The organism is Georgenia sp. Marseille-Q6866 (assembly GCF_965111665.1).
In genome coordinates this window covers 1-115,343 of record NZ_CBCOOR010000005.1, presented here as the reverse complement: position 1 = coordinate 115,343, position 115,343 = coordinate 1, and the positions used below count along the sequence as shown (strand labels likewise).

Genomic DNA, 115,343 nt, shown 5'->3' with positions numbered 1-115,343 from the left:
CGAGTTCGAGACCCCGAGTACCGACGTCGTCGAGGTCGAGGAGTTCAGGGCCCGGTACGACGCCGCGTGGACGTCACTCGACGGGGTGCTCGACGAGCGGACCGTGCGGTCCCTCGCTGTGCACCCCGGTGACATCAACGCGATGCGGCCGCTCGACTGGGCGGCCTTCGGTGAGGCGCTCATCGCCGCGGGGGCACCGCACGCCGTAGGGAGGGTCGACAGCCGCGCGGACATCGACCGTCAGCACCTCAGTGGCCCGCATGTGGAGATATTTCACGGATTCACGACGGCGCTCGTGCGCGTTCGCCGGGGCCAGCGCCAGTTCCGTGAACAGATCCTTGCCGCCCAGGGGAGCTCCTGCGCCTTTACCGGCGGCGCGCCCACTCGTGTCCTCGAGGCGGGGCATCTGTACAGCTATGCCGAGCTCGGTACGCACTTCGAGCACGGGGGACTCATGCTCCGGCGGGACATCCACCGACTCTTCGACGACGGCGCACTCGCGGTGGAGCCGTCGGCACTCCGGGTCGATGTCGCGCCTGCGCTGCACGCCTTCCCTCAGTACGCCCGGTTGCACGATGCTCCGTTGCACCTTCGACTCCGCGACGAGCAGGTCGACTGGCTCGCCAAGCACTGGGGTGAGCACCGCCTCGGAGTCGCCGGCTGACCCGACCGGTGTCCGCCGGTCGACTGCCTCGGCTCATCGGCACGGCTGCGGAGCCGCTCGCCCCGCCGGGCTTAGGTGTGGACTTTGCGACCTCTGAGGTCGCAAAGTCCACACGTTAGGCAGCCACCCCTGGGGCGGCGCCGGATTCGTCGTTCTTTCGCAGGATGCTCCGGCCTCCGGCTCGGGGCTAGCGTGGTTGGTTGCCAGAGAAAGCGCTTACCAACGAAGGAGCGTGACGATGACGTCAGTACGGCAACCCACGAGACGCCGGGCGGTGACGGCGGCGGCGACGGGGATGGCGATGTGCGCGACGCTGCTCGCGGCACCAGCCGGCGCACAGACCGAGGAGCCTGGTTTCACCGAGCTCCACACCTTCGAGGGCTACACGACCGGCGCCCTCAACGGCCAGGACGGCTGGATGGCCTCCTCCGCCGCCACCGTGATCCCTGACCCCGTGAACCAGAACAACCGTGTCCTGGAGATGACGGGGAACGGTCACCGCGCCCACCGCGCGGTGGCACCGATCGAGGAGGGGGACACCGGCACGGTGTTCTTCCGCATCCGGCGCGACGCGAACGCCGACACCTCCTTCGGCATCACCGACAACGACAGCCCGTCCGACTACGCCCACAGCCGCGCGTACGTGAACAACCAGAACAACGACACCCTGCTCGTGCGCGACGGCGGCCAGTTCCGCACCGCCGGCACGTGGTCCGAGGACGTGTGGCAGTGCGTGTGGATCGTCGCCGACAACGCGACCGACCGCGTCACCGTCTACAGCCAGGGCGGTCCGTACGAGGAGCAGACCCGGCTCCCCGAGGGCGCCGAGCAGACGTTCGGCTTCCGCGCCCCCGTCGACGGTCCCCTCGACCGCTTCTTCTGGATCAACGGCGCCAACAGCGCCGGCCGGCTCATGCTCGACGACGTCGCCGTCGACACGGCCGGTGCCAACCTCGACATCCCCACCGGCAACACCGCAGACTGCGAGGTCGCCGACGAGGCCGCCCAGCCCCTCCTCAACCCGCTGCCCGACCCGGAGATGTCGACGCTCGGCATCGCGGTCGAGGAGCTGGCCCAGCTGCCCGAGTCGCAGACGACCCCGGCCACCCAGGACCAGCGCCTCATCCGGCACAACCGCATCACCCACCTCGACGAGGTGCCCGACGGCTCCGGCCGTCTCGCGGTCCCGGACATGAACGACATCCTCTACATGGTCGACAAGGACTCCGGCGAGCACACCGCCTACCTCAACGTCCGCCAGCAGTTCGTCGACAACTTCCACAACCACGCGGGCCTCGGCACCGGCTTCGGCTTCGTCGAGTTCCACCCGGAGTTCGCCGAGAACGGCATCTTCTACACCGTCCACACCGAGGCCGGCTCCGCCCTCACCGAGGACACCCCCGACTTCCCGGGCTTCGGCACCACCGGCTTCCACAGCGTCATCACCGAGTGGACCGCCACAGACCCGAGCGCGGAGACCTTCGAGGGCACGAGCCGCGAGATGATGCGCGTGCCCTTCGGCGGGCGCGTCCACACCGTCCAGCAGATCGCCTTCAACTGGACCGCCGAGCCCGGCGACGCCGACTACGGCAACCTCTACATCCTCGTCGGCGACGGCGGCAACGGCGTGGGCAACAACAACCCGCAGGACCTGTCCACCCCGCAGGGCAAGATCTTCCGCATCGACCCGATGGGTGACGACAGCGCCAACGGCGAGTACGGCATCCCCGAGGACAACCCGTTCCTCGACGAGGACGGCGCGCTGCCGGAGATCTACGCCGTCGGCATGCGCGACCCGCACCGCATCAGCTGGGACACCGAGACGGGGAAGATGTACCTCGGTCACATCGGTGAGTGGCAGGTCGAGTCGATCTACGAGGTCCAGCCCGGTGACAACTTCGGCTGGTCCGTGCGCGAGGGGCCCTTCCTCGCCGAGAACCGGCAGATCTTCCCGCTGCCGGAGAACGACGCCGAGCTCGGCTTCACCTACCCCGTCGCCGCCTACGACCACAACCGCGACCCCGGCCAGACCGGCGACGCCGGCGTGGCCGTCAACGGCGGGTACGTCTACCGCGGCGAGATCGAGGCGCTCCAGGGCAAGTACCTGTTCACGGACATCGTCCGCGGCTGGGTGCTGTCGACCGAGGCCGACGAGATGGTCCGCAACGACGGTGACATCGAGGACCTCGCCACCATCGAGCAGCTCCGCGTCTTCCACGACGGCGAGGAGACCACCTTCCAGGAGCTCGTCGGGCACCAGCGGGTGGACCTGCGCTTCGGCGCGGACGCCGACGGCGAGCTCTACCTCATCTCCAAGGCCGACGGTCGCGTCTGGGAGGTCACCGGTGCGATCGAGCTGCCGCCGAACAACCTCGTCGCCCGCTACACCTTCGACAACCCGGTCGAGGGCAACCCGGCCTGGGAGGACGACCAGGGCTTCTCCGGCACCGACATCGAGCTCATCAACGGCGGTGCGCTCCAGCGCGTGGCCGACGCCGCCTACCCCGGCGCCGGGCGTGCACTGCAGACCCAGCAGCTGAACCCGACGGTCCGCGGCAACAACGACTGGAAGGCCGGCGTCTACGACCCCGCCGGCGTCGACTCCCTCGACGCCTTCGCCGGGGCCGACGAGATCACCGTCATGGGCTGGTTCAAGCGCACCGGTGACCTGCCCGCGCTCAACAGCGAGACCGCCAACCCCGACGACCGCTTCAACGCGATCGGCCTGGCCGGTGTCCTGTCGGGCAACTCCGACGGCCACGGCGTGCGTGCCCTCCTCGAGGTCATCCAGGTCAACGGGGAGCTCAAGCTCGTCGCCCTCGGCCGCCGCCTCGACGACGGCAGCTCGTGGACCTTCGCGGCTGACAAGCCGTGGGACGAGATCCTCGCCCAGAACACCTGGGTGCACCTCGCCGCGAGCTTCGACTACGTCAACGGCGAGATGAAGCTCTACATGAACGGTGAGGAGCTCGAGGGCGAGTACACCGCGGCGAACACGTGGGGAGCGGGCCCGACGTCCGACACCAACCCTACGGGCATCAAGATCGGCGGCAGCTTCCCGCAGAACACCGCGGAGCGGAACCCCTTCAACGGGCGCATGGACGATCTCATGTTCCTCGACATGGTCCCGACCGCCGAGCAGATGCAGAACCTGTACGCGACGTACGGCGTCGAGCCGGTCGAGCCGCCGCCCACGCCGTCGTGCACCTTCGACGAGTCCGAGACCGACCTCATGGCCGAGGAGAACTGGGCCCCGCGGACGCCCTCCAAGTGGGAGTTCCCGGGGGACCAGATCATCCTCACCGAGGTGGGTGACAACCCGAACGACGGCATCCGCCGGCCCTTCGAGTACGCCGTCCTCGACGGCCGCGAGTACGAGTCGGTGCAGATCGACGCCGAGGTCCGCCTCGACGCCCCGTCGTCGGTCAACAACCGGGACATCATCATCGTCTTCGGCTGGCAGTCCGACACCGAGTACTACTACGCGCACATCTCGCAGGACAACGCGATCTACGCGCACAACGGCATCTTCAAGGTCAACAACAAGGACCGGGAGCGCATCGACGACCAGTGGGACGGGTCGATCGGCGCACCTCCGGCCATCACCGACGAGGAGTGGCACGACGTCCGCGTCGTGCACTGCGCCGGCAGCGGTGAGATCGCCGTGTGGGTCGACGGTCACGACACCCCGCTCATGACGGCGACCGACACGACCTTCGACTCCGGTCAGATCGGCTTCGGCTCCTTCGACAACACCGGACGGATGCGCGACCTCGTCGTCTCCGTCCCGGCCGCCCCGCAGGAGGACGTCACCACGACGACGTCGCTGAGCCTGTCCCGCCAGCTCACCACCTACGGCACGGAGACGACGGCGCGGGTCACCGTCGCCGCCGACTCTGGGACGCCGTCGGGAACGGTGGAGATCCACGCCGACGGCGAGGTCGTCGCCACCGGCGAGCTCGGGCCCGACGGACGGGCGTCGGTGGCGCTGCCGCGGGACCTGCCCGCGGGTGGGCACCGCCTCACGGCCGTGTTCCCCGGCAGTGACGGCTTCACCGAGTCGTCCAGCCGTGCCGTCACCTACGTCGTCCTCCCCGCGCTCTCGCGGGTGGACATCGACGTGGACTCGACGGTCCCCCGGGGCAGCGCCCCGGACGTCACCGTCGACGTGTCCGGACGGGACGGCGCGCCGACCCCCACGGGCACCGTCACGGTGACCGCCGGGTTCCGCGTCGTCGGGACGGTGCCGGTCGGTGAGGACGGCAGCGCCGAGGTGCAGCTGCCGCCGGTGCGGGGGCTGACCCTGCTCACGGCGACCTACAGCGGTGACCACGGCTACCTGCCGGGTCTGGACGTCGCCACAGTCTGGGGTCGCTGACCCTCCGCAGTCACACCCGAGGCCCTGCACCGCGACGGTGCAGGGCCTCGGTCCTGCCCGGGACACCTTCCTGCGGGAAGCGCTTTCTGCTACGGTCTGAAAGGCAATCGCAGCACCACCGACGGGCTGCGACTCACTGACGAGACGACCGCGCGAGTGCGGCAGACGAAGGAGACCGGCGATGTCCGAGACGCTCGACCAGCTGGCCGCCACCCGACTCGTGCCCGTCGTCGTGCTCGACGACGCCGCGCACGCGCGCCCGCTGGCCGGCGCGCTCGCCGAGGGCGGGCTGCCCGTCGCCGAGGTGACCTTCCGGACGCCGGCCGCCGCCGCGGCCATCGCGGAGATGGCCAAGGACGGCCGCGTCCTCGTCGGCGCCGGCACCGTCCTCACACCCGCGCAGGTGGACGAGGCCGTCGACGCCGGCGCCCGCTACGTCGTGTCGCCCGGCTTCTCCCGCGCCGTCGTCGAGCGCTGCGCCGCCCGCGGCGTGCTCGCCCTGCCAGGCGCCGTCACCGCCACCGAGGTCCAGGCGGCGCTCGAGGCGGGCCTCACCACCGTCAAGTTCTTCCCCGCCGAGACCTCCGGCGGCGCCACCGCGATCAAGGCGCTGTCGGCGCCCTTCGGCGGCGTGCGCTTCGTGCCCACCGGCGGCATCGGTCCGAAGAACCTCGCCGAGTACCTGGCCCTGCCCGCGGTCGCGGCGGTCGGGGGCAGCTGGATGGTGCCCCGCGACGCGATCGCCGCCGGCCGTTTCGACGACGTCGCCGCCATGGTCGCGGACGCCGTCGCCCTGACCCGCTGACCGTCGTCGGCCCTTACCCGATCCAAGGAGAACCCGTTGAGTCTGCAGATCCGTGACGCCGCCGAGTGCCGCTACGACGTGCTGTCCCTGGGTGAGGTGATGCTCCGGCTGGACCCGGGCGAGGGACGCATCCGCACCGCGCGGAGCTTCCGCGTGTGGGAGGGCGGGGGCGAGTACAACGTCGCCCGCGGCCTGCGCCGCGCCTTCGGGCTGCGCGCCGGGGTGCTGACCGCCCTCGCGGACAACGAGGTCGGGCGGCTGGTGGAGGACTTCATCCTCACCGGCGGCGTGGACCCGTCCCTCATCCACTGGGTGCCCTCCGACGGCATCGGGCGCAACGTGCGCAACGGGGTGAACTTCACCGAGCGCGGCTTCGGGGTGCGCGGCGCGGTGGGCGTGTCCGACCGCGGGCACACCGCCGCCTCCCAGCTGCGCCCCGAGGACGTCGACTGGGACCACGTCTTCGGTGAGCTCGGGGTGCGGTGGTTGCACACCGGCGGCATCTTCGCCGCCCTGTCCGACACCTCCGCGGAGGTCGTGCTCGCCGCGGTTCAGGCCGCGAAGAGGCACGGCACGGTGGTGTCCTACGACCTCAACTACCGGCCCTCGCTGTGGAAGGACATCGGCGGGCAGGCCCGCGCGCAGGAGGTCAACCGGGAGATCGCCCACCACATCGACGTGATGATCGGCAACGAGGAGGACTTCACCGCCTCCCTCGGCTTCGAGGTCGAGGGCGTGGACGAGAACCTCACCGACCTCGACGTCGCGAGCTTTCGCGCCATGATCGAGAACGTCCAGTCGGCCTACCCGAACTTCGAGGTCATCGGCACGACGATGCGCAGCGTGCACACCGCGACGGTCAACGACTGGGGCGCGATCGCCTGGTCCAAGGACGAGGGCTTCGCCCAGGCCACCCACCGGGAGCGCCTGGAGATCCTCGACCGCGTGGGCGGCGGGGACTCCTTCGCCTCCGGCCTCATCTACGGCCTGCTCACCGGGGAGCCGGTAGCCACCGCAGTAGAGTACGGAGCGGCGCACGGAGCGCTGGCCATGACGACCCCGGGTGACACCTCGATGGTGACGAAGGCCGAGATCGTCAAGCTCGCTGCCGGCGGCAGCGCACGAGTGCAGCGCTGACGGCACCGAAGGAGCCTTGGATGACACCCACCCGCACCGGCGTCGCGGGCAACGGGCGGGCGGCGACGCTCAGCGACGTCGCCCGTGAGGCCGGCGTCTCGCTCGCCACCGCCTCGCGCGCCATCAACGGCAGCACGAACCGCTCCGTGCGGGCCGACCTGCGTGAGCGCGTCCTGGACGCCGCCGAGCGGCTCCACTACTCCCCGAACGCCAACGCCCAGGCGATGGCACGCGGGCGGACGGCGACGCTGGGCCTCATCGTCCACGACATCGCCGACCCGTTCTTCTCGACGATCGCCGCCGGTGTCACCGAGGCCGCCGACACCGCCGGCCTCGCCGTCACGCTGGCCAACACCCAGCACGACGCCGAGCGCGAGGTCGGCTTCATCCAGACCCTGCAGAACCTGCGGGCGCGCTCGATCATCGTCGTCGGTGGCCGCCAGGACGACGAGGAGGGCAACCGGCGCCTGCGCGAGGCCCTGGCCGCCTACCAGGAGCGAGGGGGAGCAGCGGCGATGGTCGGCCAGCCGATCCTCGGCATCAAGGCGGTGCACGTCGACAACAGCGGGGCGTCCAAGGCCCTGGCCCGCGCGCTGCACGGGCTGGGCTACCGACGCTTCGCCGTCCTCGGCGGGCCCGAACGGCACCTCACTGCCGCCGAGCGGCGCGGAGGCTTCTGCGAGGCGCTCGCCGAGCTCGGTGCGCCGGTGGCCGAGGAGGCGATCATCCCGTCGCCCTTCGTCCGCGACGGCGGGCACGACGCGATGGTCGAGCTCATGCAACGCGACCTCGACGTCGAGGTCGTCTTCGCCGTCAACGACGTCATGGCCCTCGGCGCGATGACGGCGGCTCGTGAGGCGGGCCTGGTCCTGCCCCGTGACATGGCCTTCGCCGGCTTCGACGACATCTTCGCGCTGCGCGACGTCACCCCCACGCTGAGCACGGTGCGGATCGACATGGTCGACATCGGCCGCCAGGCCACGGCCCTGGCGCTGGGCGGCGACGAGGGGCCCGACCTCGTCACGGTGACGGGTGAGGTCGTCCTGCGAGAGTCCACGCCCGGCCCCGGGTAGCACGAAGGCGGTGGCCCCGGGGGGCCACCGCCTCACGCGACAGGGTCAGGAACGGGTCAGACCGTGACGGACTGCCGTGCGGCGGTGAGCACCTGCTCGAAGAGGCCGCGGACGTCGTCGGCGGGCGCCGCCTCGAGGATCTCGCCCTCGGGCGTGAGGTCCTGGCCGAAGCTCAGGCCCGGGCCGGGCAGGGTGACGGCCTTGACGCGGTCGAGGACCTCGCCGAGCTGGCGGGCGGCACCGGCGGCGGCGCCCCAGCCGTAGCCGACGACGCCGACGGGCAGGCCGTTCCACTCCGCGTGGAGCGAGTCGATGGCGTTCTTGAGGACGGCGGGGTAGCCCGCGTTGTACTCCGGGACCGTGATGACGAGGCCGTCGTAGGCGCGGACGCGCTCGGACCAGGCCACGGTGCTGGAAAGGGTGTAGTTGCCGGTGGCCGGCTGCTCGGGCTCGGCGAGGAAGGGCAGGTCCACCTCGGCGAGGTCGATGACGTCGACCTCGGTCCCCTCCGGGGCGAGCGAGGCAACCCACTGGGCCACCTTGTCTCCGATGCGCGTGGGGCGGGAGGAGCTGACGATGATGCCGATCTTCTGTGTACTCATGCCACCGTCAATGGATGAATCTTCAACATTGTTCCCGGATCGTGCCGATTGTGGGGCAGGTCACGCCTTGACGACCCTGCTCCCCGCTCACTAAGGTGGAAAGCGCATTCCCTAGTCTTCCGCCACACCGGCACGTCTCATTGGAGAGCACATGACCACGCGTACGCTGCGGATCGCGATGAACGGCATCACCGGCCGGATGGGGTACCGCCAGCACCTCGTTCGCTCGATCCTCCCGATCCGTGACGAGGGCGGCTTCCTCCTCGAGGACGGCACCCGGGTGCAGGTGGAGCCGGTCCTCGTCGGGCGGCGCGAGGGCGCAGTCCGGGAGATCGCCGAGCGCCACGGCGTCGAGCACTGGACCACCGACGTCGACTCGGTGATGAACGACCCGAGCATCGACATCTACTTCGACGCCCAGCTCACCTCGCTGCGAAAGGCCACGCTCACCGCGGCGATGAAGGCCGGCAAGCACATCTACACCGAGAAGCCCACGGCCGAGTCCCTCGAGGAGGCCGTCGAGCTCGCCCGCCTGGGCCAGGAGACCGGCGTGACCGCCGGCGTCGTCCACGACAAGCTCTACCTGCCCGGGCTGGTCAAGCTCCGCCGTCTCGTCGACCAGGGCTTCTTCGGCCGCATCCTGTCCCTGCGCGGCGAGTTCGGCTACTGGGTCTTCGAGGGCGACGTCCAGCCCGCGCAGCGCCCGAGCTGGAACTACCGCAAGGAGGACGGCGGCGGCATGGTCGTCGACATGTTCTGCCACTGGAACTACGTGCTCGAGGGCATCCTCGGCAAGGTCGACGCCGTCACCGCCAAGGCCGTCACCCACATCCCCACGCGCTGGGACGAGCAGGGCAAGGAGTACGCCGCGACCGCCGACGACGCCGCGTACGGGATCTTCGAGGTCACCACCCCGGGCGGGGACCCCGTCGTCGCCCAGATCAACTCCTCGTGGGCGGTGCGCGTCTTCCGTGACGAGCTCGTCGAGTTCCAGGTCGACGGCACGCACGGCTCCGCCGTCGCCGGCCTGCGCACCTGCGTCGCCCAGGAGCGCGCGCACACGCCCAAGCCGGTGTGGAACCCCGACCTGCCCGTCACCGAGCCCTTCCGTGACCAGTGGCTCGAGGTCCCGAACAACGCCGACCTCGACAACGGCTTCAAGCTGCAGTGGGAGGAGTTCCTCCGCGACGTCGTCGCCGAGCGCCCCCACCGCTACGGCCTGCTCTCCGCCGCCCGCGGCGTCCAGCTCGCCGAGCTCGGCCTGCGGTCCTCCGCCGAGGGGCGGCGCCTGGAGATCCCGGAGCTCACCCTGTGAGCGCGGACCTCTCCCGGCTCTCCCTCAACACTGCGACGACCAAGGCCCTCACCCTTGAGGAGGCCGTGGACGTCGCGGCCCGGGCCGGCCTCGGCGCGGTGGGGCTGTGGCGCGACCGGGTCGCGGAGGCGGGACTCGAGCGCGCTGCCGCCGTGGTCCGGGAGGCTGGCCTGCGGGTGTCCTCGTTGTGCCGCGGTGGGTTCCTCACGGCGGTCGACGCCGAGGGGCAGCGGGACGCGCTGGAGGACAACCGCGCCGCGATCGTCGAGGCGGCGACCCTGGGGACGCGCGAGCTCGTCATGGTGGTCGGCGGGCTGCCGGCCAACCCCGAGCCGGGGCGCGCTGCGCTGCCGGACGGGGACCGGGATCTCCTCGCCACGCGGCAGCGGGTGGCCGACCGCATCGGTGAGCTCGTGCCCTTCGCGGAGGAGCACGACGTGCGGCTCGTCCTCGAGCCGATGAACCCGATCTTCGCCGCCGACCGTGGCGTGCTGTCCACGTTGGAGCAGTCGCTCGACCTCGCGGCCGACTTCGCGCCGGAGACGGTGGGCGTGGTCGTGGACACCTACCACGTGTGGTGGGACCCGAAGCTGGAGTCGCAGATCGCCCGCGCCGGCGCGGAGGGGCGCCTGGCGGGCTACCAGGTGTGCGACTGGGTCCTCCCGCTCGCCGACGACTCGCTCCTCTCCCGCGGCTACATGGGCGACGGCTACGTCGACTTCGCCACGATCACCCGCTGGGTGGCCGGGACCGGCTACGCCGGCGACGTCGAGGTGGAGATCTTCAACCAGGCCGTCTGGGACACCCCCGGCGACGAGGTCGTCGCCACCATGGCCGACCGCTACCAGCGCCTGGTCCACCCCTACCTGTAGGCGGACGCGGTCGCGCCGCCGTCGCACCCTCCTTGCGATCGTGTGGGTTTCGGGTTCCCAGGGAGTCCGAAACCCACACGGTTTGCAGAGAGGCGTCAGCGCACCCGGCATCCGGGCCGTCCGCACCTGCGCGGCTGGCCTTCCCAACCGCCCAGGCGGAGTGCATCGACGACCTGCTGGGCCGTGCGGCACGGTGTCCCCACGACGTGCGTCCAGCGGTACCGCAGCGTCACCTCCCTGGAGGCGAGCAGTGCTGCGTTGTCGCGCCACGTGTCCTTGTCGGTGCGCCCGCCCGGGTGTGCCAGCTTGCCGTCGAGCTCGACGCGCACCTGCCACCTGCGGTAGCGGCAGTCCGCGCGGATGCGGGACCCCGGGAGCTGCTCGCGCACCTGGAGCTCCGACGCCGGTAGCCCGTGGTCGACCTCGACGTCACGGTGGTAGTGCCGTTCGAGTGGTGACTCCATGCCGGCCGTGGCGTCGGTGAGGATGTCGAGGAGCAGCTCCCGACGGCGGACTCGTGACCGCCCGGCGACGGCAGCTCTGATGTCGGCCGGCTCAGCGACACGGAGGGCGCGCGTGAGCACGCCGACGACGTCGTCCTCCTTCTTCGCGCGGCAGGCGAGGTCGACGGCGGTCTCTGCTGCGGTCGTCACCGCGATCCGGCCCTCCCAGACGGCGGGGACCGTACGGCGGCGGTGGATCCGCAGCCCGCGCTGGGCGACCACCGTCCTGCGGGCGGGCACGCTGATCTCCACCGTGCTCGACACTCGCTGGGCACGGGTGGCGTCGCTCTCGAACCACCAGTCCCCGGCCGTGGCGTGAGAGAGCGCTGCTCCCTTGCCCGCGTACGCCAGGGCGGCGACGACCCGGGTGTCCCACGTCGGGTGACCGGCGTGGGTGATGTAGACGCCAGGGTAGGCCCGGCGCCAGATGCGGTGATCGACCTGGGAGCGGATCCACGTGACGGAGACGCCGATCTCCTCGAGCTGGGAGCGGGTGAGGACGAACCAGTGCTGTCCTGCCATGCGGTTGATCCGCCGACGGTCGGGTGCCATGGCGGCAGCGTCCACCAGGGGGCGGCTGCCGCGGTGCGGACGCCGGTGACGCGGTGGACGTGAGGCACGCCGGACGGGCCTGTGGAGCGGTCCCCTCCCTGCCCCGGAAAGACCGTGTGGGTTTCGCGCTCTCAGAGAACGCGAAACCCACACGATGTCGAGGAGGCCGGGGGGCGCCTGCGCCTGCGCCGGCCGGCGGGTCAGTGGATGTTCTGGTGCTCGCGGTACTCGCGCCAGACGTTCTCGAAGAAGTCGTCCGTCTCCGGGATGGGCCGGCGGGGGCGCCAGGTGATGTCCACGTCGCCGGCCTCGCTCGGCGACGCCGGGTCCGCGGCGCGGTGCGGGGTCCACGAGACCTCCTGGACCTCGTCGTCGAGCGCGCCGCCGTCGAGGGTGAAGCGGAACAGCTCGGGCAGGTCCAGCTCCTGCGACGCGTCCGGCCCGTAGCCCACGAGTGGCAGCGAGCCGGCGGGGTCGGTGTAGAGCACCGAGCCGCGCGAGCGGCCGCCGTGGTCGACGTAGTCGGCCATCGCCGTGAGGTACACCTGCGCCGTCGTGAGGATGTCGCGCACGAGGAAGGCGCGGTTGACGGCCCGGCGCGACCCGGCGTCGGCCACCACGAGCTCGCGGTACGTCCCGAGCCACTCCTCGACCTGCTCGAGCGCCTCGGCGATCGACTGGCGCGAGCGCACCGGGCCGGCCTTGGCGCTCATGAGCTCTCCGACGTCGCGGAGCAGGTCGCCGGTGTTATCCTCCCGGCCCGCTGCCGCTCGCTCGGTCGCGGCCGACACCAGCTCGACGGCGTCACGCAGCGGTCCTTCGGCCGCGGCGGCGAACTCCGCCTCCCCGAGCGGGGCGTCGGACCGCCGGGCCGCGATGAACTGCGCCGCCCGGGTGGCGCCCACCTGGCCGCTGTTGAGCGCCGCGCCGCCGGGCCGGTAGACCCCGTGCGCCCCGCCGGCCTCGCCCACCGGGAAGAAGCCGGGCAGGTCGGACTGCCACCACGCGTCCACGAGGAGGCCGCCGTTGTTGTGCTGGGCGCACACGTCCACCTCGAGCATCTCCTGCTCGAGGTCCACGTAGGGGTTCTTGTTCAGGTAGAACTCGTAGGCGGGCAGGTTCATGTGCTTGAGACGCTCGATGGGCGTCCCGAACAGGACGCCGGCCTTCTCGAGGTACTCATAGGCCTCCGGGTCCAGCGCGGTCGGGTCGAAGTCCTCGCGCACCGGGTTGCGCCGGAAGTCGAGGAACACCCGCCGGCCGCGCAGCACCGTCTCGCGGTAGACGAGCAGGTCGATGAGCGAGGAGCCGTCGCGTGCCTTGCGGACGTCGAAGGGCCACTGGTAGCCCTTGAGGAAGACGAGCGACATGAGCCGGCCGTAGTCGGGGATCGCCTCGGTGAGGAACTCCTGCTCGTCGCCGCCGTCCTGGTCGGTCGAGACGAAGCGCGGCACCACCTGCATGTACGTGCCCGACACGTTCCACCGCGGCTTGGTCGAGGCGAGCCCGAACTGCCACTCGGTGACGTTCTTGCCGCCGATCCCCGCGCGGTAGGCGGCGCCCGAGGCGCCCCACTGCCCGTTGGGGAAGACCCGGGTGGCGTAGAGCCCGGCCGGCCCGCCCGTCGCGTAGACGACGTTCGTGCACCGCACGAGCAGGTAGGGGCTGCGCTCGCCGTCGTGCGGGACGTCGGTGCGCAGGAGGAGCAGGCCGGCGACGGTGCCGTCGTGGGTGAGGACGTCGACGACGCGGCACTCGGGGAAGATCCGGGTGCCGTTGGCGTTGACCCGCTTCTCCAGCTGCTCGACCATCGTCCGCGAGGTGTAGGGCCCCACGGAGGTGGCGCGCTGGCGCGGGTCGTGGTCGGTCTTGTAGCCGATGAACTCCCCGTAGCGGTTTTGCGGGAAGGGCACCCCGAGGTCGGCGAGGTGGAGGAAGGCGCGCGCGGACAGCGCGGCCTCCGCCAGCGCGTTGTCCCCGTCCATCGCGCCCCCGGCGAAGAGCGTCTGCGCCATCTCGCGCACGGAGTCGCCGCTGTCACCGGAGAGCGTGAGCTTGTAGTACGTCTGCTTGTCCGAGCCGGCGTTGCGGCTGGCGCCGGCGCCGATCTTGTCGGTGACCATGACGACGTCGTCCTGGCCGAGCTCGACGAGTCGTTCGGCGGCGCAGTACCCGGCCGAGCCGGTGCCGACGACGACGGTGTTCGCCGTGACGACGGGCACCTGCCGTCCGGCGATCTGCAGGGTCTGGGGCTCGTGGGTAGTCACGGGGACGCTCCTCGTCACAGGGTGGGGATGTGCATGCCGCCGTCGACGTTGATGACGTCGCCGGTGGAGTAGGGCATCTGGCCGGCGACGAGCTGGGCGACGGCGCCGCCGACGTCGGAGGGCCGGCCCCAGCGCGGGATCGGTGCGCCGCCGCCGGCGAAGAAGGCGTCGTACTTCTCGGTGACGCCCGCCGTCATGTCGGTGGCGATGATCCCGGGGCGGATCTCGTAGACGAGGATCCCCTCGGGGGCGAGCCGCGCCGCCCACAGCTGGGTGGACATCGCCATGCCCGCCTTGGACAGGCAGTACTCACCGCGGTTGGTCGAGACGGTGACGGCGGAGGTCGAGGAGACGTTGACGATCGTGCCGACAGGCGCGTCGGGCAGTTCGGCCATCTCCCCCCGGCGCTCGACCATCGTGCGGGCGACGAGCTGGGTGAGGAAGTAGGGGCCGCGCAGGTTGATGTCCATGACGCGGTCGTAGCTCTCCGGGGTCGCGACGAGGATGTCGTCCCGGACCGTGGGGGCCACGCCCGCGTTGTTGACGAGGACGTCGATGCGCCCCCACTCCTCGAGGGTGGCCGCGACGTAGCGCTCGTGGTCGGCGAGATCGGCAACCGAGCCGCGGACGTAGGTCGCCTCGCCACGCTCGCGAAGCTCGGCCATGAGCTCGGCCGGCTCCTCACGGGTCGCGAGGATCGCGACGGCGTACCCCTCGTCGAGCAGCCGGGTGGTGATGCCCAGCCCGATGCCCCGGTTCCCCCCGGTCACCATCGCTACCTTCGGCACGTCTCATCCTCTCCGTCGAGTGTGGGGCGGCCAGTGCCGCCCGGCCATCATGGCCCACGGCGGGCCCGAATGGCAAGCGCTTTCCGGCCAAGGGTGCCACCTGCTGGTGCCGACAGCCGGATCCCTCGTCGGAGGAATCCTGCTGTCGGCTCGAGGGGTTGGGCCGGCAAACCGTAGGCGATTCGGGGATGCGGTTTCCGGCAGCAGGCGCGCGGGATCTGGCGACGCGACGTGATCACGATCACGCAACACCCTTGCGCGGCAGGCGCCGGAGGCCGTACTGTCCGGAAAGCGCTTTCGAGAGCGTGTCCGGAACCAATGAAGGAGGACGGATGTCAACGAAGCGGTTGACCCGGGGGATCGCAGCAGGTGCGGTTGCCATGCTTGCGCTGGCGGCCTGCGGGGACGGCGGAGGAAGCGACACCGGCGACGGTGAAGGCTCCGACGACCCCATCGTCATCGGTGTCTCGCTCCCGCTGACAGGTGACTTCGCCGAGCCCGGCAAGGGCGTCGAGCGAGGCTACGAGACCTGGGCACAGGTGACCAACGACAACGGCGGCCTCCTCGGTCGGCAGGTCGAGCTCAAGATCCTCGACGACGCCTCGGACGCGGCTCGCGTCGTCTCCGACTACGAGTCCCTCATCGCCCAGGAGGAGGTCGACCTCCTCTTCGGCCCGTTCTCCACCCGGCTCGTCGTGCCCGCCTCCCGCGTGGCCTCCGAGTACGGGATGCTCTTCGTCGAGCCGGCCGCGGCCGCCGCCGAGGTCTTCGAGAACGGCTTCGAGAACATCTTCTACGCGGCCCCGGCCATCGCGCCGGACCACTACAACAACCTCGTCGAGCACATCCTCTCGATGCCCGAGGGGGAGCGGCCGCAGACCATGGCCGTGGCCGCGATGGACGACCCCTTCGCGCAGGGCACCGCCTACGGTCTGCGGGACAAGCTCGTCGAGGCGGGCGTGGAGCTCGTCGTCGACGAGGTCTACCCGCCGAACCAGTCTGACTTCAACGCCATCGCCGCGAAGATCGCCGACGCGGACCCCGACCTCGTCGTCGGCGGCACGCAGTACCAGGACGCGGTCAACCTCATCCTCGCGCTGCAGCAGCTGAACTACCAGCCGCGCATGGCCGCCTTCTCCACGGCGCCCACCAACCCCGAGTTCCCCGAGGCCATCGGCGGGGCGGTCGAGGGCATCCTGTCCCCGACCGGCTACTCCAACCAGGCCGACTGGCCCTCGAACGCCGAGTTCGTCGAGGCGCACACCGCGCTCCACGGCGAGGCGCCCCAGGAGGACGAGGCCAACGCCTACACGACGGGCCAGGTCGTCGCGGCCGCCGTCGAGGAGGTCGGCTGCGCCGAGCAGGGCGACTGCCAGCAGCAGCTCATCGACTACCTGCGCGGCGCGACCGTCGACACCGTCGTCGGGCCGCTCGCCTGGGACGAGGCCGGCCGCCCCAACGGCGCGCACATGATCCTCCAGTACGTCGACGGCGAGATCGCCATCGTGCTGCCCGAGGACACCGCCACGGCCGAGCTCGTCTACCCGAAGCCGGAGTGGTGACCCGACCGTGTCGCTCATCTTCCAGAGCCTGATCCTGGGCGTGCTGCAAGGAGGGCTCTACGCCCTCCTTGCCGCAGGGCTCACGCTCTACTTCGGAGTCATGCGGGTGGTGATGCTCGCCCACGCGGCGTTCATCATCCTCGCCGGGTACATCGCGTGGCGCTTCTCCAGCTCCACCGGGCTCGACCCGATGATCTCGCTCATCGGCACGGTCCCGCTGTTCTTCCTCCTCGGCTTCGCGATCCAGCGCTGGCTCATCAGCCGGCTCAAGCCGTCGACGATGACGATGATGTCGGTGCTCATCACCTTCGCGATCGCCCTCATCATCGAGGGCCTCCTCGGGATGATCTTCACCGGCACCCAGCGCCGCATCCAGCTGCCCTACGGGTCCTCGAGCATCGACCTGTTCGGCGCCTCGATCCCCGTCGTGCAGATCATCTCCTTCGCACTCGCGGGCCTGAGCCTGCTCGCACTGTTCCTCGTGCTCAAGAAGACCCGCTTCGGCCGGGCCCTGCGCGCGACGATCCAGCACCGCGAGGCGGCCCAGCTCGTCGGCATCGACACCGACCGGACGGCGGGACTGGGCTTCGGCCTGGGCCTGGCCACGGCGGCCGTCGGTGGGACGGCGCTCGCGCTCAACCAGACGATCTACCCCTCCCTGCACTGGCACTGGATCGGCCCGCTCATGGCGATCATCGTCGTCGGTGGCCTGGGCTCGATCCCGGGCGCGGCGATCGCGGCCCTGCTCCTCGGGGTGCTGCGCGTCATGGCCGAGCTGCTCCCCGGTGTCACGCCGACCTTGGCGCAGACCATCTTCTACCTGGCACTGTTCCTCACCCTCATGGTGCGGCCGCAGGGATTCTTCGGAGGTCGCCTTGCTCAGCGTTTCTGACCGGACCAAGCCCGTCCCCGCGCGCAGCCGCGTCGCGGGTGGCGGCGGGGTGAGCCGGCTGCGGCCGGTGCTCCTCGTCGTCGTCATCATCGCCGTCCTCGCGCTGTGGCCCTCGATCGCCCCCAACCCCTACATGCTCAGCGCGGGCGTCATCGTCCTCAACTACGCGGTCTTCGCGACCGGGTGGAACATCATGGGCGGGTTCACGGGCTACATCTCCCTGGGCCACGCCGCGTTCTTCGGCCTCGGCTCCTACGGGACGGCGCTGCTCGTCATCCACACCGGGATGAACTGGCTCCTCGCCTCCCTCGTCGCGGCCCTGGCGACGGCGGTCATCACCATCCCGGTGGGCTTCGCGGCGCTGCGCGTGCGCGGGTCCTCCTTCGTCATCGTGACGATCGCCCTCGTCCTCGTGCTCCAGCTGCTCTTCCAGAGCTGGAGCACCGTGACCGGTGGCTCCGCGGGGCTCGTCGTCCCGCGGCCCTTCCCGGACATGCTCCGCCCCGAGCACCACGAGACCTTCTTCTACATCTTCCTCGCGCTGCTCGCGGTCACCCTCCTCACCTGGACGCTCATCGACCGGTCGCGCTTCGGCGCCTCGCTCAAGGGTGTGCGTGAGGACGAGGACAAGGCCGAGTCCCTCGGCGCTCCCACGGGCAAGCTCAAGCTCGTCGCCTTCGTCATCTCCGCCTTCTTCGTGGCCATGGCCGGCGGGTTCTACGCCCTGTGGTTCGGCGACCTCGACCCGATCTTCCAGTTCGACATCGTCCTGGGCTCCACGGTCGTCCTCATGGCGCTCCTCGGCGGCGTGCGGTACCTCTTCGGCCCGCTCCTCGGGGCGATCGTCGTCGGGGCCGCGCTGGAGTACTTCGTCCTCAACTACGGGCAGTCCCAGTTCCACCTCGTCGCCACCGGCCTGCTCCTCGGGCTCGTCGTCCTCTTCCTGCCCGACGGCGTGCTCACCGGGGCCTCTCAGCTCCTGCGCCGCTTTGGTCCGCAGAGCTCCTCGATCCGCGAGGTCTCCGCCGAGGAGCTGCGCGAGCAGCAGCAGGCGAAGGCCACCACCACGAAGGAGGCCGGCGATGAGCGCGGCTGACACCGTCCTGCGCACCGAGGGGCTGACCAAGTCCTTCGGTGGCGTCCACGCCGTCGACGGCGCGACGACGGAGTTCTACGAGGGCAAGATCAACGGGCTCATCGGCCCCAACGGCTCGGGCAAGACGACGTTCTTCAACTGCGTCACCGGCATGATCCGCCCCGACTCCGGCACCGTCACCATGCACGGCAAGGACGTCACCCGCTGGGCCCCGCACAAGATCGCCCGCGCGGGCCTGGGCCGCAGCTTCCAGCTGTGCCGGGTCTTCCCGCGGATGACCGTCCTGGAGAACATGCTCGTCGCGGTGCAGCCGCGCACGCTCGGGGAGTACCTCGGGAACACGCGGAGCACCGAGACCGTCGAGAAGGCGCGCGCCATGCTGGCCCGCGTGGGCATCGACCACCTCGAGGCCTCCGAGGCGCGCGACATCTCCTACGGGCAGCAGAAGCTCCTCGAGCTCGGCTCGACCCTCATGACCGACCCGCCCTTCGTCATGCTCGACGAGCCGGCCGGCGGCGTGAACCCCTCCCTCATCGAGCGGATCGCCCTGCTCGTGCGGGAGCTCAACGACGAGGGCACGACCTTCCTCATCGTCGAGCACAACATGGACCTCATCATGAGTCTGTGCGACCACATCGTGGTCTTCGACCGTGGCCGGCCGATCGCGACGGGCACGCCCGACGTCGTGAAGTCCGACCCGAAGGTGCTGGAGGCATACCTTGGCGTCTGACATCGTCCTCGAGCTCGACGACATCCAGGCCGGCTACGGCAAGGCGGCCCTCGTCCTGCGCGGCCTGTCCGTCCAGGTCCGCCGCGGCGAGGTGGTCTGCCTCGTCGGTCCCAACGGCGCGGGCAAGTCCACCGTGCTCAAGGTGGCCAGCGGCATGCTCAAGCCGCGCCAGGGCACCATCGCCCTCAACGGGAAGAACGTCACCGGGCAGGGCCCGCAGCGGCTGCTGCGCGGGGGCCTGTCGCACGTCCTCCAGGGGCACAGCGTCTTCAAGGAGATGACGGTCGAGGAGAACATCATGCTCGGCGGCTACTCCCTGAAGGACCAGTCGGTCCTGCCGGAGCGCTGCGAGTACGTCAAGGAGATCTTCCCGCTCGTCGGGGAGCGCTGGAAGGACACGGCCGGGCTGCTCTCCGGCGGGCAGCAGAAGCAGGTCGAGTTCGCCCGCGCGCTCGTCATCCGGCCCGACGTCGTCCTCCTCGACGAGCCGTCGATGGGCCTGGACCCCAAGCGCGTGACGACGATCTTCGAGCAGGTCGACATCATGCGGAAGGCCGGGGTCGCGGTGCTGCTCGTCGAGCAGAACGCGCGCCGGGCGCTGGAGATGGCCGACATCGGCTGCGTCCTCGACCTCGGGCGGGTCTTCGCCACGGGGCCGGCGCGCGAGCTGCTCGCCGACCCGAAGCTCAGCGACCTCTACCTCGGCGGCCGCCCGCCGCGTAGACCCCATGCGCGCCGAGAGCCGGATTCCTCCACGAGGAATCCGGCTCTCGGCGTATGGGGTGGGGTGGGGAGGGGGCCGGTCAGGTGAGGTGGGGGTGCAGGCGCTCCCACAGGGCCTCGCCGTCGCCGGCCTCGACGAAGGGGACGCGGCGTCCCTCGGTGAGCCGGCCGCCGTCGTGCTGCCCGCGCCCGCCGTCCATGGCCTGCGGGTGCCGTGGGAGAGCACGTGCTCGGTCGGGGTGAGCTGGCGGATGGCGACGGCGGTGACGCGGTCGGGGTGCTCGCGCGCGAGCTCGGCGTAGATCTCCGGGTCGTGCTGCCCGTCGTCGCCCACGAGCAGCCAGCTCACCTCGGGGAAGTCGATGAGCAGGCGCCGCAGCGTCGTGCGCTTGTGCTCCTGCCCGCTGCGGAACCAGCCGGTGTTCGTCGGCCCCCAGTCGGTCATGAGCATCGGCCCGGCGGGCAGGTCGCTGCGGCGGAAGAAGCGCTCGAGGGCGGGCACGACGTTCCACGCGCCGGTCGACAGGTAGAGCACCGGCGCACCGGGCCGGGCCGCCTGCACGTGCTGGAAGAGCTCGGCCATCCCGGGCACCGGCTGGCGGGTGCTCGTGTGCCGGACGAAGGTGTTCCACGCGGCGACAAGCGGCCGCGGCACGCGGGTGACCATGACGGTGTCGTCGATGTCGCTGATGACACCGAAGCGGGTCTCGGCACCGATGACGAGCACCCGTGCCGTCGTCGGCCGGGCGCCGCGGGCGCGCACGGTGATGTCGTGCCACCCCGGCGGCAGGCCGTGGTCGGGGACGAGGAGGTCGAGGTAGCCGCCGCGGTCCACCCGCGCGGCGTGCTGGCGGCCGGCGATCTCGACGACGACCGGCAGGTGCGACACGGGCGTGGTGAGGAAGGAGCGCCACCCGCGCTCGGCCTCCTGCGCCTCGGCGAGCTCGGGCTCGGTGGCACCGACGTCGGCCGCCGCGACGTCGCCGTCGTCCTCCTTGAGGAGCACGCGGGCGAGGACCCGCAGGCGCTCGGGCGTGCCGTAGCCGGTGTAGGTGATGGTCGTGGGGCGCCACCCCCGTCGTCGCAGGTAGGGCAGGAGGCGGCGGTTGAGTCCGTCCTCCAGGGAGGCGGCGAGGGAGGGGCGAGCCATGTGCTCGACCGTAGGGGAGCGTGCCGCGGCCCGCGCCCCGAGAGAGGGGACGCGGGCCGCGTGGAGGTGGCTCAGCGCACCGGCGGCGGGGGGTTGCCGATGTCCCGTCGCTCGACGTACTCGGTGTGGCTGCTGTTGCGACGCTGGCGCTGCATGGCGAAGGCGAGCACGAGGGCGAGCACGCCCACCGCCATGAGGATGTAGCCGATGATCTGGATGTTGAAGACCTCCCACGTGTCCGGGCTCAGCCCGAAGGCAAGGACCGCGCCGACCACGATGAGGAAGATCCCTCCGCCGATTCCCATGACCCATCCTTTCGTTGAGGTGCCCCGAGTCTGGCGGGACGGCACTGCTCCCGCACGTCGAACCGTCCGGACGCCTTCCGTTCACCGGTGGGTCACCCACCTCTCCTACGGTCGGCCTGCCCCTGTCGATACGAGGAAGCCGAGGCCCATGAGAGCCCACCACACCCGCCGCGCGGCCGTCGCGACGACGGCGCTCGCCGCGCTGACGCTCGGGACGCTCGTCGCGCCCGTCGTCGCGGCACCCGCTGCCACCTGGCCGCTCGTCGTCACGGAGATCGTGCCCAACCCGGACAGCTACGACCACTTCGAGTACGTCGAGGTCACCAACCCCACCGACGCCGACGTCACCATCGGGGAGGGGGGCTACACCTTCTCCTACGCCTTCGAGGACAACGCCGACGGCGGCAACAACGTGCCGCTCGAGGTGCCGGCCGGGACGGTCGTGCCCGCCGGCGGCACGGTCGTCCTCTGGCTCTCCTACGAGAGCGAGGACGGCAACGTCAACTCCTTCGCCTACGACGAGGACGACTTCCGCGCCTTCTGGGCCGAGCGCGGCGGCTCGGCCGAGGCCTACGACGTCGTGCGCATGACCGGCCAGCCGGGCCTGGCCAACGGGGGCAACCGCGGGATCCGCATCACCGGGGCCGACGGCGAGGTCGTCGGGTGGTCCTTCTACCCGTCGGGCTCCGCGGGCATCGACCTGGGCGCGCACTTCCGGGTGCCGGTCGACGCGGCGACGCGTTCGATGGACCTCCTCGCCGGCCCTGCTCCGGCGTCGCCCGGCGTGGTCGACCCCGCCCAGCTCGAGGACCGCGGTGGCGAGGAGCCTGAGCAGCCCGAGGAGCCCGAGGAGCCGACCGAGTCGATCCCCGCGCTGCCGGCAGACTCCCGCGTCGGCAACATCATGCTCACCGAGCTCGTCGTCGACTCCACGAACGTCGGCTCGAGCGACGGCTACGAGTACATCGAGGTCTACAACACGACGACGGAGCCGATCGACTTCTCCGACTACCACGTCCGCTACCAGTACCCCGACAGCGGCAGCTCCGCGCTGTGGCCGGCGGAGCCCGCGGACGCCATCGTCCCGCCGGGCGAGGCCGTCGTCATCTGGGTGAAGAACGGCGCCAACGACGACCTCACCCGGGCTGACTTCAACGCCTTCTGGAGCACCGAGGTCCCTGAGGCGCGAATTCTCGAGGCCCACGTCGGGGGCATGGCCAACGGCAGCGCCCGCGGCATGGAGATCATGACCGCGACCGGGGTCACGGTCAGCGAGGGCTTCTACAACATGGGCGGCGTCCGCGACGTCGTCACCGACCAGGGCCTGGCCTACGCCGCCGACGCCGAGAACTTCTCGCAGCAGACCCTCCTCGGGTCCCGCCCCGCGAGCCCGGGCTCCGTGGACGCGGACCAGGTCCCGGCAGAGCTCACCGCGATGACGCCGGACACGGTGGCGCCGCAGGTCGCCGACACCACGCCGGACACCGTCAACCCCGCGCAGGACTTCACCGTCTCCGCGACGATCACCGACGACACGCTCGTCCGTAGCGTCACGCTGCAGCTGCGCTCGGACATCGACGCGGAGTTCACCGACCACAGCCTCCTCGTCGCGGAGGGCGACACCTACGCGCACACCGTCGGCGCCGTCGACCTCACCGGCAAGAAGTACTACGAGTACCGGTTCGTCGCCTCGGACGGCACGAACGAGACGGTCGGCGACGTTGTGCGCGTGGACGTCGAGGGTGCGTCGACCGGCCCGGTCCGCCTCAGCGTCAAGGACGGTGACGTGGTGTCCGGCACCATGACGGTCTCCGCCGCCGGCGACAGCTACCCCGCCGGTCTCACCCTGTCGGTCGACGGCGAGGCCCGCACCCCGACCACCGCCCAGCTCGAGCACTCGCCCGTCTTCGCCGTCGACGTCACGGCCACGGACGACCGCTTCCGCAACGCCGTCGTCATGCCGGGCGAGGGCGAGACGCTCGACCAGCAGTGCAAGTCCGGGCGGGTGCTGACGATCTTCGAGCGCGGCACCTACGCCGACGTCGAGACGGTCACCGCGGACGTCCCGCTCACGGACGTCGTCCAGGGTGAGGAGCTCACCGTCATCGTGTCGGCCGGCACCAAGGCCTGGCCGTGCGAGGACGACAACGAGAACAACGACGACTACACCATCAGCTCGCCGCGCCTCATCCTGCCGGACGGGCGCACGCTCGCCCCGGCCGGCTACGCCGGCGGCAACATCCCCATGGGGGACACCAACGACAGCAAGTACGACAACTACCCCGCGGTGTTCACCATCCCCGACGACGCCTACGTCGCCGAGGGCTACGCCTGGGACACGACCGACGTGGCGGACGGCCCGCACACCGTCAGCGCGACCGACGGTGAGTCCGCCGCGTCTGCCGACGTCGTCGTCGACAACACCGCCCCCGAGGTGACGCCCGCGCTCACGGCCGACACCCGCACCGAGGACCGGCTCCAGGGCGGGATCGTCCTCGACGCCGAGGTCACGGACGCGACCACCGAGGTCGTCGACGTCGTCGCTACGCTCGACGGCGCGGCGGTCGAGCTGCCGCACGAGACGTCGTCGACCGACCTCGCCGCCGGGGAGCACACCCTCGTCGTCACGGCGACCGACGCCGCCGGGAACGTCGCGGAGGTCGGCGAGACCTTCACGACGCCGGAGGAGGACCCGACGGTCGACCTCCTCTCCCCCCTGGACGGTGCCGAGGTCAGTGGCCCCGAGGTGGAGCTCGTCGCCCAGGTCGCCGACGAGGCGGGCGACGCGCTCGACGTCGTCTTCCGCGAGGCCTACAGCTACGACGCCTCCGACGCCGCCGTCACGGTCACCTCCGGTGAGACCCGTGACGCGCTCGCGGCGGAGCGTGAGGGCGTGGAGCCGGACGAGGAGCAGCGGGCGGCTCTGCGTGCCGTCGACGGGCAGTCGGTGGACGTCAGCAGCACCGACGCCCTGCCGTACCAGACCTTCGACGTCGCAGTGCCGGCCGGTTCCGGTGAGGGCGCGTCGGTCCGGGTGACGTGGGACGGCTCCGCCAACGCGTCGGCCAAGGTCCTCCTCCACGTGTGGAACACGGCCGACGAGGCGTGGGAGGAGGTCGACCGGCACGTCACGACGGAGGCCGAGGAGTTCACGCTTGCGGCCGACGTCCCGACGGCCGACCACCTCGTCGACGGCACCGCGCGCTTCCTCGTCCAGCACTCCGAGGGCTGGGCGGGGGAGAACCTCAGCGACCGCGACACCGTCGTGGAGCCCGCGCACCCGCAGGACACCCCGCGCAGCGAGTACGACTTCACCCTCGCCTGGGAGTCGGACACGCAGTACTACAACGAGGAGTTCTACGAGCACCAGCTGGGCATCCACAACTACCTGCTGGAGCAGCGCGAGGGCGTCAACCTCCAGTACCTGTTCCACACCGGCGACATCGTCGACGACTTCGACCAGCCCTACCAGTGGGCCAACGCCGACCCGGCCTACCAGCTGCTCGACGACGCCGGCCTGCCGTACGGCGTGCTGGCGGGGAACCACGACGTCGGCAACTTCGACAGCGACTGGACGGAGTACGGCCGGTTCTTCGGCGAGGCCCGGTTCGCGGACAACCCCTGGTACGGCGGCTCGTACGAGAACAACCGGGGCCACTACGACCTCTTCACGGCCGGCGGCATCGACTTCATCGTCGTGTCGATGGGCTGGGACCCGGGCGACGAGGAGATCGCGTGGATGAACGAGGTGCTCGCCGAGTACCCCGAGCGCGTCGGGATCATCAACCTCCACGAGTACCTCCTCACGACCGGTGGGCTCGGACCGATCCCGCAGCAGATCCAGGACGAGGTCGTGGCGACCAACCCGAACGTCTCGATGGTCATGTCGGGGCACTACCACGACGCGTACACGCGGTACGACTCCTTCGACGACGACGGTGACGGCGTCGACGACCGGACCGTCACGCAGATGCTCTTCGACTACCAGGGCCTGGCCGAGGGGGGCCTCGGTTTCCTCCGGCTCCTCCAGTTCGACAACGAGGACGAGGAGATCCGCGTGCGGACCTACTCGCCGTCGCTCGAGGTCTACAACTCCGACCACGAGTCCCTCGAGCTGGAGAACCAGGACTTCGTCATCAGCTACGAGACGGCGGGCATCGTCAGCCGCGTCAAGGAGCTGCGCACCGACGCGTTCGGCGCCGAGGTCCTCACCGACACGGAGATCACCCCCGGCTCGGAGCGGGCGATCGCCAAGCTCGCCGACGTCCCGAGCGGCGCCGTCGTCACGGCGTCGTGGGTGCCGGCCGACGGGACGCACTCCTGGTACGTCACGGCGACGGACGCCCACGGTGGCGAGGCCGACTCCGAGGTCCGTTCCGTCACCTTCACCCAGGTGCCGGACGACTCGGACGGCGACGACACCCCCGGTGGCGGCGGGCCGAGTGACGGCTCCGACGACGACGGGTCCGGAAGCGGCTCTGGTGACGACGGCTCCGGTGACGATGGGTCGGGCAACGGCGCGTCCACCGGCGGCTCCGGCGGCTCCGGCGGGGGCAGGCTGCCCTCGACCGGTGCTCCCGTGGCCGTCGCGGCACTGGCCGTGCTCCTCCTGCTGGGCGCCGGAGCGGCGACCAGGCGGCTGGGCGCGCGCGCCTGAGGACGACGAAGGCCCGGACCCGTGTGGGGTCCGGGCCTTCGTGCACCCGGCAGGATGCTCAGACCGTGACGGTGGTCCTCACCCGAGGGCGTCGTCGACGACGGTCTTCGCCTCGGCCTGCACCTGGGCGAGGTGCTCCTCGCCGCGGAAGGACTCGGCGTAGATCTTGTAGACGTCCTCGGTGCCCGAGGGGCGGGCGGCGAACCACGCGTGCTCGGTGGTGACCTTGAGCCCGCCGATCGGCTCGTCGTTGCCGGGCGCGCGGACGAGCCGCGCGGTGATCGGGTCGCCGGCGAGCGTCGTCGCGGTGACGGCGTCGGGGCTCAGCGCCCCGAGCTTCGCCTTCTGCTCGCGGCTGGCCGGGGCGTCGATGCGGGCGTACGCGGAGGCGCCGAAGCGCTCGACCTGCTCCTCGTGGAGCTGGCTCGGGCTGCGGCCGGTGACCGCGAGGATCTCCGAGGCGAGCAGCCCGAGGATGATGCCGTCCTTGTCGGTGGTCCACACCGAGCCGTCGTGGCGCAGGAAGGACGCACCGGCCGACTCCTCGCCGCCGAAACCGACCGAGGAGTCGAGCAGGCCGGGCACGAAGTACTTGAAGCCCACCGGCACCTCGAGCAGGCGCCGTCGCAGCCCGGCCGCCACCCGGTCGATGAGCGCGGAGGAGACGAGGGTCTTGCCCACGGCAGCGGCCTCGGGCCAGCCCGGCCGGTGGGCGAAGAGGTACTCGATGGCGACGGCGAGGAAGTGGTTGGGGTTCATCAGCCCGCCGTCGGGCGTGACGATGCCGTGCCGGTCGGAGTCGGCGTCGTTCCCGGTGGCGATGTCGTAGGGGGCCGGTCCGCCGTCCTCGGGGCGCATGACCCGCAGCAGCGAGGCCATCGCCGACGGCGAGGAGCAGTCCATGCGGATCTTGCCGTCCCAGTCGAGGGTCATGAACGACCACCGCGGGTCGACCGTCGGGTTGACGACGGTGAGGTCGAGCCCGTAGCGCTCGCCGATCGCGCCCCAGTACTCGACGGCGGCGCCACCGAGGGGGTCCGCGCCGATGCGCACGCCGGCACCGGCGATGGCCTCGAGGTCGACGACGTTGGCGAGGTCGTCGACGTACGCCGCGAGGAAGTCGTGGCGCCGGGTGGTCTCCGCGGCCAGCGCCCGCTCCACGGGGATGCGGGGGACGGCGGCGACGCCGGAGCGGAGGATCTCGTTGGCGCGCGCGGCGATCCACGAGGTCGCGTCGGAGCCGGCCGGCCCGCCGTGCGGCGGGTTGTACTTGAAGCCGCCGTCGCGGGGCGGGTTGTGGGAGGGGGTGACGACGATGCCGTCCGCGCGGCCCGGGCCCTCGACGCGGACGCCGGCGGCGGTGCCGGCCCCGTTGGCGAGGAGGATCGCGTGGGAGACGGCGGGAGTGGGGGTGAAGGGGTCGCGGGCGTCGACCCGCAGCTCGACCCCGGCGGCGGCGAGGACCTCGACGGCGGTGCGCCAGGCGGGCTCGGACAGCGCGTGGGTGTCGCGGCCGATGAAGAGGGGGCCGTCGGTGCCCTGCGCGCGGCGGTACTCGACGATGGCCGCCGTCGTCGCGACGATGTGGGCCTCGGTGAAGGCGGAGTCCAGGCTCGAGCCGCGGTGGCCGGAAGTCCCGAAGGCCACCTGCTGGGACGGGTCGTCCATGTCGGGCGTGCGGTCGTAGTACGCGGAGACGACCGCGTCGACGTCGATGAGGTCCTCGGGCAGGGCGGGGGTTCCGGCGCGCTCGTGCATGCCCCGATCCTGCCACCCCGCCCGCACCCCGGCCCACCGATCAGCGCTCCCTTCGCCGAGCGCCCAGTACCCGCGGGCGAGCTACCGTGGATCGCATGGACGACCTCGACCAGCCCAGTGACCTCACCGTCGGCGACCTCGACCCCGCCGCGCCCGTCCCGGCCGGGCACGCGGTCCTCGACGTGCGCGAGCAGAACGAGTGGGACGCCGGGCACATCCCCGGCGCGGTCCACATCCCGCTCGGCGAGCTGCCCGACCGCCTCGATGACCTGCCCGAGGAGGACCTTCTCGTCGTGTGCCGCTCCGGCGGCCGCTCGATGCGCGCCACCGCGTGGCTCAACCACTCCGGCTTCACCGCCCGCAACCTCGACGGCGGCATGCATGCCTGGGGCGGGGCGGGCCTGCCGATGACCGCCGACGAGGGCCGTGACCCGTACGTCCTGTAGTCACCGATAGGCTTGGTGACCATGGGTAAGAAGAGCCGTAAGCGCCAGTCCGAGAGCCCCCGCCCGAAGCGGGCGGAGGTGCCCTTCGTCGAGCGTCCCTTCGAGGGCCTGCCGGGGGAGACGGACTGGGTCGCGATGCGCGAGGTCGTCCCCTCGGCGACCGCCACCGTCCGCACGACGGCGGAGTACGGCTCCCGTGAGGTCGTCGTCGCCACCATGCTCCCCGAGCTGTGGCCGGCGCTGCACCGCGAGGACGGCACCGTCCTCGTCGGCCTGCAGACCGCCGCGAAGTCCGGGGACGCGAGCCGCGACGTCGCCGCCGCGCTCCTCCTCGCCCTCGACGCCGAGCCCGGCGCGCCGGTCCTCAACCTCGGCATCCTCGAGCCGGGCCCGCGCCTGCAGGACGTCCTCGACCTCACCGTCCCCTTCGAGCCGGTGATCCACGACGACTTCGCGTTCTGGCTCGCCGCCGACCAGGAGCGCGACGCGGAGGTCACCGCCGCCATCGAGCAGTCCAGCGAGGGCATCGTCCCGACCGTCAAGGTCGACGGCGTCGAGTCCGCGTACTGGTGCCGCATGGGCCGGGAGTTCCTGCGCTGGGCACGCCCCGAGCCGCAGGAGGACGTCCTGGACGCCTTCGCCCGTCTCCACGCCCGCCGCGAGTCCGAGCTGGAGGAGGGCGCCCGCTTCGTCGGGGCCTTCCGCACCAGCGGGATCCTCGTGCCGGTGTGGGAGCTGGTGCCCGGCACCGAGGCCGACGAGCTCGCCGGTCCGTGCGCCGAGTTCGAGAAGCGTCTGGAGGCGGCGCTCGCGGAGACGGGCCCGCTCGACGCCGACGCCCGGCGCGCTCGCGCGGGGATCGTCTCCCGCCAGGTCACGCTGCGCTGACGGCCCTGTGCCGTGAACCTGCACGAAGGCCCTGACCGCCACTACGCTCGAGGGGTGAACCGGCGCCCCAGCCCCCAGCGGGTCGCCGTCGTGATCCCGGCCAAGGACGAGGGCGAGCGGATCGCGGCGACCGTCAGGGCCGCACGTGCCATCCCGCACGTCGACCTCGTCGTCGTCGTCGACGACGGCTCCACCGACGCGACCCAGCACATCGCCCGGGCCGCGGGCGCCGTCGTCGTACGCCACTCCGTCAACCGGGGCAAGGCCTCGGCGATGGAGACCGGTGCTTCCGTCGTCGCCATGCGCGACGCCCCGGACGGTCCGCGCCGGCTCCTCCTGTTCATCGACGCCGACCTCGGGGAGACCGCCGTCGGGGTCGCCCCGCTCGTGGACGCCGTGCTCGGCGGCACCGCCGACTGCGCCATCGCCGTCCTGCCGCCCCAGCCCGGTGCGGGCGGGCGCGGGATCGTCGTCGGCAAGGCCCGGCGCGCCATCGCAGGCGCGACCGGCTGGCTGCCCACCCAGCCGCTGTCCGGCCAGCGCTGCCTCACCCGCGAGGCCTTCGAGGCGGCCGTGCCGCTGGCCGCCGGGTGGGGCGTGGAGACCGGCATGACGATCGACCTGCTCGTCAAGGGCTTCACGCTCGTCGAGGTGCCCTGCGACCTGCAGCACCGTGCGAGCAGCAACGACCTCGGCGGCCAGCTCCACCGCGCCGCCCAGTACCGCGACGTCATGCTCGCCGCCGCGGTGCGCCGTGCCCGCGGCGTGCGGGTGGGCGCGCGCCAGCTCGGCGACCGCCCCACGCAGCAGGAGCCCGGCCGGCCCTACCGCGCCGTCGCCACCGGCTGAGCCGGCCTGGCCGCCCGCAGCCGCAGCAGCCAGCTCGCGACCACCCCGATGAGGAGCGGTACCGCGACCGAGATGCCGATCGCGGGGATGACGATGCCGGAGTCGTTGACCGCGAAGCCGATCCCCAGTGCGATCGCGACGGCGACGAGCGCCGGGCGCAGCATCCGCGCGTCCGCCTCGAGCCGCCGCAGCGAGGAGCCCTCCGCGAGCCACCCGTAGGCGGCGTGGTCGCCCCGCCGCGCAGCGCGGCGCAGCGGCTGGGTGAGGACGAGGATGACGAGCGCGATCCCGCCCGCGGCGAGGAAGGTGAGGGTGGAGCCGAAGAGGTTGGCGAGGTTCTGCCCGAGCTTGCGCAGGACGACGTCGAGGAGCCCGCCGTCGAGCACGGTCTCGACGAAGCGGCCCAGGTGGCTGCGCTCGGCGGGCGGGCGCAGCCAGTCGACGATCGAGAACGACAGGGCGACGACGGCGGCGACGCCGAGGACGAGCACCACCCGCCGCCACGTCAGCCGCACCCCCAGGGCCAGCAGCGCGAGGATGATGAAGGCCGGCAGCAGCGCCGGCGGGCCGCCGAAGTCCGCGCCGATGCCCGGCGCCCCGTTGAGGACCGTCGCGCCGAGCCCGACGGCGCCGACGACGAGCGCTGCCGCCCGCCGTCGTCCGCGGCGCACGAGCGGCTCGGCGAGGCAGGCCGCGGTGAGGACCGTGCTCGTGGCCCACAGGGCGAAGGAGGAGTTGTTGATGCCGTAGAAGCGCCCGCCCACCTGCGGCTGGACGCCCATGAGCGCGGCAAGCTGGAGCCGGGCGCCGGTGATGACGTCGACGGCGAGGACGACGGCGGTGATGCCGGCGACGATCCCCACGGGCGCGAGGAGGCGGCGGCGCCAGGGCCGGGCCAGGGCGAGCCCGGCGACGAGCGCCGCGATGGCGAGCGTGGCGGTGTAGACGACGAGCCCGGGCGAGCCGGTGCGCCACCACGGCAGGAGGTTGGCGAGGTAGCTGGCGACGGGCACGGCGGCGACGGTGACGGCGGCTCCCCGTAGCGCCCTCAGCGCGGTGTCGGGGTCGACGGCCCGCGCGGCGCGGCCGATCCCGGCCCACCCGCTCGAGCGTCGCCGGCTCAGCCAGCGGCTCACGCGGTCGAGGACGCCGCGGTTGAGACCGACGGTGACGAGCGCGTAGAGCGCGAGGTTGACGAGCACGAGCCCGGAGAAGAAGGGCGCGGTCAGCGGGCGGACGGCCATCGCGTGCCGGTTCTCGTCGATGAGCGTGGCGATGCGGCCGGCGCCGGAGCCCTCGCCCGGGACGACCCGGACCGGCGCCCCGGCCAGGCCCGCGGGGGCCTCGACCGCGAGGCGGTCGAGGAGCGTGGGCAGGAGGTCGGTGGACTGGATCATGCCCGGCTGGCGGGTGGAGCGGCTCTCGAGCATCCCGGCCGCCTCGTCCTGCGCGGCGAGCGCGGCCACCTGCATGACCGGCGTGGTGCCGGAGTCCGCGAGGGAGGTGAGCAGGACGGTGGCGCCGGCGGGCAGGGCGTCCACGACGGCCGCGGCACGCGCCTCGACGACGGCCACCTGCTCGGTCCGGTCGAGCCCGGCCAGCGGCCAGTCGCTCGTCGCCTTCTCCGGGGCGTCGTCCTCGGGGCCGGAGAAGCGCCGGTCCGTGGCGGGCAGGAGCGGGTGGTCGCGGTCGCGGACGGCACCGAGGTCGACGACGAGCAGCCCGGCCTCGGGGGCGAGCCGCTCGACGAGGCCGCCGAGCCGGGCCGGGTCCTCCGGGCGGGGGACGTACTCGCCGACGACGGCGCCGGCCGGGTCGGCGAGCGCGATCGCGGCGCCGGGCCCCACGCCGGCCGCGGCCACGTCGGCACCGGAGAGGAGCTCGCCCAGGGTGCCGGGGCGGGCGTCGTAGGAGGCGTCCGCGGCGGCGGCGAGGTAGTCCGACCAGCCGGGGACCGCGCCGTCGGCCGCGTCCTCGAGGCGGCGGCAGACGCCGGTGGTGGCGGCGGGCAGGTCGGCGGCACGGCGGCCGGCGGAGATGGCGAGCCAGCCGTCGGCCGGACAGGTGCTCGAGCGCACGGAGCGGACCACCGAGTTCGCGACGCCGCCGTCCTCCGCGAGCGCCCACAGCCGCGGGGTGGCGAGGGCAGACAGGTCCTCCCAGCGCAGCCCGCCCGTGCCGAGGAGGACGACGGGTGCGCCGGCCGACGGGGCCGGGGCGGTGTCGTCGTCCTCCGTGGCGGCGAAGGCGGTGCCGGCGACGGGGAGGACAAGTGCTGCGATGAGTGCCACCGCGAGCAGGAGCAGGCCTACGCGCGTGACGATGTTCCGACGACGCCTCACCCCGGCAGCCTACGTGGCGGCCCCGACGCCGACCGCTGGCTAGGCTGCCCCGGTGCGCACGGCGCGCACCGACGCAAGAGGAGAGCCGATGTCCGAGCAGCAGCTGGCCCGCTACACCTACCTCGGTCCCGAGGGGACTTTCACCGAGGCGGCGCTGCGGGCCTTCGTCGGCACCGAGCACGTGCGCACCGACCCCTCCACCGACGTCGTCTCCGCGCTCGACGCCGTCCGCGGCGGCCGCGCCGACTTCGCCGTCGTGCCGATGGAGAACTCCGTCGAGGGCGGGGTCAACGTCACCCTCGACACGCTCGCGTCCTCGCCCGAGCCGCTCGTCATCGTGGGGGAGGTCGTCGTCCCGGTCGCCTTCGTCCTCGCCGTCGTGCCCGGCACCACGCTCGACCAGGTGCGCCGGGTCTCGACCCACCCGCACGCGTGGGCGCAGTGCCGCGGCTGGGTGGGCCGCGAGCTCGACGGCGCCGTGCACGTCCCGGCGACGTCCACCGCCGCGGCCGCCGCGCTCCTCGCCGACATGGGCCGTGAGGCCGGTTTCGACGCCGCGCTGTGCTCGGCGCTGTCGGCCGAGCGCTACGGCCTGGAGGCGCTCGCCGAGGGCGTGGCGGACAACCCGCACGCGGTGACGCGCTTCGTCGTCGTCTCCCGGCCCGGCGCTCTGCCCGAGCCGACCGGCGCGGACAAGACGACGCTCATGGCCCACCTGCCCGACAACGAGGCCGGTGCGCTGCTCGACATGCTCGAGCAGTTCGCGGTGCGGGGGGTCAACCTCTCCCGCATCGAGTCGCGACCGATCGGGGACTCCCTGGGCCGGTACTCCTTCTCGATGGACCTCGAGGGGCACGTCGCGGAGGAGCGGGTCGCGGCCGCGCTCATCGGCCTGCACCGGGTGTGCCCGCTCGTGCGCTTCATGGGCTCCTACCCGCGGTGGGACCGGGTGGCCCCGCACGTGGCCCCCGGCACCCACGACGCCGACTTCGTCGCCGCCCGCGCCTGGGTCGAGCGCGTCCGCACCGGCCAGGTGTAGCGCCCCACAGCCCCGCCCCGCCTACGGTCGCGCCCGCCGGGAGTGCCGGATCACTTCCGGCCGGGGCGCGGTGGGTCGGGCTGACCACTACCGTCGGCACGTGGGCTGGGAGCAGTGGGTCGCCGTCATCGCACTCGTCGTCGCCGTCGCCGGCCTCGTCGTAGGGCTCGCTGTGTGGCGCGCGCTGCAGCGCCGCACCCCCTCCTTCGCGCACGACGACCCCCCAGCGCCGGAGCCCGAGGCGCCGACCGGACCACCCGCCGTCGTCTTCAACCCCTCCAAGGGTGCCGACGGCGCGCGGCTCCGTGCGCTCATCACCGAGGTCGCCGCGGAGTCGGGGCTGCCTGAGCCGCTGTGGCTGGAGACGACCGTCGAGGACCCGGGCGGCGGCCAGGTGCGCACCGCCCTCGAACAGGGCGCGTCCGTCGTCATCGCCGCCGGCGGCGACGGGACCGTCCGCGCCGTGGCCCAGGGCCTGGCCGGTACGGGCACCCCGATGGGCATCCTGCCCATGGGTACCGGCAACCTCCTCGCCCGCAACCTCGACCTCCCGCTCAGCGGCCACCGCGACATGGCGGTCGCGGCGCTCACCGGACGCAACCGGTCGATGGACCTCGGCTGGCTCCGCCTGGAGAAGCCGCCCGCGGCCACTCAGCCGGAGGACGACGTCTACCGCGGCGAGCCCGGCCGCACCGAGGTCGCGCCCACGCCCTCGGACGACAGCACGGCGCCGGAGGTCAAGGCGGGTGAGGTGCCCGGTGCTGAGCTCGAGAAGGAGCACGTCTTCCTCGTCATCGGCGGGATGGGCTTCGACGCCGCGATGGTCGGCGGCGCCGACGACGAGCTCAAGGCCCGGATCGGCTGGATCGCCTACTTCGTGGGCGGCGCCAAACACCTGCTCGGCCGCAAGATGCGCGCCACCCTCGAGCTGGGCGACTCCTCGCAGACCTCCACCTTCCAGGCGCGGACCGTGCTGATCGCCAACTGCGGTCGTCTGCCTGGCGGCGTGGTCCTCTTCCCCGACGCCCAGCTCGACGACGGCTGGCTCGACGTCGCGGCCATCGACACGCGCGGCGGGATCATCGGCTGGGCCGACCTGCTGCGCAAGGTCGTGCTCCAGGGAGTGGGCGTGCGACGCGACCCGCTGCCCTACAGCACCGGCAGCATCGACTTCCGGCGGGCGCAGACCCTGACGATCCGCACGGAGGAGCCGGAGTCCGTCCAGGTCGACGGCGACCTCCTCGGCGAGGCCGCCGTCGTCCACGCCCGGGTCGAGCCCGGCGGCCTGATCGTGCGCACCGCCTGAGAGGTGCTCGCGGCCGCGAGTGCGGCGAGTAACAAGTCAGCTGTCGGCGGTACTGGGCGCTGGCGGCCCAGGGGCGACGGCGGTGGGGGCTACTCCTCCTCGGCGTGGAGGCGCGGGAGGCGCTCCGGGCCGCCCCGGACGCCGACCTTGCCGGCGTAGAAGGCGCGAACCTTGTCCATGTCGGCGCGAACGTCACCGGTCATCGTGAGGGTCGGGCCGAGACCGGCGGTCATGGAGCGGCGGTCGACGTAGCCGAGGGTGACGGTCATGCCCGTGGCCCGGGCGATCCGGTAGAAGCCGGACTTCCAGTACGGAGTCGCCGAGCGGGAGCCCTCGGGGGTGATGACGAGGTAGGTCGGCCCGGTGCGCACCTGCGCGACGAGCTCCTCCACGAGCCCGCTCGGGTCCTCGCGCTGGACCGGGATGCCGCCCAGCGCCCGCATGAGCGGGCCAAAAGGCCGCTTGAACAGGCTGTTCTTGCCGAGCCAGCGCACGTTGACGCCCCACTGCCACGAGAGCGCGAGCATGAGGACGAAGTCCCAGTTGGACGTGTGCGGGGCACCGAGGAGGATCCCGCGCCCCTCGGCGGGCGGCTGGGTCGGGTCCGGGGACCAGCGGCTCAGGCGCCAGTAGGCGCGGGCCAGGGCGCGGCGGAGTCTCACGGAGCCGACCCTAGTGGCACCCGTGCCCGCGTGTGAGGCGGGCAGCCACCCCGGATAGGCTCGGGACGTGATCGATCTCAGAGCCATGCGCGAGCAGCCCGACGTCGTCCGTGCCAGCCAGCGTGCCCGCGGTGAGGACCCGGGCCTGGTCGACCGTGCCATCGAGGCCGACGAGCGCCGCCGCTCCGCGCTCACCGCCTTCGAGCAGCTGCGCTCGGAGCAGAAGGAGGTCAGCCGCTCCGTCGGCAAGGCTGCCCCTGAGGAGCGCCCCGCCGTCCTCGCCCGCGCCAAGGAGCTCGCCGAGCGCGTCAAGACCGCCGAGCGGGACGCCGCCGCTGCCGCCGAGGAGGCGTCGAGCGTCACCTACCAGCTGTCCAACGTCGTCGTCGACGGCGTGCCCCCGGGCGGGGAGGACGACTTCGTCGTGCTCCGCACCGAGGGGCAGCGCCGCGAGCTCGAGCAGGTCCGCGACCACCTCGAGCTCGGCGAGGGCCTCGCGGCCATCGACGTCAAGCGCGGCGCGAAGGTCTCCGGTGCGCGCTTCTACTACCTCACCGGTGTCGGCGCCCGCCTCGAGCTGGCGCTCCTCAACGCCGCCATGGACCAGGCGATCGCCGCCGGCTTCACCCCGATGATCACGCCCACGCTCGTCTCCCCCCAGGTGATGAGCGGGACCGGCTTCCTCGGCGAGCACGCCGACGAGATCTACCACCTGCCCGCCGACGACCTCTACCTCACCGGCACCTCCGAGGTGGCGCTCGCCGGCTACCACGCCGACGAGATCCTCGACCTGTCCGCCGGCCCCATGCGCTACGCCGGCTGGTCCACCTGCTACCGCCGCGAGGCCGGGTCCTACGGCAAGGACACCCGCGGCATCATCCGCGTCCACCAGTTCAACAAGGTGGAGATGTTCAGCTACACCACCGCCGATGACGCCCAGGACGAGCACGCCCGCCTCCTCGCCTGGGAGGAGGAGATGCTCGCCAAGGTCGAGCTGCCCTACCGCGTCATCGACGTCGCCGCCGGTGACCTCGGCTCCTCCGCCGCCCGCAAGTTCGACTGCGAGGCGTGGCTGCCCAGCCAGGAGCGCTACATGGAGGTCACCTCCACGTCGAACTGCACGACGTTCCAGGCCCGCCGCCTCGGCATCCGCCACCGCGGGGCCAACGGCACCGAGCCGGTCGCCACCCTCAACGGCACCCTGGCCACCACCCGCTGGCTCGTCGCGATCCTCGAGAACCACCAGCTCCCGGACGGCTCCGTCCGCGTGCCCGCCGGGCTGCAGCCCTACCTCGGCGGCCTCGAGGTCCTCTCGCCGGTGGCACCGCGATGACACTCACCGTCGACGCCGTCCGCGACCACCTGCCCGCCGCCCTCCCGGCGGCCGGGCCGGACCTCCTCGTCGCGCTCGACATCGACGGCACGCTCATCGACCACGAGGAGCGGATGACGACGGCGGTGCGCCAGACCGTCGGCCGCCTGCGGGACGCGGGGGCCCGGGTGGTCCTCTCGACGGGCCGCTCGGTCTCCGCCGTCGTGCCCATCCTCGAGGAGCTCGAGCTGCGCGAGGGCTGGGCGGTGTGCTCCAACGGCGCCGTCTGCCTGCGCCTGGACCCGGCCCTCGACGGCGGCTACGAGATCAGCGACGTCGTCACCTTCGACCCCCAGCCGGCGCTGCGCCTGCTGCGCGAGGAGCTGCCCGACGGCCTCTTCGCCGTCGAGGACCTGGGCCGCGGCTTCAAGGTCACCGCCCCCTTCCCCATGGGGGAGCTGAGCGGGGAGATGACCGTCGTCGACTTCGAGGAGCTGTGTGCCGCTCCGGCGAGCCGCGTGACGCTGCGCGCGCCGCACCTGTCGGCCGCGGACTTCCACGCGCTCGTCGAGCGCGTCGGCCTGCACGGCGTCTCCTACGCCGTCGGGTGGACCGCCTGGCTCGACCTCGCCCCGGACGGCGTGACGAAGGCATCCGCGCTGGACATGCTGCGCGAGCGCATGGGCGTGGCACCGGGCGCCACGGTCGCGGTGGGCGACGGGCGCAACGACGTCGAGATGCTCCGCTGGGCGGGGCTCGGCGTCGCGATGGGTGGCGCGGACGAGGTGACCCGCGCGGCCGCGGACCTCGTCACCGCACCCGTCGAGGACGACGGCGTGGTGCCCGTTCTGTCCGCCCTCCTGCGTGCGTGACCAGATCGTGACCTCGCCTAGACCCTGAAATCCTTGCAGGAAGGCGACATCCGCGCTTGATTGGGTGCGCGCACGCATGTGCGCCAGTCCAACGATGGTGTGGAGGAGATCGATGAGGATTCGTAAGCAGCGACGTGCCGGATCGCTCGCGGCTGGGCCGCAGCGCTGGCACTTGTCCTGGCCGCCTGTGGCGGCGCTGACGACCTCGGCGGCGGGGGCGGCGGGGGCGGCGGTGGGGACGATGAAGCGACCACCGAGGCCGACTGCGCCGACTTCGAGGAGTACGGCACCTTCGAGGGTGAGACGGTCACCTTCTTCACCTCGATCCGTGAGGTCGAGGCCGACCAGCTCCAGGACTCCTTCGAGCAGTTCACGGAGTGCACGGGCATCGAGATCACCCACAACGGCTCGGGCGAGTTCGAGCAGCAGCTCGTCGTCCAGGCCGAGGGTGGCAACGCGCCGGACCTCGCCGCGATCCCGCAGCCGGGCCTGCTCGCGCGCATGGTCGCCGACGGCCACGTCCTGGCGGCGCCGGACGCCGTCGAGGCCAAGGTGGACGAGGGCTGGACCGAGGACTGGAAGGCCTTCGGCACGGTCGACGGCGAGTTCTACGCGGCTCCGCTGATGTCGAACGTCAAGTCCTTCGTCTGGTACTCCCCGACGGCGTTCGAGGAGAACGGCTACGAGGTCCCCACCACCTGGGACGAGCTCATGGCCCTCACCGAGCAGATCGCCACGGACCACGGCTCGGACACCGTCAAGCCGTGGTGCGCGGGCATCGAGTCCGGCGGCGCGACCGGCTGGCCGGCCACCGACTGGATCGAGGACATGGTCCTGCGCACCGGCGGCGGCGACGTCTACGACCAGTGGGTCAACCACGAGATCCCCTTCAACGACCCGGAGATCGCCGAGGCGGTCGACCTGGCCGGCGCGATCCTCAAGGACGACAACTACGTCAACGGTGGCATCGGCGACTCGCGCTCCATCGCGACGACGTCGTTCAACGACGGCGGCCTGCCGATCACCGAGGGCAACTGCTTCCTGCACCGCCAGGCGAACTTCTACGAGGCGCAGTGGCCCGAGGGCACGGACGTGAGCGAGAACGGCGACGTTTTCGCCTTCTACCTGCCGAGCATCGAGGAGAGCGAGACCCCCGTGCTCGTCGCCGGTGAGTTCGTGGCCGCGTTCAACGACCGTGAGGCAACGCAGGCCGCGCAGGCCTTCCTCGCCTCCGACACGTGGGCCAACACCCGCGTCGAGATCGGTGGCGTCATCAGCGCGAACCTCGGCGTCGACCCCGCCGTCGCGTCCTCCGACGTGCTGCGCCAGTCCATCGAGATCCTCCAGGACCCCAACGCGGTCGCTCGCTTCGACGCCTCGGACCTCATGCCGTCCGAGGTGGGCGCCGGTGCCTTCTGGACCGGGATGGTCGACTGGATCAACGGCAACGAGACGGCGACGGTGCTTGACGGCATCGAGGCCGCCTGGCCGGCCGGCTGACTCTAGAACAGGGGGGCGGGGGCCCGGCGCTGCCGGGTCCCCGCCCCGCTCGTTGACGGGAGCTGATCACCGTGGACTTCTTCCTCTACTCCAAGTTCGGCCAGATGATCCTGGCCGTCGTCGCCTTCCTCGCCGTCATCGCCGTCCTCCTGATCCTCGCGCGCGTGGCCGACCGGTTCGCCGGTCGCTCGCGCACCTGGTGGATGGTGCTGTTCTTCGGCGGCCCCGCGCTGCTGCTGCTCGGCGTCGGGCTCATCTACCCGGCCATCCGGACCACGATCATGTCCTTCATGGACCGGACGAGCGAGAACCCGGTCGGCTTCGCCAACTACGAGTGGGTCTTCACCAACCCCGACTCGCTGCAGGCCTTCATCAACACCTTCTGGTGGGTGGTCCTCGTGCCGACCGTCGCCACCGGCGTCGGGCTGCTCTACGCGATCATCATCGACCAGTCACGCTTCGAGAAGGTCGCCAAGACGCTGCTGTTCATGCCGATGGCGATCTCCTTCGTCGGCGCCGGCATCATCTGGAAGTTCGTCTACGAGTACCGCGGCGCCGCGCAGGAGCAGATCGGTCTGCTCAACGCGATCATCGTGGGCCTCGGCTTCGAGCCGCTGCGCTTCCTCCAGGACTCCCCGTGGAACACCTTCTTCCTCATCGCGGTGATGATCTGGATCCAGGCCGGATTCGCGATGGTGCTCCTCTCCGCGGCGATCAAGGCGATCCCCGGTGACATCGTCGAGGCGGCGCGCCTGGACGGCGTGAGCGCCTGGCAGATGTTCCGCAGCATCACGGTGCCGAGCGTGCGGCCCACGCTCGTCGTCGTCGTCACGACGATCACCATCGCGACGCTCAAGATCTTCGACATCCCGCGGACGATGACGGGTGCCCGCTTCGACACCCAGGTGCTGGCGAACATGATGTACGACCAGTCCTTCACCTTCGGCAACGCGGGGACGGGCTCGGCTCTCGCCGTCGTCATCTTCGTCCTCGTCATCCCCATCGTCGTCTTCAACGTCCGACAGATGATCAAGAACCGGGAGGTACGGGGAGCATGAGCGTCACACCTGCCAACCCGGCGATCACCGAGCCGGGACCCACCCGCTCGCTGCCGGACCCCATGTCGGGGCAGCCGGCCTCCAGCCGCGCCAAGGCGATGCTCACCTCCCGGGTGGGGTCCGTCGTCGCCATCGTCATCGCCCTGCTGTGGACGGTGCCGATCATCGGCATGCTCGTCAGCTCGGTGCGGCCCGAGGCGGAGATCCGCAGCTCGGGGTGGTGGACCTTCTTCACCAACCCGAGCTTCACGATGGAGAACTACCAGGAGGTGCTGTTCGGGCGGGCGTCCTCCGGCGCGCTGTCGGGGTTCTTCGTCAACTCGGTGGTCATCACCGTGCCGGCGACGGTCATCCCGCTCGTCGTCGCGACCATGGCCGCCTACGCCTTCGCGGTCCTCCAGTGGCGCGGGCGCGACACGGTCTTCATCGCCGTCTTCGCGCTGCAGATCGTCCCGCTGCAGATGGCGCTCATCCCGCTGCTGCGGATCTTCTCCGGCTCGGCGGCCGGGGAGATGTTCCCCTACCTGGCCGTGTGGTTCGCCCACGCGTGCTTCGCGATGCCGCTGGCCACCTTCCTGCTCCACAACTTCATGTCGGAGATCCCGCGCGAGCTCATCGAGGCGGCGCGGGTGGACGGCGCGGGGCACGTCACGGTGTTCCTGCGGGTCATGCTGCCGCTGCTGGTGCCGGCGATCGCGAGCTTCGCGATCTTCCAGTTCCTGTGGGTGTGGAACGACCTCCTCGTCGGTCTCACCTTCACCGGCGGCAACAACGCCGTCCAGCCGCTGACCGCGCGGCTGGCGGAGATGGCCGGCTCGCGTGGCCAGGACTGGCACCTGCTCACCGCGGGCGCCTTCGTCTCGATCGTCGTGCCGATCATCGTGTTCCTCGCCCTGCAGAAGTACTTCGTCCGGGGCCTCCTCGCAGGCTCCGTCAAGGGGTAACGAGCGGAACAACTCAGCTGTCGGCGCCCCCCCCATTCGCGCCGACAGCTGAGTTGTTCCCGCCGTCGGCGCCCCCCTTTCGCGCCGACAGCTGAGTTGTTCCCGACGCCGGCGCGCCCCACCCGCGCCGACAGCCGGATTCCGCCCGTCAGGTACCGGTGACGAGCAGGAGCTTGCCGAAAACCTCGCCCGAGTCGAGCAGCTCGTGCGCCCGCTCCGCCTCCGCGAGCGGCAGCCGCTCGTGGACGACGGCGCGGAGCCGGCCGTCGTCGAGCATCGGCCACACCCGCTCGCGGACCGCCGTCACGATGGCGGCCTTCTCCCCGAGCGGCCGGGCGCGCAGGGTGGTGCCGTGGACGCTCGCGCGCTTGCGCATGAGCGTCATGAGGTCGACCTCGCCACGGGTGCCGCGCTGCGTGCCGATGACCACGAGGCGCCCACCGGTGGCGAGCATGGCGATGTTGTCGGCGAGCCCGCCCGCGCCGAGGACGTCGAGGATGACGTCGGCGCCGGTGCCGCCGGTGGCCTCCGCCACCGCCGCGGGGACGTCACCGTGGTAGTCGATGGCGACGTCGGCGCCCAGCTCCGCGCACCGTGCGGCCCGCTCCGGCCCGCCCGCCGTCGTGAGGACGCGCGCGCCGAGGGCGCGGCTGAGCTGGATGGCCGCGGATCCGACGCCGCCGGAGCCGCCGTGGATGAGGACCGTCTGGCCGGCGCGCAGGCCGCCGACGTCCACGAGGTTGGACCAGGCGGTGCACACGGCCTCGGGCAGGGCGGCGGCGTCGACGAGGTCCATGCCCGCCGGTGCGGGCAGCAGCTGCCCGGCCGGCACAGCGACCCGCTCGGCGTAGCCGCCGCCGGCGAGCAGCGCGCAGACGCGGTCGCCCACCTGCCAGCCGGCCACGCCCTCACCGAGCTCGCGCACGGTCCCGGAGACCTCGAGCCCGATGATGTCGCTGGCCCCGGGCGGCGGCGGGTAGTGGCCGGCCCGCTGGAGCACGTCGGCGCGGTTGAGCCCGGCAGCAGCGACGTCGAGGACCACCTCGCCGTGGCCCGGTGAGGGGTCGGGCACCTCGGTGAGCTCGAGACGGGAGTCGGGGGAGACAGTGATGGCGCGCATGCCTCTTGCCTACCGCAATCTGGTTCCCCGCGCTGCGTAGACTGGTCGCGCCGTGGCGCCGAGAGGCCCGCGGCAGGGAGGGCTGACAGAGCGGCCGAATGTGACGGTCTTGAAAACCGTTGTGGAGTGACCCTCCACCGTGGGTTCGAATCCCACGCCCTCCGCCGGCGCCCCGCTTGCCGCGCACTTTCCGATCACCGGTCGCCCCTTCTGGCACCCTCCGCGGACCCGAAGGTGCGACGCAATGTCAGGGCGTCAGAGCACCTCGCCCGTCGTCGCGTCGACGCGGACCTCGGTCGTCACGCCGTCGGTCGACAGGAGCTCGACGTCCCACACGACGGTCCCCAGGTGCTCGTTGAGGTCGACCTCCTCGACGGCCGCGCTCCTCTCGGTGGCGGCGGTGATCGCGGCCTCGGAGGCGGAGATCGACGCCGCGTCCAGCCGCTGCCGGTCCTCGTCGTCGAGCGACTCACGCTCGCCCTCGTGGACGACCTCGTTGCCGTCGGCGGACACGTGCACCTCGACGTCCTCGTCCCCGACGGCGACCGACACCTCCCACAGCTCCTCGCCGTCATCGTCGCTGCGGTCCACCGCGAAGGCCTGCCCGCCGAGCTCCTCGGCGGCGGTGCTCAGCGCGTTGGCGGCGCCGTCCTCACCGGGGACGGGTTCGGGCGACTCGTCCTCGCCGGGGGAGAAGTCCGGGTTGTCGGGCTCGCGGTCGGTGACGATGCCCTCGCTCGTCGTGCCGTCGTCGGCCGGTGGGTCGTCGTCGCTCGTGCAGCCGACGACGAAACCCGTCGTCAGAGCGAGAATTGCGGACACACGCACCGATCGCCTCATGCCCTCCAGCGTCCCAGCGTGGCCGGAGGGTCGCACCCGGAGGGTCAGCGTCTGTCGGTGGTCAACCAGGAGCGCAGCGCGAGGTAGAGAACCAGGGCGACGACGAGCACGACGACGAGCCGCACGAGGAACCACACCGCGCTGAACAGCACGCCCACCAGCCACCACGCGAGCACGACGGCCGCGATGACGAGGAGGATCGTCAGGAGGCCGTTGCGTCGCATGACGAAAGTCTCGCACGCGGCCAGGTGGCCGTGGGGCGGACGACCCGTGGCGCCGTCGTCGTGGCCCGGCATGATGGTCCGGTGCAGGACGCTCCCGAACACTCCCTCGAGCGCAGGTCGGCAGCCGTCCTCCGGCTCGGCTCCATGCTGCTCGCCGCCGGCGCCGGCTCCTACCGGGTCAAGGACTCGATGCGGCGTGCGGCGCACGCCCTCGGCCTGCACCAGCACCGCGCGCAGGTGACGCTCACCGAGATCACCACGACCGCCCGCGACGGTGACCAGGTGCGCACCGAGGTCGTCGAGCAGCGCGAGGTGGGCGTCAACGCCGACCGGATCGACGCGCTCGCCGGCGTCGTCGAGCGCCTGCGCCCCGGCCGGCCCGTGAGCGAGCTGGAGGAGGCGCTGGAACGGGCGGAGCGCACGCCCGCGCGCTACGGGGCCGTCCTCAACGCGCTGGCCGTCGCCCTGGCCTGCGCGGCCTTCGCCTTCCTCAACGACGGCGGGCCGATCGTCTGCGCCGCCGTGCTCGTGGCCGCGGGGCTGGGCCAGACGGTCCGCCGGCGGATGCAGCACGCGCGGCTCAACAAGTTCGCGATGACGGCGCTCGCGGCGGCGCTGTCGAGCAGCGTGTACGTGGGGATCGTCCTCGGCCTCGAGCGGCTCGACGTCGCCGACGCCTCCCACGAGGCCGGCCTCATCTCCGCGGTCCTCTACCTCGTACCCGGCTTCCCGCTCGTCACCGGCGTGCTCGACCTCGTCCGCATGGACCTGTCCGCCGGCGTCGCCCGGCTCGCGTACGTCACCGTCACGCTCCTGTCGGCCGGGATGAGCGTGTGGGCGGTGTCGTGGGTGGCCGCCCTCGAGCTCGACGGGACGACGACGACGGCGCTCGCCGGCCCGCTCCTCCTCGCACTGCGGGTGGTGGCCAGTGCCGTCGCGGCGGCCGGCTTCGCCATCCTCTTCAACTCCACCCCGCGCGCCGCGTGCGTCGCGGCGGTCATCGGCGGGATCGCCAACCCGGCGCGGATCTACCTCGTCGAGGCGGGCGTCGCGCCGCAGGCGGCCTCGCTGGCGGCGGCCTGCGTGATCGGACTCCTAGCGGCGCTCGCGGCCTCCCGCGGGCGCGCCTCGCGGGTCACGCTCTCGGTCCCCGCCGTCGTCATCATGGTGCCCGGCGTGATGATCTACCGGTCCCTCGTGCACCTCAACGAGGGCGAGGTGGCGCAGGCGCTGGGCAACGGCGTCGAGGCGACGTTCGTCGTCATGGGGCTGGGCGTGGGGCTCGCCGTGGCCCGCATGCTCACCGACAAGAACTGGGCCTTCGACCGGTGACGACGACGCGCTTTGGACGCGCGGGCGTCTCCGGGTATCTTGGGTGGCGCATGACCCTTGGAGACGTCGCATAGTCAGGTCTAGTGCGCGGCCCTGCTAAGGCCGTGACGGGGCAACCCGTCCGTGGGTTCAAATCCCACCGTCTCCGCTCGTGTCCCGAGAGGCCCGGAACCGCGACGCTGTCGCAGGTCCCGGGCCTCTCGTGCTTCTCCTCCCGGTCGGCGCGCCCGGCCGCGAGGCGCCCACCGAGGTTGCGCCGCCCCCGCGGCGGGTCTTTGCTGGCAGGCACGACGGCAGCCAGGAGGTGCACGGTGGCGAGGACGGACCGGATCGCCGAGATCTGGGGAACGCGGACGCCCTACGGGCCAGGGGAGACGTGGCCGGTCCGCGTCGACACCCACCTGGCGGAGGGCGTCGACCCTGACGATGTCGACCGGTGGGTGCCGAGCGCCTCGATCCTCCACTCCAACGGGGACGGCATCGACATCGCGGTCAAGGACGACCGGATCGTCGGTGTCCGCGGTCGTGCCAAGGACCGCGTCAACCACGGCCGCCTCGGTCCCAAGGACCTCTTCGGATGGCAGGCCAACGGCTCCCCGGACCGGTTGACGCGCCCGCTGGTCCGCAAGGGGGGCAAGCTCGTCGAGACCTCCTGGGACGAGGCGATGGAGCGGGTCGTCGGGCGGACGAAGGAGCTGCTGAAGGAGCAGGGACCCAGCGCCGTCGGCTTCTACACCACCGGCCAGCTCTTCCTCGAGGAGTACTACACGCTCGGTCTCGTCGCCCACGGCGGCATCGGGACGAACCACGTCGACGGCAACACGCGGCTGTGCACGGCGACGGCCGCGGCCGCGCTCAAGGAGTCCTTCGGCTGCGACGGGCAGCCGGGCTCGTACACCGACATCGACCACGCCGACGTCATCGCCCTCTACGGACACAACATGGCCGAGACGCAGACCGTGCTGTGGACCCGCGTCCTCGACCGGCTCGCCGGGCCCAACCCGCCGCAGATCATCTGCGTCGACCCGCGCCCCACGCCGGTCGCCCGGGCTGCGACCGTCCACCTCGCGCCGCGGCCCGGCACGAACGTCGCCCTGATGAACGGGCTGCTCCACGAGATCGTCGCGGGCGGCTGGGTGGACCACGACTACGTCGCCGCGCATGTCGTCGGCTACGACGAGCTGGCCGCCCGCGTGAAGGACTACCCGCCCGAGAGGGTCGCCGAGATCTGCGACGTCCCCGCCGAGCAGGTCCGGCAGGCGGCGCGGATCCTCGGGACGGCGAAGCGGCTGCTGTCCACGGTGCTCCAGGGCTTCTACCAGTCCCACCAGGCCACCGCGGCGGCCGTACAGGTGAACAACGTCCACCTCCTGAGAGGGATGCTCGGCCGGCCCGGGTGCGGGGTGCTCCAGATGAACGGGCAGCCCACCGCCGAGAACACCCGTGAGGCGGGCGCCGACGGGGACCTGCCTGGCTTCCGGAACTGGTCCAACGACGAGCACGTCAAGGACCTCGCCCGCGTGTGGAACGTCGACCCGATGGACATCCCGCACTACTCCCCGCCCACCCACGTCATGCAGATGATCCGGTATGCCGAGGAGGGCTCCATCCGGATGCTGTGGGTCCAGGCGACCAACCCGGCCGTCTCCCTGCCCGAGCTCGAGCGGATCCGCTCGATCCTCACCCAGGAGCGGCTCTTCCTCGTCGTCCAGGACATCTTCCTCTCGGAGACCGCTCAGCTCGCCGACGTCGTCCTGCCCGCCGCGACGTGGGGCGAGAAGACCGGGACGTTCACCAACGCCGACCGCACCGTCCACCTCTCGGAGAAGGCGGTCGACCCTCCCGGTGAGGCCAAGGCGGACCTCGACATCTTCATCGACTTCGCCCACCGGCTCGGCCTCAAGGACAAGGACGGCGCCCCGCTCGTGAAGTGGACCGACGCCGAGGGCGCCTTCGAGGGATGGAAGGAGTGCAGCCGCGGCCGCCCGTGCGACTACACCGGCATGAGCTACGACAAGCTGCGCGACAGCGGTGGCATCCAGTGGCCCTGCACCGACGAGCACCCCGACGGCACGGAGCGCATCTACACCGACGGGCAGTTCTGGTCCGCACCGGACTACTGCGAGAGCTACGGGCGCGACCTCGTCACCGGGGCGCCGCTGGAGCCGACGGAGTACAAAGCACTGAACCCGAGCGGCAAGGCGATCGTCAAGGCGGCGGCCTGGTTCCCGCCCCACGAGCAGCCGGGCGAGGACTACCCGCTCCAGCTCATCACCGGCCGCACCGTCTACCACTTCCACACCCGCACGAAGACCGGCCGGGCACCCCAGCTCCAGGCCGCGGCGCCCGAGGTGTGGGTCGAGGTCTCCGTCACCGACGCCGACACCCTCGGCCTGGCCGAGGGAGACCTCGCCGAGATCACGACGCCGCGCGGCTCGGTCCAGGCACGGGTGAGGATCAGCGGCATCCGCAAGGGGGTGGTCTTCCTCCCGTTCCACTACGGCTACTGGGACACCGGCACGGGCCACGAACCCGACGGCGCCGGTCGCGCCGCCAACGAGCTCACCGTCACGGACTGGGACCCCGCGTCCAAGCAGCCGATCTTCAAGACGGCCGCCGCCCGGGTCCGCAGGGTCGACGACGGCGGTGGCACGCCGTCGTCGGCACCGACGACGGCGGGATCGGCGCCCGTCGGACGCGCCGTGCCCGCCACCACCGGTGGTGCTGCAGGCATGGCCGACGAGGACCTCACCGGAGGCACGCGATGAAGATCGGCCTGGCCCTGCGCGAGCTCCACCGCTCGGAGAACGACCTCGCCCACGAGCTGTTCCAGGTCTCCGAGCGGCACAAGGTGGACCACGAGATCTTCTACGTCGCCCGCGACCTCGCCGTGTGGTCCCAGCGCCACGTGCGTGAGATCGCGGCGATCGCCGAGCACTACGGCGAGGATCTCGACCACGAGCCGGAGGGCGAGTTCGGGTTCATGGAACGGGTGCGGGACAAGGGCAGCGAGCTCGTCGGCCGCGCGCGGACGCCCGGCCTCCTGCTCCTGCGGGACCTGCGCGAGATCTACATGAAGGCCGCGGGTGTCTCGGTCGACTGGGAGCTGCTCGCCCAAGCCGCGCAGGGGATCAAGCACGTCGATCTCCTGCAGCTCGCCGAGGAGTGCCACCCCGACACGCTGCGACAGATGCGCTGGGCCAACGCCCAGCTCAAGGTCCAGGCGACGCAGGTGCTCGTCAGTTGAGCGCCGCGCCGGACGTCACCACGCGCGTCGTCCTGCGCCCCATCGGCACGCCACTGCCGTTGGGGTTCGTGGGGCTGTTCGTCGCCACCGTGGGCTTCAGTACGCTGCAGCTCGGCTGGGTGGCGCCCGAGCAGGGCCGGAACATCGCGGTGGGAGTGCTCGCCCTCACCGTCCCGGTCCAGCTGCTCTCCGCCGTGTACGGTTTCCTCGCCCGTGACCCCGTGGCCGGTACGGGCATGGCCACACTGGCCGGCACGTGGGCGGCGGCGGGCCTGGTGACCGCGACGTCACCACCGGGCGCGTCCTCGCCCGGCCTGGGCGTGCTCTTCCTTGCGGCGGCGGCCGTGATGCTCGTGCCGGCCGTGGCCGGCATGTCGAAGCTCGTCGCCGCAGGGGTCATGGGACTCACCTCGCTGCGGTTCGCGCTCACGGGGGTCGCGGAGGCCACGGGGGACAGCGTGTGGGCGGCCGCGGCCGGAGGCGCCGGTCTGGTGCTCGCCGCCGCCGCGCTCTACGCGGCACTCGCCTTCGAGCTCGAGGACACCCACCACCGCACCATCCTGCCGACAGGGCGACGTGGCGCCGGAGCCGACACCATGACGGGAAGCGCCCGGGACGAGGTCGGTCCGGTGATCCACGAGGCCGGGGTACGCAAGCAACTCTGAGGCGGCTCGGTGGCACCGTCGCCGTGCCCGGGGGCCCCGGGGGAGAGGACGCTCGGCGTTCACCTGGCGATCATCCTCGGTCCACCCGCCGTTCTCGCCGCCACGCAAGCATGCCGCTGGGCAGGTACACGCCTGCCCTGCTCACGACCGAAAGGACGTCATGCTCCGTCGTCATGACCGGCCCTCACGTGCCGGCCGCGCACTCATCGCGGCTGCTGCCGCCGGGGCGGTGACGCTGGGCGCCACGCTCCCGGCAGCCGCTTCGCTTCCCATGCGCTACGACATCGAGCCGGGCTCGCCCGTGCTCATCAGCGAGGTCGCCAACGGTGGCGCCGGCGCCACCACGCAGGCCAACCGCGACTCGGCGAAGAACTTCATCGAGCTCACGAACTACAGCTCCACCCCCATCGACATCTCCGGGTGGAAGGTCTTCCGCTGCGGCCAGACCGGCGGCGGGTACGGCCCGCAGGCCGTCGTCGCCGACGGCACCGTCCTCGAGCCGGGGGACCAGTACACGACGGCGCGGGAGGGCTCCGGCTACGACGCCGACTCCTTCTACGGCACGAGCCTGCACGAGTTCGGTTTCGGCGCCTTCATCGAGGACGCGAGCGGCCAGCGCGTGGACGCCATCGGCTTCTACCACGAGGACATCGCCACCGACTGCGACGTCGAGAACCAGTGGCTGCAGCGCGGCCTCCAGCACCGCCTCGACGAGTCCCACCAGCGCGTGGGCAGCACCGGCGACATCGAGCAGGACTGGGTCGTCGCGCCGCGCACCGTCGACGCCCCCAACGTCACCGAGCAGGACGTCGCCACCGTGGACAACGGGCTGCGCTTCTCCGAGCTCAACAGCAGCGGCTCCCAGAGCACCGCCGACCAGTACGTCGAGATCACCAACTACGGTGACGCCCCGGTCGACATGAGCGGATACCAGCTCTTCCGCTGCGGCGAGAACGGCACCCAGTACCTCCAGGTCGGCGCGCTGCCGGACGGCTCGGTCCTCGAGCCCGGCGACAGCTACCTCGCGGCGCGCGACGGCGGCACCTACGCGGCCGACGCCGATGTCACCTACGGCACGTCGATGCACTGGCGCGACTTCGGCGCCATGCTCCTCACGGGCGAGGACGAGATCGTCGACCGCGTCGGTGTCTACGACAACCGCAACAGCCCCTGCACCGCGGGCTCGCCGATCGACGAGAAGCTCAACCACTTCGACGGCACCACCTACCAGCGCGTCGCCGACACCGGCGACAACCTCACCGACTTCGTCGTCACCGCCACCCGCACCCCCGGCGTCGACGACCCCACGACCGACTACGCCCCCGCGCCCACCTTCGCGGGCGTCCGGGACGTGCGTCTCAGCGAGATCGCGGCCGGCGGCCCGGCGGGCGGGAACGACGAGTTCTTCGAGCTCGGCAACTACGGCAGCGAGCCCGTCGACCTGTCCGGCTGGAGCGCCTACCGCTGCTACGGCACCGGCCAGCCCGGTATCGGCGCCGACGTCCAGATCGCCGACCTCGGCGTCACCCTGCAGCCCGGTGAGACCTACGTCGGTGTCCCCACCGGCGCCCCCGCCGCGCTCCGCGACATCGCCGACGGCGTCTACGCCACCGGCCTCAACCAGACCGACGGCTACGGCATGTACATCACCGACGCCGACGGCACCCTCGTCGACGCCGTCGCCTCCTACGACGTCACCGTCGACAGGTACACCCCCTGCGGCCTCGGCGAGGAGACCCGGAACTGGACGAAGGACGACCTCGGCGAGAGCTACACCCGCGCGCAGGCGACCGGTGACAACGAGCTCGACTTCGTCGTCGCCGCCGAGCGCACCCCCGGTGAGCTTCGCGACGCCGAGTACGTCGACCCCACCGAGCCGCTGCCCGGTGAGCTGGACCCGGTGAGCGTGGAGACCAACCACGTCCCCGGTACCCCCGCCGTCTCCACCGACGACGACGGCGCCACCACCGTGACGACGGCGGACGAGGGCGGCACGTCCCTCGAGCTCACCGCCCGCGTGGCCGACCTGCGCGACTCCGCCGACGTCGTCGTCCGCCAGGGCGTGAGCACCGACGCCGTGCCCGCGACCCTCGAGGTCGACGGCGAGGAGCTCGTCGAGGAGGCCGGCGAGGTCTCCGGCACCGGCGGCTTCCCCTTCCAGCGCTTCGAGGTCCCCACCGACGGCCCCGTCGAGGTTGTGTGGACCGGCACCGCGACCCCGCGCAACGAGCTCCAGCTCCTGCTCTGGGCCGACGACGCGTGGAAGGTTCTCGAGACGGCGGTCCCGTCCACGGACGGTGACGTCACCCTCGTCGGTGAGGTGCCGGCGTCGGCAGTGGCCGACGGCGTCGCCCACGTCATGGTCATCGACGGCCCCCGCACCAGCGGCGGGCTGCTCGACGAGGTCGGCGTGCACGACAACGCCTTCGCCGACCCGGGCAGCTACGACGTCGCGATCAACCACATGACCGACACCCAGTTCCTCGCCGAGGGCTTCCGGGACGTCTTCCGCCAGATGGTTACGTGGGTCGTCGCCAATGCCGACGCCCGCCACATCGGCTACAACACCCTCACCGGCGACATCATCGAGAACTGGATCAACGGCAACAACGCCGAGGAGCGGGCCGACCGCGAGTTCCAGGCGGCGCAGGACATCATGAGCCTGCTCAACGACGCCCAGATCCCCAACGGCGTGCTGCCCGGCAACCACGACAACATGTGGGGCCACAACAACGACAAGTACAACGACTACTTCCCGGTGAGCATGTACGAGGACGAGCCCTGGTACGGCGAGCCGTGGGCGCCGGAGGACAACTCCGCGCACACCGACTACTTCTCCGCCGGTGGCACGGACTTCCTCTCCATCAGCCTGCCGTACCGTCCGTCGGACGAGCAGCTCGCCTGGGCGTCCGAGCAGGCCGCGGCGCACCCGGACCACAGCGTGGTCCTCGGCGTGCACTCCTACCTGCACACGAGCGGTGAGCGCGACGACGTCGACCGCCGCTACACGGCCACCGGCAACGACGTCTGGGAGACGGTCGTCGCGCCGAACGACAACGTCTTCCTCGTCCTCGGCGGTCACTACCACGGCGTCTCCACCATGTACGGGGACCCGGTGACCGGGGAGCAGACCGACGCGACGGAGGTCTCGCCCGACGTCGTCGCCGTCAGCAACGTCGGCGCCACCGGGCGCACCGTCGTCGAGATGCTCGCCGACTACCAGGGCTACCGCTCCACCCAGGCGGAGGACCCGACCGTCACCCGCGCGGACATGCTCGACCGCGACACCGGCTTCCAGCGGCTCCTCCAGCTGGACCTCGACGCCGGGCTCATGGCGGTCAACGCCTACTCCCCGACGCTCGAGACCTTCGAGGCGTGGCGCTACGACGAGCCCGCGTTCCGCGGGGAGAACGCGCGCTACGACGCGACGGACGAGGAGTTCGTCGTCGAGGTCGACCTCGTCCGGTCGACGACGCTGCGCCCGACCGCCTTCGCGGTCACCGCGCCGTCGACGGAGGTCGTGTCCGCCTCCGCGGCGCCGGGGGAGGCCGTCACGGTGCCGCTCGCGGCGACCGACGTCGACCAGCTGTGGTTCGCCCGCGCGGCTGACGACGACGGCAACGTCGTCACCTCGCTGCCGGTCGTCCTGCCGGCGGAGACCGACGAGCCGGACCCCGAGCCCGAGCCCGAGCCCGAGCCGGAGCCCGAGCCGGAGCCGGAGCCCGAGCCGGAGCCGGTGGACCGTCGGACGGCGGAGTTCCACCTCTCCAACACGTGGCGGGGGTCGACGGACGTCCACTTCATGTACGGCCGGTGGGCCGACGAGGTGTACATCGGTGACTGGGACGCGGACGGCCGTGACACGGTCGCGGTCCGCCGCGGGAACGAGTTCCACGTGGCCAACGGCGTCACCGGTGGCGCTCCGGACGACGTGTTCCGCTACGGCCGCGACGGCGACACCGTCCTCGTCGGCGACTGGAACGGTGACGGGACCGACACCTTCGCGGTGCGCCGCGGGGCGGAGTACCACGTGAAGGACTCCCTCAACCCCGGCGATGCCGACGTCGTCTTCCGCTACGGCCGCGCCGACGACGAGGTGCTCGTGGGTAGCTGGAACGGCAGCGGTGGCGACACCTTCGCGGTGCGTCGCGGGCAGGTCTACCACGTGCGCAACTCCCTGACCGGTGGACCGGCGGACGTGGTCTTCCCCTACGGCAAGGCGGACGACGTCGTGCTGGCCGGTGACTGGGACGGCGACGGGCGTGACAGCTTCGCCGTGCAGCGCGGCCGGACGTACCACGTCAACAACGCCCTGCGCGGCGGGGACGCGGACACGGTCGTCACCTTCGGCCGTGAGGGCGACGAGGTCCACGTCGGTGACTGGGACGGCAACGGCAGCGACACGATCGGTGTCCGCCGCCCCGTCGGCCAGGCGCCGGCCGCCGGCTCCACGAAGAAGGTCGCCGGCCTCGCCAAGGCCGGCTGACCAACCCACCCCATGTGCCGACAGCTGGATCTCGCCCGGTGCGGGATCCAGCTGTCGGCGGCGGAGGGGGCGCGGGTGGAAGTCACGGCCCCTGGAGGGGTCTGGGATTTTCACCGGCGGCGTCGGGCGGCTATGCTCGTTCTCGGCCCTCCGGGGCTGATGCGCCCGTAGCTCAATGGATAGAGCATCTGACTACGGATCAGAAGGTTGGGGGTTCGAGTCCCTCCGGGCGCACTTCGTTTGAGACAGCGAACTAGAACGGCCCCAGCACGGCGAGAGCCTGCTGGGGCCGTTCTCGTCGTCCCGGCGCACGGCGACGAAGCCCCCGCAGGCTGAGCCTGGCGGGGGCCTCGCGTCACCGGCGCGCTGGATTCACCGGCGGATGCCGAGGGTGTTCTTCCCGTCCCCGTTCCAGTCGCCCACGAGCGTGGTGTCCTCGGCGCGGCCGTACTTGAGGACGACGTCCGCGTCCCCGCCCCGGATCGCGTTCTTCACGTAGTACGTGCGCTCGCGACGGACCGTGAGGGTGTCGCGGCTGTCGCCGTCCCAGTCCCCGACGTACACGTCGTCGTCGGCCCGTCCGTAGCTGACGACGTGGTCGGCGTCGCCGCCGCGGATGGCGTTCTTCAGGTGGTAGACCTTCCCGCGGCGCACGGCGAAGGTGTCGCGGCCGTTGCCGTCCCAGTCGCCGACGAGGATGGTGTCCTTCGCCCGGCCGTAGCTGATGACGTGGTCCGCGTCCCCGCCCTGGACGGAGTTCTTCACGTGGTAGGTCTTGCCGCGGCGCACGGCGAAGGTGTCCACGCCGTCGCCGTTCCAGTCGCCCACGTACACGGCGTCCCCCGCGCGGCCGTAGTCGATCACCCGCGTGGGGGCGCCGGCGCTCACGCTGTCACGGATGTAGAACGTCTTGCCCACCCGGTAGGCGATGGAGTCGCGACCGTCCCCGTCCCAGTCGCCGACGTAGCTGCGCCCGCCGGCGTTGCCGTACTGGAAGACGTACCGGGCGCTGCCCGAGAAGGTGTCGGCCAGGTGGTAGACGTTGCCCGTCCCGCCGATCCCGCCGTCGACGATGTCGCGCGTGCTCCGGCCGTCCTCAGCCGGGATGGCGCGCACCTTCGGGGCGCTCGGCCGGCGCGACCCGCCCAGGTGCTGCCGGATCTCGCGGTCGACGATCGGGGCGAACTGGCCCCAGCGGTAGTGGTCCTCGCGGGCCACCCACGTCGCGTCCGTGGTGAAGCCGTTGCGGGTGTACCAGCTGTACCCGCCGCGGGCACCCCACGGCTTGGTCGTGTACCCGTCCTCGTCCGCGGTCCCGGTGTCGAAGGAGACGACGGTCGAGGCCTTGTAGCCGGGCGAGAACCGGGGCGTGCCCACCGGGGCGCCGCCGTAGGAGATGGCGATGGCGAGGTCGACCGAGTGCGCCTCGCCGTGGGCCGGCAGGAAGAAGCGGGTGGCCCACTGCGCACCGGAGGAGTAGCCGCCGATGACGACGCGGTCGAGGTCGATCTCGTACTGCGACTTCACCCGGGCGATGAGGTCTGAGGACCAGCGCGCCTTGCCCGGGGCGTGCGCGACGTCGTACCAGCAGTTGTCGGAGTCGTCGCAGTCCGGCCCGGGGGCCTCGGGGGTCACGAGCAGCATGTTGTGCTTGCGCGCGACGGCGACCAGGCCCTTGCTGCCGTCAGCGTCCAGGAGGAAGTCGCTGTTCGGCTGGTCCAGCCCCAGGCCGCCCGAGCCGTCGGTGTAGACGAGCAGGCCCACGGGGCGTGACCAGTCCAGGCCCGCGGCGAAGATGTGGTAGCTCGACCGGTAGCCGCTGGAGGTGAACGGGACGTCGAGCCGATTGGTGCGCGAGCCGCCCGAGCCGCCGGTGGAGTCCGCGGCCGCCGGGGCCGCGGCGCCGGTGATGGCCAGCCCCAGGACGGCGAGGGCGACGACGGCGGTACGGACGAGACGGCGGTACACAGGCACTCCAGATGGTGTGAGGAACGACGACCCGGGTCGGGCCGGGCCATCCCCTCGGATGATCGGCTCGCGCGCACGGTCGATGAGCGCTGCGCTCGCAGTATGTGTCGCGCTTGGTCGGCCCGGCGACCGGGCCGGGGGTTCCGTCACACGGCCTGGCGTAAATGTCGACCACATGTCCGGGGTCCGCATTGCGGCTTTTGCTTGACATGTGACGTAAGTCCTCCCTACGGTCTGGGCATGCCTGTTACGGGGGTCACAGCAGACCGGGGACGCGAGGCTGCCAGCGCTGGCAGCTACCGCGCAGGAATTGTCGGAGCCGGGTTCATGGGCGGCGTGCACGCGCGCGCCGTACGGGTGAACGGCGGGGAAGTCGTCGGGGTGGTGGCGAGCAGCGAGAACCGCTCCGCCCAGGCCGCCGACGAGCTCCACGCCACCCGGCTCTTCAGCGACGTCGACGAGCTCCTCGCCTGCGACGACGTCGACGTCATCCACGTCTGCACGCCCAACTACCTGCACCACGAGCTGACCATGCGAGCGCTCGCCGCCGGCAAGCACGTCGTGTGCGAGAAGCCGCTCGCGACCACGCCGCAGGACGCCGCGCAGATGCGCGAGGCGGCCGCGGCCGCCGGCCGCGTCGGCGCGGTGCCCTTCGTCTACCGCTTCCACCCGATGGTCCGCGAGGCCCGCGAGATGGTCCGGCGCGGCGAGCTCGGCCGCGTCGTCCTCGCCCACGGCTCCTACCTCCAGGACTGGCTCTCCGGCCCGGAGGACGACAACTGGCGCGTCGACGCCCGCCTCGGCGGGGCGACCCGCGCCTTCGGGGACATCGGCTCCCACTGGTGCGACCTCCTCGAGTTCGTCACCGGGGACCGCATCACCGCCGTCAGCGCGACCAGCGCCACCGTCAACGCCGAGCGGGGCACGGGCCGGTCGACGGTCGACACCGAGGACCTCGTCGTCCTCCAGCTCGAGACGGAGACGGGGGTCGTCGGCACGGCCACCATCTCCCAGGTCTCACCGGGCCGGAAGAACCGCCTGTTCCTCGAGGTCTCCGGTGCCTCCTCGACCATCGCCTTCGACCAGGAGGAGTCGGAGAAGCTGTGGCACGGCGCCCGCGACGGCTCCCGCCTGCTCGTCCGCGACCCCGACACCCTCTCCGCCCCCGCCGCGCAGTACGCCCGCGTGCCCGCCGGGCACCCGCAGGGCTACCAGGAGTGCTTCTCCAACTTCGTCGCCGACACCGCCCGCGCCATCGCGGGCGAGACCGTCGACGGGCTGCCGACCTTCGACGACGGGCTGCGCGCCACCCTGCTGGCCGACGCCGTCGTCCGCTCCGCCGCCTCCCGGACCTGGGTGGAGGTCGGACGATGAGCGCCGGCGCCCCGCTCCTGCGGATGCGCGGCATCACCAAGTCCTTCTTCGGGGTCCAGGTGCTCACCGGCATCGACCTCGAGGTCCGGGCCGGTGAGGTCCACGCCCTCGTCGGGGAGAACGGGGCGGGCAAGTCGACGCTCATGAAGATCCTCGCCGGGGTGCAGCCCGCCGACACCGGCACCATCGAGCTCGACGGCACGCCCGTGACCTTCGCCCACCCGCTCGAGGCGCAGGCCGCCGGTGTCACGACCGTCTTCCAGGAGTTCAACCTCCTGCCCGAGCGGACCGTCGCCGAGAACGTCTACCTCGGCCGCGAGCCGCGCCGCCGCGGCCTGGTCGACCGCGCCCAGATGGTGCGCGACACCGCCGCGCTCCTCGCGGACCTCGGCGTGGACGCCATCGCCCCGGACGTCAAGGTTCGTGCGCTGTCCGTCGCCGAGCAGCAGGTCGTCGAGATCGTCAAGGCGATGTCCTTCGACGCTCGGATCATCTCGATGGACGAGCCCACCGCGGCGCTCGCCGACCACGAGGTCGAGCTCCTCTACCGCCTCGTGCGCCGCCTGCAGGAGCGCGGCGTCGCCGTCCTGTACGTCTCGCACCGGCTCAAGGAGATCTTCGACCTCTGCGACCGGATCACCATCCTCAAGGACGGCAGCCTCGTCGACACGGTCGACACCGCGAGCATCAGCTCCGACGAGCTCGTCCGGAAGATGGTCGGCCGCTCGATCAGCGCCCTGTTCCCCGAGCCGCGCGAGGGCACCCGCAAGGGCGACGTCCGCCTGGCCGTGCGCGGCGTGGGCAACCGCATGGTCCGCGACATCAGCTTCGAGGTCCGAGCGGGAGAGATCGTCGCCCTCGCCGGCCTCCAGGGCAGCGGGCGCACGGAGATCGCCCACGGCCTCTTCGGCGTCGAGCGCTTCCGCACCGGCGAGGTGCACGTCGACGGCAAGCGCGTGGACCCGCGCTCCCCGCGCGACGCCGTCCGCTCGGGCCTGGCCCTCGTCACCGAGGACCGCAAGGCGGAGGGCCTGGCCCTCAACCAGTCCGTCGCCGCCAACGCCCGCCTCGTGCTCGACGCCGTCGCCCCCCGCCAGGCCACGCGCCGCGCCCGCCGCATCCCGGAGATCCTCGCCTCCCTCGAGCTCGCCGCCCGCAGCGGCAGCCACGAGGTCCGCTTCCTGTCCGGCGGCAACCAGCAGAAGGTCGTCCTGGCCAAGTGGCTCGTCACCGACCCCGGCGTCATCGTCATGGACGAGCCCACCCGCGGCATCGACGTCGGCGCCAAGCGGGCCGTCTACGAGCTCATGCGTGACCTCGCCGCCGCGGGCGTGGCCATCGTCCTCATCTCCTCCGAGCTGCCGGAGGTCATCGGAATGGCCGACCGGATCATCGTGCTCCACGACGGTGAGATCAGCGGCGAGCTGCCCGGCGGCTGCGACGAGGAGGCCGTCATGGCCCTGGCCACCCGCCACGACGCGTTGGAGGAGAGCGCATGATGACCGCCACCCCCGAGGTCGGAGCCGCACCGAGCAGCCCCGCGCGCACCTCTCCCGCCCGGCGCTCCCCGCTGCGCTCGGTCCCGCTCATCTACGTCGCCCTGCTGATCCTCCTCGTCGTCGCCGGCGTGCTCCTCGCCGTGCGCGGGGACAACCTGTTCAGCGGTGGCTCGATCATCGACATCCTCACCCGCTCCAGCCTCCTCGGGTTCATCGCCATCGGGCAGACCCTCGTCATCCTGTGCCGCTCCCTCGACCTGTCGGTCGGGTACGTGGCGGCCCTCAGCAGCCTCGTCGCCGCCGTCGTCATGGACGGTGACGAGTCCCGGGTGCTGCTCGGTGTCGCCGCGGCGCTGGGCGTCTCGGCCGGCGTCGGCCTGTTCAACGGGATCGTCACCACCAAGCTCGGCGTCCACGCCTTCATCACGACGCTCGGCTCGGGGCTCATCATCAAGGGCTTCCTCGACACCCGCTACCCCGGCCCGTCCGGAGCGGTCCCCACGTCCTTCCAGGGCTTCGGCTACACGCGCATCGGGATCCTGCCGCTGTCCGCGGTCATCATGCTCGTCATCGCCGGCGTCGGCGTCCTCATGCTTCACCGCACGCGGCTGGGCCACAGCATGTTCGCCGTCGGAGGCAACATCGACGTCGCCCGCCTCTCCGGCATCCGCACCGACCGCACCCTCGTCATCGCGCACGTGCTGTGCTCGACGATGGCGGGACTGGCCGGCCTGCTGCTCGCCGCCCGCTTCAGCACGGGCGTCGGCGCCCAGATCTACGGCGCGGGCTACGACCTCGACTCCATCGCCGCCGTCGTCCTGGGCGGCACGCTCCTCCTCGGCGGCCGTGGCGGGATCGGCGGCACGATCGCGGCGGTCCTCATCCTCGGCGTCCTCGACAGCCTGTTCAACGCCCTGCAGATCAACCCGTTCTTCCGTGACGTCCTGCGCGGCACGATCATCATCGCGGCCGTCGCCATGTACGCCCGCCGGCAGATCGACCCGAAGAAGGCCAGGGCGCGCTTCCGGGACGCGACGTCCCGCCGCGCGAGACCGGCACCGGCGACCGAAGGGGGCCACCCGTGACCACCCGTACCGAGGCCGCCCGCCCCGCGCGGCCCTCCGTCCTCACCCAGCTGCGGCACAACGGCAGCGGGCCGGTGCTCGTCGTGCTGGCCTTCCTCATCGTCGTCATGCTCGTGCTCAACCCGGGCTTCTACGAGCCGCCGTCGCTCATGGCCTTCCTGCGCAACGCGGCACCGCTCGTCGTCCTCGCGATCGGCCAGTACTTCGTCATCGTCTCCGGCGAGTTCGACCTCTCCGTCGGCAGCCTCGTGGGGGCGCAGGTGGTCATCGCCGCCAAGCTCATCAACGGCGAGGAGGACCGCACCTGGCCGGTCATCGCGCTCATGATCGGCTTCGGGCTGCTCGTCGGCCTCGTGAACGGCCTCGTCACCACCCTGCTGCGGGTCCCGTCCTTCATCACCACCCTCGGCACGATGCTCGTCCTCTACGGCGCCATCCGGCTGTGGACCGGCGGCGCGCCCACCGGCGCGCTGTCGGAGAGCTTCCGCCAGTGGGGCCGCATGGGCATCGACATGCCCGTCCTGCGCCAGCTGCCCTACGCGCTCCTCATCATGGTGGCGCTCGCCGTCGTCGGGATCCTCGTCATGAGGTCCTCCTACGGGCGCGTGCTCGTCGCGACGGGAGACAACGACACCGCCGCCTCCTTCGCGGGCGGTCGCGTCTGGATCGTGCGCACCGGGGCCTTCGTCCTGTCCGCCCTCTTCGCCACGGTCGCGGGCATCCTCGTCGGCGGGTTCGCCGGCGTCACCGCCCAGGTGGGTCAGGGCATGGAGTTCACCGCCATCACCGCCGTCGTCCTCGGTGGCGTGCTCCTCGGCGGCGGGCGCGGGTGGATCGTCGGGGCGATCGCCGGTGCGCTCACCTACCAGCTGCTCGAGCGGCTGCTCGTCCAGCTCGACATGCCCTCGACGCTCAACCCCACCATCCAGGGCGTCATCATCATCGCCGCCGTCGCCTTCGCGGCCAACCAGTCCCGCATGCGCCGCGGCAACCGCACCACCGCCCCACAGACCCCGGCCGAGCCCCAGCCCGTGGGAGCCGCATGAGCTGAGCCGCAGTCCCGTCCGCACGCCTACCCACGACCTACCGACCCCGCATCGCTACCAAGGAGGGTACTGATGAAGCACACCACGCTCCGCCTCACCGCAGGCGTCCTCGGCCTGGGCCTCGTCCTCACGGCCTGCACGACCGACACCCCGTCCGAGCCTGTGGACCCCACGACCGCCGCCTCCCAGGACGCCGGCGACGACGCCGGTGACGGCACCGGCGGGGAGGGCGGCACCCCCGAGGGCGAGTTCTTCGTCCGCGCGGACTACGAGCGCGAGCTCGCCCAGCGCGACATGGAGCCCGAGGGCGACCCCGCCACCCCGTGGCTGCAGATGATCGAGCCCATCGAGATGGTCGACACCTCCGAGTTCGCCGCCGACGGCGCCCAGACGCTGTGCTTCTCCAACGCCTCGATCTCCAACCCCTGGCGCGTCACCGGGTGGACCACCATGCAGCAGCAGGTGGAGGTCCTCCAGGAGGAGGGCGTCATCGGGGAGTTCCGCGTCGCGGACGCCGGCGACGACGACAACAAGCAGATCTCCGACATCCAGTCCTTCGTCTCCGACGGCGACTGCGGCGCGATCATCATCTCCCCGTCGACGACGGCGACCCTCACCCCCGCCGTCGAGGCGGCCTGCGAGAGCGGCGCCCCCGTCATCATTTTCGACCGCGGCGTCAACACCGACTGCGCCGTCACCTTCATCCACCCGATCGGCGGCTACGCCTACGGCGCGAGCGGTGCGGAGTTCCTCGTCGAGAACCTCGAGCCCGGCTCGAAGGTCCTCGCGCTGCGGATCCTCCCGGGCGTCGACGTTCTCGAGCACCGCTGGGGTGCGGCGAACGACATCTTCTCGCAGAACGACATCGAGGTGGTGGGCCAGGAGTTCACCGGTGGTGACGCCGCCCAGATCAAGGACATCGTCACCCAGTACCTCCAGCGCGGGGACGTCGACGGCATCTGGATGGACGCCGGTGACGGCGCCGTCGCCGCCGTCGAGGCCTTCGAGGACATGGGTGCGGACTACCCCGTCTTCGTCGGCGAGGACGAGCTGAGCTTCATGCGCAAGTGGAAGGAGACGGGGATGACGGCCATCGGCCTGAGCTACTCCAACTTCCAGTGGCGCACGCCCGTCCTGGCCGCCCAGATGATCTGGGCCGGCGAGGAGGTCCCGGCCGAGTGGGTGCTCCCGCAGGAGCCGATCACCGACGCCGACCTCGACGAGTACCTCGAGCGGAACGCGGACATGCCCTCGCTGCACTACGCCAAGTTCGGCGGCGAGGACCTGCCCGGCTTCCCCGAGGCCTGGCAGGGCAACTAGCACGACCCCGCCGTGGGGCGCCGGACACCGGCGCCCCACGGCGCCCCGCTGGGCACTGACGCCCGGCCCGACGAAGGATGGACGATGACGTCTCGCCAGATCGGCGTGAACACCTGGGTGTGGACCTCCCCGCTCACCGACGAGTCCCTGCGCCGCCTCGCGCCGCAGGTCAAGGACTGGGGCTTCGACCTCATCGAGCTCCCGGTCGAGCACCTGGGCGACTGGGACCCGGCCGCCGCCGCGACACTGCTCGCGGACCTCGGCCTCGGCGCGACCGTCACCCTCGTCATGGGTGAGGGCAGCGAGCTCGTCGCCACCGACGACGCGACCGTGCGCCGCACCCAGGACTACCTCAGGGGCGTCATCGACGCCGCGCACACCGTCGGCTCCCCGGTCATCGCCGGGCCCGCCTACGCCTCCGTGGGGCGCACGTGGCGGATGAACGACGACGAGCGGCGCCGCTGCTACGCCGAGCTCGCCGAGAACCTCGCCCCCGTGGCCGAGCACGGCGTGCAGGCCGGGGTGCGGATCGCCGTCGAGCCCCTCAACAGGTACGAGACCTCGCTGATCAACACGGTCGACCAGGCGCTGGAGGCGCTCGCCCCGGTGCCCGACGTCGGCATCCTCCTCGACGTCTACCACCTCAACATCGAGGAGCGGGACGTGCCCGCCGCGATCCGCCGAGCCGGCTCCCGCATCGCCCACGTCCAGGTGTGCGCGAACGACCGCGGCGCTCCCGGCGCCGACCACCTGCCCTGGCGCGACATCCTCACCGCGCTCGACGACGTCGGCTACGCGGGCCCGCTGTGCATCGAGTCCTTCACGGCCGAGAACGCGACCATCGCGACGGCCGCGTCCATCTGGCGGCCCCTCGCCGTCACGCAGGACGCCATCGCCGTCGACGGTCTGGCCCACCTGAGGGGGTTGATGCCGACGGACTGACGGGGGGAGGGACCGCGCGACGCGACGCGGCGGGCGGGAACGAAGCACACAGTTTGTTCGACAACAACGGAGGAAAACCTTCATGAGCACCTCACGTCCCGCTTGGGGACGGATGGTGGCGTCGGTGTCCGTCAGTGCCCTGGGCTTGTCCCTGCTCGCCGCACTGCCCGCAGCCGCCGCCACAGATCCGGGCCCCGAGGTCATCGACACACGGGAGGGCGACCGGGCGAACGTCCTCGTCTTCACCGAGACCGCGGCCTGGCGCCACGGCGACACCATCGACCAGGGCACCCCGCTCCTCATGGACTCCTTCGAGGAGGCCGGCATCGGCTCGGTGTGGACCGAGGACTCCTCGATCTTCACGGACGAAGCCCTCGCGGAGTTCGACGCCCTCGTCATGTTCCAGACCTCCGGCGACCCGTGGACGGCGGAGGAGAAGGAGGCCCTGGAGGGCTACCAGCAGGCGGGGGGTGGCATCGTCGCCATCCACAACGCCACCGACATGCGCGGCGACTACGAGTGGTGGGACGAGCTCGTCGGCGCGCTCATGCCCGGCCACGCCGCGACCGGCACCGACCCGGGCCTGCCCGGCACCGTGCGCGTGGAGGACCACTCCCACCCCTCGACCGACGAGCTGCCCCAGCGCTGGGAGCGCTCGGACGAGTGGTACAACTACTCCGCCAACGTCCGCGGCGAGGCCCACGTGCTCGCCACGATGGACGAGTCGACCTATGAGCCCGGCGGCAACGCCATGGGCTACGACCACCCGATCTCGTGGTGCAAGCTCTACGACGGCGGCCGTGCCTGGGTGACCGGCATGGGCCACTTCCCCTCCCACTTCGAGGAGCCCGAGCTGCTCGGCCACATCCTCGGTGGCGTCGAGTGGGCCGCCGGCCTGGCCGAGGGTGACTGCGGCGGCACGAACTGGGACATGTACGAGCGGGTCGCGCTCGACCAGAACACCTCCGCCCCCTTCGGCATGGACATCGCCGACGACGGCCGCGTCCTCTTCACCGAGCTCGTCCGTGGGCAGGTGCGCGTCTACGACCCCGAGACGCACACGACGACGACGGCGCTCGAGCTGGACGTCTACTCCGGCGGTGAGGACGGGCTGCTCGGCATCGCGCTGGCCCCGGACTTCACCGAGAGCGGCCACCTCTACCTGTACTACTCGCCCGCCAGCGAGGACGACACCGACCCCGCGAACTTCTTCAGCCAGCTCTCCCGGTTCACCATGGACCACGAGACGGGCATCATCGAGCCGGACAGCGAGCGCGTCATCCTCGAGGTCCCGGCCCGCCGCCTGCCGGACGAGCCGGGCCACACGGGCGGCGTCGTCGAGATCGACGCGGACGGCAACCTCTACCTCGGCGTCGGTGACGACGTGAACCCGCACTCCGAGCCCTCGGGCGGCTACGCGCCGCTCTCCGAGCGCGACGGCCAGTTCCACGACGCCCGGGCGACCTCCGCCAACAGCAACGACCTGCGCGGCAAGATCCTGCGGATCACGCCGCTGGAGGACATTGCCGCCGACGCGGAGCCGGGGATCGGCAGCACGTACGCGATCCCCGAGGGCAACATGTTCGACGAGTCCGAGGACACCGAGGACAAGACGCTGCCCGAGATCTACGCGATGGGCTTCCGCAACCCCTTCCAGTTCGCCATCGACGAGGAGACCGGCAACCTCTCCCTGGCCGACTACTCCCCGGACAACGGCAACGACAACCCCAACCGCGGGCCGGCAGGCATCGCGGAGTGGATGCTCGTCGAGGAGCCCGGCTTCTACGGCTGGCCGCTGTGCATGGGCGACAACGAGCCCTTCCGGGACGTCGACTACACGACCAACCCGGTGACCGTGGGTGACTACTTCGACTGCGAGAACCCGGTCAACGACTCGATCCACAACACCGGCCTCACCGAGCTGCCCGCCGTCGTCGCACCCGACATGTGGTACGGCTACCAGCGCAGCTCCCACCCCGAGGTCATCAACCAGGGCGGCGGCCTGGCCCCCATGGGCGGCCCCTTCTACCACTACGACCCCGAGCTCGACTCCGACACGAAGTTCCCGCCGGCCTTCGACGGCCAGCCCTTCTTCTTCGAGTGGGCCCGCAACAAGATGTACTCCCTGCTCCTCACCGAGGACGGGACGGGTCTGGAGAAGGTCAACCAGTTCCTGCCCTCCGAGCCCTTCATGGCGCCGATCGAGGCGAAGTTCGGGCCCGACGGCTCGATGTACGTCCTCGACTGGGGCGGCGGCTTCGGCCGGCACAACCCCGACTCGGGCCTGCACCGGATCGACTACGTCTCCGGGTCCCGCTCGCCGTCCGCCGTCGCGACGGCGACCCCGGACAGCGGCCAGGCACCGCTCGAGGTGACCTTCGACGGGTCCGGCAGCAGCGACCCGGAGAACGAGGAGCTCACCTACGCGTGGGACTTCGACGGTGACGGCGAGACCGACTCCACCGAGGAGAGCCCCACGACCACGTACACCGAGAACGGCGTCTACGACGCCCGCCTCACGGTGACCGACCCCCACGGCAAGACGGGGACGACCACCGTGCCCGTCACGGTGGGCAACACCCGCCCGGAGATCAGCTTCAACCTTCCGCCCGACGGCGCCTTCTTCAACTTCGGCGACGAGATCAGCTGGGACATCGAGGCCTCTGACGCCGAGGAGGAGATCGCCGACGAGGACATCATCGTCCAGCCGGCCCTCGGCCACGACGCGCACTCTCACCCGGCCGAGCCCTACAGCGGCCGCACCGGGACCGTGGCGACGAGCCTGGGCGGTGGGCACAGCGACGACATGAACGTCTTCTACGTGCTCGACGCCCGCTACACCGACTCCGGCGGCGAGGACGGCGTGCCCAGCCTCACCGGGCAGGACACCTCCCTGCTCTTCGGCAAGATCCGCGAGGCGGAGTTCTTCACCGGGTCCGACGGCGTCACGGCGGCGGCCTCCCGCGACATCGAGGGCCACGGCACCTCGATCAGCGGGCAGGACGGCGCCTGGGCCTCCTACGACCCGATCAACCTCGTCAACATCGACCGCCTGCTCCTGCGGGTCGCCTCGGCGACCGGTGGGGACATCGAGCTGCGGATGGACGCACCGGACGGCGAGCTGCTCGCCACGGCGGAGGTCCCCTCCACCGGTGGCCTGTCCCGCTACACGGACGTCGCCGTCGAGGTGACCGACCCGGGGGAGACCTTCGAGCTGTACGTCGTCTTCGTCGGTGAGGGCGAGCGCAGGCTCAACTTCATCGAGGCCGACGGCAAGGGCGTGTCCCCGACGACGACCCCGCGCGTCGCCGTCACCGCACCCACCGGCTCCGTCGAGCCCGGTGAGATCACCGTGACGGCGGACGCGACCGACGCGGAGAACGAGATCACCCAGGTCGAGTTCTTCGTCGGTGACGAGTCCATCGGCGTCGACGACGAGGCGCCCTACAGCGTCACGTGGGAGGTCACCGAGGAGTCGGTGTACCAGCTCACCGCCGTCGCCACCAACGACAACGGGGTGTCCACGACGTCCCGCATCGTGCCGGTGACCGTCGGGGAGCCCTTCGGCGACTTCAGCCAGTTCACCAACGCCCGCGGCGAGTTCTCCCGCGGTGAGGACGGCTCCTTCGTCATCACCTCGGGCGGCGCGAACATGTGGAACGCGGCGGACGAGTACAGCTCGCTGTACCTGCCCGCCGGTGCCGACGAGGACTGGTCCGCCACGGTCAAGGTCGTCAGCCAGGGCAACTCCCACGGGAGCGCCAAGGCCGGCCTCATCGTCCGCAACGACATCACCGCACCGGGACAGTCGGCCGGCTACGCCGCGCTCGGCATCCGTCCCAGCGGCGGCTTCGAGTGGCTGCGGTCCACGAACGGCAACGGCCAGCTCAACGCGTCCACGGCCGCCGGCTCCACCGCCTACCCGGCGTGGATGCGCATCGTGCGCGACGGCGACCAGTACACGGCCTTCCACAGCACCGACGGGGAGGACTTCGCGCAGATCGGCCAGCCGGTCACGCTGCCCGGGGCCGCCTCGGTGCAGGACCTGGGCCTGTTCGTCACCGCCCACCACGCGACGGCGACGAGCGAGGTCGTGTTCAGCGACTTCGTCTTCGACGACGACCCGGTCGTCCCCGGCCCTGACCCGGACCCCGAGCCGGGACCGGGACCGGTGTGCCCGGTGTCGATGAGCGACGAGTTCGACGGCGACGACCTCAGCGCCCAGCGCTGGACGACCGTCCGCGGTGACGTCTCCGTCGCCGACGGCGCGCTGCACCTGCCGGTCACCACCGGTGACATCGACGGCGCCAACACGGGCCCGATCAGCTTCGTCGGCCAGCCGGTGCCCTCGGGCGAGTGGCAGGTCGACACGCAGGTCACCCTGTCCCACGAGCGGCACTGGCAGTACAGCGGCCTCATGCTGCACTCCGGGGACGACGACTACACCAAGCTGACGTTCACCCGCAGCGACAACGGCAGCCGCTTCCTCGAGTTCTGGACCGAGGCCGGCGGGTCGCGGACCCAGAACGCCGCCAACGTCACCCTCCCGGCCGACGCCCCGGCGTCCGTCCACCTGCGCCTGAGCAGCGACGGCGAGAACGTGACCGCGGCGTACTCGCTCGACGGCGAGGACTTCACCACGCTCGACGGCTCCGCGACCCTCGACCCCGAGGCCGTCGTGGGTGTCGTCGCCGCCGGTGACACCGGCGCGGGTGGCGGCGTCGCCGTCGTCGACCACGTCCGGGTCACGCCGGACCGCGAGGACGACGGCGAGCGCGAGCCGAGCGACGAGTTCGAGGGCGACGCCCTCGACGGCTGCCGCTGGGACGCGACGGTCCGCTACAACGAGGAGAACGTCTCCGTCGCCGACGGGGAGCTCCACATCGTCACCGCCCCCGGTGACATCAACAACGACAACCCCGACTCGCCGGAGAACTTCATCCTGCAGTCGGCACCCGAGGGTGGCTGGACGGTCGAGACGCGCGTCCACGCGCCGCTCCTCCACCGGTGGCAGTACGCGGGCCTGCTCGCCTACGGCGACGACGACGAGTACGTCAAGCTCGACGTCGTGGCCCGCAACGCGCCCGGATCGGCGCTCGACCTGGGCGCCGAGCTGGTCTCCGAGGTCGACGGCTCCTTCGGGGCCGGCGGCAACCGCTCGGTCGACCTGGCCGCCGAGCCCGAGGGCGACTACTGGCACCTGCGGATGACCCGCACCGGAGACAGCTACGCCGGCTGGGTGAGCGAGGACGGGGAGAGCTGGACCCCCCTCGGTGACCCGGTGACCCACGCCGGTGACCTCTCCGCCGTCGGCCTCGTCGCCATCGGCCCGGAGCAGACCGAGCCGACCACCGTGAGCTTCGACTGGTTCCGGGTGACCGGCGGCGACGTCGAGCCGCCGGTCGATGAGGACGCTCCGACCGTCGAGGGCAACGTGCTCGGCAGGTCGATCGGTGAGTTCACACCGATGGGCCACGGCGCTGGGACCACGCTCGACATCGGCGGCACGGCCACGTTCGAGAAGACCGCGAGCGGCACCGCCGTGAGCGTCCGTGTCACCGGTCTGCTGCCCGGCCAGGAGTACGCCTCGCACCTGCACGACGGCTCGTGCATGGACCACGGGGGGCACTACATGCACGACCCCGCGGGCCCGGCGCGGCCGCCGAACGAGATCTGGGCGTCCTCGAGCAACGACCCCGAGGGCAACCTCCGGCCGAACCGCAACGGCACCGCCGTCGGGTCCGGCGCAGCGACCTGGATCGCTCGCCAGGAGCCGCTGTCGATCATGGTCCACGACTCCGAGCCGCCCGGGCTGCCCATCGCCTGCGCGGAGTTCGCGGCCTACGAGGCACCTGCCTCCCTGGTCGTGTCGGCCGACGACGGCGCGGGCTCGGGCGTCGAGACGCTCGAGTACGCGCTCGACGGCGGGGAGTGGCTCGCCTACGAGGGTGCGGTCGCGGTCAGCGAGCCGGGCGAGCACACGGCGGCCTTCCGGGCCACCGACGCGGCCGGCAACACGAGCGAGGTCCACGAGATCGAGTTCACGGTCGCCGGTGAGGTCGCCGAGCCGACGGAGGTCACTCCGCAGGCCGTGAGCTTCGCCGACGAGGACGGCACCGAGGACGACACGTACACGGTCCCCGCGGTCGAGGGCGTCGAGTACGTCGTCGACGGCGAGGTCGTCCCCGCCGGCACCCACCCGGGCTCCGGCACCGTCACGGTGACGGCGCGGGCGGTCGAGGGCTACGTGCTCGCCGACGGCGCCAGCACGGAGTGGGAGTACACGTTCTCCACCGAGGGTGGCGAGCCGGAGCCCCCGGCCTGCGAGCCGGGAGAGGTCGAGGAGGGCTACCGCGCCCTGTTCGACGGGACCGCCGAGAGCCTGGACGCGTGGCGGATGGCGGGCCCCGGCAGCTTCGAGCTGCAGGAGGACTGCTCGATGCTCAGCGTCGGCGGCATGGGGCTGCTCTGGTACCCCGAGGAGCTGGGGTCCTACAGCCTCAAGCTCGACTGGATGATGGACGGGGACGACAACTCGGGCGTCTTCGTCGGGTTCCCCGACCCGGGCAACGATCCGTGGGTGGCCGTCAACGAGGGCTACGAGATCCAGATCGACGCGACGGACGAGGACGACCGCACCACCGGTGCGATCTACACCTTCCAGAGCGCCGACCTCGAGGCCCGCGACGAGGCACTCAACCCGCCGGGGGAGTGGAACTCCTACGAGATCGTCGTCGAGGGGCAGAACATCAAGGTGTTCCTCAACGAGGTGCTGATCAACGACTTCGACAGCACCCACCCCGACCGTGACCTCACGTCCGGCTTCATCGGGCTGCAGAACCACGGCAACGGCGACGACGTCTCCTTCCGCAACGTCCGCGTCGCGGACCTCGACGACACCGACCCCGAGCCCGTGGAGGTGACGCCTGCGGCGGTGACGTTCTCCGACGAGGACGGCACGGCGGAGGACACGTTCACGGTCCCCGCGGTCGAGGGCGTGGAGTACGTCCTCGACGGCGAGGTCGTCGACGCGGGGACCCACCCGGGCACCGGCACGGTCACCGTGACCGCCCGGGCGCTGGAGGGCTTCGTGCTCGTTGACGGTGCCACGGCGGAGTGGGAGCACACCTTCTCCACCGAGGGCGGGGACCCGGGCCCGGACCCCGAGCCGCAGCCGGACCGGCGGACGGCGGAGTTCCACCTGTCGAACTCGTGGCGGGGCTCCGCGGACGTGCACTTCATGTACGGCCGCTGGGTCGACGAGGTCCTGATCGGTGACTGGGACGGGGACGGGGTGGACACGATCGCGGTCCGCCGCGGCAACGTGTTCCACGTGTCCAACGCCCAGCAGGGCGGGGACGCCGATGTGGTCCTCACCTACGGCCGGCCCGGTGACACGATCCTCGTGGGTGACTGGGACGGGGACGGCACGGACACCTTCGCGGTGCGCCGTGGCAACGAGTACCACGTGAAGAACTCCCTGCGCGGCGGTGACGCCGACTCGGTGTTCCGCTACGGCCGGGAGGCCGACACGGTGCTCGTGGGTGACTGGGACGGCAACGGGACGGACACCTTCGCGGTGCGCCGGGCCGCGACGTACCACGTGAAGAACTCCCTGCGTGGCGGGGACGCCGACACGGTGTTCACCTACGGCCGCGCCGCCGACGTCACCCTCGCGGGTGACTGGGACGGCAACGGGACCGACACGCTGGCGATCCAGCGGGGCCGGGTCTTCCACGTGAACAACTCCCTGCGTGGCGGGGACGCGGACCGCGTGCTGACCTTCGGTCGCGTGGGCGACGAGGTGCACGTGGGTGACTGGGACGGCAACGGGACCGACACCCTCGGTATCCGCCGCGCCGTCGGCCAGGCACCGGCGCCGGCAGCGGCCGCCAAGGAGGTGACCGGCACCGCCAAGGTCGCCTGACCCACCTTCTCTAGAGCGCCGACAGCCGGATTCCTCCCGCGGGAGGGTCCGGCTGTCGGCGCTCTCAGGGGCGGCGCCCGGGTGACCTGGCACACTGCGCGTCATGCGGCAGTACCCGAGCATCTCCGAGAAGCACCGGTCCTTCATCGAGCGCCAGCACATGTACTTCGTCGGCACGGCGGCGCGCGACGGGCGGGTCAACGTCTCCCCCAAGGGCCTGGACTCCCTGCGGGTCCTCGGCCCCGACCGGGTCATCTGGCTCAACGGGACGGGGAGCGGGAACGAGACCGCGGCCCACATCCTCGACACGCCGCGGATGACCCTCATGTTCTGCTCCTTCGAGGGCAAGCCGCTCATCATGCGGCTCTACGGCACCGCCCGCGCCATCCACGCGGGCGACCCGGACTGGGAGGAGGTACTCGCCCACTTCCCGCCGATGAGCGGCGCCCGCAACGTCTTTGAGCTCGCGGTGGACCTCGTCCAGACCTCGTGCGGCTTCGGGGTGCCGCTCTACGAGTACGTCGAGCAGCGCGACCTCATGCCGGCCTGGGCGGACAGCCGCGGCCCCGACGCGGTCCGCGACTACCAGCAGCAGAAGAACCGCGTGAGCATCGACGGCCTGCCGACCGGGCTGCCTACGGGCTGACCGCGACGAACCGGGCGTCGACCTGTGCCGTGATCTCGATGTCCTCCGGGACGAGCTGCAGGGTGTCACCCGCCGGGGCGGCCATGGCCCGCGCGAACGGTGCGCCGCCGTCGTCGATCGGGTGGAGCCCGTCTCCGAGCATGCCGGCGTCGGCGAGCGCGACGGCACGGACGCCGTCGAGCCCGAGCGCCGCGGCGTAGGCGCCGGCCTTCGCCCGGGCCTCCTCCACCGCCCCGGACCGGGCGCGGTGCTCGAGCTCCTGCCTGCGCGCGGCGGTCAGGGCCCACTCCACCCGGTCGACGCCAAACCCCGGCACCGTGGCCGCCTCGGACAGCCAGCGGCTCAGCCTGGTGAAGTCGCGGAACTTCACGCGCAGCTCGGTGCGGGCGTGATGGACGAGCGGTAGCTGCTTGCCCTCCGTGTTCCACGGACGCTGGGCCCAGGTGCGGACGTCCTGTGCGGACCACCAGGTCACCGGCCCGTGCGCGGGGTCGTGGAGTGCCGTGACGCTCGTGTGCAGCCGGCTCGCCTGCTCGACGACGGCGGCGTACACGCGGTCCGCGTCCGGGCCCTCGAGACCGACCCGCGCGTGGACGGTGGCCCGCTCGGCCGGGTGGAACATGCGGCTCGAGCCGCGGACGGTGATCTCGACGTCGCTCACGGCTCGCACGCTACCCCGGCGAGGGCCGGTGCAGGGCGCCGGGCTGTCACCCGCCGAGCTGGTCACCCGTCACGCGGGAGAACACCCACTCGTGGACGTCCTGCCACACCGCACCCAGGCCCAGGGCGGCGCCGGCGGCGACCACCGCGCAGCCGAGGACGAAGAGCGCCAGCAGCACCAGCGCGCGCCGCAGCCGGACCTCGGCCTCCTCGAGCGGGACGGGGACGGGGACCATCACGACCTCCCCTCGGCCAGGACGCCGCGGAGCACGGTCCGGGACGTCGTGACCCCGAGCCGGACGAGCAGCACGCCACCGACGATGCTCGCCGCGGTGATGAGGACCGAGACGGGCGCGGTGACGACGGCGATCCCGACGAGCGGGAGGACGAGCGTGCCCGAGGCGGCCACCGCGATGACCGTGACGACGACGAGAGGCTTCATCACCGTGCGGCGCTGGGCCGCGACCATCGTCGCCTCCGGCATCCCGAGCCGGTCCAGGCTGCGGTAGAGCTCGGCGCGGTCGAGGACCTCGGCGGCCTGGGTGACGCCGGCGGACACGGCGACCATGAGGAAGGTGGCGACGAGCGTGATGACGATGCCCGTCTGGACGTCCACGAGGAGCATCTGGTCATCCCGGCTGCTCATGTCGGCGCTCACGCCCATGACCGCGACGCCGCTGCCGGCCACGACCGCGACGAAGCACGCCATGACGACGCCGCTGACCTGCCGCCACACCGCCTTGGGCGACTGCGCCATGCTGCGGGCGGCCAGCAGCTGCGCCGGCGTGTGCGCCCGCCGCAGCTGGCGGCGCGCGAGCCGCGCGACCACCCACGGGCCGAGCAGGTTGAGCACCGCGAGCACGCCCCCGAAGCCCCCGAGGAGGACGGCCATCATGACGGCGAGGTCCGCGTAGCTGCCCTGCATCGCGACGGCGGCGGCGCCGATGACGACGACGCTGACGGCGGCCCGCACCCACCCGATCGTGGGGGCGTCGGTCCGGCGCCGGACCCCGAGCGGGGAGATGCTCACCTGCCGCAGGCCGACGACGGCGCTCACGGCGGCGAGGAGCACGACGGCGAGGACCGCGAGGGCGACGAGCCACGGTGCCAGCCAGAAGGCGCTGCCGATCGGCTCACCGCGGAAGTGGATGAGCTGGACGAAGGGAGCGAGGACGACGTACCCGACAACACCGGCGAGCGCGCCGATCAGCGCGACGGTCGCCGCCTCGAGCACGGTCATCCTGGCGACCGTCGCCGTCGTCGCCCCGAGGAGGCGCAGCGTGGCGAGGCGGTCGTCGCGGCGTCGGGCCGAGAGCCGCGCCGCGGCGCCACCGAGGGAGGCGAGCGGGACGACGAGCAGGACGACGGCGAGGGCCGCGAAGAGCTGGTAGGAGAGCGCGTAGCTGTCGTCCCACTGGCGGAAGGACAGGGCGCCGGCGAGGACGACGAGAAGGAGCGTCGTCGTCGCTGCGAAGGCGACGACCGGCAGGAGCAGCACCGCCGACCGCGCTGCCCCGACGGGCGAGGAGCAGGCCGACCGGGAGCACCACTCCGGCGCGCTGCCGGGCGGCGGCGGGGAGGAGCCTGCGTGGGCGCGGGGGACGGGCCCGTCACGGTGCTCATGAGCGGGAGTCCCCGACGACGCGCCCGTCCCGCAGCCGCAGGACACGGGAGCACTGCGCGGCGACCGTCTCGTCGTGGGTGACGACGACGAGGGTGCGTCCGGCACCGGTCGTGGCGTGGAGCAGGGCCTGCATGACCTCGCGGGAGGTGTCGCTGTCCAGGGCGCCGGTGGGCTCGTCCGCGAAGACGACCTCCGCGCCGGTCACCTGCGCCCGGGCGATCGCGACGCGCTGGGCCTGACCACCGGACAGCTGGCCGATGCGGCGGTCCTCCATCCCGGCCAGGCCGAGGTACTGCAGCCAGACGGCGGCGTGGTGCTCGGCCGCCGGCCGCCCGACCCCCTGGAGCATGAGCGCCATCGCGACGTTCTCCACGGCGGTGAGCTCGGGGATGAGCAGCCCCTCCTGGAAGACGAAGCCCAGGCGCTCGCGGCGCAGCCTGGAGCGCTCGGCGTCGGACATGGTGCTGATGACGACGGGGCCGTGGCTCGTGGAGAGCAGGACCTGGCCGCTGCTCGGCCGCACGATCCCGGCGAGGCAGTGGAGCAGGGTCGTCTTGCCGGAGCCGGAGGCTCCCATGACGGCGACCGACTCCCCGGCCCGGAGGTCGACGTCGACACCGGCCAGCGCCGTCGTCATCCCGTAGGTCTTGGTGAGCCCGCGGGTGCTGAGGACCGGCACCGCGGTGGTGGTGGATGGTGGCGGGGCGGGGGCGTGGGCTGTCATGGCTCCAGCGTCCGGCCGCGACCCCCCGCGACGCGTCGGGCGGTGGACTGATCCCGCGCCGTCGCCGTCCCCTCCCGGGTGGAGGCCGTGTCCACCGAGGGGTGGACACCCTGCGGATGCACGGCCCGCGTCCCCGGCGGATCCTGGAGGCCCGACGAGAAGGAGGCGGCACATGCCCGGCAAGCAGGACCCCGGCCCCAGCGTCAAGGACAAGGAGCTCTACGAGTCCCTCCGCGACGAGGGCAACTCCAAGGAGAAGTCGGCCCGCATCGCCAACGCCGCGGCGAACAGCTCGCGCAGCGACGTGGGGGAGAAGGGCGGCCAGTCCGGCTCCTACGAGGACTGGACGGTCGACGACCTCCAGGACCGCGCGCGGAGATCGGCATCGAGGGCCGCTCGAGCATGAACAAGGACGAGCTCATCAAGGCCCTCCGCACCCACTGACCCACCGCACCGACCCACCGCACCCACCCCTTCGCCGACAGCTGAGTTGTTCCTGCGCCGGCCGCGCGTTGGAGTAACAAGTCAGCTGTCGGCGGGGAGGCGGCGCTGGAGGCGGGGTGAGGGCGGAAGGGGCTTTGGTCCCGGGGGTGGGCGACCTCACCGAGCTCCGGTATAGATGCATGCTGCATGTAAGGGTTACCGTGGGTCATCGTGACCGCAGCTCAGCACGACGTCCTCGAAGGCCTCATCGACGCGCTGGCCGACCTCACCCGTCGCCACCGCAACCTCACCGTCCGCCTCTCCCGGGAGTCCGGCCGGCCCGCCTCCCAGGTGGCCGTCCTCGCCTCACTCGCCCGCCAGGGGGAGTGCCGCATCGCGGACGTGGCCGAGGACCTGCTCGTCGACCCGTCCGTGGTCAGCCGGCACGTGAGCCCGCTCGAGCAGGACGGCAGCGTCGAGCGCCGTCAGGACCCGGCGGACGCGCGCGCCGCGCTCCTGCGGCTCACGCCCACGGGGGAGGAGGCGCTCGCGGCGATCCGTCAGCTGCGCCGTCGCCACCTCGAGTCCGCCCTCACCGACTGGAGCGAGAACGACGTCGCCCAGCTCACCGACGTCCTGGGCACGGTCGCCCGCTTCCTCGACGCGACCCAGGAGGTGGCGCGCTGATGGCCCGCCCGGATCGCATGCCCCGCCCCGGCCGCCGCACCGAGGTGGAGGAGGCCAAGCACCGCGAGGTCATGAAGGTCTTCACCGGCCTGCTCCTCGCGCTCTTCGTCGCCATGCTCTCCGGCACGATCGTCGGCAACGCGCTGCCGGTCATCATCGCCGACCTCGGCGGCACCCAGCTGCAGTACACGTGGATCGTCACCGCGGCCCTCCTGGCCTCGACCGCGAGCACCCCGATCTTCGGCAAGCTCGCGGACCTCTTCGACAAGAAGAAGCTCCTCCTGCTCGCGATCGGCCTGTTCAGCGTCGGCTCGCTGCTCGCCGGGTCCGCGCAGAGCGCGAACACGCTCATCGCCTACCGCGTCATCCAGGGCGTGGGCATGGGCGCGCAGATGGCACTCGTCCAGACGACGATCGCCACGATCATCTCCCCGCGTGAGCGCGGGCGGTACAACGGCTACATGGGCGCCGTCATGGCGGTGGCGACCGTGTCGGGCCCGCTCATCGGCGGCGTCATCGTCGACACCCCGTGGCTGGGCTGGCGCTGGTGCTACTGGAGCGCCATCCCGTTCTCGCTCATCGCGATCTGGGTGCTCCACCGGCGCCTGCACGTGCCGCCGAGCACGCGCCGCAAGCCGAAGATCGACTACTGGGGCTCGGCCCTCATCGTCCTGTCCGTCACCCTCCTGCTGCTCTGGCTGTCCTTCGTCGACACGAGCTTCGCGTGGGTCTCGTGGCAGTCCGCCGCCATGCTCGGCGGTGCGGTCCTCGGGACGGTCGCCTTCGTCCTCGTCGAGCTGCGGGCCGCCGAGCCCGTCGTGCCGATGTGGATCCTCACCGAGCGCACCACCGCCCTGAGCATCGTCGCGAGCTTCGCCGTCGGCACCGTGATGTTCGCCGCCCCGGTCTTCCTCGGCCAGTACTTCCAGATCGGCCGCGGCTACGGCCCCACGGAGTCGGGCCTGCTCATGGTCCCGATGATGCTCGGCGTCTTCCTCTCCTCGACGATCGCCGGCCGGCTCGTCAGCGCGCGCGGCACGTGGAAGCGCTACGTCGTCGGCGGCATCACGATCCAGGCCGTGGGCGTCGCGCTCATGGCGACGATCGGGGTGTCCACGCCGCTGTGGGTGCTGGGGATCTACCTGGCGCTCATGGGCATCGGCCAGGGCGCCTCGATGCAGAACCTCGTCCTCGCGGTCCAGAACACGGTCTCGCTCAAGGACATGGGCGCCGCCAGCTCCGCCGTCGCCTTCTTCCGGTCCCTCGGCGGCGCCATCGGGGTGCAGGTGCTCGGCGCGGTGCTCTCCGCGCACATCGCCACCCTGCTCGTGTCCCGGCTCGCGGATGCGGGCATCCCGGCCGGCACGCTGGCCGCCGGCGGCAGCCTCGACGTCGCGGCCCTGCCCGACGACGTCGAGGCGATCGTCCGCAGCGCCTACGGCGACGGGATGGACCTCATCTTCCTCATCATGGGGGTCCTCGCCGTCATCGCCCTCGTCGCGGCGATCCTCATGAGGGGCTCCACGCTGCGCGACACCGTGGACCTCGAGGTCAAGCGCGCCGTGCAGGACGTCACGAGCGAGCTCCCCTCCGACGACAGGGCCGAGACCGGCGACGACGAGGGCCCGGCCCGCAGGGCCGGCTAGACCCCGCCGTCCCGCGAGGCCGCGAGCCGCTCCGTCACCCACTCGACGGCGGTGCGCTCGTAGGCCTCGCGCGCCGGTCCTGGCGACAGGGCGAGGTCGTGGACCCCGCCGTGCACCCGGACGACGCTGACGTCCGAGCCCAGGCGCGGGGCGCGGTCCACCATGTGCCGCACGTCGAGGACGCAGTCGGCGCTGCGCAGCTCCTCCGCGGTGGGCGAGGACGGCGAGCCGGAGCGGGTGGAGCAGCACAGCAGCACCGGCACGTCGACCGCCAGCCCCCGCGCCACCCGCGCGTGCTCGCGGCGCACGCTGGCGGCCATCCCCGCGCGCATCGGGAAGCCCTCGACGGGCTTCCACGCGAGGTCGTAGTCCCAGCCCTGCTCGCGCAGCCACCGTCCGTACGGCTCGTCCAGGTGGCTGACGACGACGCTCGGCAGCCACCGGGCGAGCAGGCGGATGACCCGGGTGAGGATGACCCTCTCCGCCCACGGCCCGTTGTGCTCGAGCCACGGGCTGTTGAGGACGACGGCGTCCACCTGTCCCGGGTATCGGTCGACCCAGGTCACCGCGATGAGACCGCCGGTGGAGTGGCCGAGCAGGACGACCTGCTCGTGCCCGTCGGCGCGGATCGCGTCGAGCGCCACGCCGATCTCCTCGTCGTGGTGGTGCAGGTCGCGCACGTCCCCCGCGCGGGTCTGCTCCCCGAGCGCCCGCCCGCTCATCCGCAGGTCCAGGGCGTAGAAGTCGAGCCCGGCCGCCACCCAGCGCTCGGCGTGGGCGGCCTGGAAGAAGTAGTCGGTGAAGCCGTGGAGGTAGAGCACGGCCTGCCGGCTCGGCGTCTCGCGGCGGTGGACGAGGACGGCCTCGGGCTGCCCGTCGTAGTCGGGCGAGGGGCGCAGGGCGATGCGGCGCTGCACCCACGGCTCACCGAGGACGTCCGGGAGGGGCGGGCCGAGGCGGGGAGGTGCAGACATGGCCGCATCCTCGCAGGCGTCTGGGAGGATCGTCGCCATGACTCGGGGGAGATGTCGGACCGCACCTGCAACGCTCGCGCTGCTGCTCCTTGTCGGTGCGTGCGGGGCAGGTGAGACGGAGGACCCGGAGGGTGCGCCGTCGTCGTCCGCGCCGCCCGCGCCCACCGAGGAGGTGAGCATCGCCGACGGCGTCACCCTCCCGCAGACGCGGGCGGGACAGGCCGCGGCATGGGTGCTCGAGCAGCTCGCCGCGGACGAGGGGCCCGGCGCCGAGGAGGCGCGGGAGCACTTCGCCGAGGCCTTCCTCGCAGAGGTGCCAGCGGCTCAGGTGGCCGCCGTCTTTGCCCAGCTGCGGGCCGGTGGCCCCTACGTCGTCGAGGGCTACGACGGCACCGAGGACGCAGCCCAGCTGCCGCTCGCGGCGCAGGACGGCCGCTTCCTCCTCCACGTCGTCACCGAGCCCGACGGCCGGATGAGCACCCTGTTCTTCGAGGCGACGCGCGCCGTCCCGGACGTCACCTCCCTGGAGGACCTCGACGCCGCGCTCGCGGGCCTCGACGCCGAGACCTCCGTCCTCGTCGCCGACGGCGCCACCTGCGAGCCGCTCCACGAGCGCGAGTCCGACGTCGCACGGCCGATCGGCTCGATCGTCAAGCTCTACGTCCTCGACGCCGTCCGGCAGGCCGTCGCCGACGGCACGCTCGCGTGGGAGGACACCCTCACGCTCACCGACGACCTGCGCTCCCTGCCCTCAGGCGTCCTCCAGGAGGAGCCCGCCGGCCACGAGGTGAGCGTTCGCGACGCGGCCGAGCTGATGATCTCCATCAGCGACAACACGGCCACCGACCTCCTCATCGACGCCGTGGGGCGCGCGGCCGTGCTCGCGGCGGTCGAGCGGCTCGGACACCACGACCCCGCGCTGCTCACCCCGCTCGTCACCACCCGGGAGCTGTTCCAGCTCGGCTTCACCGACCCCGAGCTGCGCGAGCGGTGGGCCGCTGCGGACGCCGCCGGGCGCGAGGAAATCCTCGCCGGCCTCCCCGGCGGCGAGGTCGCCCTCGACCCGGCGCTCGCCCAGGACGTCATCTGGCCCGACGGGCTGGACTGGTTCGCCACGGCGCAGGACCTGTGTCGCGCGCACGCCGGCCTGCAGGAGAGCGGCGACGAGACGGTGCTCGGCATCCTCGCGCTCAACCCGGGCATCGAGGCCACCGAGGACTGGGAGTACGTCGGCTTCAAGGGCGGCAGCGCGCCCGGCGAGATGGCAGGCTCGTGGTACCTGGGGTCGGCGGGCGGCGAGGGGTACGCCGTCGTCGTCCAGATTGCGGCGACGGACGTGGCCGCGGTGCCCGACGCCGGGTGGATGGTCGGCGTCGTCGGCCAGACCGCCGAGGTGCTTGCCGAGGAGGAGTGATGCGGCGCTGCTACGTGACCGTCACCGGCCGGGTCCAGGGCGTCGGGTTCCGCATGGCCTGCGCGGCTCAGGCCGAGCGCGCCGGCGTGGCCGGCTGGGTGCGCAACCTGCCCGACGGGCGGGTGGAGGCCGTCCTCGAGGGTGAGGAGACCGCCGTCGACCAGGTGCTGCGCTGGCTCCACGAGGGCCCGCCCGCCGCGCGGGTCGAGGACGTCGACGTGCGCGTCGAGGACCCTCAGGCGGAGCAGGGCTTCCAGGTGCGCTAGCGGGTCAGTGCTTCTGGGCGATGACCGTGACGGCGTAGGGCACGCGGTCCTCGCTCCAGGCGAAGCCGTAGCCGACGTGCGTGTAGGTGTCGCTGAGCATCCACGGCCGGTGGTTGGGCGACTGGGTCCACCAGGTGTGCAGCCAGGTGAGCAGGGTGTTGAAGTTCATCGACGCGCCACCGGTGTTGCGCACGATGAGCTCGCTGCACGAGCCCCAGGTCCCCGTGCTGTACCCACGGCATCCGACCTGCTGGGTCATGCGGGGGTTGTGGGAGCTGCTCATGTTGGCCGGCTCCCAGTCCGCGAGGTGGTTGGCCCAGCCCTGGGCGACGCCCTGCAGGTGCGTGTTGTACGCGACCGGCGGCAGACCGTTGGCCTGGCGGAAGATGTTGAGCAGGGCGAACAGCGTGCTGCGGGCCGTCCCGGTGTCGCCGGGCGGCGGGGTGGGCGTGGGCGTCGGTTTCGGAGTAGGCGTCGGGGTGGGCGTCGGCGTGGGCTTCGGCTTCGGCGTCGCGGACGGCGTAGGGCTGGGTGTCGGCGTCGGCGTGGGCTTCGGCGTCGCGGACGGCGTGGGAGTCGGCGTGGCGCTGGGCGTCGGGTTGGGCGCCGGGGACGGGGTGGCCGACGGGCTCGGGCTCGGCGTGCTGCCCTCCTCCGGAGAAGTGGGCTCCCCGGCCGGCTCCTCAAGCGTGGGCTCCGGCGCAGCGGTGGATGGTGCCTCCGGTGCGGGCGCGGGGTCGGCCGTGACCGGCGGCTCGGGCTCCTCGGTGGGCTCGGGCTCCGGCTCCTCGGTGACCTCTGGCTCCGGGGACGGCTCCTCGGTCACCTCGGGCGCGGGTGCGGTCGTGGGCTCCGGCTCGGGGAGGGTCTCCTCACCGGCGTCGGGAATCAGCACGGGGTTGTCCCCGCCGGGCGTGGACACAGGGCTCTCGTTCATCGCGACCGCGGGCACGGCCTTCTCGGGGCGCTGCGCGCGCGACGCGAGGGACTCCGTGCGGGCCTTGGTGGCGTCCGCGGCGGCAGCGAGGGTGGCCTCGGTGACGCGCTCCTGGGCGGCGTAGTCGGCCAGCGAGATGCTGATGTCCGCGCGGTCCGGCGTCGTCGTGACGACGGTGCCGCCGGTCATGTGAGCCGGCATGCCGCTGGCCTCGAGCGGCAGGAGCACCCAGGCGGGCAGCGTCGGTGCGGCGGTCACGGTGCTCGCGAGCACCGTGAGGGTGAGGACGAAGGAGGCCGCGACGGCACCCACGCGCGTAGCGGTGCGGCGCGGACGGCGTGCGCCGGTCCGTGCCTGCGGGTCAGATGCCACGACGGCTCCTCCTCCGCCTGCGCACGTGTGCGTCCCTGCCCGTGACTAGCCGAGGCGTCGACGGCGGGAGGGTGCAGCGGGCCGTCGAGCCATGTGTCCGCGCTCAGGTTAGACCCACCGGCCTCACATGTCACATTGGTAACACGAGTAACACTGATGGCGGGCGCGGAAACAACTGCGCCCGCCGGTGCACTCTGCTCCCGGCCGACCGAGCGGGAGCAGAGTGCACCCGACGGGCGCACAGTGGGAGACGGGCGGCTCAGACCACGCCGTAGAGGCGGTCGCCGGCGTCGCCGAGGCCGGGGACGATGTAGGCGTTCTCGTCGAGGCGCTCGTCCACGGCGGCGGTGACGATCTTGACCTCACCGCGCGTCCCGACCGCCTGCTCCACCGTCCGCAGGCCCTCGGGTGCGACGAGCAGGCAGATGGCCGTGACGTCGCGGGCGCCGCGGTCGAGGAGGTACTCGATTGCCGCGATGAGCGTGTTCCCGGTCGCGAGCATGGGGTCGAGGACGAAGACCTGGCGGCCGCTGAGGTCCTCGGGCAGCCGGTTGGCGTAGGTGATCGCCTCGAGGGTCTGCTCGTCGCGCTGCATCCCGAGGAAGCCGACCTCGGCGGTGGGGAGCAGGCGGGTCATGCCGTCGAGCATCCCCAGGCCCGCGCGCAGGATCGGCACGACGAGTGGGCGCGGCGCCGCGAGGTGCGTGCCCGTGGTGCGCGCGACCGGCGTGGCGATCTCCACCTGCTCGGTCTGCACCTCACGGGTCGCCTCGTAGGCGAGGAGGGTGACGAGCTCGTCGACGAGCAGCCGGAAGGTGGGCGACTCGGTGCGCACGTCCCGCAGGACGGTGAGCTTGTGGGCGATGAGCGGGTGGTCCGCGACGTGCAGGCGCATGGGTAGAACGTACCGGTGCCCGGGCGGCGGCGTGCAGGATGGGACCCATGGCACCGTGGACCGTGGCGATGAACACTGCCCTGGAGCTCGCCGAGCGGGCGCTCGCGGGCGGGGACGTGCCGGTCGGCGCCGTCGTCCTGGACCGGGAGGGCCGAGCGGTCGCGACGGCGCACAACCGCTGTGAGGTCGACCGGGACCCCACCGCCCACGCCGAGGTCCTCGCCTTGCGCGCCGCGGCCGCCGCCACCGGTGACGTCCGCCTCGAGGGCTGCACGCTCGTCGTCACCCTCGAGCCCTGCACGATGTGTGCCGGCGCGGTGGTGCTCTCCCGCGTCGACCGCGTCGTCTTCGGCGCCTGGGACCCCAAGGCCGGCGCGTGCGGCTCGATCCGCGACGTCGTGCGGGACTCGCGGCTCAACCACCGCGCCGAGGTGGTCGGTGGCGTCGAGGAGGAGCGCTCGGCGCGCCTGCTGCGCGACTTCTTCGCCCCCCGCCGCTGACGGCTCGCCCCTCCCGCCGACAGCCGGATTCCTCGATGTCCAGCTGATCGCGTTCTGCGCAGAAGCCCCACGAGGTGCCCCCTATTCGTCACCTGTCCCGGCGTGTCGGCAGCGTGTCGCGAACCTGTGCGCAGGATCTCGACGGCGCAGGCCGGCTGTCGGTAACAACTGCGCTCTCGGCGGCAGCTCGGCTCTCGCGGCTATGTCAACCGGGGGCGGAGGGTCTGCGCGAGGTAGGGGAGGGCGACGGTCGTGCTGACCTCGACCTTCGCCGTCGCGAGGTCGTCCCCGCGTGTCTCGCCCCGGGTGAGGATGACCACCGGCTTGCCGGCCTTGGCGGCCTGGCGGACGAAGCGCAGCCCGGACATGACCGCCAGCGAGGACCCGGCGACGAGCAGCGCGTCGGCCTCGTCGACGATCGCCCGGGCGTGGTCCACCCGCTCCTTCGGCGTCGTCCCGCCGAAGAAGACGACGTCGGGCATGAGGGTGCCCCCGCAGCGTGGGCAGGGCGCGACGCGGAAGTCGGCGGTGCTCTCCAGGGCGGCGTCGGCGTCCGGGGCAACCTCGACGTCGTCGACGTGCCGTTCCCGCCAGCCCGGGTTGAGCGCGGACAGGGCCTGATCGTGGGCCTCCCGGGAGAAGGTGCGCCCGCAGTCACGGCAGACCACCTGGTCGAAGCGGCCGTGGAGGTGGACGACGTTGCGGGAGCCGGCCTTGAGGTGGAGGAGGTCGATGTTCTGGGTGACGACCCCGTTGACCGTGCCCTCGTACTCCATGAGCGCCAGTGCCGCGTGGCCGGCGTTGGGGTTGACGTCGCGCAGGTGGCGCCAGCCGAGGTGGTTGCGCGCCCAGTAGTGGCGGCGGTGCTCCTCGGTGGCGATGAACTCCTGCAGCGTCATCGGCCGCCGCGGCGGGGAGCCGGGACTGCGATAGTCGGGCACGCCTGAGTCGGTCGAGAGCCCGGCCCCGGTCAGCGCCGCGACCGTCGTGCCGGACAGCAGCTCGACGACGGGCGCCAGCGCGGCCGGGACGTCCTCCGGCTCGGGCCGGGCGGCGTCGGCCGGCGGCGCGACGATGAGGGGGCGTTGCGGGTCCACCCGGCCGAGGCTAGCTGTACTCAGCCAGGAGGTTGGTGACACTGCCGGTCGGTCGTTGACGTAGGGAGGACCTCCGGGTGAGGTGTGGCTTGTCGAGAGTCACGCCCAACACCCGGAGGTCCTCGTGTCCCACCGTAATGCCCGTCTGACGTTCCACGGACGCCTGCTGCTGGTGCAGCGCGTGCGGCAGGAGGGGTGGGCGGTGGCCCACACCGCCAAGGCGATGGGCGTCTCGCGGCAGTGCGCCCACTACTGGCTCAAGCGCTACGACCAGGAGGGCGAGGCGGGGCTGCATGACCGCTCCAGCCGCCCTCACCGCAGCCCGCGGCAGACGACCGCGCAGGTGGCCGCGCAGATCGTGGCCTGCCGCCAGGCCCACCGCCGTGGGCCGGACTGGATCGGCGCCGAGCTCGGCGTGCCGGCCCGCACGGTGTCGCGGGTGCTGCGCCGGGCCGGTGTGCCGTACCTGCGGGAGCTGGACCCGATGACGGGTGAGCAGATCCGCTCCTCCAAGGCCACCGCGGTGCGCTATGAGCGTGACCGGCCCGGGGATCTGGTCCACGTCGACGTGAAGAAGCTCGGCAAGATCCCCGACGGGGGCGGGTGGCGCGCCCACGGCCGGGGCAACGTGAAGAAGGACAAGACCCAGCGCATCGGCTACGACTACGTCCACTCCATGGTCGATGACCACTCCCGCCTGGCCTACAGCGAGATCCACGACGACGAGAAGTCCGAGACCTGCGCCGGGTTCCTGCTGCGCGCGGCGGCCTACTTCGCCTCAATGGGCATCGAGCGCATCGAGCGGGTGATGACCGACAACGCCTTCGCCTACCGCCACGGGCGGGCGTTCGCCGAGGCGGTCGCCCAGCTCGGGGCGGTGCAGAAGTTCATCCGACCCCACTGCCCCTGGCAGAACGGCAAGGTCGAACGCTTCAACCGCACCCTGCAAACCGAGTGGGCCTACCGCCATGTCTTCGCCAGCAACCAACACCGCCGCGACGCCCTTGCCCCATGGCTGCACACCTACAACACTGAACGCCGCCACACCGCACTCGGCGGCCAGCCCCCGATCAGCCGAGCGTCAGCAACGTGATGGCTGAGTACAGCTAGCCCCGGGCCCGCCGGTCCGCTCAGCCGGCGAAGGTGCCGATCTGCTCACGCAGCGAGTGGACCATCTCCGCGAGCGTGGAGCCCTCGCCCGTGGCCGCCGTGATGGTCCCCACCTGCGTGTCCATCTCGCCGACGAGCCCGGCGATCCGGTCGATGGTCGCGGCGGCCTCGTGGGCCGAGGCGATGGCGGCCTCCATCTGGGCGCCGATCCGCGCGGCGGACGTTGCCGTCTCGTCCGCCAACGAGCGCACCTCGTGGGCGACGACGGCGAAGCCGCGGCCCGCATCGCCCGCCCGTGCGGCCTCGATGGTGGCGTTGAGCGCGAGCATGCGGGTCTGCGCGGCCACCGTGCTGATGAGGGTGACCGCCTCCGCCGTGGCGGCCGACGCCTCCTCCAGCTCCTGCATGGTGTCCAGCGCCGCCCGCGCCTCGCTGACCGCGGTGGCGGTCGACGCCGCGAGGCTGCTCGTGGAGGTCGCCACCTCACCGAGGTCGGCCGTGACCTGCGCCGAGGCCGCGAGCGCGGAGCCGGCGAAGCTCGTCCGGGCGGCCACCTGCTCGGCGAGGCGGTGAGCGCCGTCGGCCATGGAGGCCCGCCCGGCGTCGATCCGCGCGGCCCCCTCGCGGAAGCTGCCCGGCATGCCCTGCTGGAGGAAGCGGCGGTGGAAGCGACCGCTCGCGGCAGCGGACAGCGCCGCCTGCGACTCGCGGACGAAGGCGTCGGTGACGTCGAGAAGCCTGTTGACCCCGTCCCGCAGCGCGTGGGCGTCCTCGTCCAGGGCCGGGACCCGGGCCTCGAGGTCACCGGCCGCGGCGCGTGCGACGACTGCGGTGACGGTAGCCCGAGCTGCGTGGTGAGCGGCCAGCTCGGCCTCGAGCTCGGCGATCCGGGCGGCGTCCTGCCTGCGTCTCATGCCCGTCCCTCCCCGACGAGCCCCCACACCAGCTCGTCGTAGGGCTGCCCGGCCAGCTGCTCCTCGAGCGCGGCACGGGAGGCGACGGCGGCCTCGGAGGCTCGCCGGTGCCTCGCCTCGGCGGCGCGCATGCCGGCGTAGAGCGTCCCGACCCGGGCGACCGCCGCCGGCGAGGGCGAGCGGCGGCTGGAGTGGTAGCCGACGACGGCGCCGCGGCTGTCGCGGGTGGGCGTCACGTGGGCGAGCACCCAGTAGTGGGCGCCGTCCTTCGCGAGGTTGTTGATGTAGGCGAAGATCTCGTCCCCGGCCTGGATGGTCTCCCACAGGAGGTGGAACAGGCCGCGGGGCGTCTCCGGGTGGCGGATGAGGCTGTGCGGGTGGCCGAGGACCTCGTCCTCGGCGTACGCCGACACCCGCAGGAAGACGTCGTTGGCATAGGTGATCCGACCCTTGAGGTCGGTCTTGGAGACGATGATCTCGTCCTCGCCGAAGGTGCGCGCGACTCCTGTCGGCGCCGTTGCTCGCACTGGTCTGGCCTACCTCTCGAAAGACTTGTTCCCCACCATGTCGACCGATCGGCACGCCGGCGGCGATCCTGAGGGAGCAGGCCTGAGGCGAGGCCCACAGCGCTGTCGGCGCCCGGCGATTAGTGGCTCGGGCGCGCCGGCCGGTACACTCGGTCGCCGAGGTAGCGTGTCCGAGCGGCCGAAGGTGCAGCACTCGAAATGCTGTGTGGTGCAAGCCACCGTGGGTTCAAATCCCACCGCTACCGCCAGCGCGGCCCGGGTCCCCCAGCGGGGGCCCGGGCCGTTTGCCGTTCCTCAGCGCGCGTAGCGCCGGACGAAGTTCGTGAGAATCTGTCCGGCCGCGGAGACGTCGGCGGCCGCGACCTCGCGGTGGACCTCGTCGAAGTCGTCGGGGTCGAAGTAGCCGGCGTGCCGATAGACGGTCATCCGCTCGACGAGCGCCTCGAGTGTGAGCTCGGGGTGGAACTGGGTGCCGTAGAGGTTGGAGCGCACCCGGAACATCTGCACCGGGCAGTGCTCGGAGGTCGCGAGGATGACGGCGCTCTCCGGCAGGTGCGTGCACGCCTCCTTGTGGCCGACGAAGGCCTGGAAGGACGTCGGCATGCCCGCGAGGACGGGGTCGGCGCGGCCCTCGTCGGTGAGGGAGATGACCGGGGCGCTGATTGGCTCGGAGTAGGTGCCGTCGAGGACCCCGCCGATGTGCCGGGCGAGCGTGCCGATGCCGTAGCAGGCCCCGAAGAAGGGGTAGTCGCGTTCCACCAGCACGTCGAGCAGGCCGCTGAGCTCGGCCTCCACCCGGCGCTGGGTGTCGCTCTTGTGCTCGTCGGGCACCGAGCTGGTGAAGGGGCTGCCGCCGAGGATGATGCCCGAGTAGGCCTCGAGGTCGAGGTCCGGCAGCGGCTCCGCCTCGAGCCGCAGCCACTCGAGCTCGGTCTCGGCGAGTCCGCCCAGCGCGAGCATCGACGCGTACTCCGAGTCGGCGGCGTCGTCCTCGGAACGGGTGGAGATCAGCAGGAAGGGCTTCACGTCCGCAGGCTACCTGCGTGCCGCGGCTCGCTCAGATCAGTGTCCGCGCGGAGAGGAACAGGAGGAACAGCCCTGTCCACACTGCGGTCATCGCGTACCCGAGGGCGAGCCCGGCCACCGCGAGCCCGCGCCCGCCCTCGTAGGAGGTCCGCAGCCGGCGCAGGCCCAGGTGCCCGAAGGCGATCGCGATGAGGCACAGCCCCGGCACGACGATCCCGAGCACGCCGAACACCATCGCCGTGACCGCGACCCGGTCGTTGCGGTAGGCGGGGCTGTCGTAGCCGGCCCCGCCGAGCACCCGCTCGCGGTGGCGCTGGCTCGTGCCGAACGCGGACGACGACGGCGTCACGTACGGCGACGGCGCCGGCGCGCCCCCGTAGGGCTCACCGGCCGGGACCGGAGCGCCGCCGGGGGCGTAGGGCTCGGCCCGAGGCGCTCCGTCGTCACGCCCCGGTGCGCGCCACTGACCGTCGTCCACGCGTCAAGGATTGCACGGTGGGACACGGCCGGGGCGGGGCCCACGGTGGCGCTACTCTTCCCGGCGGCGTACACACCTGCGGCGAAGGGCACGGACATGGCGATCTGGACGGTTCACGGGGACGGGGTCCGAGTCGGGCCGGGCGAGGTGGTCGGCCCCCGCGAGCGGCTCAGCTGGCCGCGCACCATCGGGATCGGCTCCCAACACGTCGTCGCGATGTTCGGCGCGACCTTCCTCGTCCCGCTCATCACGGGCTTCCCGCCCTCGACGACGCTCTTCTTCTCCGCCGTCGGCACCATCCTCTTCCTCGTCATCACCCGCAACCGGGTCCCCAGCTACCTCGGGTCAAGCTTCGCGTTCATCGCCCCGATCGGTGCCGCCACCGAGGTGGGCGGGATGTCCGCTGCGCTCGGCGGCATCCTCGTCGTCGGCGTGCTCCTCGCGCTCGTCGGCCTGCTCGTCCACTTCGCCGGCTCGCGCTGGATCGACATCGTCATGCCGCCGATCGTCACGGGCACCGTCGTGGCCCTCATCGGGTTCAACCTCGCGCCGAGCGCCTGGAACAACGTGAAGAAGGCGCCGACGACGGCACTGGTGACCATCGCCGTCGTCGTCCTCGTCACGGTGCTGTTCCGGGGGATCCTCGGCCGGCTCGCCATCCTCGTCGGTGTGCTCGCCGGCTACGGCGTGGCCGTCCTGCGCGACGAGGTGAGCTTCGCGCGCGTGGAGAAGGCCGACCTGTTCGGGCTGCCGACCTTCACCGCCCCGAGCTTCGACCCGTCGCTCCTGGGACTGTTCGTGCCGGTCGTCATCGTCCTCATCGCCGAGAACATCGGCCACGTGAAGTCGGTGGCCGCGATGACGGGGGAGAACCTCGACGACGTCACCGGCCGTGCGCTCCTCGCCGACGGCCTGGCCACGACGCTCGCCGGCGCTGGCGGCGGCTCGGGCACGACGACCTACGCCGAGAACATCGGCGTCATGGCCGCCACCCGCGTCTACTCGACCGCCGCCTACGGGGTGGCCGCCGTCGTCGCGCTCGCGCTGAGCATGTCCCCGAAGTTCGGCGAGCTCATCAACACCGTCCCCGCGGGTGTCCTCGGCGGCGCCGCGACCGTCCTGTACGGGATGATCGGCGTGCTCGGGGCGCGCATCTGGGTGCAGGCCAAGGTCGACTTCTCCGACCCGGTCAACCTCACGACGGCCGCCATCGCGCTCATCGTCGGCATCGCGAACTACACGTGGGTGGCCGGGGACCTGCGCTTCGAGGGCATCGCGCTCGGCACGGCCGCGGCACTCGGGGTCTACCACGTCATGCGGGCGCTGGCCCGGTGGCGCGGGACGACGGCGGAGCCGGCGAGCCCGGCGTCGGTGCCGGACGCCTCGCGCGAGGGCTGAGGCCGGAGGGTTAAGGGGACGGCGGAGCGGCTCAGCCCTCCGCCGTCGCCTCCTCGTCCTCGGCGGGGTCGCTCGGGACGGGGACGGGCGTGCAGCCCGGGGGCGGGGGAGCGGCTGCTCGGGGTCGATGGCCGTCTCCTCGGGCGAGGGCACCTCGCTGAAGGCACCGCCGAGGACGACGTCGATGGTGGCGTCGTCGCGCCCGTCGAGCGACACGGTGGAGCCGGGCACGATCTGGGCGACGGTGTAGGCGGCCTGCAGGCCGCGCGGGCCGCTCACGATGTTGGCGACCCCCTCGAGGTTGCCCCCGTAGTTCGCCTCCTGGGAGATGACGACGCCGTACTGCGCCAGGCCGCTGGCGGTGCGGGCGGCGAGGCCGGTCTCGTCCGTCGCGTTGTACACGTTCGCGGTGATCTCGCTGTAGGGCGCCGGGAGCGCGTCCACGGGCGGGCAGGGCACGTTCGCGCTGGCCGCGTCGGTGGGCTCCGGAGAGCTGAAGGGGCGGGCGAAGGGGGAGGGGATCACGTTGCCCCACATCGCGGCGGCCACCAGCGCCACCGCGAGCATCGCGGTGATGATGATCCCGAAGATCAGGGTCTGGCGCTGCTGGAGATGGCGGCGACGGGCGGCACGACGGCGCGCGGCCTCGGCGGGGTCAGTCGTCACAGAGGCAAAGGTAGTGCGTGGGCGCTCCCCGGCGTGAACCCGTCACGCGGCGGGTCCGCGGCGCGCCCCGCTCAGCCGGCGGACAGGACCGTCCCGTCGAGGTCCAGCTCGAGGACCCGCGCGTGCACGTGGAGGCGTTGCTGGAGGGCCGCGCGCAGCGCCCGGTGCAGCCCGTCCTCGAGGTAGAGGACGCCGCGCCAAGAGACGACGTGGGCGAAGAGGTCGCCGTAGAAGGTGGAGTCCTCCGCCAGGAGATGGCGCAGGTCGAGCTCGCTCTTGGTGGTGACGAGCTCGTCCAGCCGGACCTGCCGCGGTGCGACCGCGGCCCAGTCGCGGGTGGTCTCCACACCGTGGTCCGGGTAGGGACGGCCATCGCCGACTGCCTTGAAGATCACCCGTCGATAGTAGGTGCGACCCGCGGGTTTCGGGAGGTGGCGGGACGAGGGGGCGGACTACCGGTGCCCTGCCCGCTCGAGCCGCCGGGCGAGGTAGGGCGCGGTGACGCTGTCCGCGCTCCTGGCGACCTCGGCCGGTGTGCCCGCGGCGACCACCCGTCCCCCCGCATCACCACCGCCGGGACCCAGGTCGACGACCCAGTCGGCGGACGCGATCGTGTCGAGGTCGTGCTCGACCAGGACGACCGTGCTGCCCGCGTCGACGAGCCGGTGGAGCTGTCGCAGCAGCAGCGTGACGTCGGCGGGGTGCAGGCCCGCGGTCGGCTCGTCGAGCAGGTACAGCGCGTGGTCGCGCCGGGCGCGCTGCAGCTCGGTGGCGAGCTTGATGCGCTGTGCCTCACCGCCGCTGAGCTCGGTCGCCGGCTGGCCCAGGCTCAGGTAGCCCAGGCCGACGTCCCGGAGGGTCGCCAGGCTGCGGAGTGCCGCCGGCACGTCGGCGAGGAACGTCGCGGCGTCGTCGACCGACATCGCCAGCACCTCGGCGATGGTCCTGCCCCGGTAGGTGATCTCGAGAGTCTCGGCGTTGTACCGCGCGCCGTGGCAGGTGGGGCACGGCGCGTACGTGCCCGGCAGGAAGAGCAGCTCGACGGAGACGAACCCCTCGCCCTCGCAGGTCTCGCACCGGCCCTCGGGGACGTTGAAGGAGAACCGGCCGGCCGTGTAGCCGCGCGCCCGGGCCTCGTCGGTCGACGCGTACAACCGGCGGACGGCATCGAACATCCCGGTGTACGTCGCGAGGTTGGACCGGGGGGTGCGGCCGATCGGGCGCTGGTCGACGAGGACGAGCCGGTCGAAGGCCTCGAGGCCCGCCGCGTCCCGCAGGTCGAGTGCGACCGCGGCGTCGTCGTCCTCGGGCGTCACGCCGAGGTGGCGGCGGACGACCTCGGCGAGCACCTGCGTGACGAGGGTGGACTTCCCGGAGCCGGAGACGCCGGTCACGGCGGTGAGCACGCCGAGGGGCACGTCGACGGAGACGTCGCGCAGGTTATGGCGGGAGACGCCGCGCAGGTGCAGCCAGCCCTGCGGTGCGCGGGCGGGCCGCTCCAGCGGCTCCGTCCGCCCGAAGAGGTGCCGGCCGGTGGCGGACTCCGCCACCTCCTCGAGCCCCGCGACCGGGCCGCTGTAGAGCACGCGCCCGCCGCGCTCGCCGGCGCCGGGGCCGATGTCGACCACCCAGTCGGCCCGGCGCACCACGTCCAGGTCGTGCTCGACGACGAAGAGCGAGTTGCCCGACGCCTTGAGCTGGTCGAGCACGTCGAGCAGCGGCTCGGCGTCGGCCGGATGCAGCCCCGCGGACGGCTCGTCGAGCACGTAGACCACACCGAAGAGCCCCGACCGTAGCTGGGTGGCGATCCGCAGGCGCTGGGTCTCGCCCGGCGAGAGGGTCGTCGAGGGGCGCGCGAGGCTGAGGTAGCCCAGGCCGAGGCCGAGGAGCACGTCGATGCGGGCGACGAGGTCGGCGCTGAGCCGTACGGACACCTCGGTCGACTCCCCGGAGCCTGCGCCGGGGGTGGCGGCGGCCGCCTCGGGCAGGGCCGCGACAGGGCGCAGCAGCTCGGCGACCTCGGTGAGCGGCATGGCGCCGACCTCGGCGATCGAGCGGCCGGCGAAGGTCACGGCGAGCGCCGCGGGCCGGATACGGCCGCCGTGGCACTCCGGGCAGGTGACGCTGCGGACGAACTGCATCGCCCGGTCGCGCATCCGTTGGCTCTTGGAGCTCGCGAGCACGTGCATGACGTGCTTGCGCGCGCTCCAGAACTTCCCGTAGTAGCCGTGGTCGATGCGGCCGGGGGCTCGGGGGCGACGAGTACCGAGGGCTGCTCGTCGGTGAAGAGCAGCCAGTCCCGGTCCTCGGGGCTGAGCTCGTGCCAGGGCCTGGCCACGTCGATGCCCAGGCCCATGACGACGCTCCGCAGGTTCCTGCCCTGCCAGCCGCCGGGCCACCCGGCGATCGCGCCGTCGCGGATGCTCAGGGAGCGGTCGGGCACGAGGAGGTCCTCGGTGACGTCGTGCACCTCACCGAGCCCGTGGCACCGCGGGCAGGCACCCGCCGCGGTGTTCGGGGAGAACGCCTCGGCGTCCAGCCGCGGCGCCCCCTGCGGGTAGGTACCGGCCCGGGAGTAGAGCATCCGCAGCAGGTTGGAGAGCGTCGTGAGGGTGCCCACGGTCGAGCGGGAGCTCGGGGCGCCGCGGCGCTGCTGGAGGGCGACGGCGGGCGGCAGGCCGGTGACCTCCCGCACGTGCGGTGCTCCCACCTGCTGGAGCAGGCGGCGGGCGTAGGGCGCCACCGACTCGAAGTACCGGCGCTGCGCCTCGGCGTAGAGGGTGCCGAACGCGAGGGAGGACTTCCCGGACCCCGAGACACCGGTGAAGGCGACGATCGCGTCCCGGGGAAGGTCGACGTTGACGTTTCGCAGGTTGTGCTCAGCGGCGCCGCGGACGCGCACGAAGGGGTCGGTCGCCTGGTCTGCCACGTCGGCACCGTAGGCACGGGCCGGCTCGGCGTGCCACCCGGTCGCGGCTCAGGGGCTGGAACGACCGACGGCCCCCGACCGGCGTCGTACGCGGTCGGGGGCCGTTCGGCACCGGCGGAGGATGGGGGATTCGAACCCCCGAGGGCGTTAACCCAACACGCTTTCCAAGCGTGCGCCATAGGCCACTAGGCGAATCCTCCTGGCGGGTCGAGAGTACCCGAGGACCGGCCCCGGATCGAACCGCCCGTGCCCAGGTGTGCGCCATCCCTCACCCGGGCCCCGATCGCGGCGGCGGGATGGACCGGTCCTGGCCGTCCGTTAGACTTGGTCGCGACCCCTCGTGCGGCGTCACCTCACTGAACTCCCCCAGGGCCGGAAGGCAGCAAGGGCAGGTGAGCTCTGGCGGGTGCGCGAGGGGTCCTTGCATGTCTGCACAGGGGGGCGCGAGGAAGGGCCCCGGGCGCCTAGAGTCGTCGGGTGAGCACCGCCCTGTACCGCCGCTACCGCCCCGAGACCTTTGCGGACGTCATCGGGCAGGAACACGTCACCGACCCGCTGCGGGCAGCGCTGCGCTCCGACCGCATCACCCACGCCTACCTCTTCTCCGGGCCCCGCGGCTGCGGGAAGACGACGTCGGCGCGCATCTTCGCCCGCTGCCTCAACTGCGCCGAGGGCCCGACGGACACCCCGTGCGGTGTCTGCCCCAGCTGCGTCGACCTCGCCCGCGGGGGCTCCGGCTCGCTCGACGTCGTCGAGATGGACGCCGCCTCGCACGGTGGCGTCGACGACGCACGCGAGCTGCGGGAGCGGGCCGCCTTCGCCCCCGCCCGGGACCGCTACAAGGTCTTCATCATCGACGAGGCGCACATGGTGACGAGCCAGGGCTTCAACGCCCTGCTCAAGCTCGTCGAGGAGCCGCCGGCGCACGTGAAGTTCGTCTTCGCGACGACGGAGCCCGAGAAGGTCATCGGGACCATCCGCTCCCGCACCCACCACTACCCCTTCCGCCTCGTGCCGCCGGAGCGGCTGCAGTCCTACCTCGAGGAGCTGTGCACGGCCGAGGGCGTGCGCGTGGCCACGGGCGTGCTGCCGCTCGTCGTCCGCGCGGGCGGCGGCTCGGTGCGTGACTCCCTCTCGGTGCTCGACCAGCTCATCGCCGGCGCCCAGGACGGTGAGGTCAGCTACGAGCGGGCCGTCGCCCTGCTCGGCTACACCCATGCGACCCTTCTCGACGACGTCGTCGACGCCCTGGCCGCGCGCGACGGCGCCAGCCTCTTCCGCGTGGTGGACCGCGTCATCGACTCCGGCCACGACCCGCGGCGCTTCGCCGAGGACCTCCTCGAGCGGATCCGCGACCTCGTCGTCATCGCCGTCTCCGGGGAACACGCGGTCTCCGTGCTGCGCTCCCTGTCCAAGGACCAGTTCCAACGCATGCAGGTCCAGTCCCAGCAGCTCGGTCCCGCCGAGCTCACCCGCGCCGGGGACCTCGTCAACGACGCCCTCACCGAGATGAGCGGCGCCACCTCCCCGCGTCTCCAGCTTGAGCTCATGTGCGCGCGGCTGCTCCTGCCCGGCGCGGACGACGCCGCCCGCGGCCACGGTGCCCGCCTCGACCGCATCGAGCGTCATCTCTCCGGTGGGGGAGGCGCGCCGGCCGCTCCGGCCGGCGTCCAGCCCGTGCCGAGCCAGTCCGCGCGTGGCCAGGCCGCACCTGCGCCGTCTGCTCCCGCTCAGGCCGCGCCTGCGCAGTCGGCTCCCGCCGAGGCTGCGCCCGCGCAGTCGGCTCCCGCTCAGGCCGCGCCCGCGCAGTCGGCTCCCGCTCAGGCCGCGCCCGCGCCGTCCGCTCCAGCTCAGGCCGCTCACGCGCCCGCCGAAGCTGGGGCCGCGCCGTCGACCCCGGCCCAGGCTGCACCCGCGCCGTCGGCTCCCGCTCAGGTCGCTCCCGCGCCGTCCGCTCCAACTCAGGCCGCGCCCTCGCAGGCCGCGCCTGCTCGGTCCTCGTCGCCCCAGGCTGCGTCGGCCCCCGCTGAGGAGGCCCCTGCCCCGGCACAGCGGACGACGGAGGCCGGGTCTGCGGCCGCCGAGTCCCAGCCCGCATCCGGCCCCGACCTCGACGACCGCCCGCAGCGGGAGGACACCCGCCGGGCGGAAGAGCAGCCGGACGCCGGTCCTGCTGCTGCCGAGCGCCCCGGTCACGCCGGCCCCCGCGAGGAGCAGCAGCCCGGACGCGAGGCTGCCGCCTCCGAGCGGGCGGACGTCGCAGGCTCGCAGGACGCCCCGCGCTCGGATCCCGCGCGGGAGGACGACCGCCCGGCGGCCCAGCCCCCGCAGCGCGAGCAGCCCGCGTGGGACATGGACCGGACGCCAGAGCGCCCCGCGACCCGGGCCCCGGCCGCGCAGTCGGCGGAGACGCGGTCCGAGCCGGGCTGGGGCAGCGCACCCGCGAGCCCGGCCCCCGGCGGCCCCGCGCCCAGCCGCGGAGCGACGCCGAGCGGCGGCGCCGCGTCTGCCTCTGCCGCGCCGACCGGCCCCGACGCGGAGCTCATCCGCCGCCGGTGGCCCGAGGTGCTCTCCACCCTCGCGCGCTTCAAGCGCACCACCTGGGCGCTGGTCTCCCAGAACGCTCAGGTCGGCGAGGTCTCCGGGGGAGTGCTCCACCTCGCCTTCGCCACCTCCGGGCTCGCGCACACCTTCGGCAGCGGCGCCCACAGCGAGCACCTGCAGCGCGCGCTCCTCGAGACCCTGGGCGTCCAGCTCCGCATCGAGCCCGTGCTCAGCACCGCGGCCGAGGACGGGCGGCAGGGCGAGGCCCCCTACGCGGCCCCCGCACCGGCCACCTCCTCCGCCTGGGGAGCCCCGGACCCCGGCCCCGCGGCCGAGCCCTGGGGCGAGCCCGCACCGGAGCCGCCGGCCTGGACCGCCGAGCCCGCGGCGCCGCCGAGCCCCGAACCCGACTCCCGGGCCCCCGCCGCGTCACCGCCGTCGGCCGGCTCGCCGTCGTCGTCCGCGACGGGACGGGACGGAGCGGGCCAGCAGGGACGTGCCGCCGCACCGCGCACGGCGCCGCCCGCACCGGAGCCGCCCGCCGCGACACGGATCGCGCCCGCCGACGACGTCCCGAGCATGGACGACCCGGACGCGGAGCACTCCGGGCTCGTCGGGGCGCCGCTCATCGAGCGGATGCTCGGCGGGACGATCATCCACGAGGAGTAGCCGCGCCGGGCCGAGGCCCACCGCCCCGGTGTCACCGGGGGGACGTACGCTGTCCAGGTGTACGAAGGCGCGGTGCAGGACCTCATCGACGAGCTCGGTCGACTCCCCGGGATCGGGCCCAAGAGCGCCCAGCGGATCGCGTTCCACGTCCTCTCGGCCGAGACCGCGGACGTCGAGCGGCTCGCGCACGTCCTCACGGAGGTCAAGAGCAGGGTCCGCTTCTGCGAGGTGTGCGGCAACGTCTCCGAGGGTGAGCGCTGCCGCATCTGCCTCGACACCCGCCGCAGCGACGACGTCCTGTGCGTCGTCGAGGAGGCCAAGGACGTCGTCGCCATCGAGCGCACCCGCGAGTTCCGCGGGAAGTACCACGTGCTCGGCGGCGCGATCAACCCGATCAACGGGATCGGCCCGGACAACCTCCGCATCCGTGAGCTCATGACCCGCCTCGCCGACGGCAACGTCACCGAGGTCATCCTCGCCACCGACCCCAACATCGAGGGTGAGGCCACCGCCACCTACCTCGCCCGGATGCTGCGCGGCATGGGCATCCCCGTCTCGCGGCTCGCCTCCGGCCTGCCCGTCGGCGGGGACCTCGAGTACGCGGACGAGATCACCCTGGGCCGGGCCTTCGAGGGGCGCAGGAGGATCGATGCCTGAGGACCAGACTCAAGCCGCGGAGGTCGCCGACCTCCACGCCCTGGCCGGCGCGATGGCCGCCGAGTCCGAGCGCTTCCTCGAGACGGCCACCCAGGTGGCCGCCGGTGCCCACCCGGACCTCGCCATCTCCCTGCTCCTCCTCGCGCTCGCCGACCTCAGCGCCGCCGGGGCCCGGCTCGGCGCCGTCACCGACGTCGTCCCGCCGCAGCGCTTCGAGCCCGACGACGGCGAGGAGCCCGACGCCGACCCGCTCCGGCTCGGTCTGGCGAACGTCTTCGACGGCCTCGACGAGTACCGCGAGGTCCCCGACCCGCTCGTCGACAACGTCTCCGTCTCCGGCACGCTCTCCGCGGACATCGCCGAGGTGGCCCTCGCCCTGCGTCGCGGCCTCATCCACCACCGCGCCGGCAACGTCATCGAGGCACTGTGGTGGTGGCAGTTCTCCTACCTGTCCAACTGGGGCGACCGCGCCGCGGCCGCGCTGCGCGCCCTGCTCTCGGTGCTCTCCCACGTCCGCCTCGACGTGCCCGCCGACGTCGCCGCCGACGCCCAGTTCGACGCCCTCCACGCCGACAGCGGCGCCTGACCCCACCCGCCGCGGTCCCGGCACGGACCGCCCGGGCGGGTGCGGCAGGATGGGCGGGTGCCCCTCGAGCTGGACGTCCTCGGCCTCGTCCTCCTGCTCCTCGCCGGCTTCACCGCCGGCTGGGTGGACGCCGTCGTCGGGGGCGGTGGCCTCATCCAGCTGCCGGCGCTGCTCCTCGTGCCCGGCATCAGCCCGGTCCAGGCGCTGGCGACCAACAAGGTCGGCTCGATCATGGGCACGTCGGTCAGCGCCCTCACCTACTACCGGCGCGTGGGCCCGGACCTGCGCACGGCGGCGCCCATGGCGCTGGCCGCGCTCGTCGGGGCCTTCGGCGGGGCGGTGCTCGCCGCCCAGATCCCCGCCGAGCTCTTCACCCCGATCATCCTCGTCGTCCTCCTCGCGGTGGCCGCCTGGACGATCGCCCGCCCCACGATCGGCGCCACGACGGACCTGCGCTGGAGCGGCCGCGGCCACCACCTCGCCGCCGCCGCCCTCGGCCTGGTCATCGGCGCCTACGACGGGCTGCTCGGCCCCGGCACCGGGACCTTCCTCGTCATCAGCCTCGTCTCCGTGCTCGGCTACGCCTTCCTGCCGGCCTCGGCGCTGGCCAAGATCGTCAACTTCGCGACGAACGCCGGCGCGCTCCTGTTCTTCGTCCCGCACGGCGCGGTCCTGTGGGGCCTCGGTCTGGCGCTGGGAGCCGCGAACCTCGCCGGCGGGTACCTGGGCGCGCGGATGGCCGTGGCGAAGGGCAGTGGCTTCGTCCGGGTCGTGTTCCTCGTCGTCGTCCTCGCGCTCATCGCCCGGCTGTGGGCTGGGACGTCCTGAGCAGGTGACCGTTGGCACACTCTTTCCAGTGAGCGGACACTCAGATGACCGAGATCTGAGATCGATCTAGACTGTGCTGCGTTCTCGGGGCCGCGCCCCCTCCGGCCGGTTCCACCTGTACCCAACCAGCGGAGCCCTCTCGTGCCCCTTGTCGTGCAGAAGTTCGGCGGTTCGTCCGTCGCCGACGCCACCAGCATCAAGCGCGTCGCGAAACGGATCGTCGAGACCAAGGAGGCCGGCAACGATGTCGTCGTGGTCGTGTCGGCCATGGGGGACACCACCGACGAGCTGCTCGACCTCGCCGCCTCGGTCACCGCGACGCCGTCCGAGCGTGAGCTGGACATCCTCCTCACCGCCGGTGAGCGCATCTCCATGGCGATCCTCGCGATGGCGATCACCGAGCTCGGTGTCACCGCCCGGTCCTACACCGGCCAGCAGGCCGGCGTGCTCACCGACGCCGCCCACGGCAAGGCCTCGATCGTCGGCGTCGTCCCCGAGCGCATCGCCCGCACCATCCGGGAGGGCGGCGTCGCGATCGTCGCCGGCTTCCAGGGCGTGAGCGAGAACCAGGACGTCACCACCCTGGGCCGCGGCGGCTCCGACACGACCGCCGTCGCCCTCGCCGCGGCGCTGGACGCCGACGTCTGCGAGATCTACACCGACGTCGACGGCCTGTTCACCGCGGACCCGCGCATCGTGCCCACCGCCCGCCAGATCACCTCGATCACCAGCGAGGAGACCCTGGAGATGGCGGCGCACGGCGCCAAGATCCTGCACCTGCGAGCGGTCGAGTACGCCCGCCGCTACGGGGTGCCCATCCACGTGCGATCCTCCTTCTCCCCCAAGGTGGGGACCTGGATCAGCAACGACGACTCCCAGAGCGAGGAGAGCAGCATGGAAGACCCGATCATCGCCGGGGTCGCCCACGACCGCAGCCAGGGCAAGATCACCGTCAAGGGGGTCCCCGACGTCCCGGGTGCCGCCGCGCGCCTGTTCGCGGTGGTCGCCGGCGCCGGTGCCAACGTCGACATGATCGTCCAGAACGTCTCGTCCTCGGCCACCGGCCTCACCGACATCTCCTTCACGCTGCCCGAGTCCGACGGCGAGGCCACCCTCGCCGCGCTGCGGGCCGCCGCCGGGGACCTCGGCTACGCGGACCTGCGCTACGACGACCAGATCGGCAAGCTCTCGCTCGTCGGCGCGGGCATGCGCTCCCACCCGGGCGTCTCCGCCAAGCTCTTCGGCGCGCTCTTCGACGCCGGCATCAACATCGAGATGATCTCGACCTCGGAGATCCGCATCTCCGTCGTCACCCGGGCCGAGGTGCTCGACGACGCCGTGCGCGCCGTCCACAGCGCCTTCGACCTGGACAGCAGCGACTCCGAGGCCGTGGTCTACGGAGGGACGGGACGATGAGCACGCACGCAGCAGACCGGGCCGGCGTCACGCTGGCCGTCGTCGGTGCCACCGGGCAGGTCGGCGCCGTCATGCGCCAGATCCTCGAGGACCGCGACTTCCCCGTCGCCGCCATCCGCTACTTCGCGTCCGCGCGCTCCGCCGGCAAGACGCTGCCCTGGAAGGGCGAGGACGTCGTCGTCGAGGACGTCGCGACGGCGGACCTCAGCGGCATCGACATCGCCGTGTTCTCCGCCGGCGGGGCCACGTCCCGGGAGCAGGCGCCGCGCTTCGTCGCGGCCGGTGCGCTCGTCGTGGACAACTCCTCGGCGTTCCGCAAGGACCCGCAGGTGCCCCTCGTCGTCTCCGAGGTCAACCCGCACGCCCTGGAGGACATCCCGAACGGGATCGTCGCCAACCCCAACTGCACGACCATGGCCGCGATGCCGACGCTCAAGGTGCTCCACGAGGAGGCCGGCCTCAAGCGGCTCATCGTCTCGACCTACCAGGCCGTGTCCGGCTCGGGCGTCGCCGGGGTCCGCGAGCTCGACACCCAGGTGCGGGCCGCCGTCGAGCAGGACACGACGGCGCTCGCGCAGGACGGCTCGGCCGTGACCCTGCCCGAGCCGCAAACCTACGTCGCGCCGATCGCCTTCGACGTCGTCGCCCTCGCGGGCAGCATCGTCGACGACGGCAGCGAGGAAACCGACGAGGAGCAGAAGCTCCGCAACGAGTCCCGCAAGATCCTCGACCTGCCCGGGCTCGCCGTCTCGGGCACCTGCGTGCGCGTGCCGGTGTTCTCCGGCCACTCGCTGTCGATCAACGCCGAGTTCGAGCGCCCGATCTCCGCCGAGCGCGCGCGCGAGCTCCTCGCGGACGCCCCGGGTGTCGAGCTCGCCGACGTGCCCACGCCCCTGGAGGCGACGGGCAAGGACGCGACCTTCGTCGGTCGGATCCGCCAGGACCAGAGCGTCGAGGACGGCCGCGGGCTCGCCCTGTTCGTCGTCGGGGACAACCTGCGCAAGGGTGCGGCGCTCAACACCATCCAGATCGCCGAGCTCCTCGCCAAGAAGATCCTCGCCGGCGCCTGACACCACCTCCGCCGAGTACGCACAGACGGTCACCAGCGGGCGCCTGCCAGCGCCCCGCGGTGACCGTCTGTGCGTACTCGGGGGTCAGGTGGGGAGGTGGCGGGTGACGAAGTCGACCTGGATCCGTATCTGGGTCACCCGCTCGGCGGCGACGTGCGAGCCGTGCCCGCCGCCGTACTGGTAGAGCTCGACGACGCCGCCCCGCTCCCGCAGCGCGCTCTCGTAGCGCTGCACCTGCCGCAGGGGGCAGCGCGGGTCGTTGAGCCCGGCCAGCAGCAGCACCGGCGCCCGTACGGCGTCGACGTAGGTGATGGGGCTGGCGGCCGCGTAGGCCTCGGGCACCTCCTCCGGTGAGCCGCCGAGCAGCGCCCGGTCGACGGCCTGGAGGGTGGACAGCTCGTCCTCGTAGGCCGCGACGTAGTCCGCCACGGGCACGTCGGCCAGGCCGAGGGCCCACCGCTCGGGCTGGGTGCCGAGGCCGAGCAGCGTGAGGTAGCCGCCCCACGACGCCCCGGCGAGGACCGAGCGCCGCGGGTCGAGCGTCCCGTCGGCCACGAGGCGGTCGTGGACGGCGGCGATGTCGGCGAGCTCGGCCCGGCCGACGTCGCCCTCGATGGCGTCGCGCCACCGGGTGCCGTAGCCGGTCGAGCCGCGGAAGTTCACGCTGAGGACGGCGAAGCCGTGGTCGACCCAGGCCGCCAGCGTGGGGGAGAAGGAGTCGGTGCGGTGGTCGGCCGGCCCGCCGTGGACGTCGACGACGACGGGGTGCGGCGCCGTCCCCGTGGCGGGCAGCCGCAGGAGGGCGTGCACCTCGCCGTCGGGACCCGGCACGTCGACGTCGCGGACGCCGACGGACGGGCGGGGACGCGGGCCGACCGGAGCGAGGAGGACGGCGCCGGTCCGGGTGGTGCGGACGCTGGGCGGTTCGGCGGCCGAGGACCACGAGTACCAGACCTCGCCGTCGGGACGGGCCGTCGCGCCGTCGACCGTCCCGTCGGCCGGGCCGACGAGGGTGCTGCGCCCGGTGCGCAGGTCGTGGCGGTGCAGGCGGGTGCGCGCCCGGTGGTCCACGGCCAGCAGCACGGCGTCCCCGGAGGGGTACCACGTGGCGTCGGCGACCTCGCCGTCGACGTCGAGGGCGAGCTCGCGCCACGCGCCGCTCAGGACGTCCCACACCGCGGCTCGGGGCGTGCCCGTGCGCTCGTGGAGGACGAGGAGGCGGGAGTCGCCGGGGAGGGGCGGGAAGTCGAGCGCCCACAGCCCACGCCCAGGCCCGTCGTCGACCTCGGCGACCGTCGCGCCGGTGTCCGCGGAGAGCACGCGCAGGGCCGGGTGGCGCGGGTCGCCGCGCTCGGCGTGCCCGACGACGAGGAGGTTCCCGTCGTCGCTCAGCGCCGCGGCCTCGGCGTCGTTCTCCCCGGCGTAGAGGAGCACCGGGGCGGGCGTCGCGGAGAAGCCGTCGAGGAAGACCTGGTGGATGGTCGTGCCGGCGTCCGGGTCGGTACGTCCGACGACGCCCGTCCCGTCGCGCGCGAGGTGCAGACCTGCCTGGTAGGCGGGCGGCAGCGGGAGCGGCGTCTCGGCGGACCGGCCGGGCGGGGAGCCGAAGGGTTGGCGCCGCCAGCTGCCCCACTCGTCGCCGTCGGTGTCGTCGAACCACCACAGCCACCGGCCGGCGGGGTCGATCGTCGCGTCGGTCGTGCCGGCGGGACGGTCCGTGGCGGCCACGAGGCGTCCGGTGCTCGCCTCCCACGAGTGCACCTGCGGGCGTCCGTCGACGGTGGCGACGACGCACGCGCGGTCCGGCGCGTCCGTGGCCCACTCGGGCACCTCGACCTCCGGCGCCCGGAAGCGCTGCTCCCAGACCGGGGGCGGCCAACCGCCCGGCGAGCTGCGTGCGGCGCGCGTGCGCCGGCCGCGCGAGCGTGACAACCTCGACATGAGCCCAGCGTAGGTCGGCGGCGCACGCGCGAGACGGAATAGTTGACGCCGCCACGTGTTGACCCGCAGACAACCCCGATCGACAGGAGTGAGCATGCCTACCACCGACGTCACCGCGACGACCCTCGAGCAGACCATCACGGACAACGACATCGTCCTCGTGGACTTCTGGGCCGACTGGTGCGGCCCCTGCAAGCAGTTCGCGCCGGTCTATGAGAAGGCCTCCGAGAAGCACGAGGACATCGTCTTCGCCAAGGTCGACACCGAGGCCGAGCAGCAGCTCGCCGCCCAGGCCGGCATCACCGCCATCCCCACGCTCATGGCCTTCCGTGAGGGCGTCCTCGTCTTCTCCCAGGCCGGCGCGCTGCCCGGCCCGCAGCTCGAGCAGCTCATCGACCAGGTCAAGGGCCTGGACATGGAGGAGGTCCGGGCCAAGGTCGCCGACGCCCAGGCGGAGCAGCAGGCCTGAGTACACTCGGCCGCGTCCGCGCCGCCACCCCCGCGGTGGGGGACGCTGGCCCAGTCCCGGTGAGGTGAGATGAGACGCGTGTCGTGGGGCATGGCGACGCTGGCGACGGTCGCCGCCCTGCTCGGCACCGTCCCGGCGCCCACGCCGACGCCCGTGCCCGAGGCCGGGGACCCCTGGGTGGCTCCCCGGATCCTCGGCGGCGCGGGCGCGCCCGACGGCGGACACGTGCCCGACGGCGGACGCGCGCCTGACGAGAACGGCGCGCCCGACGCCGGTGGCGAGGCCCGCAAACCGCCCGCCAAGACGCCCACGCTCACCTTCCTCGCCGAGCAGGGCGGCCTGTGGCGCACCGCCGTGCCGCACGACGCCGGCGGGCACCTGCGCACCGTCCCGGGCGCCGTCGCGGCTCCGCACGAGGCGGAGCGCGTCGTCACCGTGCGCGTGGAGGTCGAGACCGGGCTAGGGGTGGACGGGCGCGAGTTCGCCCGTCAGGTCATGGGCACGCTCAACGACCCGCGCGGGTGGGGCCACGACGGCTCCGTCGTCTTCGCCCGCACCGACGGCGAGGCGGACGTCGACCTCACGCTCGCCTCACCGGCCACCACCGACGAGCTGTGCGCCCCGGTGGACACCGGCGGCACCGTCTCGTGCGGCCGGGTGGGCTACGCCGTCCTCAACGCGGTCCGCTGGGCGCAGGGCGCCGAGCCCTTCCTCGAGGCCGGTGGGACAGTGGCCGAGTACCGCCAGTACCTCGTCAACCACGAGGTCGGCCACGTGATCGGCCACGGCCACGTCGCCTGCCCGGCCCCGGGCGAGACAGCCCCGGTCATGGTCCAGCAGACTCTCGGCCTGGGCGGCTGCCTGCCCAACGGCTGGCCGGCCGGCTGACCCTGCCGCTCGGTGAAGACGACGAAGGCCCGGAACCTTGCGGTTCCGGGCCTTCTACCGGTCGGGGTGGCGGGATTCGAACCCACGACCTCCTCGTCCCGAACGAGGCGCGCTACCAAGCTGCGCCACACCCCGGTAAAGCCAGATCAGGATAGCGGAGCACCTGCCCGGGAGTGAAACCGCCACCCCGCCGTGTGAGGCATGTCGCTATTCGACGGCCACGAGCTGGAGGAGGCTGACCTCCGGCCGGCACGCGAAGCGCACCGGCGTGTACGGGGAGGTGCCCATGCCGGCCGAGACGTTGAGCCACGCCGAGCCCTGCCCTCCGGGCGCGTCAGGGCGCGGCCCCGGCCACCCGTGCAGCCCGCTGGCCCGCTCCCGGTCGAGGTCGCAGTTGGTCACCAGCGCGCCGTAGCCGGGGACGCGGAGCTGGCCGCCGTGGGTGTGGCCGGCGAGGATCAGCCCGCAGCCGTCGTCGGCCATCTGGTCCAACACGCGCGTGTACGGGGCGTGCGAGACACCGACGTGGAGGTCGCCGTGGTCACCGCCGGGGGCGGGCACGCGGTCGCGCTCGAGGTGGGGGTCGTCGACACCGACGAAGGACAGCCGCTGTCCGGCGACGTCGAGGCTCCCGCGGGCGTTGGTGAGGTCCAGCCAGCCGCCGGAGCCCAGCACGTCGACGAGCTCGTCGGTGGGCAGGGTCTGCGGCTCCTCGCTCGTCGTGCTCCGCCGCGAGGCGGGCATGAGGTAGCGGGCCGGGTTCTTCGGCTGCGGGGCGTAGTAGTCGTTGGAGCCGAGGACGAAGACGCCAGGCACGGCGAGCAGCTCACCGAGCGCGTACGCCACGGAGGGCACCGCCTCCTGGTGGGCGAGGTTGTCCCCGGTCGAGACGACGAGGTCCGGCTCGAGGTCCGCCAGCCGGCGCACCCACTCCTGCTTGAGCCGCTGCGCGGGCGTGAGGTGGAGGTCGGAGACGTGCAGGACCCGCAGGGGCCGGCTGCCGGGCGCGAGGACGGGCACCACGTGGGTGCGCACGGTGAAGAGGCGCGTCTCGGTCACGGCCCAGCCGAGACCGCCGACGGCGGTGAGCGCGGTGGCCCCCGCGAGCTTGCCGAGCACGGTCAGTCGTCGCCCCCGCCGCGGCCGCCGCTCGTGTAGATCGTCACCGTCTCCCCGCGCCGGGCGCTGCTGCCCGCCTCCGGGGTGGTGGCCACGGCCAGGCCCTCGGGCCAGCCGGAGTCGACCGGGTAGCCCATGGTGGTGTTGAAGCCGGCGTCCTCGAGGGTCTCGCGGGCGTCCTCGACGGTCTGCCCGCCGATGCTCGGCACGCTGAGAAACTCCCCGCGCACCACCGTGCTGTCAGCGTCGTCGAACTCCTCGACCGGCATGTCCTCGGTGGCCTCGAGCATGTAGGCCTTCCACGTCGGGGCGGCGATGAGACCACCGTAGACGCGGTCGCGCCAGACGCCGTTGATGACCTCGTCACCCATGGTCTCGTCGGCGTTCGCGTGGCCCATCCACACGGCCGTGGCCATCTGCGGGACGAAGCCGATGAACCAGGCGTGCTTGTCGTCGTTCGCGGTCCCGGTCTTGCCGGCGGACGGGCGCGGGGGGATACGTGCCGTGGACCCGGTGGAGTCCCACTCGGGCCCCATGACCGCCTGGAGGGCGTGGTTGGTGCCGTTGACGACATCCTCCTCGAGCACCCGCTGGCAGTCCGACGGCGGGACGGGGATCTCCTCACCGTTGCGGTCCACCATGCCCGTGATGGCGACCGGCTCGCAGAAGACGCCGCCCGCGGCGAGCGTGGCGTAGGAGTTGGCCATCGACAGCGGGGTCACGGTGTTGGAGCCGAGGACCATCGCCGGGTTGCTCTCCAGCGGCCCGCCCGTCCCCGTACGCACCCCCATGTCGGCGGCGGTGGCGGTGATGTCGCACAGGTCGAGCTGCTGAGCCATGACGACGAAGGACGTGTTGATCGAGGTGCGGGTCGCCTCGAGGACGGTCTCGACGCCGCCGCCGAAGCCCTCGAGGTTCTTCGGCTCGTAGTCCCCGCCCGGCCGGAACGCCGGGTTCTCCGGGTCGTCGCAGGAGATCTCCCAGGTGTCGCGGGGGAAGACGCGGTTGGCCGAGTTCACCCGGTCCATGAGCGAGTGCCCGTCCTTGAGCCACTGGACGAGGGTGAAGACCTTGAAGGTCGAGCCGGACTGGAAGCCCTTGCCGCCACCGTGCGACTGCCCGACGTTGTAGTTGACCTGCGTGGCGCGGGGGTCATTCTCGGAGGCCATCCCGTACCGCGTGTTCTGGGCCATCGCGTAGATCCGGCCGGTCCCCGGCTCGATCGAGGACAGCGCCATCGAGATCCCGGACTCGTCCTCGATCGGCACCGAGTCGGTGACGGCCTCGAAGGCCGCCTCCTGCTTGTCCGGGTCGAGGGTCGTGTGGATCTCCAGGCCGCCACGGTTGAGCAGCTGGCGGCGGTCCTCCACCGACTCCCCGTAGGCCTCGTTGGTGAGGATGTCGTTGACGACGTACTGGCAGAAGTAGGCGGCGTTGCCGGCGACCGCGCAGCCGCGGGGGGTGTCCTGGACGTCGAGCATGTCCGCGACCGGGATCGCGACGGCCTCGTCGTGCTGCTCCTGGGTGATGACGTCGAGGAAGAGCATCCGCCCGAGCACGGTGTTGCGACGCTGCTCGGCGTTCTCCGGGTTGCTCACCGGGTCCCACTTGGCGGGGTTCTGGGTGATGCCCGCGAGGAGCGCCGACTCGGGGATGTTGAGGTCCGCGGCCGTCTTGTTGAAGTAGTGGTGCGCCGCCGACTCGATGCCGTACTGCGAGGGCCCGAACTGGGCGATGTTGAGGTAGCCGGTGAGGATCTCGTCCTTGGACCGCACCTTCTCCAGGGCGATGGCGAGCCGGGCCTCGCGCAGCTTGCGGGCGATGCCCGCCGCGCCGTCGGTCTCGGTGGCCGCCTGGTAGAGCTCCGGGTCGTTGTTGACGCGGCTCTCCTCGACCTGGATGTTCTTCACGTACTGCTGCGTGAGCGTCGAGGCGCCCTCGAGCTCACCGCCGCCGACGTTGCGGGCGACGGCCCGCATGATGCCCTCGGGGTCCACGCCGCCGTGGTCGTAGAAGCGGTGGTCCTCGATGGCGACGACGGCGTCCTTGACGTGCTGGGAGATGTCGTCGAAGCCGACGACGACGCGGTTCTCCGCGAAGAACACCGCCATCTCGTTGCCCTTGGCGTCGTACATGACGCTCTGCTCGGACGGCTCGTCGATCTCGAGCTCGGTGGGGATGTCGCTGAAGAGGTCGGTGGTCGCGTTCCCGACGGCGCCGACGGATCCGACGGCGGGCAGGAGAAGCCCTGCCGTCAGCACTCCTCCGGCCACGGCGATCAGCATGAACGCGATCATCATGGCGACGAGCTGGACGGGGCGGACGGCGCGCCCGCGCGGCGTGGGACGTGAGGCCATTGCTCCAGGGTACGGCGCGTGCCTCGCGGAGGGGTGCACGGTGGGGCAGGTCACCGACTTTTCGCAGGGTTATGGACATCCGGCACGTGACATGTGACGATTTCGTCAAGGTCACGATTGCGCCATAGGCCTTCCACGTCTCGACTAAGAGGGCTAGCGTCGGGACACAGACGAGCGGCAACGATGCCGTGGGAACGCAGGAGGTGGGGCATGAGCACTCACGACGACCAGACGTGGGCCGCGCGGGCCGCGTGTCGGACGATCGAGCCGGACGAGCTCTTCGTCCGTGGGGCTGCGCAGCGGGCGGCGCGGGAGCTGTGCTTCCGCTGCCCGGTGCGGATGGAGTGCCTGGCCGATGCGCTGGACTCCCACGTCACCTTCGGGGTGTGGGGTGGGCTCACCGAGCGGGAGCGTCGCGCGCTGCTGCGCCGCTACCCCGAGGTGCGGTCCTGGGCCGACCGGCTCCAGGACGAGGAGGACGACATCATCGCCGAGCTCCGCGCCGACCGTGCGCCGCGCATCCTCGCCAAGATCCGCCAGGCCTAGGATGGCCGCATGACGACCTGGGAGTACGCGACCATTCCTCTGCTCATCCACAACACCAAGGCGATCCTCGATCAGTGGGGCGCCGACGGCTGGGAGCTCGTCCAGGTGGTGCCGGGACCCACGCAGAACCCCGTCGCCTACCTCAAGCGCCCCAAGGCATGAGCATCGCCCGGCGTCTCCAGGAGCTCGGGCTCTCGCTGCCGCCGGTCGTGCCGCCGGTCGCGAGCTACGTGCCCGCGGTCCGTCACGGGGACCTCGTGTGGACCTCGGGCCAGCTGCCCATGGTCGACGGTGCGCTGCCCGTGACCGGCAAGGTCGGTGACGGCGAGGGGCTCGTCGCGCCCGCGCAGGCCACCGAGCTCGCGCGCGTCGCGGCGCTCAACGCCCTCGCGGCCGTCGCCGCGAAGGTCGGCAACCTCGACGCCGTCGTCCAGGTGGTCAAGGTCGTCGGCTACGTCGCCAGCGACCCCGCCTTCACGGGCCAGCCGGGCGTCGTCAACGGCGCCTCGGACCTGCTCGGGGAGATCTTCGGTGAGGCGGGGCGCCACGCACGCAGCGCCGTCGGCGTCAGCGCCCTCCCCCTCGACGCGCCCGTCGAGATCGAGCTCGTCCTCGCCGTCGCCTGACAACCCCCCTCATACGCCGAGAGCCGGATTCCTCCACGGAGGAATCCGGCTCTCGGCGTTACGGGGGGAGGGGGGAGGCGCGGTCAGCGGGCGCGGCGCTTGAGGCGCTCGAGGTCGAGGATCTGCACGGCGCGGCCCTCGAGGCGGATCCAGCCGCGGGAGATGAAGTCGGCGAGGGACTTGTTGACCGTCTCGCGGGAGGCGCCGACGAGCTGGGCCAGCTCCTCCTGGGTGAGGTCGTGGGCCACGCGCAGGCCGTCGGGGGTCTGCTCGCCGAAGCGGACCGACAGGTCGAGCAGCGCCTTGGCCACGCGGCCGGGGACGTCGGAGAAGACGAGGTCGGCCAGCGCCTCGTTGGTGCGGCGCAGGCGGCGGGCCAGTGCGCGCAGCATGTGCTTGGCCAGCTCCGGGCGCGTGTCGAGCAGGTGCATGAACGGGTCGTGCTGCAGCTCGAGCAGGCGGGCGGTGGCAACGGCGGTGGCCGTGGCGGTGCGCTCGCCCGGCTCGAAGAGCGTGAGCTCACCGAGCAGCTCGCCCGGGCCGAGGATGGCCAGGAGGTTCTCCCGGCCGTCGGTCGAGCGGTGCCCGAGCTTGATCTTGCCCTCGATGACGAGGAAGAGACGGTCGCCGGGGTCACCCTCGTGGAAGAGGGTCTCCCCGCGACGCAGACTCACCTCGTGCATGGCCTCGCGCAGGGCCGCTCGAGCGTCGTCGTCGAGGGAGGCAAAGAGGGGCACGGAGCTGATCGCGGAGTCGTCCACGTTTGCTTCCTTTTCACGTCGGTGTCGGCGGCTGGGCCGGAGCCCATGGCGACCATCCTGCCACTGAGAGCAGGCTGCCGCCCGTAACCTGGCCCGGTGAGCACCGACCTGCCGCTCGCCGAGCGTGGCCCGGCACCCGCCGTCGAGGTCGACGACGTCCTCACCGAGGAGTGGCCCGACGCCCGCTGCGAGCTCGACTTCACCACCCCCTTCGAGCTCCTCGTCGCCACCGTCCTGTCCGCGCAGACGACGGACGTGCGGGTGAACTCCGTGACCCCCACGCTGTTCCGGCGGTGGCCCGGGCCCGCCGAGCTGGCGGCCGCGGGCCAGGCCGAGCTGGAGGAGGTACTGCGGCCGCTGGGCTTCTTCCGTGCCAAGGCGACCTCGCTGCGCGGCCTCGCGGCGGCGCTGCTCGCCGACCACGGCGGTGAGGTCCCGGCGGACCTCGACGAGCTGGTGAAGCTGCCGGGCGTGGGCCGCAAGACGGCGAACGTCGTGCTCGGCAACGCCTTCGGCGTCCCCGGCATCACGGTCGACACCCACGTCGGGCGGCTGGCGCGCCGCCTGGGCTGGACCGAGAACAAGGACCCGGTGAAGGTGGAGCGGGACATCGCCGCCCTCGTGCCGGCGGAGCGGTGGACCATGCTGTGCCACCGGCTGATCTTCCACGGCCGCCGCGTGTGCCACTCGCGCCGGCCCGCCTGCGGCGCCTGCGTGCTCGCCGGCGTGTGCCCGAGCTACGGGGTCGGGGAGACCGACCCGTTGGCTGCCGAGGGGCTCGTGCGCCGCCCGGACTGACGCCGGTCAGTCGGGGAGGCCGGCGAGGAAGTCGAGGAGGAGCCCGGTGACGGCCTCGGGGGCCTCCTCGGGGAGCAGGTGCCCGGCACCCGGGACGACGGCGGTGCGCAGCGGGCCCCGCACGTACGCCGGGTCCGCGGCGTAGGCGGCGGCAGGGGTGAAGCGGTCCGCGCCCCCGCGCACGCTGAGGACCGGCACGGTCACCGGGTGGGCCATGGCGGCGAGGTAGCGGCGGCCGTCCGGGCGGGGGGTCGAGCGCACGAGCCAGCGCAGGTGCTCGAGGCTCGTGTGAGCGACCGACGGGAGGCGGACCGCGGCCTGGTAGGCGCGCAGCTCCTCGGCCGGCAGGGCGCGGCCGGGCGCCGAGAGGTCGGTGAGGACACGCGTGACGAGGTCGCCGCGGCGCAGCGCGTGCTCCGGGAACCACGGCACCTGGACGCGGGCGAGGAAGGCGCGGGCGCGCGCACCGAGGTGGTTGCGCGGGCGCAGCAGCGGCACCGGGTGCGGAGCGCTGAGGACGGCGACGGCGCGGGTGACGCGCGGCTCGAGCACCGGCAGCGACCACCCGAGGATGCCGCCGAAGCTGTGACCCACGACGACCGCCCGCTCGCGGCCCAGCGAGCGGACCACGCCGCCGACGTCGGCGGTGAGCACCGGCGTCGCGTGCCCGCCTGGCGGCTTGTCCGACCCGCCGAAGCCGCGGATGTCCATTGCCGCGACGCGGTAGCCGGCGTCGGCCAGCGCCGTCAGCTGGTGGCGCCAGGCCCACCAGAGCTGGGGGAAGCCGTGGAGCAGGACGGCGAGCTCACCGGACTCGGGGCCCGCGAGGACGACATGAAACCGCGCACCGTTCGCCGGGACGAACCGGTGCTCCCACGGTCCGTCCTGCCACCCACACCCTGTCCACTGGCCACGAGGGAGCCTAGACGCTCCGCGATCCCCTTCCCCGACCCCGCCCCACCCCCACCCCCGCATATGTGGGAAATTCGCGTGCTGAGACGGATCCCGGCTGCAAACTTCCCGCATATGCGGAGGAAGGGGCGGTGCTACTTCTGCATACCGGCGCTGATCTGGTCCATGACCGTGGAATCGGCCAGGGTCGTCACGTCACCGACCGTGCGGTTCTCCGCGACGTCGCGCAGGAGACGGCGCATGATCTTGCCGGAGCGGGTCTTGGGCAGCTCGGAGACGACGAGGATCGAGCGCGGCTTGGCGATCGGCCCGATCTCCTTGGCCACGTGGGCCCGCAGCTCGGCGATGTGCTGCTCGGCACTCGCTTCGCTGGCGGCCGCGGCCGCCTCGCCGCGCAGGATGACGAAGGCGACGACGGCCTGACCGGTCGTGTCGTCGCTGGCCCCGACGACGGCGGCCTCGGCCACCGTGGGGTGGGAGACGAGCGCGGACTCGATCTCCGTCGTCGAGAGGCGGTGACCGGACACGTTCATGACGTCGTCGACGCGGCCGAGGACCCACAGGTCGCCGTCCTCGTCCTTCTTGGCGCCGTCACCGGCGAAGTAGATGCCGGGGAAGCGGGCCCAGTAGGTGTCGTGGAAGCGCTGCTCGTCGCCCCAGATGCCGCGCAGCATCGCCGGCCATGGCTCGGTGAGGACGAGGTAGCCGCCCGAGCCGGCCGGGACGGTCTCCCCGAGCTCGTCGACGACGTCGGCGCTGATGCCGGGCAGCGGCGTCTGCGCGGAGCCGGGCTTGGCGGCCGTGACGCCGGGCAGCGGGGAGATCATGATCGCGCCCGTCTCGGTCTGCCACCAGGTGTCGACGACGGGGGTGCGGTCTCCGCCGATGACGCGGCGGTACCAGATCCACGCCTCGGGGTTGATCGGCTCACCGACCGAGCCGAGCAGGCGCAGGGAGGACAGGTCGAAGCGGCCCGGCTCCTCCTCGCCCCACTTCATGCACGTGCGGATCGCGGTGGGCGCGGTGTAGAGGATCGTCACCTTGTACTTCTCGACGATCTCCCACCAGCGGCCCTTGTGCGGCGTGTCCGGCGTGCCCTCGTACATCACCTGGGTGGCGCCGTTGATGAGCGGCCCGTAGGTGACGTAGGTGTGGCCGGTCACCCAGCCGATGTCCGCGGTGCACCAGTAGACGTCGGTCTCCGGCTTGAGGTCGAAGACGTTCTTGTGGGTGTAGGCGGACTGGGCGAGGTAGCCGCCGGTCGTGTGGAAGATGCCCTTGGGCTTCCCCGTGGTGCCGGAGGTGTAGAGGATGAACAGCGGGTGCTCGGCCTCGACGTCCACCGGCGCGAAGTCGGTGCCCTGGCGGGGGACGATCTCGTCCCACCACACGTCGCGGTCGTCGTTCCAGGCGACGTCCTGCCCGGTGCGCCGCACGACGAGAACCTTCTCCACGGGCGTGTCACCGCCGGCCAGGGCGTCGTCGACGGCGGGCTTGAGGGCGCTGGCCTTACCGCGCCGGTAGCCGCCGTCGGCGGTGATGACGACCTTCGCCGAGGCGTCGTTGATGCGGGTGTGCAGCGCCTCGGCGGAGAAGCCGCCGAAGACCACGGAGTGCGGGGCGCCGATGCGCGCGCAGGCGAGCATCGCGACGACGGCCTCGGGGATCATCGGCAGGTAGATCGCCACGCGGTCACCGGTCTGCACGCCGAGCTCGGCGAGGGCAGCGGCGGCGCGGGCCACCTCGTCACGCAGCTCCGCGTAGGTGATCGTGCGGGTGTCGCCCTGCTCGCCCTCCCAGTGGATGGCCACCCGCTCGCCGTTGCCGGCCTCGACGTGGCGGTCCACGGCGTTGTAGGCGGCGTTGAGCCGGCCGTCGCCGAACCAGCGCGCCCGGGGCGCGTCGGACCAGTCGAGGACCTCGGTGAAGTCCGTCGACCAGGTGAGCAGCGCGCGGGCCTGCTCGGCCCAGAAGCCCAGCCGGTCCTCCGCGGCGCGATCGTAGAGCTCCGCGGTCGCATTCGCCTGGGCGGCGAACTCGGGGCTCGGCGGGAAGCGGCGCTCCTCGACGAGTAGGTTCTCCAGGCCGCCGGCTCCTGCCTCGGCGGAGCCGGGCGCAGCGCTGGTGTGGTCAACCATGTTTCCTCCGGACGACGTTGTTCGTTTCCATCGCCGTGCCCCCGTATGGCAGGGATCACATCGGCACGCCTCGAATGTACCGTTCGTCCGGCGCTCGCGGGCACGGCGTCCGGAGCCGTGGCGCTCCGCGAGTTCGAAATCGATCTCTGATACGTTTCCCGCTGGTCACGGCGTCGTGACCGGCGTCACTGAGAAGGGGGAGACCATGACCCACCAACCCGGAGCTCTGCGGCAGCCCACCGCGGAGGAGTTCCAGGCCGTGCACGAGTCGGCGGAGTTCCGCCGCCTGCGCAGCACGTTCCGCGCGTTCGCCTTCCCGATGACGGCGGCGTTCCTCGTGTGGTACCTGTCCTACGTCCTGCTCTCAACCTACGCCGAGGAGCTCATGTCCCGGCAGGTGCTGGGCAACCTCAACATCGGCCTGGTCTTCGGGCTGGCCCAGTTCGCCACGACGTTCCTCCTCACGTGGCTATACGTGCGCCACGCGAACAAGTCGCTCGACCCCGTCGCCACGCGGCTGCGGACCGAGCTGGAAGGGGGCGTGTGATGGACGTCGGGAACCCGTGGCTCAACATCGGCATCTTCCTCCTCTTCGTCGTCGTCACCCTCGTCATCGTCGTGCGGGTCTCGCGGACGACGACGAGCGTCGGGGACTTCTACCACGGCGGTCGTAGCTTCTCCGGGCGCCAGAACGGCATCGCCATCGCGGGTGACTACCTCTCCGCGGCCTCGTTCCTCGGCATCGTCGGCGCCGTCGCGCTCTACGGCTACGACGGCCTGCTCTACTCCGTCGGCTTCCTCGTCGCCTGGCTGGTGGCGCTGCTGCTCGTCGCCGAGCCGCTGCGCAACACCGGCAAGTACACGATGGCCGACGTCCTCAGCTTCCGGATGAAGCAGCGGCCGGTCCGCACCGCGGCGGCGACCTCGACCCTGGCGATCACCTTCTTCTACCTGCTCGCGCAGATGGCCGGCGCCGGTGCGCTCGTCTCGCTGCTGCTCGGCGTGGAGAGCCGGGCGGGGCAGTCGCTCGTCATCGCGATCGTCGGCGCGCTCATGATCGTCTACGTGATGATCGGCGGGATGAAGGGCACCACGTGGGTGCAGATCATCAAGGCGGTGCTCCTCATCGCCGCCGTCGGCGTCATGACCGTGTGGATCATGGCCTCCAACGGCTTCAACCTCAGCGCCCTGCTGGGCCGCGCTGTCGACGCCCACCCCGAGGGCGGGGCGATCCTCGAGCCGATGCTCCAGTACGGCACCTCGGACGCGAGCAAGATCGGCTTCGTCTCGCTGGCCATCGCGCTCGTCTTCGGCGCCGCCGGCCTGCCCCACGTCCTCATGCGCTTCTACACGGTGCCCAGCGCCAAGGAGGCGCGGCGCTCGGTGGTCTGGGCGATCTCGCTCATCGGCTTCTTCTACCTGTGCACGCTCGTCCTCGGCTACGCGGCGGTCTACCTCGTGGGGGCGGACACGATCCGCAACGCCCCGGGCGGTTCGAACGCTGCCGCTCCCGCCCTCGCCTACGAGCTCGGCGGCACCCTGCTGCTCGGCATCATCGCCGCGGTCGCCTTCGCCACGATCCTCGCGGTCGTCGCCGGCCTGACGATCACCGCCTCGGCCTCCTTCGCGCACGACGTCTACAACGGCGTGCTCAAGGAGGGCAAGGCCTCCCCCGAGGCCGAGATCAAGGTGGCCCGGCGCACCGCCGTCGTCATCGGGGCGATCTCGATTGTCGGCGGGATCCTCGCGGCGGAGCAGAACGTCGCGTTCCTCGTCTCGCTTGCGTTCGCCATCGCGGCGAGCGCGAACCTGCCCTCGATCCTCTTCTCGCTGTACTGGAAGCGGTTCAACACGCGGGGGTCGACGTGGAGCATCTACGGCGGGCTGCTCAGCGCGCTGCTCCTCATCACCTTCTCCCCGGTGGTGTCCGGCAGCGAGACGGCGATGATCGCCGGCGCCGACTTCGCGTGGTTCCCGCTGACCAACCCCGCGATCGTCTCGGTCCCGCTGGGCTTCTTCCTCGGCTGGCTCGGGTCGGTCACCTCGAAGGAGCACAACGACGCGAAGCAGGCGGAGATGGAGGTCCGCTCGATGACGGGTGCCGGCGCGGAGCGCGCCGCCAGCCACTGACGGACAGGGAACGGGCCGGTCGCGGGAGCTCCCGCGACCGGCCCGTTCCGCTGTGAGCTCAGGCCTCGACGGCGGGGCGCACCTCGCGGCGGCCCTGGCGGCGGGCGCCGTGGGAGACGACGCCGACGAGCACGAGGGCGACGCCGACGGCGACGAGCCGGCCCGTGCTGCCCGAGGCGACGAGGTGGTGGGCGACGTTGTCGCCGAAGTCGCCCAGGCCGGCGAGCCACGACTCCACCGGCTCGAGCAGGTCCTGCGTCCATGCCGGCACGGCGACGAAGGGGACCCCGACGACGATGACGAGCGCGCCGGTGACGATGGCGCCCACCGAGCTCCACCGGGCCGCGAGGAGGACGAGGACGAGGACGAGCAGGCCGCCGGCGAGCTCGAGCAGGGCCGCGACGTTGAGGTTCGCGGTGTCCCACGGGTTGCCCTGCGGGAGCGTGAGCCGCGCGCCGGCGTCGGCCAGGAGGTACCAGGCGACCGGCGTGAGCAGCAGGGTGAGCAGGATCGTGAGGACGTGCGCCTTGGCCCGTGACGGCGGGCGGGTGTGGGCGGTCGTCCCCTCGAGGACGACGTCACGCTCGGGCCGGGCCCGCTCCTCCTCGTCCCGGCGCTCTGCCGGGGCTGCGGGGGCCGGGGTGGCGGCGGCGCTGGCTGCGGTGGCGCCCGCCCCCGCGCTTGCGCCGGACAGCCACGGCGCGGGGGTGGTCTCCGTGTGGTCGGCGTCCGGGCGGGGCTCGGGCTCGCGGACCTCGGCGTGCGGGGCGGCGCGGTGGCGCGCACCGCCGACGACGGAGATCTCGCTCGTCACCCGCCGCGTGACCTCCCGCAGCGCGGGCGTGCCGCGCCA

The 115,343-nt window shown here is 72.3% G+C and carries 88 protein-coding genes, 6 tRNA genes, 1 other RNA gene and 5 pseudogenes (1 of these 100 running past the window's edge); 63 read left to right on the top strand and 37 right to left on the bottom strand.

Annotated features, from left to right (window positions below; translation table 11 throughout):
- The 5 genes from ACWPXV_RS06250 to ACWPXV_RS06230 all read left to right on the top strand — a co-directional run.
- A protein-coding gene (locus ACWPXV_RS06250) for an HNH endonuclease (protein WP_454084420.1) crosses the window boundary here: on the top strand, positions 1-664 show its 3' portion. The gene continues 284 nt to the left of window position 1, outside the view; the window shows 664 of its 948 coding nt (coding positions 285-948); the start codon falls outside the window, past its left edge; the stop codon is at positions 662-664.
- Between the two features lie 238 nt (positions 665-902).
- Entirely contained in the window at positions 903-5,042 is a 4,140-nt protein-coding gene (locus tag ACWPXV_RS06245) for an Ig-like domain repeat protein (protein ID WP_454084419.1), read from the top strand.
- A 181-nt stretch (positions 5,043-5,223) separates the two neighbouring features.
- Complete coding sequence (eda, locus tag ACWPXV_RS06240) at positions 5,224-5,847, top strand: bifunctional 4-hydroxy-2-oxoglutarate aldolase/2-dehydro-3-deoxy-phosphogluconate aldolase (protein WP_454084418.1); 624 nt, start codon at positions 5,224-5,226, stop codon at positions 5,845-5,847.
- Positions 5,848-5,883: 36 nt separating this feature from the next.
- Positions 5,884-6,984, top strand: a complete 1,101-nt coding sequence (locus tag ACWPXV_RS06235) for a sugar kinase (RefSeq protein WP_454084417.1) — start codon at positions 5,884-5,886, stop codon at positions 6,982-6,984.
- A gap of 20 nt (positions 6,985-7,004) precedes the next feature.
- Positions 7,005-8,057 carry a LacI family DNA-binding transcriptional regulator gene (locus tag ACWPXV_RS06230; protein ID WP_454084416.1) on the top strand — a complete coding sequence of 351 codons (1,053 nt, stop codon included), beginning with the start codon at positions 7,005-7,007 and terminating at the stop codon, positions 8,055-8,057.
- A 56-nt stretch (positions 8,058-8,113) separates the two neighbouring features.
- Here the strand turns inward: ACWPXV_RS06230 and ACWPXV_RS06225 are convergent, their stop codons facing one another.
- On the bottom strand, positions 8,114-8,659 hold the full coding sequence (locus ACWPXV_RS06225; RefSeq protein ID WP_454084415.1) for an NADPH-dependent FMN reductase: 546 nt from the start codon (positions 8,657-8,659) through the stop codon (positions 8,114-8,116).
- 151 nt (positions 8,660-8,810) lie between these two features.
- Here ACWPXV_RS06225 and ACWPXV_RS06220 point away from each other — a divergent pair, with 151 nt between their 5' ends.
- Both ACWPXV_RS06220 and ACWPXV_RS06215 read left to right on the top strand, forming a co-directional pair.
- Positions 8,811-9,974, top strand: a complete 1,164-nt coding sequence (locus ACWPXV_RS06220) for a Gfo/Idh/MocA family protein (RefSeq protein WP_454084414.1) — start codon at positions 8,811-8,813, stop codon at positions 9,972-9,974.
- Complete coding sequence (locus ACWPXV_RS06215) at positions 9,971-10,846, top strand: sugar phosphate isomerase/epimerase family protein (RefSeq protein WP_454084413.1); 876 nt, start codon at positions 9,971-9,973, stop codon at positions 10,844-10,846. The genes ACWPXV_RS06220 and ACWPXV_RS06215 overlap by 4 nt, the downstream gene beginning before the upstream one ends.
- Positions 10,847-10,941: 95 nt before the next feature.
- On the opposite strand, the gene ACWPXV_RS06210 is transcribed toward ACWPXV_RS06215, so the two are convergent.
- The 3 genes from ACWPXV_RS06210 to ACWPXV_RS06200 all read right to left on the bottom strand — a co-directional run bounded on the left by ACWPXV_RS06210 (position 10,942) and on the right by ACWPXV_RS06200 (position 14,956).
- Positions 10,942-11,901, bottom strand: coding sequence for a type IV toxin-antitoxin system AbiEi family antitoxin domain-containing protein (locus ACWPXV_RS06210; protein ID WP_454084412.1), 960 nt, complete (start codon positions 11,899-11,901; stop codon positions 10,942-10,944).
- 200 nt (positions 11,902-12,101) lie between these two features.
- Positions 12,102-14,168, bottom strand: a complete 2,067-nt coding sequence (locus ACWPXV_RS06205; RefSeq protein ID WP_454084411.1) for an FAD-binding protein — start codon at positions 14,166-14,168, stop codon at positions 12,102-12,104.
- Between the two features lie 14 nt (positions 14,169-14,182).
- Positions 14,183-14,956 (bottom strand): 3-ketoacyl-ACP reductase, encoded by a 774-nt coding sequence (locus ACWPXV_RS06200; RefSeq protein WP_454084410.1) that lies wholly within the window; start codon positions 14,954-14,956, stop codon positions 14,183-14,185.
- Positions 14,957-15,336: 380 nt separating this feature from the next.
- Here ACWPXV_RS06200 and ACWPXV_RS06195 point away from each other — a divergent pair, with 380 nt between their 5' ends.
- The 5 genes from ACWPXV_RS06195 to ACWPXV_RS06175 are packed head-to-tail and all read left to right on the top strand — an operon-like array spanning position 15,337 to position 20,047.
- Positions 15,337-16,518, top strand: coding sequence for an amino acid ABC transporter substrate-binding protein (locus ACWPXV_RS06195; protein WP_454084409.1), 1,182 nt, complete (start codon positions 15,337-15,339; stop codon positions 16,516-16,518).
- 7 nt (positions 16,519-16,525) lie between these two features.
- The gene (locus tag ACWPXV_RS06190; RefSeq protein WP_454084408.1) at positions 16,526-17,410 is read left to right on the top strand and encodes a branched-chain amino acid ABC transporter permease; all 885 of its coding nucleotides are present in this window, start codon (positions 16,526-16,528) and stop codon (positions 17,408-17,410) included.
- Positions 17,394-18,506 (top strand): branched-chain amino acid ABC transporter permease, encoded by a 1,113-nt coding sequence (locus ACWPXV_RS06185; protein ID WP_454084407.1) that lies wholly within the window; start codon positions 17,394-17,396, stop codon positions 18,504-18,506. Before ACWPXV_RS06190 ends, ACWPXV_RS06185 begins: the two co-directional genes overlap by 17 nt.
- The gene (locus ACWPXV_RS06180; protein WP_454084406.1) at positions 18,493-19,236 is read left to right on the top strand and encodes an ABC transporter ATP-binding protein; all 744 of its coding nucleotides are present in this window, start codon (positions 18,493-18,495) and stop codon (positions 19,234-19,236) included. Before ACWPXV_RS06185 ends, ACWPXV_RS06180 begins: the two co-directional genes overlap by 14 nt.
- Entirely contained in the window at positions 19,226-20,047 is an 822-nt protein-coding gene (locus ACWPXV_RS06175) for an ABC transporter ATP-binding protein (protein WP_454084405.1), read from the top strand. The genes ACWPXV_RS06180 and ACWPXV_RS06175 overlap by 11 nt, the downstream gene beginning before the upstream one ends.
- Before the next feature lie 216 nt (positions 20,048-20,263).
- Here the strand turns inward: ACWPXV_RS06175 and ACWPXV_RS06170 are convergent.
- Together ACWPXV_RS06170 and ACWPXV_RS06165 are read right to left on the bottom strand one after the other, a co-directional pair.
- Positions 20,264-20,626: pseudogene (locus ACWPXV_RS06170) on the bottom strand (phosphatase domain-containing protein); the annotation flags it as partial.
- Positions 20,627-21,180: 554 nt separating this feature from the next.
- Positions 21,181-21,414: a DUF6458 family protein gene (locus ACWPXV_RS06165; protein WP_454084404.1), complete on the bottom strand. Its 234-nt coding sequence runs from the start codon at positions 21,412-21,414 to the stop codon at positions 21,181-21,183.
- A gap of 148 nt (positions 21,415-21,562) precedes the next feature.
- Here ACWPXV_RS06165 and ACWPXV_RS06160 point away from each other — a divergent pair, with 148 nt between their 5' ends.
- Positions 21,563-26,071 carry a lamin tail domain-containing protein gene (locus ACWPXV_RS06160; RefSeq protein ID WP_454084403.1) on the top strand — a complete coding sequence of 1,503 codons (4,509 nt, stop codon included), beginning with the start codon at positions 21,563-21,565 and terminating at the stop codon, positions 26,069-26,071.
- Between the two features lie 78 nt (positions 26,072-26,149).
- Here the strand turns inward: ACWPXV_RS06160 and pgm are convergent, their stop codons facing one another.
- The gene (gene pgm / locus ACWPXV_RS06155; RefSeq protein WP_454084402.1) at positions 26,150-27,829 is read right to left on the bottom strand and encodes a phosphoglucomutase (alpha-D-glucose-1,6-bisphosphate-dependent); all 1,680 of its coding nucleotides are present in this window, start codon (positions 27,827-27,829) and stop codon (positions 26,150-26,152) included.
- Positions 27,830-27,924: 95 nt separating this feature from the next.
- Here pgm and ACWPXV_RS06150 point away from each other — a divergent pair, with 95 nt between their 5' ends.
- From ACWPXV_RS06150 to ACWPXV_RS06140, 3 genes are read left to right on the top strand one after another with little or no spacing between them, the layout of a single operon-like run.
- Positions 27,925-28,275 carry a rhodanese-like domain-containing protein gene (locus ACWPXV_RS06150; protein WP_454084401.1) on the top strand — a complete coding sequence of 117 codons (351 nt, stop codon included), beginning with the start codon at positions 27,925-27,927 and terminating at the stop codon, positions 28,273-28,275.
- Between the two features lie 21 nt (positions 28,276-28,296).
- Positions 28,297-29,163, top strand: coding sequence for a DUF5926 family protein (locus ACWPXV_RS06145; protein ID WP_454084400.1), 867 nt, complete (start codon positions 28,297-28,299; stop codon positions 29,161-29,163).
- A 54-nt stretch (positions 29,164-29,217) separates the two neighbouring features.
- Positions 29,218-30,012 (top strand): glycosyltransferase family 2 protein, encoded by a 795-nt coding sequence (locus tag ACWPXV_RS06140; protein WP_454084399.1) that lies wholly within the window; start codon positions 29,218-29,220, stop codon positions 30,010-30,012.
- On the opposite strand, the gene ACWPXV_RS06135 is transcribed toward ACWPXV_RS06140, so the two are convergent.
- Positions 29,988-32,354 carry a hypothetical protein gene (locus ACWPXV_RS06135; RefSeq protein ID WP_454084398.1) on the bottom strand — a complete coding sequence of 789 codons (2,367 nt, stop codon included), beginning with the start codon at positions 32,352-32,354 and terminating at the stop codon, positions 29,988-29,990. The genes ACWPXV_RS06140 and ACWPXV_RS06135 overlap by 25 nt on opposite strands.
- Positions 32,355-32,442: 88 nt before the next feature.
- On the opposite strand from ACWPXV_RS06135, the gene pheA reads away from it, so the two are divergent.
- Positions 32,443-33,393: a prephenate dehydratase gene (pheA, locus tag ACWPXV_RS06130; RefSeq protein WP_454084397.1), complete on the top strand. Its 951-nt coding sequence runs from the start codon at positions 32,443-32,445 to the stop codon at positions 33,391-33,393.
- A gap of 100 nt (positions 33,394-33,493) precedes the next feature.
- On the top strand, positions 33,494-34,699 hold the full coding sequence (locus tag ACWPXV_RS06125; RefSeq protein WP_454084396.1) for a diacylglycerol/lipid kinase family protein: 1,206 nt from the start codon (positions 33,494-33,496) through the stop codon (positions 34,697-34,699).
- Positions 34,700-34,788: 89 nt separating this feature from the next.
- Here ACWPXV_RS06125 and ACWPXV_RS06120 read toward each other — a convergent pair whose 3' ends face one another.
- On the bottom strand, positions 34,789-35,361 hold the full coding sequence (locus ACWPXV_RS06120; protein ID WP_454084395.1) for a 1-acyl-sn-glycerol-3-phosphate acyltransferase: 573 nt from the start codon (positions 35,359-35,361) through the stop codon (positions 34,789-34,791).
- A 67-nt stretch (positions 35,362-35,428) separates the two neighbouring features.
- Here ACWPXV_RS06120 and serS point away from each other — a divergent pair, with 67 nt between their 5' ends.
- The 5 genes from serS (at position 35,429) to ACWPXV_RS06095 (ending at position 41,047) form a co-directional block, all read left to right on the top strand.
- Positions 35,429-36,694 (top strand): serine--tRNA ligase, encoded by a 1,266-nt coding sequence (gene serS / locus ACWPXV_RS06115; protein ID WP_454084394.1) that lies wholly within the window; start codon positions 35,429-35,431, stop codon positions 36,692-36,694.
- A complete protein-coding gene (locus tag ACWPXV_RS06110) occupies positions 36,691-37,545 on the top strand; it encodes an HAD family hydrolase (protein WP_454084393.1) in 855 nt (284 codons plus the stop codon). The genes serS and ACWPXV_RS06110 overlap by 4 nt, the downstream gene beginning before the upstream one ends.
- Before the next feature lie 141 nt (positions 37,546-37,686).
- Positions 37,687-39,045, top strand: coding sequence for an ABC transporter substrate-binding protein (locus ACWPXV_RS06105; RefSeq protein WP_454084528.1), 1,359 nt, complete (start codon positions 37,687-37,689; stop codon positions 39,043-39,045).
- A 104-nt stretch (positions 39,046-39,149) separates the two neighbouring features.
- Positions 39,150-40,103 (top strand): carbohydrate ABC transporter permease, encoded by a 954-nt coding sequence (locus ACWPXV_RS06100; RefSeq protein WP_454084527.1) that lies wholly within the window; start codon positions 39,150-39,152, stop codon positions 40,101-40,103.
- Complete coding sequence (locus ACWPXV_RS06095) at positions 40,100-41,047, top strand: carbohydrate ABC transporter permease (RefSeq protein WP_454084392.1); 948 nt, start codon at positions 40,100-40,102, stop codon at positions 41,045-41,047. The genes ACWPXV_RS06100 and ACWPXV_RS06095 overlap by 4 nt, the downstream gene beginning before the upstream one ends.
- 148 nt (positions 41,048-41,195) lie before the next feature.
- Here ACWPXV_RS06095 and ACWPXV_RS06090 read toward each other — a convergent pair whose 3' ends face one another.
- On the bottom strand, positions 41,196-42,167 hold the full coding sequence (locus ACWPXV_RS06090) for an NAD(P)H-quinone oxidoreductase (RefSeq protein ID WP_454084391.1): 972 nt from the start codon (positions 42,165-42,167) through the stop codon (positions 41,196-41,198).
- Between the two features lie 76 nt (positions 42,168-42,243).
- On the opposite strand from ACWPXV_RS06090, the gene ACWPXV_RS06085 reads away from it, so the two are divergent.
- Positions 42,244-42,331: transfer RNA gene (locus ACWPXV_RS06085), tRNA-Ser, on the top strand.
- Between the two features lie 91 nt (positions 42,332-42,422).
- On the opposite strand, the gene ACWPXV_RS06080 is transcribed toward ACWPXV_RS06085, so the two are convergent.
- Positions 42,423-43,007 (bottom strand): PepSY domain-containing protein, encoded by a 585-nt coding sequence (locus ACWPXV_RS06080; RefSeq protein ID WP_454084390.1) that lies wholly within the window; start codon positions 43,005-43,007, stop codon positions 42,423-42,425.
- A gap of 44 nt (positions 43,008-43,051) precedes the next feature.
- The gene (locus tag ACWPXV_RS06075) at positions 43,052-43,231 is read right to left on the bottom strand and encodes a hypothetical protein (RefSeq protein ID WP_454084389.1); all 180 of its coding nucleotides are present in this window, start codon (positions 43,229-43,231) and stop codon (positions 43,052-43,054) included.
- An 81-nt stretch (positions 43,232-43,312) separates the two neighbouring features.
- On the opposite strand from ACWPXV_RS06075, the gene ACWPXV_RS06070 reads away from it, so the two are divergent.
- The 7 genes from ACWPXV_RS06070 to ACWPXV_RS06040 all read left to right on the top strand — a co-directional run bounded on the left by ACWPXV_RS06070 (position 43,313) and on the right by ACWPXV_RS06040 (position 53,195).
- On the top strand, positions 43,313-44,563 hold the full coding sequence (locus tag ACWPXV_RS06070; protein ID WP_454084388.1) for a threonine/serine ThrE exporter family protein: 1,251 nt from the start codon (positions 43,313-43,315) through the stop codon (positions 44,561-44,563).
- A gap of 59 nt (positions 44,564-44,622) precedes the next feature.
- Positions 44,623-44,711, top strand: a tRNA-Ser gene (locus tag ACWPXV_RS06065).
- 163 nt (positions 44,712-44,874) lie between these two features.
- Positions 44,875-47,331 carry a molybdopterin oxidoreductase family protein gene (locus ACWPXV_RS06060; protein ID WP_454084387.1) on the top strand — a complete coding sequence of 819 codons (2,457 nt, stop codon included), beginning with the start codon at positions 44,875-44,877 and terminating at the stop codon, positions 47,329-47,331.
- Positions 47,328-47,810, top strand: a complete 483-nt coding sequence (locus ACWPXV_RS06055; protein ID WP_454084386.1) for a hypothetical protein — start codon at positions 47,328-47,330, stop codon at positions 47,808-47,810. The genes ACWPXV_RS06060 and ACWPXV_RS06055 overlap by 4 nt, the downstream gene beginning before the upstream one ends.
- Entirely contained in the window at positions 47,807-48,475 is a 669-nt protein-coding gene (locus ACWPXV_RS06050; protein WP_454084385.1) for a hypothetical protein, read from the top strand. The genes ACWPXV_RS06055 and ACWPXV_RS06050 overlap by 4 nt, the downstream gene beginning before the upstream one ends.
- Before the next feature lie 160 nt (positions 48,476-48,635).
- Positions 48,636-52,961: a lamin tail domain-containing protein gene (locus ACWPXV_RS06045; protein WP_454084384.1), complete on the top strand. Its 4,326-nt coding sequence runs from the start codon at positions 48,636-48,638 to the stop codon at positions 52,959-52,961.
- Positions 52,962-53,122: 161 nt separating this feature from the next.
- A tRNA-Arg gene (locus ACWPXV_RS06040) sits at positions 53,123-53,195 on the top strand.
- Positions 53,196-53,333: 138 nt separating this feature from the next.
- On the opposite strand, the gene ACWPXV_RS06035 is transcribed toward ACWPXV_RS06040, so the two are convergent.
- Positions 53,334-54,929 carry a hypothetical protein gene (locus ACWPXV_RS06035; protein ID WP_454084383.1) on the bottom strand — a complete coding sequence of 532 codons (1,596 nt, stop codon included), beginning with the start codon at positions 54,927-54,929 and terminating at the stop codon, positions 53,334-53,336.
- A gap of 240 nt (positions 54,930-55,169) precedes the next feature.
- Between ACWPXV_RS06035 and ACWPXV_RS06030 the strand changes: the two genes are divergently transcribed.
- From ACWPXV_RS06030 to ACWPXV_RS05995, 8 genes are all read left to right on the top strand, one after another.
- Positions 55,170-56,303 (top strand): Gfo/Idh/MocA family protein, encoded by a 1,134-nt coding sequence (locus ACWPXV_RS06030; RefSeq protein ID WP_454084382.1) that lies wholly within the window; start codon positions 55,170-55,172, stop codon positions 56,301-56,303.
- Positions 56,300-57,802 carry a sugar ABC transporter ATP-binding protein gene (locus ACWPXV_RS06025; RefSeq protein ID WP_454084381.1) on the top strand — a complete coding sequence of 501 codons (1,503 nt, stop codon included), beginning with the start codon at positions 56,300-56,302 and terminating at the stop codon, positions 57,800-57,802. Before ACWPXV_RS06030 ends, ACWPXV_RS06025 begins: the two co-directional genes overlap by 4 nt.
- Positions 57,799-58,887, top strand: coding sequence for an ABC transporter permease (locus ACWPXV_RS06020; RefSeq protein WP_454084380.1), 1,089 nt, complete (start codon positions 57,799-57,801; stop codon positions 58,885-58,887). The genes ACWPXV_RS06025 and ACWPXV_RS06020 overlap by 4 nt, the downstream gene beginning before the upstream one ends.
- Positions 58,884-59,933 (top strand): ABC transporter permease, encoded by a 1,050-nt coding sequence (locus ACWPXV_RS06015; RefSeq protein ID WP_454084379.1) that lies wholly within the window; start codon positions 58,884-58,886, stop codon positions 59,931-59,933. Before ACWPXV_RS06020 ends, ACWPXV_RS06015 begins: the two co-directional genes overlap by 4 nt.
- Positions 59,934-60,005: 72 nt before the next feature.
- On the top strand, positions 60,006-61,253 hold the full coding sequence (locus tag ACWPXV_RS06010; protein WP_454084378.1) for a substrate-binding domain-containing protein: 1,248 nt from the start codon (positions 60,006-60,008) through the stop codon (positions 61,251-61,253).
- Positions 61,254-61,337: 84 nt separating this feature from the next.
- Positions 61,338-62,195, top strand: coding sequence for a sugar phosphate isomerase/epimerase family protein (locus ACWPXV_RS06005; RefSeq protein WP_454084377.1), 858 nt, complete (start codon positions 61,338-61,340; stop codon positions 62,193-62,195).
- Positions 62,196-62,277: 82 nt separating this feature from the next.
- Positions 62,278-70,122: a ThuA domain-containing protein gene (locus ACWPXV_RS06000; protein ID WP_454084376.1), complete on the top strand. Its 7,845-nt coding sequence runs from the start codon at positions 62,278-62,280 to the stop codon at positions 70,120-70,122.
- Positions 70,123-70,225: 103 nt separating this feature from the next.
- Complete coding sequence (locus ACWPXV_RS05995) at positions 70,226-70,768, top strand: pyridoxamine 5'-phosphate oxidase family protein (protein ID WP_454084375.1); 543 nt, start codon at positions 70,226-70,228, stop codon at positions 70,766-70,768.
- Here ACWPXV_RS05995 and ACWPXV_RS05990 read toward each other — a convergent pair.
- The 4 genes from ACWPXV_RS05990 to ACWPXV_RS05975 all read right to left on the bottom strand — a co-directional run bounded on the left by ACWPXV_RS05990 (position 70,758) and on the right by ACWPXV_RS05975 (position 73,776).
- Positions 70,758-71,429, bottom strand: a complete 672-nt coding sequence (locus ACWPXV_RS05990; RefSeq protein WP_454084374.1) for an SIMPL domain-containing protein — start codon at positions 71,427-71,429, stop codon at positions 70,758-70,760. The genes ACWPXV_RS05995 and ACWPXV_RS05990 overlap by 11 nt on opposite strands.
- A 46-nt stretch (positions 71,430-71,475) precedes the next feature.
- Complete coding sequence (locus tag ACWPXV_RS05985) at positions 71,476-71,664, bottom strand: hypothetical protein (RefSeq protein WP_454084373.1); 189 nt, start codon at positions 71,662-71,664, stop codon at positions 71,476-71,478.
- On the bottom strand, positions 71,664-72,926 hold the full coding sequence (locus ACWPXV_RS05980; RefSeq protein ID WP_454084372.1) for an FtsX-like permease family protein: 1,263 nt from the start codon (positions 72,924-72,926) through the stop codon (positions 71,664-71,666). The genes ACWPXV_RS05985 and ACWPXV_RS05980 overlap by 1 nt, the downstream gene beginning before the upstream one ends.
- A 121-nt stretch (positions 72,927-73,047) precedes the next feature.
- Entirely contained in the window at positions 73,048-73,776 is a 729-nt protein-coding gene (locus ACWPXV_RS05975; protein ID WP_454084371.1) for an ABC transporter ATP-binding protein, read from the bottom strand.
- Positions 73,777-73,948: 172 nt separating this feature from the next.
- On the opposite strand from ACWPXV_RS05975, the pseudogene ACWPXV_RS05970 reads away from it, so the two are divergent.
- From ACWPXV_RS05970 to ACWPXV_RS05960, 3 genes and pseudogenes are all read left to right on the top strand, one after another.
- Positions 73,949-74,220: pseudogene (locus ACWPXV_RS05970) on the top strand (DUF7218 family protein).
- Between the two features lie 210 nt (positions 74,221-74,430).
- Positions 74,431-74,886, top strand: a complete 456-nt coding sequence (locus ACWPXV_RS05965; RefSeq protein ID WP_454084370.1) for a MarR family winged helix-turn-helix transcriptional regulator — start codon at positions 74,431-74,433, stop codon at positions 74,884-74,886.
- Complete coding sequence (locus ACWPXV_RS05960) at positions 74,886-76,532, top strand: MDR family MFS transporter (RefSeq protein WP_454084369.1); 1,647 nt, start codon at positions 74,886-74,888, stop codon at positions 76,530-76,532. The genes ACWPXV_RS05965 and ACWPXV_RS05960 overlap by 1 nt, the downstream gene beginning before the upstream one ends.
- Here the strand turns inward: ACWPXV_RS05960 and ACWPXV_RS05955 are convergent.
- Positions 76,529-77,506 (bottom strand): alpha/beta hydrolase, encoded by a 978-nt coding sequence (locus tag ACWPXV_RS05955; RefSeq protein ID WP_454084368.1) that lies wholly within the window; start codon positions 77,504-77,506, stop codon positions 76,529-76,531. The two genes, ACWPXV_RS05960 and ACWPXV_RS05955, sit on opposite strands and share 4 nt — an antisense overlap.
- On the opposite strand from ACWPXV_RS05955, the gene ACWPXV_RS05950 reads away from it, so the two are divergent.
- Positions 77,505-78,920 (top strand): serine hydrolase, encoded by a 1,416-nt coding sequence (locus ACWPXV_RS05950; RefSeq protein ID WP_454084367.1) that lies wholly within the window; start codon positions 77,505-77,507, stop codon positions 78,918-78,920. The two genes, ACWPXV_RS05955 and ACWPXV_RS05950, sit on opposite strands and share 2 nt — an antisense overlap.
- The gene (locus ACWPXV_RS05945) at positions 78,920-79,186 is read left to right on the top strand and encodes an acylphosphatase (RefSeq protein WP_454084366.1); all 267 of its coding nucleotides are present in this window, start codon (positions 78,920-78,922) and stop codon (positions 79,184-79,186) included. Before ACWPXV_RS05950 ends, ACWPXV_RS05945 begins: the two co-directional genes overlap by 1 nt.
- A gap of 4 nt (positions 79,187-79,190) precedes the next feature.
- On the opposite strand, the gene ACWPXV_RS05940 is transcribed toward ACWPXV_RS05945, so the two are convergent.
- On the bottom strand, positions 79,191-80,495 hold the full coding sequence (locus ACWPXV_RS05940) for a CAP domain-containing protein (RefSeq protein ID WP_454084365.1): 1,305 nt from the start codon (positions 80,493-80,495) through the stop codon (positions 79,191-79,193).
- A 259-nt stretch (positions 80,496-80,754) separates the two neighbouring features.
- On the bottom strand, positions 80,755-81,390 hold the full coding sequence (gene upp / locus ACWPXV_RS05935; protein ID WP_454084364.1) for a uracil phosphoribosyltransferase: 636 nt from the start codon (positions 81,388-81,390) through the stop codon (positions 80,755-80,757).
- Between the two features lie 47 nt (positions 81,391-81,437).
- Here upp and ACWPXV_RS05930 point away from each other — a divergent pair, with 47 nt between their 5' ends.
- On the top strand, positions 81,438-81,890 hold the full coding sequence (locus tag ACWPXV_RS05930) for a nucleoside deaminase (protein ID WP_454084363.1): 453 nt from the start codon (positions 81,438-81,440) through the stop codon (positions 81,888-81,890).
- 200 nt (positions 81,891-82,090) lie between these two features.
- On the opposite strand, the gene ACWPXV_RS05925 is transcribed toward ACWPXV_RS05930, so the two are convergent.
- A complete protein-coding gene (locus ACWPXV_RS05925) occupies positions 82,091-82,987 on the bottom strand; it encodes a Sir2 family NAD-dependent protein deacetylase (RefSeq protein ID WP_454084362.1) in 897 nt (298 codons plus the stop codon).
- A gap of 124 nt (positions 82,988-83,111) precedes the next feature.
- Between ACWPXV_RS05925 and ACWPXV_RS05920 the strand changes: the two genes are divergently transcribed.
- Positions 83,112-84,080: an IS481 family transposase gene (locus ACWPXV_RS05920; RefSeq protein ID WP_454083474.1), complete on the top strand. Its 969-nt coding sequence runs from the start codon at positions 83,112-83,114 to the stop codon at positions 84,078-84,080.
- Positions 84,081-84,117: 37 nt separating this feature from the next.
- Here ACWPXV_RS05920 and ACWPXV_RS05915 read toward each other — a convergent pair whose 3' ends face one another.
- Both ACWPXV_RS05915 and ACWPXV_RS05910 read right to left on the bottom strand, forming a co-directional pair.
- The gene (locus ACWPXV_RS05915) at positions 84,118-85,011 is read right to left on the bottom strand and encodes a methyl-accepting chemotaxis protein (protein WP_454084361.1); all 894 of its coding nucleotides are present in this window, start codon (positions 85,009-85,011) and stop codon (positions 84,118-84,120) included.
- Positions 85,008-85,538 (bottom strand): PAS domain-containing protein, encoded by a 531-nt coding sequence (locus tag ACWPXV_RS05910; protein ID WP_454084360.1) that lies wholly within the window; start codon positions 85,536-85,538, stop codon positions 85,008-85,010. The genes ACWPXV_RS05915 and ACWPXV_RS05910 overlap by 4 nt, the downstream gene beginning before the upstream one ends.
- Before the next feature lie 160 nt (positions 85,539-85,698).
- On the opposite strand from ACWPXV_RS05910, the gene ACWPXV_RS05905 reads away from it, so the two are divergent.
- Positions 85,699-85,786: transfer RNA gene (locus tag ACWPXV_RS05905), tRNA-Ser, on the top strand.
- 46 nt (positions 85,787-85,832) lie between these two features.
- Here ACWPXV_RS05905 and ACWPXV_RS05900 read toward each other — a convergent pair.
- Together ACWPXV_RS05900 and ACWPXV_RS05895 are read right to left on the bottom strand one after the other, a co-directional pair.
- Positions 85,833-86,564 carry a glutamine amidotransferase gene (locus ACWPXV_RS05900; RefSeq protein WP_454084359.1) on the bottom strand — a complete coding sequence of 244 codons (732 nt, stop codon included), beginning with the start codon at positions 86,562-86,564 and terminating at the stop codon, positions 85,833-85,835.
- 31 nt (positions 86,565-86,595) lie between these two features.
- On the bottom strand, positions 86,596-87,042 hold the full coding sequence (locus ACWPXV_RS05895; protein ID WP_454084358.1) for a DUF4190 domain-containing protein: 447 nt from the start codon (positions 87,040-87,042) through the stop codon (positions 86,596-86,598).
- Between the two features lie 96 nt (positions 87,043-87,138).
- Here ACWPXV_RS05895 and ACWPXV_RS05890 point away from each other — a divergent pair, with 96 nt between their 5' ends.
- Entirely contained in the window at positions 87,139-88,440 is a 1,302-nt protein-coding gene (locus ACWPXV_RS05890) for a uracil-xanthine permease family protein (protein WP_454084357.1), read from the top strand.
- Positions 88,441-88,611: 171 nt separating this feature from the next.
- On the opposite strand, the pseudogene ACWPXV_RS05885 reads toward ACWPXV_RS05890, so the two are convergent.
- The 4 genes and pseudogenes from ACWPXV_RS05885 to ACWPXV_RS05870 all read right to left on the bottom strand — a co-directional run.
- Positions 88,612-88,977, bottom strand: a pseudogene (locus ACWPXV_RS05885) (LytR C-terminal domain-containing protein); the annotation flags it as partial.
- A gap of 200 nt (positions 88,978-89,177) precedes the next feature.
- The gene (locus ACWPXV_RS05880; RefSeq protein ID WP_251839896.1) at positions 89,178-89,501 is read right to left on the bottom strand and encodes a type II toxin-antitoxin system VapB family antitoxin; all 324 of its coding nucleotides are present in this window, start codon (positions 89,499-89,501) and stop codon (positions 89,178-89,180) included.
- A 57-nt stretch (positions 89,502-89,558) separates the two neighbouring features.
- A pseudogene (gene uvrA, locus ACWPXV_RS05875) lies at positions 89,559-92,035 on the bottom strand (excinuclease ABC subunit UvrA).
- A gap of 115 nt (positions 92,036-92,150) precedes the next feature.
- Positions 92,151-92,235, bottom strand: a tRNA-Ser gene (locus tag ACWPXV_RS05870).
- Positions 92,236-92,364: 129 nt separating this feature from the next.
- Between ACWPXV_RS05870 and ffs the strand changes: the two genes are divergently transcribed.
- From ffs to ACWPXV_RS05835, 7 genes are all read left to right on the top strand, one after another.
- Positions 92,365-92,461, top strand: an RNA gene (gene ffs, locus ACWPXV_RS05865) — signal recognition particle sRNA small type.
- 51 nt (positions 92,462-92,512) lie between these two features.
- Positions 92,513-95,248 carry a DNA polymerase III subunit gamma and tau gene (locus ACWPXV_RS05860; protein ID WP_454084356.1) on the top strand — a complete coding sequence of 912 codons (2,736 nt, stop codon included), beginning with the start codon at positions 92,513-92,515 and terminating at the stop codon, positions 95,246-95,248.
- Positions 95,249-95,305: 57 nt separating this feature from the next.
- Positions 95,306-95,905 (top strand): recombination mediator RecR, encoded by a 600-nt coding sequence (gene recR, locus ACWPXV_RS05855; protein ID WP_454084355.1) that lies wholly within the window; start codon positions 95,306-95,308, stop codon positions 95,903-95,905.
- On the top strand, positions 95,898-96,491 hold the full coding sequence (locus ACWPXV_RS05850) for a DUF5063 domain-containing protein (protein ID WP_454084354.1): 594 nt from the start codon (positions 95,898-95,900) through the stop codon (positions 96,489-96,491). The genes recR and ACWPXV_RS05850 overlap by 8 nt, the downstream gene beginning before the upstream one ends.
- 57 nt (positions 96,492-96,548) lie before the next feature.
- Positions 96,549-97,319 (top strand): TSUP family transporter, encoded by a 771-nt coding sequence (locus ACWPXV_RS05845; protein ID WP_454084353.1) that lies wholly within the window; start codon positions 96,549-96,551, stop codon positions 97,317-97,319.
- Positions 97,320-97,460: 141 nt separating this feature from the next.
- On the top strand, positions 97,461-98,735 hold the full coding sequence (locus ACWPXV_RS05840; RefSeq protein WP_454084352.1) for an aspartate kinase: 1,275 nt from the start codon (positions 97,461-97,463) through the stop codon (positions 98,733-98,735).
- Complete coding sequence (locus tag ACWPXV_RS05835; RefSeq protein WP_454084351.1) at positions 98,732-99,805, top strand: aspartate-semialdehyde dehydrogenase; 1,074 nt, start codon at positions 98,732-98,734, stop codon at positions 99,803-99,805. The genes ACWPXV_RS05840 and ACWPXV_RS05835 overlap by 4 nt, the downstream gene beginning before the upstream one ends.
- 84 nt (positions 99,806-99,889) lie before the next feature.
- Here ACWPXV_RS05835 and ACWPXV_RS05830 read toward each other — a convergent pair whose 3' ends face one another.
- Positions 99,890-101,746 (bottom strand): prolyl oligopeptidase family serine peptidase, encoded by a 1,857-nt coding sequence (locus tag ACWPXV_RS05830; protein WP_454084350.1) that lies wholly within the window; start codon positions 101,744-101,746, stop codon positions 99,890-99,892.
- A 94-nt stretch (positions 101,747-101,840) separates the two neighbouring features.
- Between ACWPXV_RS05830 and trxA the strand changes: the two genes are divergently transcribed.
- Positions 101,841-102,215, top strand: coding sequence for a thioredoxin (trxA, locus tag ACWPXV_RS05825; protein WP_454084349.1), 375 nt, complete (start codon positions 101,841-101,843; stop codon positions 102,213-102,215).
- A gap of 69 nt (positions 102,216-102,284) precedes the next feature.
- Positions 102,285-103,103, top strand: a complete 819-nt coding sequence (locus ACWPXV_RS05820) for a DUF3152 domain-containing protein (RefSeq protein ID WP_454084348.1) — start codon at positions 102,285-102,287, stop codon at positions 103,101-103,103.
- 61 nt (positions 103,104-103,164) lie between these two features.
- Here ACWPXV_RS05820 and ACWPXV_RS05815 read toward each other — a convergent pair.
- The 3 genes from ACWPXV_RS05815 to ACWPXV_RS05805 form a co-directional block, all read right to left on the bottom strand.
- A tRNA-Pro gene (locus tag ACWPXV_RS05815) sits at positions 103,165-103,238 on the bottom strand.
- A gap of 72 nt (positions 103,239-103,310) precedes the next feature.
- Positions 103,311-104,228 carry a metallophosphoesterase gene (locus ACWPXV_RS05810; protein WP_454084526.1) on the bottom strand — a complete coding sequence of 306 codons (918 nt, stop codon included), beginning with the start codon at positions 104,226-104,228 and terminating at the stop codon, positions 103,311-103,313.
- A complete protein-coding gene (locus ACWPXV_RS05805) occupies positions 104,225-106,579 on the bottom strand; it encodes a transglycosylase domain-containing protein (protein ID WP_454084347.1) in 2,355 nt (784 codons plus the stop codon). The genes ACWPXV_RS05810 and ACWPXV_RS05805 overlap by 4 nt, the downstream gene beginning before the upstream one ends.
- Before the next feature lie 210 nt (positions 106,580-106,789).
- On the opposite strand from ACWPXV_RS05805, the gene ACWPXV_RS05800 reads away from it, so the two are divergent.
- The 3 genes from ACWPXV_RS05800 to ACWPXV_RS05790 are packed head-to-tail and all read left to right on the top strand — an operon-like array spanning position 106,790 to position 107,751.
- A complete protein-coding gene (locus tag ACWPXV_RS05800; RefSeq protein WP_251304544.1) occupies positions 106,790-107,125 on the top strand; it encodes a WhiB family transcriptional regulator in 336 nt (111 codons plus the stop codon).
- A 9-nt stretch (positions 107,126-107,134) separates the two neighbouring features.
- Complete coding sequence (locus ACWPXV_RS05795) at positions 107,135-107,287, top strand: DUF4177 domain-containing protein (protein WP_110851617.1); 153 nt, start codon at positions 107,135-107,137, stop codon at positions 107,285-107,287.
- Positions 107,284-107,751: a RidA family protein gene (locus tag ACWPXV_RS05790; protein ID WP_251304545.1), complete on the top strand. Its 468-nt coding sequence runs from the start codon at positions 107,284-107,286 to the stop codon at positions 107,749-107,751. Before ACWPXV_RS05795 ends, ACWPXV_RS05790 begins: the two co-directional genes overlap by 4 nt.
- Before the next feature lie 83 nt (positions 107,752-107,834).
- On the opposite strand, the gene ACWPXV_RS05785 is transcribed toward ACWPXV_RS05790, so the two are convergent.
- The gene (locus tag ACWPXV_RS05785; RefSeq protein WP_307784954.1) at positions 107,835-108,512 is read right to left on the bottom strand and encodes a Crp/Fnr family transcriptional regulator; all 678 of its coding nucleotides are present in this window, start codon (positions 108,510-108,512) and stop codon (positions 107,835-107,837) included.
- A 96-nt stretch (positions 108,513-108,608) separates the two neighbouring features.
- On the opposite strand from ACWPXV_RS05785, the gene nth reads away from it, so the two are divergent.
- The gene (gene nth / locus ACWPXV_RS05780) at positions 108,609-109,310 is read left to right on the top strand and encodes an endonuclease III (RefSeq protein ID WP_454084346.1); all 702 of its coding nucleotides are present in this window, start codon (positions 108,609-108,611) and stop codon (positions 109,308-109,310) included.
- Between the two features lie 6 nt (positions 109,311-109,316).
- Here the strand turns inward: nth and ACWPXV_RS05775 are convergent, their stop codons facing one another.
- Together ACWPXV_RS05775 and acs are read right to left on the bottom strand one after the other, a co-directional pair.
- On the bottom strand, positions 109,317-110,285 hold the full coding sequence (locus ACWPXV_RS05775; protein WP_454084345.1) for an alpha/beta fold hydrolase: 969 nt from the start codon (positions 110,283-110,285) through the stop codon (positions 109,317-109,319).
- 71 nt (positions 110,286-110,356) lie between these two features.
- Complete coding sequence (gene acs / locus ACWPXV_RS05770; RefSeq protein WP_454084344.1) at positions 110,357-112,360, bottom strand: acetate--CoA ligase; 2,004 nt, start codon at positions 112,358-112,360, stop codon at positions 110,357-110,359.
- Positions 112,361-112,565: 205 nt separating this feature from the next.
- On the opposite strand from acs, the gene ACWPXV_RS05765 reads away from it, so the two are divergent.
- Both ACWPXV_RS05765 and ACWPXV_RS05760 read left to right on the top strand, forming a co-directional pair.
- The gene (locus ACWPXV_RS05765; protein WP_454084343.1) at positions 112,566-112,907 is read left to right on the top strand and encodes a DUF485 domain-containing protein; all 342 of its coding nucleotides are present in this window, start codon (positions 112,566-112,568) and stop codon (positions 112,905-112,907) included.
- Positions 112,907-114,490: a solute symporter family protein gene (locus ACWPXV_RS05760; protein WP_454084342.1), complete on the top strand. Its 1,584-nt coding sequence runs from the start codon at positions 112,907-112,909 to the stop codon at positions 114,488-114,490. The genes ACWPXV_RS05765 and ACWPXV_RS05760 overlap by 1 nt, the downstream gene beginning before the upstream one ends.
- A gap of 58 nt (positions 114,491-114,548) precedes the next feature.
- Here ACWPXV_RS05760 and ACWPXV_RS05755 read toward each other — a convergent pair.
- Positions 114,549-115,343, bottom strand: a pseudogene (locus ACWPXV_RS05755) (hypothetical protein); the annotation flags it as partial.

Bases quoted from the DNA above. Each gene is read 5' to 3' on its own strand.
- ACWPXV_RS05915 (WP_454084361.1), bottom strand. From the start codon at position 85,011: ATGAGACGCAGGCAGGACGCCGCCCGGATCGCCGAGCTCGAGGCCGAG.
- trxA (WP_454084349.1), top strand. From the start codon at position 101,841: ATGCCTACCACCGACGTCACCGCGACGACCCTCGAGCAGACCATCACG.
- ACWPXV_RS06210 (WP_454084412.1), bottom strand. From the start codon at position 11,901: ATGGCACCCGACCGTCGGCGGATCAACCGCATGGCAGGACAGCACTGG.
- ACWPXV_RS06230 (WP_454084416.1), top strand. From the start codon at position 7,005: ATGACACCCACCCGCACCGGCGTCGCGGGCAACGGGCGGGCGGCGACG.
- ACWPXV_RS05805 (WP_454084347.1), bottom strand. From the start codon at position 106,579: ATGGCCTCACGTCCCACGCCGCGCGGGCGCGCCGTCCGCCCCGTCCAG.
- ACWPXV_RS06150 (WP_454084401.1), top strand. From the start codon at position 27,925: ATGGACGACCTCGACCAGCCCAGTGACCTCACCGTCGGCGACCTCGAC.
- ACWPXV_RS06045 (WP_454084384.1), top strand. From the start codon at position 48,636: ATGCTCCGTCGTCATGACCGGCCCTCACGTGCCGGCCGCGCACTCATC.
- ACWPXV_RS06100 (WP_454084527.1), top strand. From the start codon at position 39,150: ATGATCCTGGCCGTCGTCGCCTTCCTCGCCGTCATCGCCGTCCTCCTG.
- ACWPXV_RS05890 (WP_454084357.1), top strand. From the start codon at position 87,139: ATGGCGATCTGGACGGTTCACGGGGACGGGGTCCGAGTCGGGCCGGGC.
- ACWPXV_RS06025 (WP_454084381.1), top strand. From the start codon at position 56,300: ATGAGCGCCGGCGCCCCGCTCCTGCGGATGCGCGGCATCACCAAGTCC.
- ACWPXV_RS05765 (WP_454084343.1), top strand. From the start codon at position 112,566: ATGACCCACCAACCCGGAGCTCTGCGGCAGCCCACCGCGGAGGAGTTC.
- upp (WP_454084364.1), bottom strand. From the start codon at position 81,390: ATGCGCCTGCACGTCGCGGACCACCCGCTCATCGCCCACAAGCTCACC.
- ACWPXV_RS05795 (WP_110851617.1), top strand. From the start codon at position 107,135: ATGACGACCTGGGAGTACGCGACCATTCCTCTGCTCATCCACAACACC.
- ACWPXV_RS05995 (WP_454084375.1), top strand. From the start codon at position 70,226: ATGCGGCAGTACCCGAGCATCTCCGAGAAGCACCGGTCCTTCATCGAG.
- ACWPXV_RS06030 (WP_454084382.1), top strand. From the start codon at position 55,170: ATGCCTGTTACGGGGGTCACAGCAGACCGGGGACGCGAGGCTGCCAGC.
- pheA (WP_454084397.1), top strand. From the start codon at position 32,443: ATGTCCGAGCAGCAGCTGGCCCGCTACACCTACCTCGGTCCCGAGGGG.
- ACWPXV_RS06095 (WP_454084392.1), top strand. From the start codon at position 40,100: ATGAGCGTCACACCTGCCAACCCGGCGATCACCGAGCCGGGACCCACC.
- ACWPXV_RS05930 (WP_454084363.1), top strand. From the start codon at position 81,438: ATGGCACCGTGGACCGTGGCGATGAACACTGCCCTGGAGCTCGCCGAG.
- ACWPXV_RS06055 (WP_454084386.1), top strand. From the start codon at position 47,328: ATGAAGATCGGCCTGGCCCTGCGCGAGCTCCACCGCTCGGAGAACGAC.
- ACWPXV_RS06005 (WP_454084377.1), top strand. From the start codon at position 61,338: ATGACGTCTCGCCAGATCGGCGTGAACACCTGGGTGTGGACCTCCCCG.
- ACWPXV_RS05850 (WP_454084354.1), top strand. From the start codon at position 95,898: ATGCCTGAGGACCAGACTCAAGCCGCGGAGGTCGCCGACCTCCACGCC.
- ACWPXV_RS06180 (WP_454084406.1), top strand. From the start codon at position 18,493: ATGAGCGCGGCTGACACCGTCCTGCGCACCGAGGGGCTGACCAAGTCC.
- ACWPXV_RS05835 (WP_454084351.1), top strand. From the start codon at position 98,732: ATGAGCACGCACGCAGCAGACCGGGCCGGCGTCACGCTGGCCGTCGTC.
- ACWPXV_RS06010 (WP_454084378.1), top strand. From the start codon at position 60,006: ATGAAGCACACCACGCTCCGCCTCACCGCAGGCGTCCTCGGCCTGGGC.
- ACWPXV_RS06110 (WP_454084393.1), top strand. From the start codon at position 36,691: ATGACACTCACCGTCGACGCCGTCCGCGACCACCTGCCCGCCGCCCTC.
- ACWPXV_RS05950 (WP_454084367.1), top strand. From the start codon at position 77,505: ATGGCCGCATCCTCGCAGGCGTCTGGGAGGATCGTCGCCATGACTCGG.
- ACWPXV_RS06165 (WP_454084404.1), bottom strand. From the start codon at position 21,414: ATGGGAATCGGCGGAGGGATCTTCCTCATCGTGGTCGGCGCGGTCCTT.
- ACWPXV_RS05820 (WP_454084348.1), top strand. From the start codon at position 102,285: ATGAGACGCGTGTCGTGGGGCATGGCGACGCTGGCGACGGTCGCCGCC.
- ACWPXV_RS05960 (WP_454084369.1), top strand. From the start codon at position 74,886: ATGGCCCGCCCGGATCGCATGCCCCGCCCCGGCCGCCGCACCGAGGTG.
- ACWPXV_RS05830 (WP_454084350.1), bottom strand. From the start codon at position 101,746: ATGTCGAGGTTGTCACGCTCGCGCGGCCGGCGCACGCGCGCCGCACGC.
- ACWPXV_RS06080 (WP_454084390.1), bottom strand. From the start codon at position 43,007: ATGAGGCGATCGGTGCGTGTGTCCGCAATTCTCGCTCTGACGACGGGT.
- ACWPXV_RS06160 (WP_454084403.1), top strand. From the start codon at position 21,563: ATGAGAGCCCACCACACCCGCCGCGCGGCCGTCGCGACGACGGCGCTC.
- ACWPXV_RS06220 (WP_454084414.1), top strand. From the start codon at position 8,811: ATGACCACGCGTACGCTGCGGATCGCGATGAACGGCATCACCGGCCGG.
- ACWPXV_RS05975 (WP_454084371.1), bottom strand. From the start codon at position 73,776: ATGACAGCCCACGCCCCCGCCCCGCCACCATCCACCACCACCGCGGTG.
- ACWPXV_RS06075 (WP_454084389.1), bottom strand. From the start codon at position 43,231: ATGCGACGCAACGGCCTCCTGACGATCCTCCTCGTCATCGCGGCCGTC.
- ACWPXV_RS06225 (WP_454084415.1), bottom strand. From the start codon at position 8,659: ATGAGTACACAGAAGATCGGCATCATCGTCAGCTCCTCCCGCCCCACG.
- eda (WP_454084418.1), top strand. From the start codon at position 5,224: ATGTCCGAGACGCTCGACCAGCTGGCCGCCACCCGACTCGTGCCCGTC.
- ACWPXV_RS06090 (WP_454084391.1), bottom strand. From the start codon at position 42,167: ATGCGCGCCATCACTGTCTCCCCCGACTCCCGTCTCGAGCTCACCGAG.
- ACWPXV_RS05985 (WP_454084373.1), bottom strand. From the start codon at position 71,664: ATGGTCCCCGTCCCCGTCCCGCTCGAGGAGGCCGAGGTCCGGCTGCGG.
- ACWPXV_RS06195 (WP_454084409.1), top strand. From the start codon at position 15,337: ATGCTTGCGCTGGCGGCCTGCGGGGACGGCGGAGGAAGCGACACCGGC.
- ACWPXV_RS05945 (WP_454084366.1), top strand. From the start codon at position 78,920: ATGCGGCGCTGCTACGTGACCGTCACCGGCCGGGTCCAGGGCGTCGGG.
- ACWPXV_RS05955 (WP_454084368.1), bottom strand. From the start codon at position 77,506: ATGTCTGCACCTCCCCGCCTCGGCCCGCCCCTCCCGGACGTCCTCGGT.
- ACWPXV_RS05775 (WP_454084345.1), bottom strand. From the start codon at position 110,285: ATGCGGGGGTGGGGGTGGGGCGGGGTCGGGGAAGGGGATCGCGGAGCG.
- ACWPXV_RS05800 (WP_251304544.1), top strand. From the start codon at position 106,790: ATGAGCACTCACGACGACCAGACGTGGGCCGCGCGGGCCGCGTGTCGG.
- ACWPXV_RS06145 (WP_454084400.1), top strand. From the start codon at position 28,297: ATGGGTAAGAAGAGCCGTAAGCGCCAGTCCGAGAGCCCCCGCCCGAAG.
- ACWPXV_RS06020 (WP_454084380.1), top strand. From the start codon at position 57,799: ATGATGACCGCCACCCCCGAGGTCGGAGCCGCACCGAGCAGCCCCGCG.
- pgm (WP_454084402.1), bottom strand. From the start codon at position 27,829: ATGCACGAGCGCGCCGGAACCCCCGCCCTGCCCGAGGACCTCATCGAC.
- ACWPXV_RS05790 (WP_251304545.1), top strand. From the start codon at position 107,284: ATGAGCATCGCCCGGCGTCTCCAGGAGCTCGGGCTCTCGCTGCCGCCG.
- ACWPXV_RS06000 (WP_454084376.1), top strand. From the start codon at position 62,278: ATGAGCACCTCACGTCCCGCTTGGGGACGGATGGTGGCGTCGGTGTCC.
- acs (WP_454084344.1), bottom strand. From the start codon at position 112,360: ATGGTTGACCACACCAGCGCTGCGCCCGGCTCCGCCGAGGCAGGAGCC.
- ACWPXV_RS06245 (WP_454084419.1), top strand. From the start codon at position 903: ATGACGTCAGTACGGCAACCCACGAGACGCCGGGCGGTGACGGCGGCG.
- ACWPXV_RS05760 (WP_454084342.1), top strand. From the start codon at position 112,907: ATGGACGTCGGGAACCCGTGGCTCAACATCGGCATCTTCCTCCTCTTC.